Genomic DNA, 96,441 nt, shown 5'->3' with positions numbered 1-96,441 from the left:
GCAAACGCACGAGTACTTCGTCGCCATCAAACACTTTTCGCATTTGGCGGTTATGCAAATAGATGTCATCGCCGCCCTCGGCGGGGATAGCAAAGCCGTAGCCATCGCGATGGCCTTGAACTCGGGCTCGCACCAGGTCCATTAAATCAACGCGGGCATAGGCGCCACGGCGATTGCTGATTAATTGACCGTCGCGGGCCATAGCGATTAAACGGCGACGTAGCGCCTCAACATCTTCTTCGGAAGTCAGCTCCAGCAAGTCAGCCACCTCGGGGTGGGTGCAAGGGCCGGGCTGGCGATCCAGCAGTTCGAGGATTAACTCGCGGCTGGGAATGGGGTTGTCGTATTTTTTCGCCTCACGATCGGCGTATGGATCCGCAGGCGGAACTCGGTTTTTACTCAAAAGAAAGACTCCAATAGGGTCTGAGAAATAAATTTTCCCCATTATAGGGTATTTGAGCCAGACTGAATAATCTTTAACCCAAACGGGCTCTAATGACCGCTGCCAATAAGTGACACAGCCGACATAAGCCCCACTATACGGGATTCGACATTTGTCGCCGCCGGCAAGTCGCGCTAAGCTCTTGCAGGAGAGATTCACAGGATGCGTACACTTATTTGACCGGCGACAGCGACATATGGATCAGCATATATTAGCCATAGACCAAGGCACGACCAGCTCCAGGGCAATTGTGTTCGCGCCCAATGGCGATATCGTCAGCGATGCACAGCGCGAGTTTGATCAACACTTTCCCGCCGACGGCTGGGTAGAACACGACCCGCAACAAATTTGGCGGGTGACCTCAGCGGTGTGCCGCGAAGCACTGGCAAAGCTACCCCCCGGCACAGGGGTGGCCGGTATAGGCATTACCAATCAGCGCGAAACCACTGTGGTTTGGAACCGCGCCAGTGGCGAGCCGATTTACCCTGCGATTGTCTGGCAAGACAGGCGCACAGCAAAGCAATGCCAGACAATGCGAGCGGCGGATCAGGAGGCCGATATTACCGAGCGCACCGGTCTACTGCTAGACCCCTACTTTTCCGCCACTAAAATCGCCTGGATTCTCGACCACGTCGAGGGCGCTCGCCAACAAGCCGAAGCGGGCGAGCTGGCCTTTGGCACCATGGATACTTGGCTGATTTGGCAATTAACCGGCGGTAAAGTTCACGCTACCGATGCCACCAACGCCTCACGCACCTTACTGTTTAATATCCACACCCAGCGGTGGGATCAAACACTGCTCGACGCTTTTGCCATACCGGCGGGTATTTTACCCGAGGTATACGATTGCGCCGCCGACTTTGGCTTAGCCATCGAAGGCCTGGGCGGGCAACATTTACCTATTGCCGGTGTGGCAGGTGATCAGCATGCCGCCATGGTTGGCCAAGGCTGTTTTAAACCGGGCATGATCAAAAGCACATACGGCACTGGCTGTTTTGCCCTGATGCACACCGGCAGTGACGCCAGAACCTCCCGCAATCGCCTACTGACCACAGTCGCCTATCGCTTAAACGGCAAACCACAATACGCGCTGGAGGGTTCTATTTTTATGGCCGGCGCCACCGTGCAATGGCTGCGAGATAAGCTCGGCATAATCAACCATGCCAGTGACACCGAAGTACTAGCCGCGAGTTTATCATCCAATAAAGGCGTGTACTTAGTACCGGCTTTTACCGGCCTTGGCGCACCGCATTGGCAACCGCAAGCCCGAGCGGTTATTTGCGGCCTAACGCGCGACAGCGGTCGGGCCGAAATTGCCCGTGCCGCCCTGGAGGCGGTGTGCTACCAAACCCACGATTTACTGCAGGCAATGACCGCCGATGCCGGCCACCGCCCCGACACTATTCGGGTCGACGGCGGCATGATTGCCAACAATTGGCTAATGCAAACTCTTACGAATATTACCGACACTCCGGCCGAGCGACCCCACGTAATTGAGACCACAGCACTGGGCGCCGCGCGTTTGGCGGGCCTGCAACTCGGAATTTACCCCAGCCTGGAAGATATCGCATCCGACTGGCAACTAGAGCGACGCTGCGAGCCGGCCATTAACCCGGCCGAGCGCTGCGCCATGCTTGAGGGTTGGCAGCGGGCTATTAATCGCGCCCGCCAGGACGATAAACCGGCAGATTCAGCCTGCCAACAAAACTAACAAATTTACATTCACATAACTTAGGGACATTTGTATGAAAGCTTATCCGTTGTTATTCGCTTGTGCTTTGACTGTAGCCGCCTTACCCATCCACGCCGAGACGCCCACCATTAAACCGGGGCTGTGGCAAAACAGCATTGATTTTTCGACCGAGAGCGGTGAGCTCGAAAAACAAATGGAACAAGTGCGCCAACAGCTGGCACAACTACCTGAAGCCCAAAAGCAAATGATGGCAAACATGCTGAAATCGCAAGGGCTCGATTTTGACCTGGACTCGCAAACATTTAAAACTTGCCTGAGCCCTGAGCGCGCGGCTGAAGGCCAGTTTACCGTTTCGGAAAAGAACGATTGTCAGACCGACGAGGTAAGCAAAGTCGACGGTAAAACCGTGTTGAATTTTAGTTGTGATGGCGAAAAAAACAACGGATCAGGTTCAGTAACCTTTCACAGCGATGAGCACTACGCTGGGCAATCGCAATCCACCACCGAAATTAACGGCAAACTGGAACAAATCACCGTAGAGCACAGCGGCAAATGGTTGGGCACTGACTGCGGCAATATACAGGCCCACTAAGCGGGGCTATCGTGTAACTAGCCGCCCAATGCGATAAACAATATTCGCATTGGGCGGTATTATTAAGCCCTGAGGTCAACTGCCCGCATCAGCGCACGTATGCGACAATCGAAATAAAGTGGCAAAAGGAGCCCGCTAATACAAACATATGCCAAATACCGTGAGCATATTTTAATTTTTTAAGGCCATCGAGCACATAGAAAACCACCCCTACGGTATAAGTGATACCGCCGGCAATTAACCAAGTCAGGCCCGCCGCCGGAAACCCTTCGGCCAAATCCTTGTACACCACCACACACACCCACCCCATCACCAGGTAGATCAGTATTTGCAGCCATTTAATGCGCCTTTTCGGCAGTATATCCAGCAGTAAACCCGCCAGCGCCAAGCCCCAAATCACTGCCAGCATAATCCAACCGGTGGTGGCGCCGATCGTCACCATCATAAAAGGTGTGTAGGTACCGGCAATCAGTAAATAAATGCACACATGGTCGAGCTTGCGAAACACCGCTTTCACCCGCGGGGAGCGGAAGCTGTGGTAGAGCGTGGACATGGTGTAGAGCAAAATCAACGTCACACCAAACACAGCGAAGCTGGCAATCAGTGCCGCATCCCACTGTTGAATACTGATTGTAAGCAGTGCGCCAAACCCCACCAAAGCCAAAACAGCCCCGATAAGGTGAGTAATGCTATTGATTCTTTCGCCATCGTACATGTCTTGACACCCATCGTTGTGAACATCGCCAATAAAACTTCGATAGTTTATCAGGCTCTATACAACAATAAAGTGACTGTAAAAGGTAAGTTATGGCCCGACGCGCGGCCCGCCCTACCCAGCCGGCGGTGCCACTAAGACCACACTGCGGTTTGCCGGCGACACACGCCCGCCATCTATGGCGGCGGCTATGTGCTCAATCACCGGGCTGGCAACACCATGTGCGTCGTCCAGAAAATAAGCGTGGCCTTTGCGGTCAAAGCGATTATTAAAATCATCACAATCAACCTCATACACACGGGTAGGCAATTTGGTTAAATCTTCCGGGCCGGTCATCCCGAGTCGGCGCGACAGCACCTTGTGGCGAACATTGGCAATTTTAGAGGCGGGCATAGCGTAGTCGTCACTGGCAAAATACACCACGGTGTTGCGGGCCGAATCGACAATATAGCGACCACTCTTCCCCTGCTCTAAAATTTCATTTTCTAAATCAGCCGCCACTAAAAAAACGTTGCGAAAAAGCTGGGGCATATTTCCGGCCGAGTGTTTCTCGGCCCATTCTCGCAATGCGTTATTCAGCACCCGCGAACCCATTGAATGAGCCAGTATATTCATTCGCCGCAAACAGGGCTCTTGCTGTTGAGCCGGGTCGCGGCGCCAGTCATCAAATTTACCCAGCATACGGGAAAAAGCCAAACCGCTGGCATCGGCTGCGTCTTGGTCATCCCAGTAATCATCGGCAAACGCGGCGACTGAGTCGTCATCACAGGGCCATATTAAAGGCACAACCAACACCAACTCCGGAGAATGGGCGTCCATCAACCGCTGCAACCTTTCGGCGTTGGTAAAAACATCCGGCTCCATATTATTATTAAAGCCGTGCACATACAGCAGCAGCTGAACCTTTTCGGGCAGCTGTTTTAACCGACCAAAGAATGCCTTGCTTTTAATCTCGGTATATTGATCCTGACCTGTGCGTTCACAAAAATACAGATACTGCGAAACAGCGGTATTTTGATAATCAAAACTGATGTTGCGATTGGTGCGCGAGCGGGCGGATTGCTCGGGGGTGCGATTAGTCACGAATAGCATGCCTTGCCTCCTGATCCTTGTGTGGGCAACGAAATTAAACCGTCTACTAGTGGTGAGACGCAACGCCGAGTCGCATCATTACAGGCACTCTAAAAATTACAGAGTTAATCGCACGGACCACTAGTGTCAGAGCTTCTCCTTATAACCCCTGAGATAACTCGCAGACATGTATAGCATGTTTTTTGTACAGAACCCAATAATTGGACGACAATCCAATCAAGCGCCATTTTGGACGCCAAAAAGCGGCGCCAACCGAGGTACTCGAACAGCGAGTTTGGCTGGTAAGGTGATAGACAGAACAGAAAGGCACCTAACGATGCCTTGCGTAGATATTACTCAGTGGTCGTGATAAAGGTTTTTATCAGCGGGGCGTTTGGTACATTTCTTTCCACTCGGCGTAGGGCATTTTATAAATCACATCGCGCGCCTGTTCTTTGTCAAGTTCAACACCGCGCTCACTCGCCGCTTGTTGATACCACTTACCCAAACAGTTGCGGCAAAAGCCCGCCAACTCCATTAAGTCGATATTCTGCACATCTTTGCGCTCATCCAAGTGTGCTAATAAACGGCGAAAAGCCGCCGCTTCGATTTCGGTTTGTAGGTTTTTATCCACTGTGAGCCCTCAAAAATACCCAATATCCAACGAACAACCGCATTGACTGCCTTTACTGTACGGCCCGCTTTGGCAGCTACTGCCCGCCCCTATTGCCACCGGAACCCTGCGGCCCTTTAGGCTTAGAGTTGGCACCCGAGCGGCGGCGCGAATTGCTAATTTTACCCGAACTATTTCCACCGGGCTTTTTGGCCAGCGGCCCCTTGCCGGACTTGGCCGCCGGTTTTTGCGACTGGCCGCGACCGTCGCCTTTTGTCTGTTGCCGGTTGGGGCGGTTTTGGCGCGGCTTTTTGGGGCTGCGCGACGGGCGCGGCCGGGCATCGAGACTGGAATCCGGCAGCGTATGTATAGGCTCAAAACCAACGTGCTCTTCGCGCGGGATAATTGTTTTTGTCAGCCGCTCAATTTCGCGCAGCATATCAATTTCATCGGCGCATACCAGTGACACGGCCGCCCCTTCGGCGCCGGCGCGCCCAGTGCGACCAATGCGATGCACATAGTCCTCAGCTACTTGGGGCAAATCAAAATTGACAACCTGAGGCAGCTGATCAATATCCAAACCGCGCGCGGCAATATCGGTAGCAACCAGAACCCGCACTTTACTTTGTTTAAACTCGGCCAGCGCCTTTGTGCGAGCGTTTTGGCTTTTATTGCCGTGAATGGCCGCTGCACGCAAGCCGGCGGCGTCCAATTGTTTTACCAATTTGTTCGCGCCGTGCTTGGTTTTGCTAAACACCAACACCTGCTGCCAATCGTTGCTCTCAATTAAATGAATTAACAACGGCGCTTTTTGCTTTTTATCCACCGGGCACAACCATTGCTTTACGCGCTTGGCGGTGCTGTTGGGTGGGCTAACCGACACCTCGATAGGATCATTCACCAAAGATTTTGCCAGCTCGCGAATGTCTTTGCTGAAGGTGGCTGAAAACATCAGGGTTTGACGATTATCAGGCAGCAATTTCAAAATTTTGCGTATATCGTGAATAAAACCCATATCGAGCATACGATCGGCTTCATCCAACACGAGAATTTCCAAATCTTTAAAATGGAGTGCGCCCTGCTGATGCAAGTCCAACAACCGCCCCGGCGTAGCAACCAGAATATCCACCCCGCCGCGCAACCGCATCATTTGCGGGTTAATTTTTACCCCGCCAAAAACCACTGTCGACTTAATCGGCATGTGCTGACTATAAATCGCCACATTCTCACCGACCTGGGCCGCCAGCTCGCGGGTGGGGGTAAGCACCAATGCACGCACTGGGTTGCCTTTAGCCTGGGCTTTAGGTCGGGCACTACTACCACCGAGCAATTCCAGCATCGGCAAGGTGAAACCCGCCGTTTTGCCTGTGCCCGTTTGGGCGGCCGCCATCACATCCCGACCTTTTAACACAGCGGGAATGGCTTGCGCCTGAATCGGCGTTGGGGTTTCATAACCCTGGGCGGCAACGGCCTTTTGAATGTTGGGGCCGAGGCCCAGTTCAGTAAATTTCATGGCATATTGCTCGGGATGAATTGCTCGGAAAGCGGCACTTGGAAAAGGCCGCGAAGCATACAGCACCGAGCTAAAAATAGCCACAGGCGCGGCCTAACGGCACATTACCCCAACAGAACACTACTACCTCTCCTTAAACTCCCAATGGGCAGCGCCGCTTCGCCCCAATTCGAGCGGCTTAGCCGTCTATTGGCAATAAACCGGCCGGCGATTACACTGTGGTAAAAAGGGATAACAATGACGGCTTATATCGAAAAGTATCTATCACCAGAGGTAGATTGCGCGTACGAAGGCTGGTCTGTACAGCGCCTGCAAAACCTTTTAAACCGCAAGGAGTTAGCGCGGGTGCCGGTTATTGCATCCGACCACCAATTGGTAGGCAGTGTTGGCAGCGCCGACATCTACCAATTAATGAATCAAGAAGAAACCTACCGTGCGCAACTGGTTAACAACAACTTCCGCCGCACAACGGGGCACGATGTCGAGAACCTGGATGAACTCACCCAGTGGGCGCGCCGAGCTCTCGTCTACTGCACCGTGCACCAAATCATGCAGCCGGCCGGCAATCAAATAGACATCAGCGCCAATGAAAGCGCCGTCAAGCAAGCCCTGCAACTCACCTCCCAGCAGACGCTGTGGGTCACACGCCAGGGAATTCTAATCGGCCAAATCACCGCCGCAAAGTTACTGGCTTAAAAGCAGTAAGCTCAAACCAATAACAAGGGCAGAAGATCTCTAACAACACCCAAAATGCTCACAAAAACATCAACTTGGCGGTAATGAGAAGAAATTGTCACTTTTCAGCGAGCAGGCGTTGACAAGCCAAAAAACTGGTCGTATAGTGCGCGTCCTCAGCGTTTGGCACCCGCCAACACTGACTTGCCCAGGTGGTGAAATTGGTAGACACGCTAGCTTCAGGTGCTAGTGCTCGCAAGGGCGTGGAGGTTCAAGTCCTCTCCTGGGCACCAAATACAAAATTAAGCTCTTGTTTTTTGTCGGCTTACCCATAAAGTGTCCAGTTTGGACACTTTATGCTTCAAATTTGAAGCAGACAAGATATGCATCAATAGCTTCCAAACAGGCTAGCGACCCTGCAGCATATGTGAGATACCACACAGTTGGCCATAGCTAAAGATCATTGGGTTGCTCTACAAGAGGGTCGGCCGTCATTCTGGAAAAATTCGCCAAAATGACGTTAACATATTGATATTAATGGTTTTTTACGTTTATTCTGGTTCCAGTATCTTGATCCCAAAATCCAACGGCGGAACCTCTCTTTCCATGTCCAGATTGTAGTCACCAAAGCGATTGATATTGGAATTTCGGTATGGTGAGAGCCCATTCAGTAGCTCTTTGTTGATTACCACACCCTCTCTCGACAAGCCCTTCAGAACATGTGTCATTTTTTCCACGTTGTAGAGGATCACCATGTTCGCGACAAGCTGGTTGTATTTAACGATTTTCCTTTGCTCATGGCGGACGTTTTCAGCAATGATGCCTTCCCCTCCAAAGAAAAGCCATTTGATAAAACCGTTAAATTCCTCACTTTTATTGGTGGCTGACTGAATGGTTTTTCGAAGCTCAATTTCATCGATATAGCGCAATAAAAAGAGAGTTCTTATCGCCTTTCCCAGCTCCTTAAAAGCCAAATACAACTTGTTTCTACGACTGTAAGTTCCGAGTCGTCGCAAGATAGTCGAAGCTGTAATCTTGCCCTTTTTAATTGAGATGACCACACGTAACATATCTCGAAGGTGCCGCTCGATTAATTTGAAATCGATACTCCCGGCAAACAAGGACTCAATATTTTTGTAACGATAGCGATTGTCCGGCCTGAAAAGCAGCAAATCCTGAATGTTGCGAATTCTAGGCATAAGGTTTATACCCAGCAAGTGCGATAGACCAAACACTGGATAACTTTGGGCTTGCGTATCGCCGTGTAAAGTGTCGGGTTGAATGTCGGATTTGTTGTTCATCAGGCCATCGAGAATATACACCGCTTCGTAGACACCGCACGGAATAAAATGGCTGAACAAAGCAATGTAGGTATCGGAAACATGGTAGTAGCCAATACCACCATAACCGCCATAGCGAATATGGTACTCCGTTAACAGGTTCTGTTCATACAAGTCCCACATCGTCCCATCAGCTGACGCGTGCTTCCCGCTGCCCCAGTATTTAGGCAGATCAAATTTATTGTAAGCGTTAACGACCTGGGTGATCGCTTTGTCCAAACGATCTTCGGAAGCATGTCTAAGATTGAGCCAAGCAACTTGTTTACGGCTCATATTCTTCACAGACTTGGCCGTTTGAACAGGTCCAAGATTGCAGCCATAACAAAATAACGTGGTGATGAAGCGCTTTTCTGGTTCATCAATACGCAATTCATTCCCTGACAGCGGCCCAAATAGTTTATGCAGACCAAGCCACTTTTCCGTGTCGGTCAGGATGTCAGTGATGCTCACTTCGGGAAGATTTTCCGTAATCAGAGCATCGAGCTTTTGCAGTTCGGCCTGTGGTTGTTCACTCCTTATTGGGCTGATCGACAGTTTGCCCTCTTTAATCGATGCGTGAAGGTTGGATGGAAATCGCTCGTCTACCCGCTTTGATCGTTCTGTCAGCTCCTTCTTTAAGTTTGAAACAAACAAATTCGCATCATTCAGCGGCATTTCTACTTGTTCACTATAATCGCATAATTCTTCATCCAAAGTTTCATCATCGACCAGCTGCTCTCTATAGTCATCAAATTCGGCACTGAATGGAATAAACAAATCACCTGAAGAGAGTTCATGTTTTATATGTAACAACAACCAGAGTTCTAGGTATTTTCTATGGAAAAGTCGTTCAGCTTCTCCGGCGTCATTCTTCGTGTTTGACAAGATCAACTTACGCCATTTTTCTGTGAGCCTAGTGGTATCGAATGGCTCCGGCAAATGCTGGTTCAGCGCCTCTTCGTTGATAAATTCGGATCGAGTACTGCGCAAGCTCTTTAGCAAATTGAGTAGTGACGTGCCGCTGGTATCACTGGACGTCGATTGCAAATCCAATATATCCAGGCAATTGAAAAGCAAAGCGCGTTTCTGCCGGTAATTGCTCAACATGAAGGGGTAATAATTGTTTCCGGCGTAGGCGATGTGCTGATTGCATCGATCTATCAGCGAACTGGCGTCTTCGCCCAAGACACTACCAATTGCTTGCAGCTTAGTTGATTTTTCAGAATCTTGATCGTACGCGATAAGAACGTCTCGAAATTTTGCGATCAAGGTATCAATTTGCTTTTGGTGCTCCAAAATGTATTTATTCAGTGCAGCTTGTGCGCTGGCCTCCATACTTCGCAGCATTTTGATATAAAGATTGGCTACATCATCCAAGGCTTTGCTGTGTTGTTGGCGAATTAATATTACAGCAAGTGCATAACGCTTGTTGACTTTGAGTCGCGCCATTTCGGGGGCGGTTAACGAACGAGCCTCCAGGGCAAACTGACTGTATTTCGCGACAGGAACATCGACTTCGGGGAGGGTTTCACCTAAAGTTTGAAGCCAATGAACATGTTGAAGATAGCTTCGAACTTCTTTGTTACCCGGCTTTATGGGTTCACGTTTGAGGATATTCCAGGCACTGTAAGCGCCATCGGAAGGATTCAATAATTCATCAATTTTTTGTTTGGCTTCCGGCGATAGGTTTCGGCCAATCTCACGAAAACATTCCTCATTGACTTTATTCCTCGCTGCACGAGCGATTCGTTTGAGTACTGTAAATCCCGGCAGCTCGTAATGGTGACGCGCCAACTCCTCAAGCATTACGTTGATGATGTCCGCGAGCATTTCCTTGGTCTCTGACGCGTGTTCAGCAATTTGAGCGAGCCACGGCTGGTCGCTTAAACCGAATGGCTTTATGCCGAGATATTCCCTCAATTGCTGTTGCAGACGTGATCGAGACCCAGATCGATCATAGTCTTTAAGCTGTTTAAGAGTAATTGGCCGTTTGATACCTATGGCGTCAAGCACATGTTTCATGATCGAGGGTGACGCTGAGGCCAGGGGCACAAAGTAACCGAGTCGCTGAAGTAATTTCAGATTCAGAATGAGGCCGAAACGTAAGATCGGCTTTTTTTCCGAAGCGATCAGTTTTAATTCTTCTGGTGTTGGGGTGTAATACTCCTTGAGTTCTTTATCGGTGATGGTGCTGCGCAGTCGTGGATAGGCGGTTTCATGCAGACTGCTCATATCTTAAATTGCCTTTAAAAACGGGGGTTTGTTAATCCCAGTGTTTATTGGTGCGAGGATCGTAAATGCTTACCTCTAGCATGCATTGATTCGCTGACGCGATCTGGTGCATTTGATGAAGCAGTTCATCCAGAATTTCATCCAGTAAATCACCATCAATATACTCCACCGTAATTTCGTACTTCCTTCCTTCTGAATCGATCTTTTTCATCGCCCACGGTGACAAGCAATGCCGTTCGATCAAATTTTTTGCTTTTTCAGTACGCTTGGACAGCTTGCTATAAGGTTCGAGAATAAGAAGAACTTCCAAAAGCGATTGTAGGGGTTGTTGTTCGTCTCGTTCGATCGGCACAGATACCTTTCCAGTTCCACTACGATACTGAGAAAATGGATCGGGTGCGTCAATGTAACGTATTGCCGATTGCACATCTTTCCAACCCACGTATTCCATCAGGGATTTCGTGTCCCAGCCCTGCGCATTAGCCCAGGTGGCAAAACCTCTTCGCAGCGAGTGACTGCTAAACAGGTTGGCCTCGTCAATCTCGGCTCGCGAACAGCACTGCTTAATGATGCCGATGATGCTGGCGGGATGCAGTGCGCCTTCGGATAATTGCCCCCACCGATTAATCGAACGAAAGACTGGTCCACACAGAGACGGGCTAATTCGTCACTGCGAAAAGCTCTCCAGAAACCGATCAGCAATAAGGCTTTATCTCTGATCGATTGCAACGCTTCTTTTGGCGAGCCAGTTGTAATAAAACCGTCAAAAGAATTCACCAGCTGCGTTAGCTGGTCGAGCTGAATCGGTTTAGCTTGCTTTTGAACAACCGGGTGCAATTCGGCGATGCCCTTTAACACTTTTTTCACATGCGGTGCTTTGGTGGGATCGGGAAAGCCCTGATCAAGATGCCAAGCCGCTAAACCGGCTAGCCGCTGACGTAGCGTATTTACAGACAAGGTTTTTGCATAATCCGCCAAATAGCGAGCCACACTATCGGCCGTAGCGGGGAGAAAACCACCCCATTGGCACTCGAAATGCTCGACAGCCGCACGGTAACTTAAACGGGTGTTCTCACGTGTTGCCGCTCGCACATATTGGTCAACGTCTGTCACGTTTATTTCCTTTAAATACGTGTAGACGAGCGCTGAGGTCTTGGCGACAACTCACCCAATATGCCGCACTGATCGACAGACCTCGCATTGCCACATTTAAGTCGTAGCTTTCTGAGGTCGCCATGAAGATTTTGTAAATCCTCGATGCGCGACTCCACAACCAGTAAGTGCATATCAATCATCTCATTTACCGCTTCGCATGGGGTGCTTGGTGAATGTTGTAACGATATTAGGCGTTTAATCTCACTTAATGTCAGGTCCAGTGCACGGCAGTTCTTGATGAAGGCCAGTTTTTCTAATGCAACTGCGTTATACACCCGGAAGTTCCCTTCGGTACGTTCAGGTGCCGAGATTAAGCCTTCTTTCTCGTAGTAGCGAATTGTCTGGATCGAACAGCCGCTGAGTTTTGCGAGCTCGCCAATTTTCATAGACTTTCACCTTGACTCTATAGTTACTATAGAGTGTAACCTTGCGCAATCTATGTAACAAGAGCCAACTATGTCAGATTCCATGACTCGCTGTGGCTGCAACGACAATCACACAGCGCCATCCCAGCCCAAACCAGAAATGGAAAACCTTACGCAGGCTGCGAGCCATGTGAGTGTGTTTCACGTCCCTAAAATGGATTGTCCATCTGAAGAAAACCTGATTCGCACCGCGTTTTCGAGATTAGGTGAAGCCGTCAACTTAGAATTCGACATCCCTAATCGCAGCGTGCGTGTTTATCACTCGAATATGGCGACACCAGTGGAAAAGGCCATGGCGTCTGTTGGGCTTGGAGCAACCTTGATCTCACTTGAATCGGTGGGCCGAGAGGCGGTTCAAAAGGTTATGAAAGCGGCAAAGTCTGATGAAGCACGAGAATCGCGAGTTTTGCGATGGTTGCTGACAATTAATGCAATCATGTTTATACTTGAATTTGGAGTGGGAATTGTAGCGCAGTCTACAGGTCTAATTGCTGATTCACTGGACATGTTTGCCGATGCAGCGGTCTACTGCGTGTCGTTGTTTGCGGTGGGTAAGGCAGCCAAACTTAAAATTAAAGCGGCCCATATCTCCGGTTGGTTGCAACTGGCCCTTGGTTTGGGTGTCCTACTCGAAGTGCTTAGACGTGTGATCTATGGGAGCGAGCCGGTTTCGACACTTATGATGAGTGTGGGCGCAGTGGCCCTGGCAGCGAATATTACTTGCCTCATGTTGATCTTCAAATCGCGTAACCAGGGTGCCCACATGAAGGCAAGCTGGATATTTTCGGCGAATGATGTGCTCGCCAATGTCGGCGTCATCACAGCCGGTATCCTAGTGGCGGTAACCGAGTCTCAAATACCTGATTTGGTCATAGGGATTATCATTGGGCTGGTCGTATTAAACGGCGCACGGCGTATTCTTTTGCTATGATAGCCAATTATTAAACTTGACTTAGAGACTGGATAAACCAGAAACAATGTTAAAACGTGCCCTGACATACTTTTTGCTGACGCTGATTGTTCTTCAATCAGGCTTGGCTATGGGCGACGCGCATCAACTTCACCAGTCCGGTTCTGAGCATGTGACTTTCGATGAAGATCACCAGCATCTAGACGGCCTTGAGTCTGAAAAACACTTGGCTAACGACGGTGGCTCGGACGCGCCTTCCTCTCAAAAGTGGGATTGCCACCACTGCTGTCATTGTCACGGACACTTTTCACCCGCCATTCTGATTTCTACCGACCATATCTTATTGTCCAAGCATTCATCACCGATACCCACGTATTCTGAAAACGCTTTTCCCGATACCTACGAAGCCTTCCTGCGCCCTCCTAAAGCATAAGCCCTAAGTACCGTTTTTCACCCGCACTTGCGGAATTACGACTTACATTAGGACTTATCCATGCGATATACCACTTTTAACAGGTGTCTTAAGCCCTGTGTGTGGCTTGCGTTTTTACTTTGCAATTTGACCATCACTGCAAACGCAGCTGACATAGATGCGACGCTAACCTTGAACAAGGCGCTAACTCGAACGTTGGCGCACAATCCACATCTTTATCAATACCGCTTCACCCAAGAAGCGTTAAATGCTCAACGGCAAACCAGTGCCTTACGCCCAGCGATGGGATTGGAGCTGGAGGTCGAAAACTTTGCTGGATCGGGCAACAACGAGGGATTTGATTCAGCGGAAACCACTCTGGCTTTGTCTTCAGTGATCGAACTGGGCGGGAAACGTCAGGCTCGTCTTTCCTACGCTGACGCTCGCATCAGTCAAGCACAATGGGAACAGCAAGCTGCCACACTTGATGTGTTGGGCGAACTGACTGCGATCTACGTGGAAGGTTTAGCAACCCAGGCCAATATTCGGCTGGCCGAGGAATCACTGGGGCTATCCGAGTCATTGCTGCTTACCGTTAAAATGCGCTCCAAACAGGGAGCCACACCGGAGGCGGAAGTCATGCGCGCCCAAGCTGCCGTCGCGCGGGCCGAAATCCGTCTAGCTGCGCTGGTGGAACAGCTCGAACGCCAAAAAGTCCAGTTGTCGCGGTTTTGGGGTGATACCTCTTCCGCGTTCACCAAGCTGGAGGGCAGCTTGTTTGAGTTTGGTCCTAACCAGAGCTTCGAGCAGCTGTATGCACGGGTGAAGACATCACCGGCTATCCAAGTATTTGCAAGTGAGGCGCGAATCAAGGACGCGCAAGTGACGCTGGCACGGGCTGGCGGACGCAGTGATCTCACCTGGAGAGCGGGCATCAAACGCTTTGAAGAGACAGGCGATTCAGCGTTTACCGCAGGCCTCTCCATTCCTTTGTTTTCCAATAAACGCAGTAGTGGCGAAGTGAAAGCCGCTCTAGCAAACCGCAATGCGGTGGATTATGCCCGCCAAGATCTGCTTTTACGCTTACATGCTCAACTTTTTGAGGCCTATTCGCTGAGAAAGCAAAGTATCGAAGCGGCCAATAAAACCCAAAATGAGGTGATTCCGGCACTGGAAAACGCACTCAAACTGACCCGTGAAGCCTACGAAAATGGGCGTTACCGATATCTGGATTTGATTGCAGCTCAAGAGGAGTTGCTTGCAACCAAACAGGCGCGTATCGATGCGGCATCGACAGCACTCATCAGTCAAGCACTGATAGAAAAGCTGTCCAGCGAAGCCCTTAATCAATAACTCAACCATTTTATTCAGGTTTGACCACCGTCAGGCCTCAGGAATTTATGACTATGAAAAATTTAATTATCTCAGTAATCACAGTGTTAACCCTTGCTTTAAGTACTTACCTCTATGCGGCTGACGATCACAAACTCGATCATCAGCATGAAGAAAGTGAAAACCATAAAAAACACCACGCAGAGGGTGATCACAAGCAACATGGCGACCATGTTGATCACAAAAAGACGTCCAAAAACGATCACAATGAGGATCATGAACACGGCGATCATGCTGAAGACAACGAAAATAAAAAAAATAAGGGAGATAAATAATGAAAGGATTAACGACGTTGTTTTTTCAGTTAGCCTCTAAAAACAAAGCCATTGTCTTCGGCGTGCTGTTTGCACCGACTGTCCTGTTAGGCACATTAAGCGCTTGGGCGGAAAATGGCCACGACCATGAACATGAAGCCACCGAACAGCATGCACCGCATCATAACGAGGGTGACCACGAAGAGCACGAGGATCATGTTGATCACGATGACGACGGTCACGATCATGATGAGCGTGGTCATGGTAGCGAAGAGGATGAGCTTGGGCACGAAGAGGAGAACAGCAGCCGTATTGATGGAGAGATGGCTAGACAAGTGGGCATCGTCACTGCAAGAGCAGGCTCTCAAGAACTTCACCAAACGATCACCGTTTACGGTACGGTGGTGTCAGCGCCAGAACAACTAAGTCATGTGCGTGCCCGCTTCGAAGGGGTAGTCAAGTCGGTTCAGTTCACAATCGGCGACCGCGTAAAAACCGGTGATGTGTTGGCAGAAATTGAGTCCAATGAAAGCCTCAAGACCTACCAGATACGCTCGCCTATTTCTGGTCGTATTATGCAGCGCCATGCCAATACTGGAGAAGTGACCCAGGATCAAATTCTGTTTTCCATTGCCAATTTTGACACCGTATGGGCCGAGCTGCGCGTATATCCCGCACAGCAGTCCTCAGTTACTGAAGGTCAATCTGTTCATGTATTGACGACCAATGGCAACATTGAATCCAAGGTGAACCATGTCGTGCCATCAATGGAATTTCCTTATCAGTTGGCGCGAGTCAAGCTGGATAACAGCAAACAGTCTTTATCCCCCGGGCTCATGATAGAAGCCCAGATAGAGGTCGGTCGCTTTACCGTGTCTCTGGCCGTTGCGAAGGATGCAGTGCAAACTTTGGGAGGCCGCCAGGGCGTTTTTGTTAAGCAAGGTAATGAATATACCTTTACGCCGCTTGTACTGGGTCGGCAGGATGATCACTTCTATGAAGCTATCAATGGGCTTAAATCGGGTGATGAATACGTCAGCGAAAATAGCTATTTAATTAAAGCTGATATCGAAAAATCCGAAGCTGAACACGAACACTAAAAGGGGCGCATCATGATTGATTCACTTTTGCGTCTCGCTATTGAGCGGCGCTTACTGATTTTATGTTTTATTTTTGTCATTGTCGGCGTGGGTGTATGGAGCTATCAAAAACTCCCGATTGACGCGGTACCCGATATCACCAATGTACAGGTACAAATTAATACCGCAGCACCGGGCTATTCACCGTTGGAGTCAGAGCAGCGTATTACCTATCCCGTGGAAACCGCTTTGGCCGGCTTGCCGAACCTTTCGTATACGCGATCGCTTTCCCGTTATGGCTTGTCCCAGGTCACCGTGGTGTTTGAGGAAGGCACGGACATTTACTTTGCTCGCAACTTAATTAACGCCAGACTCGGAGCGATTAAAAGCGTCTTACCGCCTGGGCTTGAACCGGAAATGGGACCTATTTCTACCGGCTTGGGTGAGATCTTTATGTACACCGTACAAGCTAGCCCCGATGCCCGCATGGCCAATGGTGAACCCTATACCGCCACAGCATTGCGAGAAATCCAGGACTGGATTATCAAACCTCAGCTCGCTCAAGTGAAAGGTGTCATCGAGGTCAACAGCATTGGTGGCTACAACAAGCAATACCACGTAATGCCCGACCCCACGAAACTACTGCTTTATAAAGTCAGCGTTGAAGACGTCGTACAAGCATTACAGGCCAACAATGATAACCGCGGAGCGGGCTATATCGAAACAAACGGTCAGCAACTGTTGGTACGCTCACCCGGCCAGCTCGAAACGGTCGACGATATTGGCAATGTGATCATATCCGAACAGGGTACCGTGCCGATCAAGGTCAAAGATGTCGCCGAGATTGGGATTGGAAAAGAGCTGCGCACTGGTGCCGCAACGCGAGATGGCAACGAAACGGTATTGGGTACCGCCATGATGCTGATCGGGGCCAATTCACGAACCGTTGCTCAAGATGTGGCGAGCAAGCTCGATGATATTCAAGCCTCGTTACCGGAAGGCGTGGTGGCTGAAGCCGTCTATGATCGTACCGCTTTGGTCGACAAAGCCATTGCCACTGTGTCTAAAAACCTGATGGAAGGTGCGCTGCTGGTTATCGTGGTGCTATTCCTTTTATTAGGTAATTTCCGAGCGGCTTTGATTACCGCAGCGGTCATTCCGCTGGCTATGTTGATGACCATCACCGGCATGGTAAAAACGGGCGTATCAGCCAATCTGATGAGCCTGGGTGCGCTCGATTTTGGCTTGATCGTCGACGGCGCGGTCATTATCGTTGAGAACTGCGTTCGTCGTCTGGCCGAGAATCAACATAAAAACGGTCGGCAGGATTTACGTGAACGATTGAATACCGTTTTTGATGCAACATCGGAAGTGATTCGCCCCAGCTTATTTGGCGTGGCCATTATTACCATTGTCTACATCCCGATTTTCAGTCTGACCGGTGTTGAAGGCAAGATGTTCCATCCGATGGCGGCAACCGTGGTGATGGCGCTATTGTCGGCCATGGTGCTTTCGTTAACGGTGGTGCCTGCGGCTGTTGCCGTGTTCATGAATGGCAAAATCAGTGAAAAAGAAAGCATTGTTATCAGCAAAGCAAAATGGGCCTATCAACCCCTGCTCAAACTTGCGCTGAAGTTTCGCTGGGCCGTCGTCGGCTTTGCCTCTGTGCTCGTGGTGTTTTGTTTATGGTTGGCATCCACTCTTGGCTCTGAGTTCATCCCCCAGCTGAACGAAGGTGACATTGCGCTGCACGCCATGCGTATACCAGGTACCGGTTTGGAGCAAGCCGTGGAAATGCAAGAAATTCTGGAGCGGAGAATCAAAGCCTTTCCTGAGGTGGATAAAGTTTTTGCGCGAATCGGCACAGCGGAAGTGGCCACAGACCCCATGCCGCCCAACGTTGCCGATAATTTTGTGACACTTTTACCACGTAGCGAATGGCCCGATCCCACGAAAACCAAAGGCGAACTTGTTGAGGAAATGGAGCGTGCATTGGAGGAGCTGCCGGGGAACAACTATGAGTTCACGCAGCCCATTCAAATGCGTTTCAATGAATTGATCTCGGGTGTGCGCGCGGATTTGGGCATCAAGGTTTTCGGTGATGACCTGGATCAACTTGTCATCACAGCAAACGACATTCTTAAGGTCGTCAATTCGATTGACGGCGCAGCGGATGCTCGAGTTGAACAAGTCACGGGCTTGCCGACACTTTCCGTTATCCCGAATCGCACTGCTCTGGGTCGCTACGGATTGAATGTGGCGGACCTTCAGGATTGGGTGTCCGCGGCCATCGGCGGTGAATCCGCCGGAATTATTTATGAAGGAGACCGGCGTTTCGAATTGGTTGTGCGTTTGCCGGAAACAACCCGTCGCGATATCGACCGTTTGAAATTTTTACCAGTGCCACTCACTAATGGCGGTTATGTTCCCTTGGAAGAAGTCGCAACTTTGGATATCTCACCGGCACCAGCACAAATCAGCCGTGAGAATGGTAAGCGCCGCGTCGTGGTCACCGCTAATGTACGAGGTCGTGATCTGGGTAGCTTTGTAAAAGAGGTGCAAGCCAGCATTCGTGAAAAAGCCGATATTCCGCCGGGTTATTGGCTGGACTATGGTGGCACGTTTGAGCAACTGGAGTCTGCCAGTAAGCGTTTGTCCATCGTGGTGCCGCTAACGCTATTGGTAATCTTGGGGCTATTGGTAATGGCCTTCGCATCTGTGAAGGATGCATTGATTGTTTTCAGTGGCGTGCCGCTCGCATTAACGGGTGGTGTCGTGTCGCTCTATTTACGGGATATGCCGCTGTCGATATCCGCAGGGATTGGATTTATCGCGCTCTCCGGGGTAGCTGTACTTAACGGCTTGGTGATGCTGGCCTTTATTCGCCAACTCTGGCATGAAACTGGGGATTTAACCAACTCAATTATCGACGGGGCGATGATTCGATTGCGCCCAGTATTGATGACTGCCTTGGTAGCAAGTCTTGGCTTTGTGCCGATGGCTTTGAACACCGGTACCGGCGCGGAAGTTCAACGACCACTCGCAACGGTTGTTATCGGAGGCATTATTTCTTCAACGATTCTAACGCTGTTAGTCTTGCCCGTACTGTATCAGTGGGTACATCGCAGGAAGAAAAAAATTAAAAAATAATCGTCTGGCCCCGGTGAAAACCGGGGTCAATTCCGTTTTCACGTTAATACCACAGATACACCGCTGGAGGGGCAATGCATTCTCATTCACACGACGACAGTAGCAGCGCAAGAATCGGCTGGGCATTTTTTCTCAATGTCGGATTTACAATCATTGAGTTTATTGGTGGCATACTGACCAACAGTACCGCGATTATGGCAGATGCGGTTCACGACCTTGGAGACAGTCTTTCTATTGGGCTGGCCTGGGTGCTGGCAAAGCTAGGAAAAAAACCGGCTTCCAGTTCATTTTCTTACGGCTATAAACGCTTATCGTTATTAGGCTCACTCATCAACGGTATCGTCCTTGTCGCCGGTTCATGCTGGGTGTTATTTCAATCCATTCCTCGACTCTTCAATCCGGAAATGCCCGTGACAGAAGGCATGCTCGCACTGTCTATTTTTGGTATCGCCGTGAATGGATTCGCCGCATTTAAACTCAGCAAAGGAAAAACGCTCAACGAGAAAGTCCTTAACTGGCATTTGTTAGAGGACGTATTGGGATGGGTAGCGGTATTTATAGTATCTATTGTTTTAATGTTTGTTGAGTGGCCAATACTCGACCCGATTTTAGCGATCGGTTTCACCTTGTTTATTCTGGTGAATGTCATCAAGAATGTGGGCGCTACATTAAAGCTGTTTTTACAGGGTGTACCTGATCAAACCATTGCCGAAAAAATTGAAGGGAAGCTAAAGAACATCCCTGAATTTAAACATTTTCACCATTTGCATTTGTGGTCACTGGATGGAGAAAGCCATGTATTAACGGTTCATATTGAACTCGAAGCAGACGTATCACTGGAGGATCAACGAAATTTAAAACGTCGCCTGTCGGATGCGCTGGCTGAGTTTGAGTTAAGCCACACAACGGTCGAGTTTGAACTTTGCGATGAGCCTTGCCGGGATGAATTGAACGCAGAGCACGTTCATGAGTAGTACTCAATCGATCGGTGCTTACGGATTCAACTAATCTCCGGGGGATGTTGACTCTATACTAACTATAGATTTTATAATCGAGAGTGATTCTCATTCTTTATCTATGCTTCGAGGTTGTACCGTGCCTTTTTCCCAGCTTTGTACGTTTAAAATTCATTTGGCCGTCTTGCTATTACTCTCTTTGTATACGGTCAATAGCATCGCCGACACATCAATTCCAGACTATCGGCAAATGGCTCAGCTCGCCGAATACGTGGGCGTGGATTATCCGGAAGCGGTGGACAACGGTGAGGTCATTAATAACGGGGAGTATCAGGAAATGCTGGAGTTCTCCAGCATCCTGGTAGAGCAGGCAAAGTCCTCAGGGGTAAACACGTTGATATCCAAGGCGCAGATGCTGGAAACCGCGATTCTCGAAAAGCAATCGCCTGTTGTGATACAACAATTGTGCAGCCAGTTTCGCTCTGACCTGCTGGAACACATGCCGCAGACTGCACTGACTCAGCAACTTTTGCCAATGACTGAAACCCAATCCCTGTTTCAATCGCATTGTTCCACGTGTCACGGCACCCAAGGAAAAGGCAATGGTCCTGCAAGCGCTGGGCTGGAGCCGCCACCAACGGATTTCACCGACAGAGCACGTGCCTTAAATCGTTCCATTCTCGGACTATACGATGCTATTTCGAATGGCATCGACGAGACCGCCATGGTGGCTTACGAGCAATTGAGTGAACAACAACGCTGGTCGCTGGCATTCTATGCCGGGAGTTTGGCTTTTGAAGGTAAATCAGGAGTAATCGCAAGTACACCTGGTTTGACTCTCGAGAGATTAATAAACCATAGCCCAAGCCAATTGGCTAACGGGGATAGCAATACGCTAGAAAAAGTTGCGCAACTGCGTGCTTCACCCCAGGCGCTTTTTTCGTCCTCACGGTCGCCGCTGGGCATCGCCAGAAACCAGTTATTGGCAGCTCGCACAGCCTATGAAAACAGTCAATTTGAGGAGGCAAATCGACTGGCGGTAAGCGCCTACCTGGACGGGTTTGAGTTGGTGGAAAACAGCCTGGATACACGAGACCAGGATCTTAGAAAGCAAATTGAAGCCAACATGATGGCGCTGAGAAAACAGTTCCGAAACACCGCAGATCGCGAGCAACTTGAAACGAGTTTGAACACCACTCTCGCTCAACTCGATAGCGCTGAACAACTGTTGTCTGCAGACGCCTTATCCGACGCGACCTTGTTTAGCGCAAGTTTAATTATTTTGTTACGAGAAGGTTTGGAGGCGTTGCTGGTCACACTCGCACTTGCGATGGTGTTAATACGTTCTGATCGAGGAGATGCCCTCAAATACGTGCACGCCGGTTGGGTAAGCGCGCTTGTAGCCGGTGGAATAACCTGGTGGGCCGCTCGCTCATTTATCAGTATTAGCGGAGCAAGTCGAGAAGTCATGGAAGGTGTGGCCGCTCTCGCCGCCGCCCTGGTGTTATTTTATGTTGGCGTTTGGATGCATAGCAAAACTCATGCAGCCCAATGGCAATCCTACATTCAAAAACACGTTACCGAGCGTTTAAAAGCGGGGACACTCTGGGGCATTGCAGGGTTAGCATTTGTCGCCGTTTACCGAGAAGTTTTTGAAACGGTGTTGTTTTATGAAGCCCTGTTAACACAATCATTACCGGCGCAAACACCCACCATACTCAGCGGATTCGTGGTTGGCACGCTTTGTTTGTCTGTGATTGCGTGGGCGATGGTGCGCTACTCGATCAAACTTCCGATTGGTCGCTTCTTTTCCGTGACTACCTATTTACTCGTAGGGTTATCATTTGTATTGATAGGCAAAGGAGTAATTGCCTTACAAGAGGCCGCAATCATCGGAATTTCACCACTACCTATTTCTTTTGAGGTTGATTGGATTGGGTTGAAATCCACTTGGCAAAGTTTGTTCGGTCAATTCACGGTTGTCGTACTATTTGCTGTCTTTACGATACATTCCAGATTTTCGAGCGTGCAGAGGACTTGATTGTATTTATTTACGACACGAGTTCAGAGCCGCGCTGTACCCTATTCGATGATGCTGCCCAACTGACAAAATCCCGGAGTAAATAACGTATGCTTTTGATGAAAACTGCTGGCCTTTTCGTGCTCACCGCGATTGCGGAAATCGTAGGATGTTTTTTGCCTTATCTCTGGCTGCGCAAGGAAGGCTCTGTGTGGCTTCTGTTGCCCGCCGCATTAAGCCTTGGACTGTTTGTTTGGTTGCTGACATTGCATCCCGCTGCCAGTGGTCGCGTATATGCGGCCTATGGTGGGGTTTACGTTGCTACAGCGTTAGTCTGGCTTCGTGCCGTTGATGGAGTGAAGCTTTCCTCTATGGACTGGCTGGGCGCGTGTGTCGCATTGATCGGTATGGGTATTATCGTGATGGGTTGGAATGCGCCGAATTCGTACTGATTTTTGGAGGAATCCGCTTTGAAATCGACTTAACATTAAATAACTCGTGATTATTTAATGTTATTTTGTAGCTGTTCTTACTTCATGTGGCGGTATAATATAGTACGTATATACATGGTATGTAATACAGTACGTAATATATCAAGTGTGCGGGGGATCATAGTTTGGCCATCAGTTGGGACCATAGTTTGGCCGCTTTCAGCGTTTTTCGGGCTGGGATCGCTATAACGACAACCCTTCTAAAAGAAAGGCCTGAACAGACAACTTTCCAAGATCGCGATCGCCTTCAATACTCAGCCAAGAAGTGGAGATAATCGTAGGTAGTTTACAGACTATCGAGGTATAGTGAGTTTGTGATTTTTATACTCCGGCTTAGAGCGATAGCCGAGTCGATAAAGACAGGTCATCAGTAGATCAATGGAAAAATTGTCAATTTTTCCATTGATCAAATCGCTAACTCGCGGCTGTGTAAGCCCGAGCTTTTCCGCCGCCTCGGCTTGTTTCCAGCCTTTATCAATAACAACATCTCTAATGGCAATCATTAGATTAGCACGAGTTTGCAGTTCGTTAGATTCGTCCTTGTTGTCAGCTACGGCATCAAAAATATTTTCAAACTTAACGGAAGGCATTTTTGGAACTCCATATATATCAATTCTGATATATAACCATCCTGACACAAATATAGGGGCATCTAAAACACATAATTGATTCAGCAACCAGGGACAGGCTAGAACTCGCAATACCTCGATACTTGCCAGAGCAAAAGTATTCAGCTCAAACATCAGGCTCGAATCCTGATTGAATCCAGTGCATCCACCTTCCCAGAGCTGCTGGCAGATAAATAGTCGATCCTGATCTTTGCCTGACTCCAATGGAAGTATCGGGCACAATATACCGCCGTAGGCCTTTTGGCCATCAATGTTAAAAATGCCTACCTGATTACCAAGTAATGCCCGGGTCCCGAACCAACTGTACAAGAACCTCTCCCAAGCGACCATGAAGTCTTATTATTGTACGGCTCAAACGTTCATATGTTCAATGATCCTACTCATATGAAACACAATGGTGATCGAATTCAGGCCATTTGTAGTTGGAGGCATAGAAATCTGCAAATGGTGTGGTTTTCCAGACGGAGCCTAGCAAGACTACCTAGTAATTAACTCAGCGTGTATATTGACTATTTGAGTTGCTCAAAATCAAGGGATAATATTGGCTGACTTAGGTTTAGGGGTAAAGCTTGGAAGATAGAAAGTCAACAAGGCGCCTACTGGTCCTAGACGTGGATAACACGCTGCTTCATATGCCCACTTACGATCCTATGATCAATATGCTGTCTGGTGGCAAAGTATCCAAACAGGAGTTTTACGATGAGCTTCCAAATGGTGGAATTCCGGTAGAGGACGATTCACTACTTAAAGTTTATCCAAGGCCACATCTTCTCGAATTCTTAGACGGCGCACGAGCACTGGGATATGACCTGGCACTGTGCACTACCGCAACGGAGCGTTACATTGATGTGGTGCTGCCCTTATGTGGAGTTAGCCTAGATAGGTTTGTTGCCGTTATTTGCCGAGAGAAACTGACGCCTCGTGGTGGAGGCAAGTATAAGAGCATTGATCCTTTTATAGCGTTAGGCTACTCGGCTAATCACATTGTTGTCATTGACGATTCTCGGGATGTGTATCTGCAGACGCATCATGTGATTCAAATCTACCCGTACCATGTCTCCGATAAGCGCTGCGCCAAAGATTCAGAGTTGCTTGTCATGCTGCGGCGCCTGTCGCATTTAGGCGACCAGTCGCTGATTGATGTACGTGAACACTACTATCTACACTCAAGCCGTGAAGCCCACATTCGAGATCTAGCGCTCACAGCCTTTGACAGTAAAAAGTATCGGGACCTCCCATATTGTCCAGAAATATTTGGAAAGGTGTGTGTCGATATCGAACGATACCCAGAGGTTACCCTTCCTATTGCGATTTCACTGGACCGATTTTTGATGTTTAAAGATCATGGACTTGTTGGGGGTGCCGAAAAACAGGGTAACGAGCTTCGCATTGTCAATTATTGTCCTGAGGTGTGGACGAATGTATCTGCAGGCATTAGCAGTATGAAGTTGACCCCGTGTCATTTGGATCAAATTTTATGGTCGGCTGACCGCATAAAACTACAAGAGATGTGTCATTTTTTAGGCTACAAAGTCTCTCAGGATGACGTCCTGACACTCGCCGCGGTTAGCCTTCAGCCGATCAACTATAACGGGCTTCACGTGTTGGCGCTTCGTGAAGGTTTGCTTGACGATGACTTAGACTTGTTTGCCCCTTAGAGATGCTCGAACAGATCGGGGGTTAGTTTGTCTTTGCAAGGTTGAGCATCAAAAAGCTCATCTGCAATGAGAAGCCAACAGGAGTACTTCCTCAAGCTTGGATCTCGAATCCTATACAGCTGGATTTTGATCTGGTTGAATTCCGTTTAGCACGTGTAAATTCGTTCAATAGCTTGAACAAAATTCCTCTGTAGACCCCTAAAGCCGTCCCGTTCAACATAACATTGAACAACATATACCACATAAGTTTGAACAAATTTCGCAGTTTTTGTATAGACCATCGAAACACTGTCTTTTGACATTGGCAGTCAATTCGGGCCGAATATTTAACGCCCGCTTCAGCTACGCCGAAACTGGAGCGGCTTTGTGTTAATGTTTGAGCGCAGCGAGTAACACAAAAACGCGGAGGTTTTGGCGTCAGACTGCAAGCGCTTGTTAGCTACTTTGTTCGACAGCTGACTGGCTATCTGAATTGTCACCACTAATTTCTGGCGGATTAATTAGCCAGATGAGAACAAAGATTGCTATCGCTCCCCCTGCATAAATACCAAAATACGCAGCTGGGCTTTTGGAACCAGTTTCTAAATTTAAAAACCCGGGAATAATTGAAGCTATAGATGCGAGAGCAATTGCAAATAGCCCGCGCAAGATAAAAGCCTGATATGCCGTTGGGTTCGGGAGCATTAAAGCAATAACTACGCTCGCGATAAGTGCAACACACCCAACACATAAGCTAGTTATTAACTGCCATTTTGGAATTTTTACTTTGTCTGATCTCGCAGGCATATCGAAACCTTGTGTTGGTAAGTTCTTTTTCTCAAACTGGGACTTTAAGGCTCCAGATTGAGCTTTTGGGAGGTACTCTAAAACCATGCGCTGCATATTTGAAAACGCGCTACTTGCAGGGTTTGCATGGCTCCCTAAAATTGAATTCCAGCTAAGAATAAACTTTGCGTGCAGAAAATATGACTCTAAAATCACCTTGCAATCTTCAGCCAATCCGGTGACCCACTTCCCTTTAGCATGAGCCCCAAGCAAGTCTGAATCACCTACGAACCGCTCAACATAGTTAAAATAGTCATTGCCCAATCTTTGACATTCAAGAAGCTGAGATAAAGATGGTTCAGTATTATTTTGCTGGTATACCAGTACTATGGGAGTAATGTACTCCGTATACGAGGCTTTAAGTTTCGCTATTTCTTTACCAGCCTCGACAACTGCCTGCTCATTCGTCATTACTTAGAAGAGCCTTTTTTTATGGCTAGAGCAAGCAAGGTATTTAAGTCAGAGTTGTCTGCACTCTTTAGCATTAACATACGGACGGAGCCGCAGTGCTTAACAACTATATTCTGGCAATCCGTACGACTTAAAGTCTTACCGCTTCGAATCGCTTCATTGATATCTTTCTCGATAGCGGCCAGTTGCTGTGCAGTTGGATGCCAATTTTCTAGACCACAAGTATCTCTCAAAAAATCTTCTAGATTTTTATTCATAGTTTACTTACCTCTTCTAGTTTGATGATGTTAATGGTGGTAGCTAACGCCTTTCTCACCAGTAAATTAGGAGCGTAGCGCGTAATTTACTGGTGAGAAAGGCGTTAGCTCACGAACCCAAGGGTTTCGCAGAGCGCGTAACTTTTATCATCTGTTGACTTTAGCAATGACAGAAACTTCCTGTCGAGTGTAACCAAGCGTGCATTAGGAATGTGCAGAGAGAACAGCATGAAAAAATCAAAGACATCGTTTTTTTGGAATTTTGCCTTTTGCTTATACATGGTAGTTATTTTTGAAACTAAGTATTCCATAGCTTCGCTTGTCATATTTTCATTCCCTGTCAGCTCATTTCTTACTTGGCCGAGGTAGCTATCAACTACCTCATGGTATTTCTTCTTGGAAAAATAGCTCAATGGGTTTTCGGTGATATTGGCTATTTTTTTCCTTTTCGCGTCTGAGCTAATGCTATTTTTCAATCTCTCGGCACCCTCCTCGCTATTGGAGTCACACGGCAGCAATCCAGTTTTAACCATGTGGAAATTGAATATAATTACATCGATTAGCGACGATAGCCTTACTGCGAACGCATCGAGCGCTGCTGCTTGCTCATTATTTTCGCTATACCCTTTCCTTAGTTCCTGTTGAAAGTACTTCTCAAAGAATTCAAAATTTCTTTCGAGCATTGCTCGAGTGAGGAGTGTTTGTTTTAGCGATAAATCTTGATCTTCAAATTTGTATCCTTCTTCCTTGAGAAATTCAGCTACCCCTACAATTACCGTGATAAGAACGAACCGAAGGAATTCCGCCTCCCTCGAGATCTTTAAAGAAACAACCTGGTCAATTACATCTTGAACGTCACTGAGACTTCCAGCGTTGAAGATAGCTTTTATTATTTCGTTAGATAGCGGCGCGTGCCCAACACTTAGCAGCGTATATTCTTCGTTAACAATAGGACGCAAACAAGCTTTTAGTGAATGTAGGTCTCCGCGAAATTTTGAAATCGTCTCAATTAACGTTGCCGTAGTAGTAGCCAATTGATAACTTAGAATACTACTAGCGTCTACTTTAGGGTTCGGGGATATCTGAACCAATGAATATAGAATATTAGTATCTATAACTACGTAAGACATTCGGCGACCTTTCCTATGAGCTAACGCAGAGTGCAGCGGTAGTTTGTGGAGTGGCGTTTTTTGCTAGCGTAGCGATCAGCAAAAAAAGAGCCACGGAACAAACTATCCGACTGACACGTATTGTTATGCGTGACCTTACTGACCATTTGCAATTGCCTGTTTTATTATGGGAGCAACTGACTCTGGTGTAATGCCACGCTCTTTACAGTAATTAGTTTGCAACCAAACAGAAAGCTTCTTTTGCCCCTTGCTTGCGTTGCAGCCGCGACAACATAGGCAGATATTTTCCCTGTTGATTATAGAGGCATCGTTAATAACGTGCTCCCAGCTTGCAGAACCTTTGACTGATTCCTTATAGGACAGAAACAAGTTACCACAATATACGCAGGCTTTGTCTCGCTCGTGAACTTCCTTTTCTAGCTCTGCTGGAATATTCCAATTATTTGCCATAGTTTACTTTGATGCATTTACGCATAAACGCTTAGATAAGCATCGCAGTCGGAACCAAAAAAAATGAATCATGCGACTCATTTAGGACGTATCTAACGACCTGCCTCCGACTGGGATGTCTTCATCGTCTTGTTGTATAAACCCCGCACCCAAGGTCGGGTTCGCGTTCTTATTTATGGAAATTGCTTTTGACGCCTGATTTTTCCAAAAACTGTGCGTCCGCCTAGCGGGGGCTCCGCATATAGAACAAGAAAGTACCACATCTGTACTGAGGGGGCTATATCGTTTTTTGGGCGCGCAGTTTAGGCATCTATAGGCCTGTAAGCGGCGGCGCTTCGTCGCTGGCGCATACAAACCATAATACCGGAACGTGTGCAGCCCTACCTGCGGTACGTGCTCGAGTAAGCGACGGGCGAATTCATCGAGGGGCAGGCGCAAGTCTTTTTTGCGCTTGTCCCGGTGATCAAGGTAACGAAAGCGTATTTCATGATCATTGCGAAAAAGTATTTGCTTTGGGTTCATGGGGCCACCTTTTAGATAGCGGCTCAGGTAGAGCATGACGCCTTTACCATGTTCATAACGCTTTTCAATACGTACAGACCATTCCTTCTTCCATAGGGCAGACCAATGCTGGCGTATCTTCTGCCAGGATTGGTCGGGAGGACAAATCAATTCATCCGACTCTATCGCTTGCATAATCCGTTTTTGCACCATAGCTCGGTATCGGCTCTTCACGACTTTAATAGGCAGTAGAAACTGCTCTACTTCTTTCCATTGATCGGAGCCCTTTAAGCCCCCGGCGGACACTAAACAATGCACATGTGGATGGAGATTCATTTGTCGCCCCCACGTATGCAGTGCCGTCATAATGCCAGGGGTCACGCCATGGTATTTTGAATCTTCCATGAGCATTAACGTATCGCGGCTGGCCGAGAACAACAGGTCAGTAAAAAATCGCTCGTTGTATCGCCACAGCGATAAGTACTCGTGCGGTAGCGTAAAAATAACGTGGAAATGTGCACAGGGGAACAACCGGTGCTTTTGATTTTCAATCCACTCCACACGCTTTTTCTGAGCGCACAAGAAACAACTTCGATGTCGGCAGGAGTGATTGAGTTCGATCGGCTTGTGCAGAGACGCGCATTGAAAGAAGCTGCTTCCCATGGCCTTTGTTCGGCACTGTGAAATTGCGTCGATAGCTTTCAGATTTTTAAGCGGTTGCGGTCTCGACAACAATTCATCGTACTGTGATTGAAAAATTTCCTGTAAAGCTCGTTCGGACATTCCGTGTCCTCTTTTTTGGGGTTAAGGGTTACCACCCCCGCGCAGCGGGTTTGTACAACAGTGTATTAGACGGAATTCCGATTATACAACACAACATCCCGCCAGTTTTTCGTCCATTTATCGTCAGAAATCATATCAAATTCAAGGAGTTAGCACATATTTTTCTACAGGCTATCACTGTAAAAACGAAGCCATCGTGTTTAACGAGACCGCAACGAGGTCTTCTATGCACTCAACGAATTAAAAAATATACATACATTTCAGAGGGTTAGAATTGGGAGCCTGGGAAAACAAAGACCACTAAACTTGTTACTCATAGTACCCTACACTTGAATTTGTTCAATTTCCCATTAAAACTGTATATACATAAGGGGTATCCACTTAGCTCCACCAACTACTATATGTTGTGTTTGCTAATTTTAATCCCTTGGTACGTTATTGGAGCAGTAATGACTGACTGCTCCAATAATCTATAAAACAATAGGCCGCGAGATTTGGAGGCGCGTCGGTTAAATCGAAATGAAAACTCATCAAGATAATAATCCAGATGCTCACTGTTTACCGAGCCCTGAAATGTACCCAGTAACCAGCGCTTCAACAATGATGCCACTCTATGCACTCCGGGCATAGTGATATGCGCGGGGTCCTTGGCTCCAAGATGAACGATTTTCTCGCGAATATACCCTAAATCCGGCAAGGCATGATAAATAGGAGAGCCGTCGGTTTGGATGATGGTGCCTTTCTCAACTTCCTCTTGGATAAAAGACAGGGCATTTTCTTTTGACGCTCTCGAAATTCGTCGTAATCGAATCCTACCAAACCCTTTGGGCGCAAGTACCTCAACAGCAATAATAACTGTAACTTTTTTTGCGGTGTACTGTACGGAGCTTCTTTTGCCGGTCTCCGGCCCCCCAAGAAAGGTTTCATCGACTTCCACAACGCCGCCTAACTTATCACGAAGGGGGTTGACCATGGCTCTTCTTAATTTATGCAACATAGACCAGGCGGTTTGGTAGCTACCCAAGCCTAGCGCGCTCTTCAACCCGAGCGCACTAACTCCATTTTTTTGATTAGTGATATACCATGCCGCGGCAAACCAATCTCTCAGAGGAATACGTGTTTTCTCAAAAATCGTACCCACGGTAACCGTACATTGATAGCGACATGAGCGACACATCAGGCGCTTACGGCTCAACTGATAAGGGTCGCCCTTTGCCTCACACTTGGGGCAAGTAAACTCTTCTGGCCATCGCATTTTCAACAAATAGTTAACGCAGCTTATTTCATCGTGAAACCAGCCGCAAAATTGGCTCCAAGATTGGGGGTAATCTTGACCGGCTGTAAGCGATTTAGATGGAATAGTCATATGCTACATGTTGACAGAGGTGGAGCTAAGTGGATACCCCTTATATACATACAGTATAATGGGAGTTGCCTGTGAAACCCTCACCCTTCATTGAGCGGGTCCGAACTGAGCTTCGTACTCGCCACTACAGCTTACGCACAGAAAAGACCTATCTTTACTGGATTCGTCACTTCATCTTGTTTAATGATAAACGACACCCCGAGGTGTTGGGGAACGCAGAAATAGAAAGGTTTCTGAGCTACCTCGCGGTTAATCGCAAAGTTAGTGCTGCGACTCAGAATCAAGCGCTCTGTGCGATTGTCTTTTTATACAGATACATAATTGAGCGAGAAATTGAAGACTTGCAGTACGGTTTCGCCAAACGCCCAAAAATGTCCCAACGGTACTGGCTCCCGTGGAAATATCCGCCATATTAGAACAACTCAGAGGAGAGTATTGGTTTATTACAGCATTACTCTATGGTTGTGGTTTCCGTATTCATGAAACGCTGTCCTTACGTGTAAAAGACGTTGATCTTCATAACCGATCTATCTACATCTTCAGAGGGAAAGGAGCGAAGGACCGATATACGTTGCTACCAGAGGCACTTATCTCCCCTATTCAACAACAGATCGCACAGGCACAACTAACGCACCAAACCGATCTAGCTGAAGGATATGGATCTACCTCGATTGCTCCGGCCCTGCACCGAAAATACGGTAAGTCGTTAACTGATTTTGCCTGGCAATACTTGTTTCCCTCTACGACTCGCTGCCAACATCCCTATGATGGTTATATTTGCCGGCATCATCTACACGGAACAGCCTTTGCCAAAAACTTACGCAAAGCCGTTAAAGCCAGTGGAGTCCATAAACGAGTCACCGCGCATACTTTTCGGCATTCATTCGCGACAAACTTACTGCTTAACGGTAGCGATATCCGCACAGTACAAGAATTGCTCGGACATTCTGACTTGAGGACCACGGAAATATACACTCACGTCATTGGCCAGCGTCGTGCTGGCGCTCGTAGCCCTGTCGATAGCCTATTCTAAACATTCACGTGCTTGTTCAAACTTATTTTGCATTGTTCAAACTCATGCGCGGATTTACAGCACGGAACAAATAAAATGAGTGGAAATATTAAGTTTCAGTTAGAAGTAGGAGCTTGCTGTTTTCATTCAACGAAGTCTTGGGCCAACCATACAATTCTCCTCTCAGGTTAACTAGCACTAACTATGCTAAGGCATGAGCAAAAAATGGTCAACTTTTAAATGCTTTAGCCTTCCTCCTCCTTGTTTTTTCAGCAAAATATGAACAGGAAAAATATCTGCTCGTCGGCAATAAAGTCGTGTTAGAAACTTGAATTGTTAATTACGTATCTAATTGAAATTAAGAAAGTTTTTGTACATTGAAAGGCTTTTAAGGTAAGCAATATCAATTTTAGGATCATTATATGATCATAAAAAAATCCTTTAAAATCAGTGGGTTGTTGATTTTTTGTGCGTTTTTTGTCATCATGTGAAGGTTAAAGAAAAAACAGCAGTGGGTGACCTGTGATGACCCCGTTTGGGCAACAGTTGAAGCGGTATCTAGTTGAACGGCGGTTTAGTCAGCGATATTTAGCAGAAAGAATTGGAATAGATGCCGGCTACATTTCCCGTGTTATGCATGGTGGTAAAGCACCTCCTAGCAGGTCGGTTATTGATGCTATCGCTGTCGAGTTGAGGTTGTCAGAGCAAGAATCTCAAGCGCTGTATACCGCAGCAGGTATTTCACACCGTAAAGTCATTATACCTATGCATGCACAATCGAAAGAGTACGAGCTGATGCATTGGTTGGCGGGTCGTTTAGGCCGAATTAATGATGAGCAATTGACCCGAATCAGGTCAATAATCGGAAAGTAACCGTGAGGAAATTAATCATGTAGATACAAAAAAGCCGAAACAATTCCTTGCTCCGGCCTTTAGGGAAGGGAATACCTTCGTGGTTGTAGGTTCAGTATCCCTTTCCTAAAGAGTCCTGTCAAGCTACCCATACTCGAATTTTCGTTCGAAGCCTAAACTCGTCCAATCGACGAGCGCCAAGCCTCGAGCAGAGGGATACCTATGTTCACTATTTCACAGTTTAAACTCTACCTCCGTACTCGAGTCATACCGCGTTTAGGCATCGCATATATAAGTCGGGTGATCAATTCCAACGCGCCAAGTCGCCTCCCGAATGGCCGCTATCTAAGCGTCCACGACACAATAGCTTCACGAAAGATGAAATGGACTCAGAACTCAGAATCTAGAGCGGCAGAACTACCGTTTCTACTATGGTGCGAGTTTAGCTCGACCGTCATCGCCTACTATGACCAACCTGAGGCGATCAAGATCAGCTATAGAAATAAACATGGAAAAAAGGTCACACATCTTGAGACCCCAGACTTTCTCGTTGTACGAAAGGATGGAGTGCATCTGGTGGAATGTAAAAAGGTCTCGTTTCTAGAGAAAGCCGTTGTAGATAATCCCAACAGGTTTATAAAAACTGCCCAAGGTTATGCGTCTCCACCAGCCGTCGCTGCGGCGAACGAGCTCGGTCTAAAACACGTGATCTCTACAGATCGTGATTTCACACCTGTGTTCACAAGAAACTGCATATTTCTACTCAACTTTATAGACGATCTTAAAATTCATGATGAAATCATTTCAGAGAAAGTAGTCCAAGCCATCAGAAGGTCAGGAAATCGGCTCAGGCTAAATGACATCAATGATGCCTTTCCACAACCCGCTGTGATTCAGGCGCTGTTTCACTCTCAGATTTTTGTAGACCTCAATGCCCAACTATTATGTCAACCGGAATTCGTCTGGGTATATTACGACAGGACATATATGGATGCTGTAAACCGCCTTACTAAAGAGGAGCAACTAGTAGCTGCAGTCAGCATAAGACAACTAAAAGATTCACCTTCAGTTTGGTGGCAGGGAGCGGAATGGGAGGTCTTGAACGTTAATGACTATCCGAACGTTTCGTTAACCATAAGGGGAGAATCACGGTTAGTTACATTAACGGACGATGATCTAACCCAAGCATTTAGCCTGCAAGAGATTTACGTTAAAGATTCACGATACCTGGAAAGTCTTAGAGCAGAGAATATCTTATGCTCATACAAAGCTCATCAAATTGATGAAGCGCTAACACGCCAAGCCATACTGAAAAGACCACCTGAACAACAAGCGCCCGTTAGTGCCCGAACTCTAAATCGATGGAAAAAAAGCGCCAAGCTATCGTCTGACCCACTTATAGGATTAATTTCAAAAAAAGATCAGCGCGGAAATAGAGAGTCTCGCTTAATTCCAGAGGTCCTGGACCTAATAAATCAGCATATAGAGAAAACACTTCTTCAACCCTCACCTCCGTCCACTTACAAAGTATATGGGGATTTCAAGGCGGACTGTGACAAGCTCGGACTTACAGCTTGCTCTCTTAATGCTTTCTATAAACGTGTAAATAAAATTGATGTCAAATACCGCATTCTTAAACAACAGGGGTTCAGAGCATCATACGCCCTCGGACCAGAGCCACGAGAGATCGATCTCAACTGGGACCTCCCTTACCACGGCGACTTCATATTCGAGGTGGTGCACGTGGACCATACGCCAGTCGAAATGACACTAGTATCGAAAATCACCGGAGAGCCGCTAGAAGGAACTCTCAACCTAAGTACGTTGTACGACGGCCACAGCCGGAAGATTCTAGCCGTCTATATATCGTTCGAGAAGCCATCATATCGAGCAACCATGATGCTTTTGAGAGAGTGTTATCGACGGTATAGCAGGCTACCCCTATTTTTAGTTGCAGATCACGGCCCAGACTTCAAAAGTAATTATTTCGACGCCACGATTAGTGACCTTGGTATGCATAAACGCCGTAGACCTAAATGTGCGAGTAGACACGGATCAATCATAGAGCGGGTTTTTGGTACCACCGAGTCAGAGCTGATCCATTGCCTGAAAGGCAATAAACAGCTTCAAAAGCTTGGGAGAGGACAAAGCACATCACACCACTCCTCGAAACGGGCATCTTGGACACCAGATACTTTCAATACAGCACTAAAAGACTACGCGTACCTTCGGCATCCACATATTGCGCGACGAGGTATAAGTGAAACAGCACAATCTCGGTGGGACCGATCATTATCCACATTTGACGAGTGCCCCGGCACCAAAATCAAGTCAGAAGTCGCATTTATACTAGCTACACTTCCCAACGCCCACAGCAAAGATGGCTGCCGAACGCTTACCAATAATCAACTCCACTTTAACAATGTCGACTACCTTCTCTCTGTAAAGGTGCCTGGGTACTCGGGCAAGAAATGTAGGATTCCGGTGAAATTTGACCCTTACGATATTTCATATATATGGGGGAAAATCGAAAATCGGTGGGTAAAGCTCACTACAAACGATGTCATAGTCAGAGAGTGCCACGACAAAGGAGTTCAGTTAGCCCATATGGAAGTCTATTCACGAAAACTTCGTCATGGTCGGCGCTATAGGCAAGGTCCCAAGACTTCAGTAACGCTCCATCACCATGAGGCCGAGGCCGAGCATAACCAATTTAATATTGGTCAATCACTCACCACCACGACTGATCGGCACGAAGATGCCTACTTCTCTCCAGAGACCATTGATTTCGACTCACTCGAATTGCTTCCTTCAACCCGCCTATCTAAAGGTGAACATGATGAATGAAGAGTTGCTTGCCTTGATGGAGAATGGTGTAGCTATCGAGCACCATCACTTCCGCGACGTGCTGTCTAAGGTACTCCGGAAAATACAACACGGGCGTCATGACGAGATAACCAGTGTGCTAGGTCCTACCGGTGTTGGAAAGACCACACTAATCAATTTTTTAACGGATAAGCTACAAGACAAGCAATCAAATGGATGGAGAGATCACCTGCACCCCCCCATAGTAGTTGAAGCCCCAGCACAGACCGAAAATTCGTTTCCATGGAGGGAGTTTCTCGCCGACCTTCTCGTTGAACTTGGCGAAGACGAGGTCGACTCGAAAGTAGACTTAGACCACATACATCAAGGCATGAAAATTGGACGAGATACGCGGTCTGGCCCCAAGATAGGGATCGCTAAGTTGCAGGACTTGTTAAGAAAGCGAGTGAAAGCCCTGCGCCCTATTGCCATCTTAGTGGACGAATCCCAAAACATCGTCGAGGGCTTACCTGACAAAACTAGAAAAGCTAATGTCAATCGCCTGAAGACATGGGCCAACACAATGGATACCCGCTTGCTATTTTTTGGCACTCATGAGGCACGACACCTTGAAGATATCAATGAACAATTAACCCGCCGTATTAGCCCCATCTACTTCCCGCGATATCGGTGCGATGACGATGACGAACGCAGGGAGTTTGCGACGTTCTATGCATCACTAGTGAGGCACCTAGGTATCCCTATAGACCCAAAAATCAATGATGATTTTGGCTTTCTTATTAATCACTCCCTGGGTTGCCCTGGGATACTGGCTTCATGGCTGCAAGAATCTATCGCTTATTGCATCGATATGAACCAGAAAAAAATCACTCCAACGATACTCCGAAAAACACGCTTTTCCCTCAGTCGCTTAAGAACAATCGAGCAAGCAATCAAAGATTTCGAAGTCTACCATGATTCGAATTTCGGAGACTTCAATCCCTTCTTAGTAGTGGGTATGGGCGGTCAAGAGTCGATGGATTACACACCTAGTAGCGCGAAGAAAGTTACTAAGCAGCGTAATAATCTGAAGCCCGGCACCCAAAAACCCAAACGGCATCAAGTCCATGATACTCAAAATTAAAGAATTGGTAACACTTAAATGCCAGGACATTAAGCCTTTAAAGGCTCAATATCCTTACTTTCTACCACTTATGCCACTTGGGTACCGCGCGGGTGATATCGAAAGTATGAGTTCCTACCTATGCCGCCAGTCTGAGCAGCAGATGGAGCTCACTCACCCATTCAGCCGGCGTCTATTAAGCAGGTATGTACTTCCAGAGAACCTCCCTCGTTGTCTGAAGTTTCCAGCTACTGGACTGAAGGCATGTAACGGATTCGGTGTCATGTCCAGGCGGTTTATTGATGCAATCAATACAGCAGCAGTGGGTATCTTTGACGCAAAATATTTGACTTACACCCCATTTCAACCACTCAACGATCCTTCTGCTCGCGGTTTGCAACGCCAGCATCTAGCATGGTGTAGCGACTGCTGGAGAGAAGATGTGGCACAGGAGTCGACGCCTTACGTGCGACTGTACTGGCTTTGCCAGCAGACGAAAATTTGCGTACACCACAGCAGCCGCTTATCCGAGTTTTGCCCCGCTTGCGGCGAAATTCAACATCAATTTTCAGCGTTTCCTAGGCAATGGGTGTGCGATAGATGTGGTCATAACCTACACGAATACGATTTCGAGCACATAGCTGAAAATTACACCAACGAAGAAGCTTGGGCCTCAAATAGTATTTACAGATTAATCGAGCGAATAAACCAAACACAGACAGAACCACGACCTGACTCTGTAAAACGCACTATTGACCGACTATTGTTGACGCTAAAAATATCATCTGTCGAGTTTGCCGACCATCTTAACGTAGCCCCCAAAATGATCAACAATATCGTATCAGGCAAACGAAGGCCGTACTTCCCCGCATTTATGGATCTTTGCTATCGGCTTGATATTCCACCAGACCACTTTGTTTTCGACGAAGATATCCTCACAGAGAAGGAACTCTGGAAAAAAAACGACAAACCCGTTTTTGGTGCCTCCTCCAACCTCACTGATCAACAAAAAAGGAGAATCTCCCTCGCTCTTAAGAGCGCACTCCAGTCACAACCGAACCCTCCTATACGGGTCTCTCATTTCGCGCGAAAGCATGAGATTTCGTACTCTGCACTTTTTTTCAATTTCAGCAATGAATATAGTGAGTTAAGGAGACGGTGGCTGAAATGGCAACGAGAAAATAGAAGGCTTCACAGTACGGAAAGACTGAAATATATTACCGAAGCTGTTTTCTCTATGGCTCGAAATGGAATATACCCAAGCGACAGAAAGTTAAGAGATCTAGGGTACGTTATTCCAAGCGATTTAAGGCGACGAGACGTCATTCTCCTACTAAGGGCTCTACAAGCGATATACTCGAACCTTAAGAGCTGACTAATAAAACGTGTTTTCTTCGCATATTCGGTGGAGCATCAAGACCACCCCACTAAAGTTTGGAAAGAATATCAGAAGGAATCGCTTCGTAAATCTTTATGACTAACTCGGGAATTTGATAATTGATTGAGACAACTGGTCAGATCATAAAAACGAACAAGCCACTAAGGCAGAGTAGGTTTAATGAAGCCCTAAAAGCTGACCTTATTTCACATTCTCGATAATGAAAGCTAGCATACACCTTCTTTCTAAGCCATTTCGTTAAAGTTTTTCGAAAGCGTGTGAGTTCAAAAAATCTACAATTCTATATAATATCTCTTTTTTAGATCAGATTTACTCCTGCCCAAAATCTCGCGATATTTTTGTTACAATGTCTTCCAACAACTGATCCGCATTTTCTACTCCACTTTCATTATTATGCCCATTAGAGCTCTCAAGAATTAGTACTGTCAGTGTTTTCTCATGCTCTGTCGAATAAATGCTAAACTCTGCTGCCTCGGCATCCGGAAACCAAATGCCTGTACTGTGTATCACTCCACTCCTAGCTTGCGAAGTATAGCCAGCTTTAAACGCCAGAGACCCTGCGGGTATTTCAATGCACTCCTTCCGAGTAGCATAGTATCTTCCAGACCGGAGAGCTCGACTGTTTGATTTGGACCAGTGCATAAAACCATCTTCAGAAAGAATGGCAATTACTTCATTTTTGGAAAATTCCAGCCACTTTAAAACTACCGCAGTTAGGGAGGCGTCATAGCGGCATGCACAATGCTGCATCAAATCGAAGGAAAATGGCTCGCCATCGACCTGGGTGCGAAAGTCGTGGTTAGGCATTAGCAAGTTTGCGGCAAATATATTTGCCTCCGTCTCGATATTTGGAAAGTCCTTGTTTTCATCCAGCATGTCGCTTTCGCCACACTCGAAACGGCTCATAGAGATTTGGTTTCGGTGAACAAAGTAATGGCCAAGCTCATGGGCTAAAGTAAAGTTGGTTCGCCCTTTGTGCGCTATGTCTTGGTTGTAAAAGATTGCCCATTCATCTTTATGAGGATGCCGGGCCAACATCCCATCAATCTTTCCCATGCTGCCCGCTTGAACAGTCGTAATTGGGTCGGCGTTGAACGAGGGAGTGAGTTCAAGCGCGACTTTTTTTACATCAACGGGATATCGTGCAGAGGCGTTCAGGCCAAGATCGAGAAGTCTTGTGATTCGATTTGCTTCCTTAATAGGGCGCCTGCTTTCTTCGTTCATCTTTTGCTCCATGCATCGATCATGTCCATAATCTTGTCTCTATCACCTTTTTCAAGCTTGCCTATCTTGCGATAGAAGACCTCCTTTTCTTGATTTTCTGAAATTTCAACTTGCTCATTATCTATCAAAAAATCAGTTGTGACATTCAAAGCTTTGGCAATAAGCGCAAGCTTTTCAGCCGAAGGCCGTTTAACGCCTTTGTTCTCTATTTCCCAGATATAGCTTTTACCTGAACCAATTTGTTCAGCCAGTTGTTCAAGAGTGAGTCCTTCATTTTTTCTTAACGTCTTGATTTTATTGCCCAAAATATTGGTCATGATGATTCATCTACCAGCTTGAAATCAAAAGTTCATTATAGACATACATTTCGTGCTTGAAAAGTGATACGTGTGGCGCTATGCTAGTTCTGTAAATTGAACTTTTTGTACTAGTTTGAGGTGATTTAGTATGTCAGGTAAAAATCAACACGTAGTTCCCCACAATGACCGATGGGCTATTAAAGGCGCTGGTAACCAGCGGGCAACCTCCGTGCACGATACACAACAACAGGCCATCGATGCAGGTAGGGAGATCGCGCGAAAGCATCAATCCGAGCTGGTCATCCATCGGCCAGATGGTCGCATCCGCGACAAGGACAGCCACGGCAATGATCCATTCCCACCGAAAGGCTGATAGGATATGAGTAGCATCCCAACCTACCATGTACTTGCGCTATCAGGCGGCGGCTACCGTGGTTTGTATACGGCGACGGTTCTGACCGAACTTGAGGCAGCGCTAGGGCGTCCCATAGCGTCGCATTTTGATCTGATCTGCGGTACATCGGCAGGAGGGATGCTGGCTCTAGGGTTGGCTGCTGAAATTCCCGCCATTGAACTCAAGGCACTATTTGAACAGCAGGGCAGCCGCATATTCGGTAGCCGTAGCCTACTGCGACGGCTTCTGGGGTTTTGGTTGACCGCCAAGCACAGCTCAATGGGATTGCAAGAAGTTCTTAGTGAGCGCTTCCAAAAAACTGCTATCGGCGAACTGAAGCACCGTGTTCTCGTGCCAGCTGTCAACTACTCGACGGGGAGGGGGCAGTTTTTCAAGACGCCTCACCACCCCTCTTTTGAGTTAGATCACCGCATGAAAATCGTCGATGTAGCATTGGCAACCGCCGCCGCACCCGTATACTTTCCCTTGGCACGCAACGACCGCGGCGTCTTTGCTGACGGAGGGCTTGTAGGTAACGCCCCCGGCTTGTTTGGATTGCACGAAGTGAACACTTTTCTGGCGCCGGATCAGAATGCGGAGATTCGAGTCCTCGCCATCGGAACGATGACTATTGGTGCTACTGTTCGTGGTGGGGCCAGTCTTGATCGCGGCTTCGGTAAGTGGCGCGGCGGGCTTTTCGATCTAGTGATCTCTGCTCAAGAATCGTCCGTGGACTACATGCTGCGGCAGTCATTGGGACACAATTACTTCCAAATTGACGACCAGGCAACTCCCGACCAGAGTAAGGACGTAAAGTCACTGGATCGGGTGTCGATTGGTGCCACGAACACGCTCAAGGATCGAGGTGTCCACGCGGCGCAGCGTGCCCTTGGCGATCCACTGTTTCAACCTTTTAGAGCGCATCGGGCCGGCGCCCCCACCTTCTATCACGGCCCAAACAAGAACGCATCGGAGGCCGCATGCTGAATTTGAGTGCACTTTTCTTCACCACCGTTGATGACGAATCCTGCATGCATGACGAGCTGGATCTGACGCCCGAGCAGCGCGCCTGGATTGCCAGCGTACGCACGGAAGTCAGGGATTGCCTGCGCACTGGTATCCCTCGTGTGCTGAGGGCAAACGGGTATACGGACTCGGTGCCGCAACCGCGATTCTTCACACAAGGATCGTGGGCTTACAAAACTCTGAATTCGCCGGCACAACGCCCGCAACAAGCAGATATCGACGATGGTTGCTATTTGCCACTGAGTTTCGTGACTCAGACGGAACGCCCTAGCGTAGCCGCGACAGTGTTCTTTGCTGCGGCGGAAGAAGCCTTGAAAATGCTGATCAAGGAAAGGCAGTGGAAGCTCGTAACTGAGAAACCGACGTGCATTCGCCTCGAAATTGCCACGTATGCCCATATTGATATCCCTCTATATGCTATTCCCGATGAGGAGTTTGATACACTCGCCAAAGCTTCGATGCAGCGATATGGATACGATTCACTGACGGAAGCGGTGAACATGGCTGAGCGAGATGCTTGGACGGCCTTGCCTGTAGGCAAAGTTCTACTGGCTCACCGTGAATGCGACTGGAAATCATCGGACCCTAGGCCAGTGAAGGACTGGTTCCTGGGGGAGGTGGAAGCCAACGGAGAGCAATTCCGCCGCATTGTTCGGTACTTAAAGGCGTTCCGCGATTGGAGGTGGGCCAGCGGTGGGCCTGCGTCGATCCTCTTGATGGCCGCCTCGGCACCGCTCTTTGAGAAGCGCGATCGGCGTGATGACCTTGCGCTACTGGATGTCGTCGCGGGATTGCCGTTCCGGTTGCGTGCAGGGGTAGATAATCCAACAGATGAGGCCGAGTCACTCACGAAGCGGCTCGGTAGCGCGGGTGTTGAAGAAGCGGCAAAGGCGTTTGAAGAGTTCGAGAAGACGCTTCGTGCTGCCACTGATGCGGGCAGCCCCTCACAGGCTTGCATTTGGATGCAAGGCGAATTTGGCACGCGCTTTCCGTATGAGCCGAGTCGAGTGAAGGTGGTATCCGTAGCCGCCACCATTACAGCCGCTCCTGCGGAGGCTGGCCCGAGCGAACTTGTCGGGCGAACGAAGGCTGGATGAGAAACGTCGCTGCGGTTGAAGACGTGATGCAAGCCTTCCAGCAGAGAGGCTTCGAGTTTGTTAGCAAGACGAATGATGGCTGGTTCAGGCTGCATGGGCTGTTGACCCCACCCCAAGCGGACAAGGGCTGTCCATGCGAAGTTCAGCTAGACCCTACGTTTTTCGACTTGCCGCGCATCCGGCTGCTCGAAATCCCTTCCGAGCTACCTTCAACGGTCCCTCATCTTGATGCGAATGGTGGACTTTGTTATCTCGCCAAAGGAACGGTTGTTCTGGACATCTACGATCCTGTTGGACAGTCGCTGGCATGCTTGCAGCACGCCGCCGTCGTGCTAGGTCAAATTTTGAAGGGAGAAATGGTTGAAGATCTTGCGGAAGAGTTTTTCGCCTACTGGGATGGTTGGCTTTGCTTTGTAGACATACAGGACGAAGACTTGGGGCGACAGAACTGCATCATCGCGCAGGCCAATGGGAATTCTTTGTGTTTCATCACCGACAACGAAGATCGAACAACGAAGAAGCTGACATCGCTCGACTACCAAGTCACGGATCAGACAGTGCTCACTTACCGGATTAAAACCAGCGCTCAACCTCGCCCACTGACCAGCCATTGGCCCCCTGAAACGGTTGGGCATATCTTGGAGTGGCAGAGTGCACTTGACCCTCAGTGTCGACGCAAGATCCATGAGCGCATCAAGGAAGGTTTAAAGAAGAAGGCCAACGGTGTTCTGATCATTATCGAATCTCCGTTGATGACATACGGCTTTGCCGTTCTCTATGATCGCCAGTGTTCAGCCCGAAAGTTCAAGTCCGTCGGTCGGAGGGATTTGAGCTTAACGCTAAAGGCAACGCCTGTATCGGTGTTTAGAATCGATGATCGGTATCTGGCGCAACGAAATATACCGAAGTCAAAGACCCTTGCTGGTAAGAACCTGGCTATTGTTGGGTGCGGTACGATCGGAGGATATCTGTCGGATATGCTGGTCAAAGCCGGGGCGGGGACGGGTGGCGGGAAACTCACGCTAGTGGACTTCGATCACCTTCTCCCCCAGAACATCGGACGTCATCGTCTGGGATTCCCGGATCTGCTGTCTAACAAGGCCGAAGCCATGGCGGATGAGCTCAAACGGTTGGCTCCTGGTGCCAACATTCGTGCGCTCCCTGTGGATGTCAGGCAAGCCCAGCTGGGGGACTTGGATTTGCTTATAGACGCGACCGGGGAAGAGTCACTGGGGCATTGGCTGTGCAACCACTATCCGCTTCCGACGCCCATGCTCTCAGTCTGGATCGAGGGACCAGGAACGGCTGTCCGTGCCCTCTTGAAGACAAATGAATCTGGCGCCTGCTTCCGATGCCTTTGGCATCGCAATAGAAGAGGTGAACTCCACTCCACAATTGACCCTGTTCCCACCGTCATGGCGGGGCATGGTTGCGAGGGTTTATACGTACCATTTCCAGCTTCAGTGTCTGTATATGCTGCAAGTCTGGGGACTGAAATGGTTCTTGATTGGATCAATGAGAACTATTCCCCTTTGTTGCGAACCAGGCTTATCGACCGAGACCAGCAGCTTGCAACACCCGATTGCGACCCGCTTCGAGACCAGGATTGTCCTGTATGCAATTCGTGAGTTCCTGGGCCACAAACGACAGAAGGTCGCTATTGCATTTCTCGGATTCCTGTCTAGAGATATTTGAGCAGCATGCTCAATGGCGAGAGGACGACTGCGAAGCTGGAGGGCTCCTATTGGGATCGGTTCATGGAGCTCATATGCACATAGAGCAAGCAACAGCACCTACAACCTGGGACAGGCGATTTCGTTACCTGTTCGAGCGTATGCCGTTTGGCCACGAATCTATTGCTTTGGCTCGAGGGACATTAAGTGAAGGCACTGTTCGTTATTTGGGCGAGTGGCATACACATCCTGAAGACCATCCTCGCCCTTCTCGTCTCGATAGATCCGAATGGAATCGCTTGGCTGCAAAGCGTCGTGATGGGCGCCTTATGCTGGCTGTCATCGTCGGGCGAAAGTCCCTTCACGTCGAAATGGTACCGAGTTCGGGGCGAGGCTCCACGCTTATCCCTGTAGAATAATAATCTGTAAAATCAATGAGCACCCCGGATTGCTTGTCGAGCCGCAATAACCCGACTTTGATATTTGACGTCTCCGGCCACTGCGAACCCTACCTACTAAGCGAGCGCGATGACACTGGGGGGGCTGTTTTCCTTCACGCTATTACGACGTTTGCTTAGCACAATTTTCTGGCTGCTATTGTTACACCTTCGAAGGGTTTAGCAACAACTTTAGCTGCGCAATGAAATTCATCAACTTATGCTATTCACATCATCGAAACTAATTTAAGGAATACCTGTGCGCCCAATTAGCTAGGCGTCACCCTCTTGATTTTGCGCCATATACAATATACATACTTATGTGGTTAGCGAGATTTACGTTAGAAACTTTTTTTGATAAAGCTTCTGTGCCGCGCCAAAAGTATCTATACCACGGCACTCCCGTTGAATCAAAATAAGATCTGCAAATCCTTGTGTGGGAGAGTTGGTGAGATAATGTCCATGCAGCCGCGTCCCAGCTTCAATTAACTTTAGTTCTGCCGCGCCGGTTGTGAGTTTTCGTTCATTAGGCTTTCGAATGTAGAATTCATACATGTATCGCAAGTGGGTAGTAGAATGTTGATCATCAACAGACAATGATTCGACCAAGGTTTGACTATCCTGGTGCTCTGTATATGAGAGGAGAGAGTACCCTACGTATGTTTGTTTTATTACGAATGCTATGGGAATTGCTGTGGCGGCACTCCCATCGCTAGCACCGTAGTTGGTATCAAGGTGCCCGAACCAGACCCCATGGATAACGGGACGGCCAGCACAGCGTGCAAGCCACTCCGTTGTCCACGGTCGCCGAAACGCCCAGACAGAAACCACAATGGCCCAACTAACACTAGAGCCCAAACCTAACATTAGAGCTTGAACACCATCGGCCCCGAAGCCGAAGTGCCGCACTAGTCCAACAAGTCCCCCGATAACAATAGTCGTGAGAGATACGAAGAGCAGAGCATTCTTGAACTCACCGGTAGATAGGGCGATGTTTGCCATCTCTAAACCTCATCAGCGATATCTATGCCGCCGCAAAATAAGTGGACTTGGCCTCCCTGTGACACAAGGCCGACATATGTAATACCTGAAAGAAGTGATGCCAACATAGCGGACATCAATCGAGCACCGGAGCCGTGTATGCGCTGAGCAGCGTCGTCTGGAATAGGCGGGGCGATGAACTGCGATACATGTGTTACTCGCCATGACCACATATCGATGAAGTGAAAACCATCATGGTAAGGACTACGTTTAGATGAAACCGAAATCAGTGCTGACGCAATATCACAGCCACCGCATTTAGCTACTTTCAGGTTTTCCCTCCCAGTACCCATTTGCAGGTGGGGGAGCTTAGCTAAATCGCTGTAAAAAACGACGCCCGTACCAGAAAAATCGCTACATCGGTTGCTGGCGATCGACCTGAGTAAGTCTTTTGCTTGATCAACACCCTGAGATAGGTCCACATCGTTACTCAAGAAAACCTCCATCGACCACTTTCAGCTCGTTGGAGACCTGCTCCAGCAGCATGTCAGCCTGCGTCTCACCGCCCCCACAGTAAACCAATGCAAGCAATATTATCGGATGTATTTCATCAGTTCTCATAACTTGTCTAACTTGCGGAAGCTAAGGTATTTGGGGCGCGCTCTAGAGCACTTAACTAGATCGATTGGGTACATCAGAGAAAGCTTCATGCTTCAAACCACACGACTTTCCATATTTTGGCATATGCTCTTGCTAATTGTGTTCTTAGTTACTATTAGCTTGCTTTCAAAAATTCGAAAGAAAGCCTATTAAACCCTAATAACTTTTTATTTTCAATAACTTACCAGCGGACAGCAATTGGGTTCTTCCAGAAAGAAAGGTGACAACATATGGGTAAACATCATAGAGAATAGGCAAATAACTACTTCGAAACATGAATATTAACGATAAAACTGGACAATTTATTGTTGAAAGCGCATGACATTAATTGGGTGAATCGACATTTTCAAGGGCTTTTTTTATGCCTGAATTTCTACCCCACCCTGTACCCCACCATTGAAATAGCTGTTTAAAGTTCCAATTTCTGGTTAAAGATCAATCACTTACAGAACTTAGATAGCTGACAATAACACACTTCAGATGCTTGCCAAGCGGCCATAATACCCGCCTGCTGCACTTGCCTCCCATAAGCCTAACATCCACTCAAATACTACCTTCAAAGCCCTGAAGGCCAATACAGCCAGCACTATGATGATCAAGCCTTTTAGTAGCCAACTGAAGAAATACACCAACATCAGCAAACTGATTAGAGCTAATAGGCATAGGGCCAACCTTTTCAGGTTTAACTTTGACAGCATGATCAAAAAGTATTCGATAGGTGAGATGATTTTCATAACGGTTCCTCGCAGTAAATGACAGGCACGATTAGCCCTGAGCTAGGTCGTGCCCACAGGGTTAAAAATACAAATTGGATTTAAGAAATGCTTTTAGAAGGCAACCGCCGATTGGAAGTGCAACGGCTTTTTGTTGCGCTTTCTAGCGGTGGTTTATTGTGCTGAAGGAATGATTAAACGGTTAGCCTGAATCAAGCACGACACAGCATCAGCAGGCTCTATTAAAAAAGAGCTAAACCCTGCATCAACTGCTAGCCCATTTGCCGCCTCTAACGACTCAGCAAATATATACACACGCTGCATGGGTACAGATTTTAGACACAACAATTCAAAAGCCATCAATGAAGTAGCCATAGTTATTTCCTTTGGATGTTATTTGATCAACTGATCTGATTACCCATTACAATGGAACCAGCTCAGAATTACGGGGAGTTAATGTTTAGATGGGAGTAGAGCGTGACGGAGCGGCTAAACCAGACCTCGCTCAGCCATGCTGACGCAATCAATGCCTGCAACGATCATGTGGTCTAACACTCGAACACCGACGAGGTCTAATGCCTGGACAAGTTTGTCGGTGATGCTACGATCTGCCTGAGAAGGCTCTGGAATACCGGAAGGATGGCAATGAGCAAAGATAACCGCAGCAGCGTTGTACTTCAGAGCTTGCTTGACCACTTCACGGGGATAGACTGACGCACTATCAATAGTGCCCCTAAACATTTCTTCGTAAGCCAGCACTCGATGCTGACTATCCAGAAATACGACACTGAATACTTCATGCTCAAGCCTTGCCAGCTTGAGCTGAAAGAATATCCTGGTATCACCTGGAGAGCTTAGCTGATCACCTCGGTGAAACCGCTGCTCAATAACACTCAGCAGCAGCTCATACATTTCATCGGTAGAGACAGGCTGTGACAGCGTGTACTTCTCGGGCTCAACTTCAACAACGTAAGGATGGCTAATAGTGGTAGGGTTTGCTTCGTTTGAATAGTTCATCGTATAGACTCCGTAGATTAGATAAAGGGCCTATATGCTCAGATACCAACGGGGGGGTCAGTTCAGACCCCTACCCCCGAAAATATCTACTACACATATAAGCACCCGGTCCATACGTAAAGATTGGATGCTAAACAAATATTTATATCACCCATCACTTGTTAGCTTTAAACTATCAATTGATGTCCTTACTATTGACTTTTCTTATGATTTATGATAAGCTATACAGTAAGTTTTACACATCACTAGAGAAGTTAAGTACATACTAAGATTTACATATATCCTAGTGACATAAAGTTTAAGTGTCTCCTGACAAACTTAAACTGAAAGACGCCTGCAACCAAAAGCAAACAATTATTTAATTGAAATATTTAACTCATTATCGGCTAATAGATGATGAGTAATTAAACTCTGATATATTCTTCCTACCCTCACCCTATTAGCCTCTTTATTATATTCGATGAAAATTTTACAGACTTACGAAGATAGACCTGAAGCTGATAAAGCACTTAATCAGATATCCGGGAATAAGAAAATAGTCAGTGATAGAGAAGACAATCAAGTAATTTAAAAATTATTTGGCGAAGCTACTTGGTCTAACTTTTATGCTCTAGGGGTGTTCAATTTACCTGAGCTAAAGTCAATTCTTGAAGACAGACAAGTTAATTCGACTTATGACTCAGATAGACACAAAGAGATCATCTCAATGCTAGAATACCCAGCCAAGTGTTTCGATCTTCAAATACCGAAACACTGGCATTAACCTTTTAACGACACAAGTGTATCTCCCACTCCTTGATGTAGAACATCCATAAACGGTGACTCTATAACTGATGTGATGTTTTTAGATAGATCAAAAGGAAACCACACAGGATTTGAAATAATTTCATCAACCGACATTCTTGGAGACTCAGACGAAAACAGCATAGTCGCATACAACCATTTCACCACATCATCCGACTGAATTGAAAATCTATGCCCTAGCTTTACTGATGAGTTTTCACCACACTCTAAAATATTCCAATTTATCAAACTCTGCAAATACCGAGCTGATGCTCTCCGGATACTATCCCTGTCACCCACGGACTCAATGACTCTTTGATAGAACTCTGCATTCGTAACTTCATCTTGAAGCTTAAACAGGCGACCTAAGATCTTACCAAGAGATAGAAAATATGGATAACTCATGACACTTAACCCATAGTGAAGCGCTACCTTTTCATCTCCACTAACTCCCTTAAACATTTTCACTGCGGCTTCCTTGAAGGCCTTCTCGTCACTCAACGATTTACACCAGCATGCGGTCAGTATGTTCTTCGTTTTTCGCCGGCTAGTTTCACCTCCCACATACGCCATTAAGTATACGTCAAGGTCATCGTTAATTTCACTGATTGATTTCCCTTCCCCCACCAAGCACGCAGCTTGGTCCATCCACTGCACTTCAACATAACGATCAAATCCAACCAATGGTTTATTCTTACTCATTAGACTCTCTGTTAACAGTTATGTAGGGCACAATAACTTCTTCGATAGCAACGCCACCATGCCCCACGATTCTTTCACCTTTAGCAACAAAAGCTTCTCTACCTTTCATAACCTTAGGCCAATAATCATTGGGCAACCCGGACTGAGGCCAATCAAGGACATCATCAGACTCAATAGAAACACTTTGTCGTAGCGTTTCAGTTTCATAGACACGGGTACGCTCTCCTCGGGATTCGGCAATAGCGCCCTCATTTATTTTACCAGATCCTACCGCTTCGACATTGCCATGATCAGAGGTGATATGCACTGAAAAGCCATTGCTTAGCAAGGCTGTAAGAAGCTTGTCCAGGTAACCTGACTCTGCCCACAAGTTCACCTGATTGTGCATTCCGGCCGCTCCAAGCAGCATACCGTGCATCATGTCATCAACTGTATTGATAACCAAACCAACTGCTCTGAAACGGCGATCACTGAGACGATCTATCAGTGCATCAACATCATCGGTTCCCAGGCCTTTATCATAATAGACCTGACTCTTGTCCAAACCGTAATTCAACCAGAATTGCTCCCAAGCTTTAGGTTCTGAACTAGTCGTAGCAATAGTTTTGGCAAACTGATAAGGCGCTTTAGCCGAGAATAAAGCTTGACGTGATACAGACGTCACCGTGGGCACCCAGGCAAATACTGAGGATTCAACATACGGTTGATCCGCTAGCTTTTGCTTTACTGTAACCCATTGATCCAAAGCCAAGCCATCCACCAAAATCAATGCAACCTTGGCTGACTGATTAGACTCAACCTGTCTCGCCATAACCCTCGGTATATGGTGCAACATTACGGGAGGAACAGGTGGATGATTATGTAAGCCTGCATATTTTTTCAGCAACCACTGAGAAAAGACATCATCAACCTTTTTTTGAACGTCACTGTAGGCTTCAGCATTAGCCAATTTTTTCCGTTTACTGTGGTTATTGAAATGAAAAAGAGCTGAAAACTCAGCCCAACGGAAAGCGAACTGCTGCCAATTCTGATGTCGATCTTCGACACTTGGCAGAGTTTCTTCACATAGCTTTAACAACCCGTTGAAGCGTTTCTGCTGCTCTTTATCGGGGTCCTGCAATACACCAACCAAACACCAGTGCCCTATTAGCCTGTCTGGTGTACTAACCTCAATGGGCGTAAGGTAGCCTTCCAAGAACAGGTTATCTATGTATACCCGCACATCATCATGTCCAAAAGGGAGAATTATCTTATCTTCTGACTCTGCATTCACCAGGTATACAGCCTTCGGCTCTTGAATACCCTGATCCAGAGCTTCAATGACCTCCAGTATATAGCCGGGCCAATGTTGCTGTAAAAATAAGAAAAACGCTTTTTTATCAGCAACGATAGCCTCCAATGACCACATTGCAAACTGCCGACGTTTTTTGAGTAAGGCCACCAGGCGAGCCTTAAGCACATCAGGCAGCTCTATGTCGCGATAGTGCAAACGCAGCAAGGCTCTCAACAAATCAGAAGATGTCTGAACTACCTCTGGAGCAATTTTAAATACATGACGTAACACAAAGTCACTACTGGCACTTTCATTAAGCTCACCCGGCGTATACCCCTCTATCGCATTATCCAGCGCATTAAGCTCTTCAGGCTGCAATGCTTTTAAAACGGTATAGGTCAACTTAGGGAAACAATCCTTCAATGACAGAGACAAACGTGTAGCTTTCTGCGATATATCGAAGGAAATAGCATCAATGTCAAACTGATCACTATCAATACTTACAACACAAGCAGTCTGTTGCGGCTTTACTTTGTGCTCCAAAAAATAACGTAAGGCTATGGGGTCTTCATAGAAATGAAGATCCAACCCTTTAGACATTAATGCCTGCTGTAAAGACTCTTCTGTCAGTAGAGCATCTGGATCATCAGCAATAAATACCGTAGAAATACGACGATCAAGCTGTGCCAGAAATTTTTCCTGCCAAGATGGCATCTCTTCCGGATCATTTACGATATTATTCATAGAGATATTTCCATTGCCACGCTAAGCTCCAGGCTTCACTCGTAGTAGCAGCACAGCATTAAGCTCAGGCTTTAATTTTTGGCGCTCCTGATAATTCAATTCCCACTGCTGCCGCTCTTGCTTGAGCTTATTCAGACGATAGTCTTTCACTTCCAGCAAGCCGATACGCTCAATTGCCTTCTCTCGGGCCTTAAAACCGTACAAGACTTTGTCTTTTTCTAGCTCAAGGCTATCAAGATACCGAGCTTTTAACTGCTCGTAGGTCGACTGACCTAGCTCTTCCGCTTGCTCTCTAACAAAGGAAAATACAGAAGCTTGATTTGGCTGTAAGAACTCCTCCTGAGTAAGCACAGGATCATTACTTAGCAATGCCTCCCATACTCTTTTCGCTGTTGCGGGAAAAGACTTCCCTTCCATAGTTTGATAAACAGGAAAATAGGCCGTTTCCTTGACACTCTTGGACTGGCTAAGACTTGAGGTATCTAGCACTATTTGCCACAGAGACCATATGCCATCAACAGAGTCTGGAATCGTCGGAATACTCACTACCGGGATTTTCTGCTCCGGTATCCAGGCTGGAAGAGTCTGCAACAATGATCCAATCTTCGGCCGATCAAGCGTGACGTGCTCGGCGGTTTGGTTAGCTTCGGCTAATTTATTGTCAAACAGACAGCTATCCCACTGTTCACCATCTGGCCAGGTTAGCTGCCAACTATTATCCGTATTTTGATCTACAACACCACCGTGACTTTTTAGATAGCTGAGCGTCATGCGCTCTATCCAATAGGGTAATGGGTGTAGACTGATTCTTTCCGCTTCAGATACATCAACAGGCGTATCATCCACGAATAACTCTTTACTGCTTTGGCTAGTAGCGGCTTGCGAGCGAAGTTGCTCCAAGGCCTTCTCTATCTCAATATCAATTGCGTCAGGGTTATTTATTGCACCTGTATAAAGCTCATCAAATAGCTGGCCAGCCTGCGCGGAATCCAAGACATCACTAGTTTTATCCACACCAAACTCTTCAAGTATGGTATTCAGTTTTTCTTCCAGCACTTCCCTTACCCTGTGCTCAACCGTATCTTCAAATACCAGATTAAGCGCTCTTACGACTTTTTTCTGACCAATACGATCCACTCGACCTATTCGCTGCTCTAATCGCATTGGGCTCCAGGGGATGTCGTAATTAATAATCACATGACAGAACTGCAAATTCAGACCTTCACCACCAGCATCCGTAGAAATGAGCACTCGGGACTCGTCAGCAAATGACTTTTGCACATGTTTACGCTCTTCCATACTTAAAGAGCCATTCAGCGTCACAACGGACATACCACGAGATTTAAGGAATTCAGCTAGCATCATTTGTGTGGGCACAAATTCAGTAAAGATTAAGACCTTTAGATTGGGGTCATCCTCTTCTCGCTGAAGCTGGGTAACCCACTCAAGCAACGCATCAGCCTTAGCATCAATGCTTTGCTGCATACACTTATCAGCCAAGCCCAGTAACCACTGTACCTCCTGCTTTTCGTCTTTCAGTGCTTTAATCTTGGCATTCAACAACTCATCGGTCTGTTGCTCACCGTCCAAATCTTCCCACTCATCGGGCGCAAGCAATGACGCTTGCTCCGCTAATGACGGTTTATTCAGTACATCTAAACGACGCTGTAAAGTGGCGCGAATAGCCGCAGGACTTGAGACCACCAAGCGCTGCATCAGAATCATCAAGAAGCCAATGGCATTCTGCTTAGCTGCCAATGCCTTGTTATAGCCTTCTCTCACATAGTCGGTAACAGCATCGTAGAGTTCACGTTGAACACTATGATTGGCCTGCCAGGCTACAGTGACTAACTGAGTTTTGCGCGGTCTAAATAGAGCTTTGCCTTCAGCATCAATAGCATGGCGCTTCTCAGTACGGATAACATAAGGCTTTACTCGCTCCTGTGTAACAGAGGTTTCATCAGGGAAATGCTCTCTATCCAGCAACGTCATTAAACGGTGAAAGCCATCAGATTTTCCTTGGTGCGGTGTAGCAGACAACAGTAAGAAATACGGTGCTGAGTCGGCCAAGCCTTGGCCTAACTTAAAACGAGCTACAGTATCGGTACTGCCCTGCAAACGATGAGATTCATCAACGACAATCAGATCCCAACCCGCACTGATCAGATCATCAAAGCGTTGCTTGTTGTATTGATTAATCTTATCCAGATTCCAACCACGACGTTTTTCGATAGGTTTAATGGAATCCATCGGGCAGATCACCTGATCATGACGCTGCCAAATATTTTCTTCAGGATCAGCAGTGCCGATTGCCTCACCGGGAATCATCAAATCGAACGACTCATTGAAATGGACTTGCATTTCACTGACCCACTGCGTTGCCAGCCCTTTAGGGGCTACCACGAGAATTCTGCGCACTAAACCACGCAACTTCAACTCTCGCATAATCAAACCGGCCTCAATGGTTTTTCCCAAGCCAACCTCATCAGCTAGCAGATAACGTACCTGAGACTGGCTAACAGCCTTGTTCAACGCTTTTAATTGATGAGGCAGCGGAATGACATTGCTGCCCATCGGGGCCAGCAGCGCTTCCTCTTGCTGGCTTGCAGCCACACGGGCAGCGGTAGCCAAATAGGCGATAGAAGCAGCACACATGGATTGAGCAGCGACAAGAGGTGATACCTGTTCAGGCCCTACCTTGATTACACTGTTATCCTGCGATAACCATACTCGATAATTTGCAATACCCCATAAGCAGTGGGCATCTACAATTTTACCTGTCTGCCGGTATTGCTCCAACCACACCCAGTCGCCTACTTGAAAATTGTTATCCATAACGTCTTGATTCATTAAAACAGACTCTCATCACTATGACGGGTCTGCGCCTGGTCATACCACATAAGCAGCTTCTGATCTTCCTGCAGCAAGTTTTGCGGAATTTTCTCTGCCACTTGGATAATGGTTGGGTAATCCCGCTCCTGCCAAGCTTTCTTAAAGCCACAGCGTACCGCCTCCATACGCACTGTTTTCAGTCTTCGCCCTGTATGCGCTCTATACTCTTCAAACTGTTTCAGCAAATCCCGCTCTCGCAGCTTCTGCAAGTCCTCTTCACGATCAAGATTTGGCACATACCAACGGTCTTTTGCTTTTTTAATCAGTAGCGGATCGTCTTTAGACAGATTCCGCATTTCCTTAAAGTTAGTAGACAAGTAACTATGGATTTGTGGAGGTAATGGGCTTTCGCCATCGTATTTAATGAAATTTTGTTCGAGAAGCTTGGAGAGCTCCAACTGTTCTTCGGATTTTTTCCAACCAGATAATTCATTTATAAACTTAGGGTGCACATCTTGATAGGGCTGGGGCTTTTCATTTAGTAACTGCCTAAGCCATTCGATAGCAGATGCCTCATCATCGACAAAGATAGACAGTTGTTTCAACTGCCTCCCTCTCAAACGTGCCTTGTCGTATTCTGCAACCTGGTCAGGCAAAAAGATCATACCATCACGCTCAACAAACCGTTCAAGCAAACCTACCTGAAACTCTTTGCTTGAAACAGGCACATCCCTTAGATTTCTAACAAAGTAGGAAACAACTTGATCAAATATTATACGAGGGTCACGCTCTGGTATTTTTACAATTTCACCAGCTTGCTGCTTCACCACTAGCAAGTAACCGAGATGTGTTCTTACGAAATCCCACACACCGTCTGAATCAGATTCATTTACAAATCTTTCCTCAAATCCACCATTTGGCTTGTAAGCGGAAATCACCAAATCCTGCTTTACCGAAGTAGGATTTGTAACCGCATTAAATCCATTATGTGTTTTATTAAGAGCTGAAATATTTGAGATTATAAATCCAGCCCTGGATATCGACTCTTGGATCACATTCCACACTATTGCACTAGTGTTTGAAAACTCCACCGTCATCCACCTTCCCGGCTTCAACATATCATAAACGTTCTCAAAGGCAGCACTCATTATGTGACGGTATTCTTCCGAACCCTTTCCTTGCGACCTGCTTTCAATCGCCTCCTCTAGAATACTGGTCCGGACTTTATTCCAAGCTTCCCAGACTATGTTCAACTCCGAGTACATTAAATTTGACCCAAATGGAGGATCAATAAAGACATAATCTAAACTATTTGAAGGGATACTATATTTCGATTTGGCGGTTGAAGAAGTTTCAATAATTGATGACTTCCCCTCAGCTGCATGCGCCACTGATTTCATTCTTAATCTAAACCTTTCAATCAGGTTTGTCTCAACAGAAAGCGAGCTCACATACAATGTTCCTTGAAGAGTTTGCCCAATAACTCCTCCTCGCTTTTTAAAGTAGTTAGACGTAAGTAGTCGATTTTGTTTAGTTCCCCATACTTGGGATGACGTTAACCACATCTTTAGATGCTGGCTGGCATCGGGGGTAGCTTTTACTTTCTCATAGAATGCCGAGAGCACTGCCAGGTTTTTCTTAGTATACATGTGATGAACATGAGTCAAACCCAACCGTATGGGCTCGCCTGTTTTATCACCTTTAACAAACTCCACAGAAGGAACCCAGCCACTTATTTCCTGACGAGAGGATTTTTCAAAAATTTCCAGATCTCTTTTATCTGGCACTTTTTCAAATCTCTTCGTCACACCAGGAACAGAATAATTTATTAAGACTGGCTTCTGTTTTGAATACCGCACTTCTTTTTCTAGGATTGGGTCGTACTCATTTACCCACGTCTTTTCCAAGCTTCGTTTTTTGAGCTCTGCTGCACAAGAGGGGCATGCAAAACTATCTCTTACCGAACCTTTTTCTTCGTCAACTGCCACATCCCAGAAAATTATTTCAGTGGCACACTCGGGGCAGGAAAAAACATCTGACCATACTGTAAAATTGATAGACCCTAAAGTTTTTTCATCTGAGTGCAACGTGGAATACATCCAGCCATACTCATTTTCGATTTCACCTAGAATTCGATTAGCCTGGCTTTCAAAAACAGCCTTATTTACAGGCGCATTAAAATTAGAAGCTATCAAAGTTGCCGCAGGCGAGAGGTCATTTAGTATTGTCTTTCTTTCCCCGAGTTTAGAGAAAGGTTCCCATATACTTCTACCATCGATCCCCTTCGTTTCTGATAGTATTTTTCCGTCTGGCAACACACGGTATCCTAATGATTCCACTACAGTTTTATTTCCGCACTGCTGAGCAGCCACACCTGTCATCCCAGTACCGCAGAACCCATCGAAAACAATATCTCCAGGACTCGTATAATGCAGGACATACCGCATTATCGCTTTATGTGGAACCTTAGTATGGTAACTATGAGCATTATAAATTGGGTCGTTCTTGCCTTCGCTCACATCAGCAGCATATGGTTCGCGCTTGTACTCTTCTAACGCATCATAAGGTCTACCATAATGACGAACAAAATCTTCAACAAATGGATTCGGGCAAGCTGTGTAATATGGTGGGTCAGACAGCTCTAAAATGTCTTCATCATCACCAATGGGAAACCCTTCGATCGCCCGAAACTCCGGATCTTTTAACTTCTCGGCTAGGATAGCCAAGTAGTAATCTCGACGGGCTTGGTCGCTCTCAAATGTTTTACCCAAACACTCAACAGGACCATCTTCCTTAACTTGATAATTAGGATCTTCCAGCCCTAAACCTTGTTGCATATCGTTTGCCATGGTTATCTCGTCTTTATCGTAAACTGCCGCTAGCTCGCTGTGATCGAGCATAGGCGCTATTGTTTTTAGTCAGCCTGCTCATCTAACAAGCTGACGGCATCCACCAAATCTGCTCAGCGAACATACTCTGTATTTGCTATTTAAGCCGAGTTATGCCATTTCTTAAACAATGGGTTGGTCACTTCTCAGTCCAGCTTGGTCACTTTTGACCAGGCTAGGCCTGAGGTTGGTCACTTTCCAGAAGCTTTTCCTGCAAGGCGAGCCCCAAATCCGTTAGATAGTAAGCCTGGTTAGGGTGATTTGGGCTATCTGAGTACAACTCACTGACAATACCCAGATTAATCACGGGCTGTAACTGCTTGTTTTTAAAGTGAGTTCTATGGCTGACATTTACCACATGCATCAGGGCTGCTAGCCCCATTTGCCCGTCAAATGCCTGAATTAGCACCCGATTCTTTTTGGTGAGCGATGACAGTATCCGTTCAACTTGGTCACTATCCACATCCAGCTTGGTCACTTTCTCCGTGCTAACCTCTGTATTTAGAGGCCCAGCTTGGTCACTTTTTTTTGATTCCACGTCCAGCTTGGTCTCTTTTGGCCGCTCCGCAGCTTGAGCAGCACTATCTTGTTGGAGATCAGCTAACGCTTCAGTAAAATGATCCATTGCCTGATACCCTTCAGGCAGTGCCTGCAATAGGCTTTGCCTTGCCAGATAATCAGTGGCTGGATAGATATCCGCAGTACTAACGTTGAGTTCTTCAGCCAGAGCTTCAACGGTCATTGTCTGACCGAGCACAGCAGCAAATACACGGGCCTGCAAATCTGTAAGATTGACACCAACCTTGTCACGGATAGTATCTTGAAGCGGCGATACTTTCGGCTGCTTGCCCAAGGTAATTTGAAAGGTCTTCTCTCTTCGACTGTTTTCTATCACAGGCTCTGGGCGATCAAGGTGCAGCCAGCTACGGTAAATCTCTTTAATGCCAGAGCCCGCTCGCTCACTAAGCCCTATCCGGTGGAAGGTTTGCATTACCATTGGATTGCGGCTTTTACTTTGCCCAGAGGCAATCTGGCCCTGCTCTACCAGTGAATCTCCCGGGTTCCAGTATTGACTGATATCCTTGTAGAACTCGACCCTAGGCACACGGGTATGATCAGCAAAATCCTGATGCACTAACAGGTTGACCGTGGCCTCACGAAAACCGATATAATCCGGAGTTTCATTGTTCCTGTGAAGATTACTCTCATCAATATCAAAAGGTTGTTCTGCCCAATACATGTAACGGTCGGCGAGTACTCGCCATGCTTCAAAAAGGTTGAGGGATTCATGCTCTGAGGGCCTTCTATCCTGCCAGCGGGTAGTACCAGATCTGTCGTCAAAGTTCGATGAAAACCAGAAAGCGTCAACGACGTTTCTGGCTAGAATGTGATTAATGGACTTTTCACTACCAAACATCAAGATTGCTGCTTTGGTAGGCTTAAGCTCTTCACCATCTTCCCGTATTAGCCCCAGATCATCCAGGAACTCCAGATCGTTCAGTTCATAATATTTTTGGTTGTGGCGACTCTCAAAAACCTTTCGATACCACTTAATGGTATTGGCATTAAAACACTGCTCAACATTCAGCTCTAATAGCTGATCTGTGATACTGGTGCAGTTGGCGTCCAATAGCATCTGCGCCAATTCTTCATCATTAGCCACTTCATCTCTAGCACCATTACGAACATAGGCTACCCAGCCACCCTTCTCTCGAAGCTTAACGGGCTTATTTTGGCGCTTACTGTCCTGTATCTGTACCACCAGAACATATTTACCATCAATACTAATTAAGCTCGGTGTGTCATACACCAGCGGGCTACTGAACTTTTGAATATTTTTAAGTAAACCAAGACATTGGTCCTGGACCTCATCTATTTTGTCTTTATCAATTCCTGAGATAGCTGGCAGTTTTTTCTCATCGACCCCTAGTATCAAATAGCCGCCGCCACAATTGGCAAAGGCACATAGGGTACTGGCTGCATCTTTAGGAAACGCGCGGGCCGATGTTTTTAACTCGACATCGGCCCACTCCGGTTTATTTACTAGCTGCCTTAATTCCGCTACATCCATGACACCACCTTACTTAAGCACAATTCGTACTTTGCTCTTATCCTGGCCACGGCACTGCGCAGCTAAAAACGTATCTAGCCGTGATTTAAGCTGATCTACAGTTGCCGCATAGCCTTGAGCAAACAAGGCTTGCTGAATTTGATCACCGCTTAATTCGATAGGAACCAAGCCTTGCAGTACCTGACGAAGAGCCTTTACAAAACTCTCGTGCACTGGATACGGAAGGGATTTACTACCAATGAAATCATCGACTAACTGACGCTCTTCAGCGGCCAACAAGTGAAGACTGTCATGCGTTACTGGATCTTCAAGGTTATCCAGTAGTGTCTGCGTCCACTCTTGAACTAGCTGATCCAGTTTGTTTTCCAGGTTCTCCAACTTCTGCGAGGCAGATACAGACAAGTCCTCGTGGTTGGGCTGGAAGCCTGAATGACTGGGAACAGGATCTAGCTGAAGGTCTTTTTCCGACAAGGCACTGGCTGCTTTCAGCGACGCCAGGGCATTGCGAAACTCGGAAAGCTGATTGCTCGGCAAAATATCAACGGTACTCAAAGCTTGCAATTGGTCGATGCGATTATCATTGAGCAATTGAGCTTTGCGTTTATCCTCGTTAAGTGTCAGACGGGCCTTGGCGAATAGGGCCGAATACAAGCGAATGTATTCATTTTTAAGTTCAGCCAGCTGATTGATGGCTCTCGACTGAAAACCCGATTTCATCCGCTTCTCAGCATCACCTAATGCCTGCAGTAAATCAGCCCTAACAGCCTTAAGGCGTTCCTGCCAACCAGAGACGTCTTTGTGCTTCAACGGCAATACCGCCTCAGCCTTGGATAAATAGTTAGCCCTCGTACTCAGCTCTTCAACCAATTGCTGCAAACGCTCAATAGCATCAAGCTGTTCCAATCCGGCTTTATGAGTACGGACCTCCTCAACGCCATAACGGAAGTTTTTTAGCTTGCCGGCTGTACTGTAAGCCTGCAGACTTTCCAAAAAGTTTTTGGTTTCAGTTAGCTGCTGCCTGTATTGCTCAGCTTCGGCCTCTGTGAGCACACTTCCGCTCCAGAACGGTAGCTGTTCTCTGAGGCTATGTATCGTCGTCACCAGCTTTTTAATTTTACTTGCAATCCGATCTTGCAGAGATGCAATACTGCCATCCTTCCCTTGCGATATTTCAATAGCGAGGCCTGGCGCTAAATCTAACAATTCAAACAATGCTTGCAGCCCTGGCAAATTCCAGTCTTTAGGCTGCTCAATATGTTTAAAGGCGGCAATATCAGCTACAGGCGTAGCCGCAAGCTCAGACAATTTGGAAGCATCAAATTTGTTACCGGGTATCGCTAATACAATATCACCGTTATACACCAAGCTTACTAATAGCACTGCGGTCCATTCGTTCTCCAAGCGGTAGTTGTCCGGCGCCAGATACTCTGTACCGTTAACCTCCTCCAACAGTTCGGTATGGTTAACCACCTGACCTTGCGCTTTGGCCTTTAACTTATTCACAATATACTGTGCGTAAGGTGAAAGGCCCGGAGCTATTCGATCACCATCCAATAGCTTCAACGCATCCATTATCGCTACTGCTTGCTTGGTAGAATTACCGCCACTGATGACACGCAAACAATCTTTGGCGTACTGTTCACGATTTCTATTTGTAACCAATATTGAGAACTTTGGGTATTCGGGAGCTAATTCTTGAAAGTGGCCAGACAGACAGATACCGGAGATGGTGTTAACCATATCGCGAAAGTTAATGCGCTCATTAGTTCCGAGTCCAGCTCTATCCCGTAAAGATTGACCTTTAATCCAGCCCATCATGGGCTTTTTCTTGCCCTGATAAACCACATCAAAGGCCTTATTCATATTCTCCTGCAGCCACTTATTGATATCACGCTGAAAGCTAGTAGCCTTGGCCTCATAGGTTGCTTTAGCATGGCCGGACGCCGTTCCTGACAAGTCGATAGCGGCGGCATAATTTTCTAAGGCAGACTTAAAATCATTATCGTAGTTGGAAAGAATAAATTGCAGTTCATCCGAGCGCTTCTCATCTTTTATCTTAGGCGCATCAAAAGGCTGTATGAAATACAGGTAGAAATCTCTTGGGGGGTAAGCAGTGCTGCGCTCGTTAGGCGTTCCGAAAAATAGCCAACCCATACGGCCAGAATTTCGGTCTGACCAGATAACTTCATTGGTCCATAAGTCTCTGTAGTTTTCAGCTTTTTGTAAGTCTGTACACTCTAGTATATGGTTAAGGGCTTGATGATAAGCCCGATTCAATAGTTCGGGGCTTAGAGTTTCTGCACGTTGCTCAATAATCGCATCAAAATCATCTGTTTTTTTCAGGTCGATATAAAACTGATGGTTATCGGTATTCACAGATATAAACTGCCCACTAACAGTTTTGTGAATTTCACGCAGCACAGTCTCTACTTGTGACAACAGGTCATCTGAAGGCTCACCGCCCAAATCTTCAATACCAGGCTGATATAAACAGAGCGAATCACGCAACTCTTTAGCCGTAGCGCCAACAGGAGCATGGATGTCGTTTACGGTCAAACGATGTAATGATAAAGCATCAATTATACGTAGCGCCATGCTCTGGTAAGCCGGACGGGTAAAGCTACGATTCACTCGCTCATGCAGTACATTACTAACATCAATCACTTCTCGGATATCTGGAATGGTTCGATACCCAGCATCAACACTCAACTCTTTCCAGTAGCTATCATAAGCAACTAACCCAGGATAATCATTGGGCACACTCTGCGTCATTAGCCTTTTCATGCTGCGAGAAAGACTCTTCAAGATCTGACGTTTTTCTACAGCGCTAACTTGCTCAAAGGTATCAATATAATCTGGGTGCACTGGAAATAAATTAACAAACTCATCTAGACGCTCGTTCATGCTTCCATAAAACTTGGCAAATGGGGTCAGATAGTCGCGAATGTTGGCCTGTTGATCTGCCGTTTTTTTCAATAGCCTTTCGGCCACAACATACTTGATATCGTTTCGAGCAATAAACACTTGTTCGAAACGGTCCTTCACTCGGCGAAGTCGATCTGAAACGAACTTGAAGCGATGACTATCAAATATTGCCTCCTGAATCCCTGCAATATATCTAAAGCGTAACTCTTTGCAGGACTCACCGATTTCGCGCATAAACCCTAAGTCTTGTACCACTTGCTGATCTTTACGAGAATCTAAGTAATCCAGTAATTCATCGACTACAAATAGTAGACCTTGGTCCGGGTAGACAGCATGAAACGCTACCATCATATCCTCAAAGCATGCTTTATGATTGGTGACTTCATCTGCTGGAGGAAATTTGTATTCGACTCCTATTTTGGATAGCTCTTCAGTCAACATCGTCGTGACTATGTCCCGTAACGACATTTCTGATGCAGCACTGACTTCTGTGCGGATAACTTTAAACTTTCCAGCTATAGATTTAGCTGCTTCTGCTACCTTCGGGTGACTAATATCAGCTAATAGCTCCTCATGCTCAGCGATACTTGAAACCACAGACATCAGATGCGATTTACCGGTACCGTAGTTGCCTACAACCAGAACCCCTTTGTTGTCCATCGGCTGATCGAACTGTAACTGGGGAATTACTATGTCTGATAAACGCTCTGCCATCTCATCCGAGATAACGTACGTTTTTACCATATTCGAGGCTGTTTGCTGGTCATTTGCAGCTCGGAGCTGAAGCACAGTCTCCAGTGGCTCAAACTGTATTAAATCACCGTATTTCATTTATATCCCTCAAATGCAGCTGAGCATCAGCTGAAAGAAAAATCACATCATCCAACTCGGAAGGCTTATACATTCGATACTCTGGGTGGCTAACGTTTGCGTAACTTAAACCGTTCGAGTTTATTTCTCCCGGCCAAGACACAATTATAGTTTTCGTTCTAGCACATTTCATTAGTAGCTTAAGTGGGTCTACCGCGAGAGAGCGGTCAAACAAGACCTCTAAACCAATAAGTAAAACTACTCCTCTTACCTGTTGTTGGACAAGACTTTCTACATAACTAGTACAAATCAGAGTCCATTCCGATTTTGGTGTCGACATCAAATGCTCTGACACCAGCTTGTTTAGGTTCCACTTTGGCGTGTCATCAAAGCTACTGCTTGCAGCCTGTTCAGAGGATATGCATATCAAGCGAGTACGATTTAACGCTGCGCGCCCTAACGCCTCCTCCAAGCTAGAAAGATACAGCATTAGTCCTACCTCTGAATTTGCAACATAGCCCAACAATCCTTCGCTCACGACCGGCTTCGGACCGATTTAATGGAGCGGCCTCACTGTATTTATATAGCAAGTAAAAACCTACGACTAATATGAGCTATCCAACAGACTTGCCACCCACTAAAACCAATGGCCATCTAGATAGGTAGAAGTGTTCACTTGCCACGCCATAACCAAGAGCAATGAAACTACCACCCCAACTGGATAATGCGCCACACTCAATAGTCATCACCCGCTCATTATTGTTCATGTAGCATATAGTTATAACTATCCTAGCCTAAGTTAACCTAATACTATATGCCTCGTGGAATATTACAGATCACCCACGCAGGAAACAAGGAAGTATGCGCCAAAGTATGGCCTATAAGCCCAATGTGAGTTTTAGATAACTTCACGGGAGAATACCTAGCGTTTTTGTGTGTTTTCACAATAATTTTGATCAACATTTGTCCAGGTGTAGAAGCGGATATATATAACTGATCATTAAATTACCCAGAACAGAACGGAAAAACGGGAAAACGGCAATAAGCACGATTTCCCGCTTTCCCACGAAAGACTAAGCAGACAAAAAATCAAGGCGAAGCACAATGAGCTTTAGGTTTCCCTTGCCGGGTACAGTACGACGTACTGTGTACCGGTCATCACTCAGTTTTAAGAGCGCTCCTTGCTCATGCAGCCTTGAATACACCCGATTGCGACGGATAGTAGGGTCTAGGACTCCATCTAAGGTGGCCTCTTCAAACGCCAAGCACTCTACCCCATTCTCTTGCATCTTGTAGCCTAGGTGTCGTGTGCTTCCAGCATCGGCTTGCGGGTTAATAAATGCGTGTTGGTTACGAGACAGGTACTCCCTTACCCCGTCTATCGCATACTCCAGCTCATCTTTATCCTCTAGGCCGCCACACCAGGCTTCAAATGCGGTATCAACAGCATTAATGATGCCGTCCTGAGAGAAAGGTAGCACACCAAAGTTAACAGCTAGCTTTCCGGCAAAGCGGATCACAGCAAAATGCTCTGCTGCACGCTTCTCATGCGAACGATCCACTTTAGACCGAAAGCTTTGAGCCAACGTCTCCAGCTCGTCTTTTAGGCTAGAGAACCACCCGTGCTCTTTAGTCGCAGTATCAATAAAGTCTTTAGTAAACGACTTGAATGCAGTGCCGTAATACTCAAGACACTGCTCTTTAATCATATCTGCAAGAGCCGCCCCAGTTTGGCCAACTCCTGGCACGATCATAGTCTCTTGGCTCACCGGTATATCTAACACACGTGCTATATGACCATTTTTAAGGCTCCCATCTTTCGCGCGGATAAACGACAGGAACGACTGTTCTCCGGTCACGACCGGAATTGTATGCCAGCTATGGTATGCACCACTCCCCGCTCCAGGACCCATTCGCCCTTTACCTCGACCATCAATCAGCATGTAAAGCATCTGCCCTACATCCTTGCCTTCGGACATACCTATCTCATCGAGCAGTAGAGGCTGTGAATCATACGCCTGAGCGACCACCTCTAGATGGTTGTTCGTATGACGGCAATTATTAATACAGGTCAATTGATTTCTGGAGGGATCTCCTCCCGGTCCAATAGTGGACGCACACACCTGTAAGCCTGTCGTCTTGCCTGAACTAGACTCAGAGTGTAAGGCAACGGCAAAGCTCGACCGCCCCAATGCCTTTGTAATGATAGGCACGAAGGCTACGCACAACATAAAAATTAACATTGGGCTTCTGCTGCATGGTGCGGCCACATTGGCCTTCCATTGGTCTAAGGTACCCTTATCAGCGCTATTTGCTCGGTACCCGTTTGTACCTTGGGGTAGGTACATAATTTCAGCATCCTCATCTCCTATAACCTCCCCATTCAGAATGAAATAATGGTAACCTTCCCGGCTGGTCACCAAGCCCTGGCGATGGAACACCTGCATTCGCTTGGTGGGGTTAACCGACATCAGGTACTCTTTGAGCTCTTTACCTCCTGTACGAAAAATGCGAAACCCTTTACTAAGCAAGAGCTTTACAAGCTCTCCCTGTTTTTGCATCAGCTGAGCAGGGATATCCATGATGACAGGATCACCGGAGTGATCTAGAAAAACTAAACGAACAGCCCATTCGCCTGTCTCTGCGTTGTAGCCGCGCGATCCTGCGAATATGAGACTGCTCACCACTTCAGGGCCGCTGGCTGCCTCAAAATACAAAGAATCGCTAATATAGCGGAATCCCGGTGGTGGTTTTGGGATGGAGCCACCTAACGCATCACCAAGCTTACGCTTCACATGAGCGTCTATTTGCATTCTGCTATCGTCTTCTATCGTCTGCTCATCATCAAACGACGGGATATAGTCGGGCATAAACTTAAGGTACTGCTGGACTTGAGAAAAAAACTTTTCCGGTTCCACTCCCTTCTCATCAGCCTTCTCTGCGAGCATCATCAAAAACGACTCTTTATAGCTATCATCGAGTTGCTGGCTTTCGCCAGCTCCCGATTCAACCTCATGAGTCACGTTTGAAAGCATCAATTTATCGGTCGCAGGAAACGAACCATCTCCCTCGCTCTGATGGTTGACTGAATTACTCATCAGCATCAACCTCCTGTAAACCGCGAACCACTTCCAACTTAGAACGAAGCAAGCCAATCACCTCGTCCAAACCTAAACCCTCTAGGTTAAGGCGAGACTCCACCTCCTCGACGGTAGTCATGCCTGTCGCAACCGTTGCAAGGTTTGACAACACTACACTGGCTTCAAAATCCAGCGAACGTTGCTGTTCAGCTGCCCGCAGCCTGGAGCATTCCGCCATCTCTTGGGCTAAGGCATCATCCCGTTCAGCCAAGATAGCAACAAGCTCAGAAAAGTCGTTTTCAAGCCAGCTCTCTAACACTTCAAGCGGTATCCCGCTGCGCTCAGATATTTCAGCAAGCGCCTTTTGGTTTGCCAAATATGGCAACAGGACAACGAGCTTACGTGGTGGGGACATCCGTAGATAACCAGAAAGAGATGCGGATGATAGGACAGGGTATTCCATTAGCCCTGCCCTCCTTGGTTAATGACGCTATCACGCCATTGCTGGATGGCCTCTACAGGCCAACCAATGGTGTTGCCTGCCAAGCGGACAGGCTGGGGAAATTGGCCTGATCTTACCCAGCGCCAAATTGTGGAGCGGCTTTTTCCGCCTGTAATCTCCTGAACGTCAGGAAGTAAAAGAAAAATAAGTTTGTTCATAAAGAACCCTCATAATAATGGCAAGAGACAGCCTCTTACCTTTAGATCGATTATGGGGGCTCAAAACCGTATACAACTATCAGTTAAATCCGTTTTACCCAGCCAAATGACTGCTTATCCAGAGTTCAATATTTTTACCCATTCGAGAGGACAATTTATACATCGTCCACTGGGTTTTTAAAGATCGCTGTTTTTCTTTTTTATTCGAACAGAGAACTCACTCGTGTCGGCTATACGCTCGCTCTTTAATTCATCGACTGAGGAATTTTTTAAAGCCTTAACTCGTCCTTCGTGAGTATGAGTTCGCTTGTACCAGTGCTTCTTGATGTACGGATTGTCAATCAGGTACCGCTTGGCACCCTGGATATAGTTCGTATAGGTATTATCTGACACATCCGAATTTGCCATCTTGGCTACGCTTAATATTAGCTCCGTTGGGGTGGTCATGTTAAATATTTTAAAGTAGGTCACAAACCTGTATATCATTAATCGAAGAGCATAGTCAGTTCCGCGAGTTTTCTTCTGAGGCCTGACATTTACCAATCCAGTATCACCACTTGAAAGTTCTTGCGCTGTATTGCGCTCAATAAGTGTACCCAGCAAACTTTCTAGCTCTCCTATTTGCTCCACACTCTTCATTTCTGGACCATCATTAAGTGCCTTTTTGATAACTTTTGCAGCCTCTAAAACCTCATTATTACACTCTTTCGAGTACACCATTTCATCCGGTGAAAGCAAGCTTTCTTCTAGGTAACACTGAAGAGCATAAGCCACTAACCCAACAACACGAAACTGATAGAGTGAGTACTCTGGAGTACTTTCTGTACAACCAAAACGATTCAAGTAGCTTTTTACTGAGTCAGTAAAGGCAACCTCTCCTTTTCCCTTTATGCGGGCCTTGAAATCAAGAACAGCAGCTAGTACGGGGTTAGCATTGATTAGAAGACGGTTTTCATCCCAATCAGGTGGAAGCCTCAGTTCACCATCCGCCACACCCAAGGGATTAGTTGTCGAAGAGGAAGCAATATATTCTCCCAAGCTTTCTGAAGGCGCTATGAAATAAAACATATTGACAGGAGCCATTCTTTTATTTTCATAGGCCTTATGATTAACAATGGAGGAAAGCTCGCCAAGCTCTTTCACGCCAAACCCTAGAACACTCTTGACCATTTCTCTACGCCTTAATCGCCTTACTAATTTGTCGCTATAACTTATAAAGTAACAAGAACTCAATAATCCGAACTCTACCACCCTGCGTTAACTATCAAGATAACAATACTCACACCATTGATTCATTAGCCCACGGCGGCGCTCAATCAATGTATCTCTACGATACGCCCTGGAAGTCTCTGATCCGACCTTGTGCGCTAGGGCATACTCAATAACATCGTGGTCAGCGTCCGTCTTAGTAGCAGCCCAGTCCGCAAATGTAGAGCGGAAGCCATGAGCAGTAAGACCGGTATCTTCTGAAATAGCCTTGGCTACCTTGAGTACACCTGTAGCACTCACATAGCCAGACTTACCGCTGCTATGAAACATATATTGGGAGCATCGCGGTATTGCCTCTAATAGCTCTAGCGCTCGATCCGATAACGGCACAACATGAACGCCTCGGGTTTTCACATCATCACCTTTAGCGGTCCAAGTTTTGGCTTTAAAGTCTATTTGCTCCCATCGAGCACTTCGAGCTTGGTCTGACCGTGTGGCAGTTAGTATCAAGAACTCTAATGCCCTTGCAGCTACCGTATTAGCCTCACGAAGGTTAGCCATGAAATGAGGCATCTCATCCACCGCTAAAGCCTCACGATGTTTTACTACCTGAATATTAGCCCCTTTCGGGAGCACTTGATCTAAGTGTCCCTTGAAGCGAGCCGGATTTTCATCCGGCCTTAGCTTCTGAGCTATCGCAAAGGACAATATATTTTCAATATAGCCACGAGTTTTTCTTGCTGTTTCATGCTTACCCTCCCAGATAGGTCTAATCACCTGGAGAACATGTGCTGTCTCAATATCATTGACTGCAAGATCACCCAGCTTTGGTAGGGCATAATTAGCAATACGGCCCCAAACCTTCTGAGTATTAGCGTCAGACATCTTGCCGGTTGCCTCTTTGCTGCGTTTTTCCAGCCATTGCTCAGCGACCTCTTTGAACGTGATAACCGTAGCCTGAGCCGCTCTGGCTTTCTTTTTGTTTGCATGCATTTCCTCTACGGGATTAACGCCATTTAGAAGAATCTCACGCTCAAAGTAGACTCTGCGCTCTCTGGCTTTGGCTCGCGCTTGAGCTAATGGAAGTTCAGCGTAAGGCCCTAAGCCAACTTCATGCCGTTTATTGCCAATACGTATTTTCAACAGCCACGACTTTGCACAAGACCCGTCTGCTCTAAGAGTACACTGCAAGTACAACCCCAAGCCCCTTGGGCCTACGTTGTATACGGCTTTTTTATTCTTAGTTGTGGCATCTGAGTTATAGCTGAGGCCACCCACCGTTTTGGCGGATAAATTATCACTGTTAGTCATTGGTACCCCACTCTCTACCCCACCTGGAAATATGCGCTTAATTAAATCACAATGAAACGAATTGAACCAGAATAAAACTATAGGCATTTGTTTTATATAGGGTTTTTAAAACTTAATGAAACGCAGGGAAACAGGGATTTTGGTCTTCTCCTGGGCACCAAATAGTAAAGGCCTCGATCACTGATCGGGGCTTTTTTGTATGTGCCCCAAAAGCAGTCGGGACTCCCAGCGAGGCAGCACAGCTGGCCCGTGGCAATCCCCCCCGAATCCGCCTTTATCCGCAACAGCTCTATTGACGGCCCCTCAAACCAAAAACCAATCGGTTGAATACACAACCCAAGTCATACATAAATTCGAGAGTTTAAGTTCCGCCTCATTCTGTGATTTACAACACAACCTTACCCAACTTTATTGACAAACACTTAGCGCTTAACTAGCCTATATTTGGCCTTACCACTTAGCCATCATACAAATAATAAATTATATGCCACTCTATCGCCATAAACCGGTGAGATAACACGAAGGGCATGCACACCATCAACCTCACTGGAGGCTTTAAATGAAGACTCAACATCATAAGAATATGACTTCTTTAAAAGGGCTTGTCGCCGCTACAGCACTATTCGGTTCTACCAGCTTTGCGGCAACACTGCCGGTTTACAACGCTACCGAGCTGCAAAACGCGCTTAAAAACGCCAGCCCAGGCGATGAAATTGTGGTACATCCGGGTTCATATATTGGCAACAAAAGTACGAGTGGCGAAGGTCGGGCTCACTTTTACAGTGATCAAAGCGGTTCACTCAACTCACCAATCATTTTACGCAGTGTCTCAAAAAGCAATAAACAAACCCTAGCCGGCGATGATGTCGATACCAGTTACGTTTTTCTGCTTGAGGGCGACTATTGGGAGATTAAAAACCTTAAATTTACTGGTGCCCAAAAAGGAATAATGCTTGAAGGGGCCAGCCACAACACAATTGATAATGTGGAGGTCTATAACGTCGGTCAAGAAGCCGTGCACTTTCGCATCAGTAGCTCTTACAACAAACTGACCAATTGTTATATACACGACACAGGTAAACGCGAAGGTAAAGAGGGCACCGGCGAAGGAGTGTATATTGGCACCAACAACGGTCACCAGGAATCGCCGGCCGATAGCAGTGATTTCAACACCATCGGTGGATGCACTATCGGCCCCTGGGTTACCGCTGAAGCATTTGATGTTAAAGCCGGCACTACAGGGACAGTCATTGAGTATAACCATGTGGATGCACGAGGCATTGTAGGTACCTCCGCTTCACCAGAGGCCGACAGCTTTGTTGACTTAAAAGGCACGGACGCTCTGGTACGCAACAATGTTATGGATTACAAGGGCGACAATAATATTACTCACGCCATTTACAGTTATCGAGAGCACACCAGTTCGAACATATACGATAATGAATTTAACCTACCCTTTGCGGCGGGGACCTTCCGGGCGCAGGAACCCACCATGCATATCTCAAACAATCAGCGCTTAGATGGCGGCTCAACTTTGGTATGGAAGGATTACCAAACCAGAAATATTGCTTACTCTCTTGACCAGTCAATCGAGCAACCCAACAACGGGCCCTACCCTTGTTTCGACGAATTAAATGGTGCCTGTGGCGGCAGCCCTACAAGTTCAAGCAGTAGCTCTTCTAGCTCTCAGGCATCGTCTTCGTCTTCCAATTCGAGCAACTCTAGCAGCAGCTCCGAAAGCTCCAGCAGTTCCAGCAGTTCCAGTAGTCATTCGAGTAGCGCGACCAGTTGCGAACAAGTTGCGATAGGAGCAAGAACTGAAGTTGAGCTGAGTGCGGCCAGCTGTGTTACCTTCCCAGAGAGCCTGCAAAATAAAACACTGCAAGTGTGGGATAGCAATGCAAATGATCAATGCGACTTTCGCGGCAACATTCAGGATCAATCGGGATCAGGAAATTTGAATGTCACGGGTAACTACGCATCGTCCGATGATTTTTCAGGTAATACTCTTTATATAACACCCAATAATGGTTGCCAATTTCTAAAAATTAGAGTGTATTAATCATCCGGATACAGTTATCCGCTCAGGGTAATATGAAGGTACATAAAGGCTTACCACTAAGCCTTTATGTACCACACCCGTTCAAAATTCAGCAGCCCGCCCTAGCTAGGTTTAATTCCCGGCAAAGAGCTTTTGCACCTGAGCGACAGCTTTCTGCGCGACTTTTTCGCCCATCAAGCGCCCTCTCAAATCATCCACCGGCGGATGGATGCCACCCCAAATTCGCGATAGGCTACATTGGTCCGAAGCGTCTCGATAGGTCGCCCACTGCAAAATAACATCGGTGCTAGGCCCTTGCTCAAACACCAAAAATTCATCTTTAGGTGCCAAGAATTCGCCCATACCGCCGGGGAAGTACTCACTGCCGGTGATCGCTGTTAACACCTCAGCCGCGGCACGTGAAAAGGTAGAGTGGCCCGATACATATCCGGCAAAGGGCGGGGTGACAAAAGTCGGGCGTTGATAGGGCCACCAGTTTTCAGCCAAAATCCAGCCGACACCTGCCGCATCGGTTTGTGGCGATTCAATAGTTTCTGGCCCGCGCCAAGAGTAGAGTTTTATTTTCCCGATATTGTCAGGCTTGCCGTCAGCAAGTGGGTCGCCCGCTTGCACCAATCCGATAAAACCCTCATACAAAGGCAGGCCATCGGGGTGGTAGGATGCCGCATCCGGATCAGTGGATTGTCCCAAATCCGCCATGGCCCGTATGGCCGATACGGGTCGAACGAAATCGTACCAACCTTTGTTGCTCCAGGCCGCTACCGCCGAATCATGCATAGCGCCCCCCAAGCTAAAATAAGCCTTAATATCCCACTCGAGCGGTCCCACCTGTTCTGAGCCCCACATTTGGCGCTCGAACTCGGGGTGGTCCACCACATGATTCAGAATGACAAACCAGTGCCCCGGTGGCGTTTCAGATTCGGGGCCATCGGCCCAGAATTCCGCCAACACCCGCGTATAGTCGCCCAGCGACACATTCTGAGGCACGTAAGGCTTTCCTGTGAAAGGGTTTATAGCGCGCCCCCTACTCGGGTCGCCGCCCTCAAACAGCGCGTAAAACTGATCATATTCGCTAAAATCACGGGGGAAGTCGGCGATATCCAAGTTGCCCAAAGCCGCAGGAGAAATATCGATAATGGGCGTTTGTTGCGGATCCAGGTGAGAGCCCCAAATAGCAACCAAAGCAAAAGTGCGCTGATAAATATCCCGGTAGTGACTATTGGGATAGGGCGGCTCGCCCGGATCGAGATATACGGTAAACTGATTACCATCGCGCTGGTAGGGCACCTGGTCCGCCTCGGTAAGCGCAAAAGGCAACACATCGCCCCACTCCGCCCCAATAAAATCGGGCACAGCAGATACCTGATTGCCCGCTTGATCAATGGAGGTTTCCAGCTCAATGGCCTGCCATCGGCCCAGGTCTTTTATCTCTGGGTTGCCGGGCTCAGCGGGAGCGATGGGAGGATTAACCGGTTGGTAGTAGCGGCTTTGGTAACTGTTTGCTTCATTGGAGCCGTCTTGCAGGCCGTAGCGAATATAACAGTCGGCAATATAATTACCCAGCTCGGCCGCATTGCCCTCGGCACTGGAGGCGACCAGCGCCGGGTTCAGCCCCATAGCGTCCATCAACTCATTTGATTGCAGCAAGGTATAAGCCACACTGGGTGAATTGGAGAACCGGTGGGTAATCAGTCGATAGGCTGCATAACTTATCGTCGCTTCGCGCGCTTCTACACTGTATTGTTGAAACGCATCGCGGGCGAAAGGACAGGAAAAACCATTTAAGGTTTGCCCCAGAAAATAGGCACTTTCTTGAGTTGAGTAGGCGGCCCAGGCATCATACATGGCCGCAGATAAATGAAATAGGTTGCGCGAATGGGAGGTCGGGCGTGCATAATCGTTGCGTATAGCCTCCAGCAGAACCTCATTCCACCTCCGTGCCACTGAAGGCGACTGAACATCGGCCAAGGGTTCACTTTTATCGGGGCCCATGGCCGGCGGAGACACCGAGTCCGGCTCCCCCTGCCCGCCGCCACACGACGATACAAAGACACAGAGGGTGGCGACCAATAATAGTGGGACTGTTGTTATTCTCATGGTTTAACCTCAAAAATTTCGGTCCGGGTGACTAATCGTAAGGTGCGCTTTGGAAAAAGGGCCTTGGTGCAGGCTAATGCGGCCATCCTGCCAGCGCACCTCAATAGACTCGATCGTATCGCCCGGAGCAAACCCCACGTATTGAATCGACGGATTATTGGAGACGAAATTACTGTTTGCCGTAACTTCTCGCATTTGTGTCGCTTGCGAGGATACGATTTTGATCTTGCTGCCGATGGCGGCAGTATTTGGGTGGGAACCCAGCAGTTGAATACGCAACTGAGTCGAAGCGTTTGAATGATCGTCTGCGTGTGTATTTTGATAAAACTTGAACGGTGTTAAGCCCTCATCAAAAATACCGTTGGCGGTAATAATATCCACATCGCCGTCATTGTCCGAATCAAAACACACCACACCCCGGCCTTGGGTACGATCGGTAATGCCGGCAACTAAGGCCTGTTCACGGTAGTAAAGGGTATTGTCACCGGCGTTAACCTCGGCCATATACAACCGCGATCGATCGTCGGCATAACTGGCCCCAAACAGCCCCGCTTGCCAACCGTTAACATGAAAAATATCCAGCAAGCCATTATTATCAAAATCGGCAAAGCAGGCCCCCCAACCCCAGCCACCGTCTACCACCCCTTTTTCCTGGCTGACATCGGTAAACATTTGCTCTGCACCTTGGGAGGAGAGATGATTGTTTAGATACAAGCGATTGCCTTGCCCCGACGCCGTGGCTATACCACTGACAAACCAATCCAGATCACCATCGTTATCCAGATCGCCCGTCGTACCGCCCATGCCATTATCGATGTCGATTTCATCAGAGGCATACTTTTGATAGATACCATCGCAGCGATTGAGAAACACTTGCGAGGTTGTAAAATCACCGATTACCAATAAATCCGGGCAGCGGTCATTGTTAATATCACTAAACGCTCCGGAAAAACTGTAATCCACCCCGGCGCCCAATACCGCCGTATTATTGGGCTGCAATATCATATATTCCGCCAGCCCAGCCTCCACAGTGGTATTTTCAAAACGCTTGCCCCCTAGGTTGCGCCATAAATGCTCTTTGGGGGCCGACTCCGGGGTTCCCCAGTGTCCTAAAAATAGGTCAAGCCAGCCATCACCATCGTAATCACCAAAAGAGGCCGAAATGGTGTTGGGAGAAACCATATCCGCCAATCCGTACTCTTGGGTTTTATCTATAAAATGCCATTTGCCTTGGTTATCCTGCTGTTGGAGCCATAAATAACTTGGGTCCCCATCGATACCGCCAATAAATAAATCCAGCCGATCATCACCATTCACATCCGCAAAGGCCGGGCCACAACCCTTATGATCCTCAACATCAATACCCCAGTTATCAGTCGCTTCACGATAACGATTATCGCCATTATTTAAATACAGGCTGGGTTGATCTATATCCCCTTTAATAAAGAACAAATCCACCAGACCGTCGTTATTCACATCATCCGAAGCGACGCCGCCGCAATATTTCATAATATCGCTAACACCTTTAGAGGTTTTATAACCGGCGAGAAACTCTATGCCAGTTTCATCCGTACGATCGACAAATAACTTAGACGGGACAGAGGTTGAGCCTGCAGACGAATGATCAGAGCCCGCCAGAGAGGAGCCACTCGTCGACCCGCCACCACAAGCCGCCAAAAAAACTGGAATACAACACAGAAAAAATCGCTGTACGAACATTTCATCAGCCTCAAACATTATTATTTTTAAATAAAACTACCCGAATCACACCTTCTGCCCGATAACCTTAGCGCTTTCACTGCGAAAAAACGTTCGCACTTCGGTTTTATTGGCCAGAACGGGTTCGAATAAACGCTTGTGGCGCGAACTTTATCGGTTTTTTGCAGGTTCGACCTTAAAAGTAACCTGCTCGTACGACACACAGACAAGGTGATTTTATAGTAGTGATTGGCCACCATTTTGTGGCCATTCACTCAGCGTAATGCTGCTCACGAATAACGAAGTGACCAAATAATGGAGTCACCTATGAAAAAGCTATTGACTTACTGCCTGCCAGTAATGTGCCTCGGCGCCCCACTCGCGAGTGCCGACGCAGTGGAAGAACGTATCGACACCCTGCTTGAGACTATGACCATTGAGCAAAAAGTAGGACAACTCGCTCTGCGTGATTTTGGCACTTACAGTGCAGAACAAATACCGGCCCTTAAAGAACAGATTCGCCAGGGCGAGGTTGGCGGTTTTTTGAACGTTAATTTCTCCTCCGTTAACGACAACGCTTTTGCCGAGCTGCAAAAAATCGCCGTGGAAGAAAGCCCTCAGGGTATACCACTGATCTTTGGCCAGGATGTCATTCACGGTTACGAAACCATTTTTCCCATACCGTTAGGCCAGGCGGCCAGCTGGAACCCAGAGCTGGTTAAAAAAGGCGCACGCATCGCCGCCGAAGAGGCAACAACTGACGGCATTCGCTGGACATTTGCCCCAATGATTGACATATCCCACGACCCGCGCTGGGGCCGAATTGCAGAAACTCTGGGAGAAGACCCTTATTTGGCCTCCATATTGGGGGTCGCTATGACCGAAGGCTTTCAAACAGATGACCCTAGCCGCCCCGATGCCATGGCGGCCTCGGCAAAACACTTTATTGGTTATGGCGCAGCAGAAGCCGGGCGCGACTACAATGCCGCTTATATACCTGAAGCGAGATTGCGCGACACCTTCCTACCGCCATTCAAAGCAGCGGTAGACGCGGGGCTAATGACCATCATGAGCTCTTACAACACCCTGAACGACATTCCAGCTACCGCCAATCAGTACGCACTGAAAACTATCTTGCGAGACGAATGGGGGTTTGACGGATTTGTGGTCAGCGACTGGAATGCGGTCATGGAAATGTTACCTCACGGCTTTGCCCGAGACGCCAAACATGCCGCCGAGCTGAGTGCCAACGCGGGCATTGACTTTGAAATGTACACCGATACTTATCAGCAGCATCTGCCCCAGCTTATTAAAGAGGGGAAATTTACCGAGGCGAAGTTAGACCAAGCGGTCCGTCATATGCTTCGGGTCAAGATGCGCCTGGGCCTGTGGGAGAACCCTTACCCGAGAGGCAACCGCGAGGCGGTTATCCTTAGCGATGACCATCGACAAGCTGCACGTGAAGCTGCGCGGGAAAGCTTTGTTTTATTGAAAAATGACAATTCGATATTGCCACTTGCCCCAAAAACCAAGATTGCATTAATCGGCCCGTTGGCCAATGTACCCCATGAACAATTGGGTACTTGGATTTACAATGGCAACAAGGAGGACTCAGAGCCCTTAGTACCGGCTCTTGAACAATATCTTGGCGGAACCGATTCGTTTACCTTTGTTCAGGGACTGGAATACAGCCGCGACACATCGACAAAAGGGTTTGGTAAAGCCGTAGAGGCAGCACAACAAGCCGACGTCATCGTGTATGTGGGTGGCGAAGAATCTATTTTATCGGGTGAGGGGCACAGCCGCGGTGATATTGCATTGCCTGGGGCGCAACAAGAGCTGGTAAAAGCCTTAAGCGAAACGGGAAAACCCCTGGTGACCGTTATTATGGCAGGCCGTCCTATCGAGCTGGGCAAAGTACGCAGCCAATCCGATGCCATCATGATGGCATGGCACCCTGGCACTATGGCAGGCCCCGCTTTAGTTGATGTACTTTACGGAGAGTATTCCCCTGTGGGCCGCTTACCCATTACCTGGCCCAAGGGCGAAGGACAAATTCCCATTTATTACAATCGAATGGCAACTGGGCGCCCGGCCACTGATGACAATTACACTCTCATTGGTGAAATTGAACAAGGCGTATTCCAACACGATCCCGGTAACTCATCGAACCACCTAGACTATGGTCATGAGCCCGAGTTCCCCTTTGGTTTTGGCTTGACCTACAGCGAATTTGAGTATTCCAATCTCGCTATTGCTAAATCGCGCATCGCTTTGGGAGAGACGCTTAAAGCCAGTGCCACCATCAAAAATACTGGCAAAGTAAAAACCACAGAGGTAGTTCAGCTGTATATTAGGGATTTGGTTGCATCACGTACTCGCCCCATTCGAGAGTTAAAAGGCTTTGAACGTGTAACACTTGCGCCGGGTGAATCTCGGGTCGTTGAATTTGAAATATCCACTGATGCACTCGCATTCCACAACCAAAAAATGGAAAAAGTCACTGAGGTTGGAGAGTTCGAATTGTGGATTGCCAAGGATGCAACATCAGGCTTAAAAGGTCGCTTTACTGTTTACGAGTAAACTGACGACGCCACCAACCTAACTTTTTTAGCAAATCCCCGGCACGCCGGTTCCACCCGAATGTCGGGGATACACCTATATCAAGTATGGTTGAGACCGGCTGTTATCCTCACCCCCTACCACTGTGTCATTAAAGCTTATTCTCCCCTCTTCACCATGACTTCCGGCAGTCTTGGTTCACAGCTCGCAATAAATGCGCAACGATCTACTATATTTACCGGCAGTCATTAACATCAGGGTATCCGTTAACTGCCAGGTAATATTGCTTAAGATACTTATACTGAGGGGGAAATCATGGGCGAGGAGAAAGAGAGTAATTACTTGAAACCGCGCAGCAAAAAAAAGGGGCTTATTGCCCAAAAGACAAAAGCCCAAAGCCTGACGTTTTGAGGGATAGTGAAACTCGAAAAGCTATCCCTCCAGGAGAGTTCTTTCAGATCAATTTACAAGATCAAAGCGCCACTGCTGACGCGATGTTTGCACAAGGTTGGCAGTGCGAATGTTAGCGCCATTGACGGTGCTGTTGCCCTCGACTTCCACCGCTTCCCCCGATATCGTCAAAATGGTGTAGTAACCATTCGGTTGACGCTCAATCGTCCAGCGTTGATTGCTGTTACTCTGGCAGGACCACTGATGCACATTATCGCTGACAACATCGGCATCGAGACATGAACCACTATTAAGGCTGACCAGTTCATAGCTGCCATCGCCCAAAGCTTCAACCAACCACTGCTGATTGAGACCGCCGGAATAATCCCACTGATGCACATTGGCACCATTTTGAGTAGATACCCCAGAGACATCCAGAACCTTACCGCTGGCGTCGTTGGTAATAACATAGGTTCCAGCTTGTAAATCAGCGTTATCGGGCGCACTTTGCTCGGTAAAGTCAATCCAATTGACATTAAAACCGCCGCTTACAAAGTTAAAACGAACACTGTGATCGCCGGCACTCAAAGTTATTGGCACTGCTATTGATTGCCAGTTCTGCCAACCACCCGTGGTGGGAATGTCGATGCCACCGGCATTGCTACCATCAATTTCTATGTTCATGCGACCACCACCATTTTGACTCGCCACCCGAGCGGTTACGGTAAAGTCGGTGCTCTCACTCACAGTCAGTTGATATTGCGTCCAGTCACCGTTATCAATCCAGCCGATGTTGTCGCCTCCACCGCTGTCGGCTGTCGCCTCTGTCTGCACACCTTGCATAGCGCAATAGTTTTCTGCCTCTATTTTGGCAGGCAAGCTCAGGGGACTACCAGCACACGGATCGACAGGATTCGGCTCGGACTCACCTGCTTCAAACGCTATCCAATTTAGATTGAAGCCACCGGTTAAAAAATCCAGGCGCAGGCGATGATCACCCGCGCTCAGTGTAACTTCCCGAGTCATTGTCTGATAGCTTTGCCAATCACCGGTGACCGGCGTGCTTACACTTGCGATTGAGGCACCGTCTACTTTGACATCTATTTGACCGGAGGTGGCCTGCCCTGCCGTGCGTAACTTTAATGTATAAGTACCAGAGCTCGGTACGTTAATGTTGTATTCGCCCCAATCACCGGGGCTGATAAAACCCACATTTTGTCCGCCTTCGACATCACCTGTAGTTTCAGTTTGCAGGCTTGAGCTTTGGCAAAATGATTCTGCTTCTATCCTTCCAGGCAACTCAGTGACCGGTGCTGCGCCGCAGTCCGGCTGGACCACTTGAGCAGAGGGTGCTACAGCATCGTAAAAGCTCTGATGCCAGGTATGACTGGAGTGACCATTGCGAATATTGTTCTGTGCAAAGTTAATCATTTCATCGAACAGATGAGTCGGAGGTGTCCCACCATTATTAATGAAAGCTTTAATCTCGTTATAAGCATTATTGGGCGGTATTGTCCACAAGGTTTTATCGTGTGACATTTTCTTAAAAGACCAGGGGAAATAACCCGACAACTCTTGTTTGGCCCAATCGGTTATAGCGGCCAGATTGCCAGGGTCGGTTTCGCCATACTCGCCAATAATAAGAGGGATATTCAAATTATTGGTAAGATCTTCACGCCCACGCGTTGTGGATACCGGACCATAGTGATGAATTTGATAGACCAAATCATTATCCCACTGGGCACTAACGCCTGTTTCGGCCTGCACCTGCGGATCGCTCCAGTCGATTTTGGTCAAGTCCGATCCCCACCACGAACCTTCGGCGACAATGACATGATTTGAATCCACCTCGCGAATCGCATCGCGCATTGCGATTAGTGAACCCAACAGTTCAAATTCACGGCCGGGCTGAGGAACAGGTTCATTTATTAAGTCGTAACCCCAAATTACCGGTTCATTTTTATAGCGATCGGCAATATGTCGCCAAACCGAGCTGGCAATATTCACATTATTACCATCCCAGAAGGTTACAGTATCGCGGGGCTGGCTGGCGTTAGAGTTAATGTTATCGGCGTGATCTCCCGGATTCTGGTAACCCGGCGCGGCATGCATATCCAACAGAACGTAAATTCCCTGATCACGACAGGCTTCAATTATTTGGTCAAAATATTGAAACCCTTTATTACTTAAGCTGCCGTTTTCCCAAAACATATTGTAGTGAAAAGGCACCCGAACCGAATTAAAGCCCAGCGCTTTTAGATCGGCTATAGCCTTATCATCCACATAATTTAATCGCCATTGATGCTCAAACTCTTCAGCTTTAGAGGTACTGCCGAACGCTTGAGAAAGGGAATCTAAAAATTGCGAGTGGGTTCGATAGTTAAAATCTCCCATCATCAAGTAGCCTTCCCACAACAGCCAGTTACCAAGATTGATGCCGCTTAAGAAAAGTTCGTCACCATTTTCATCGACAATCTTGGTGCCTTGTGTCGATACATATTGGGCCTGGCTAACCGTACTGAACATAACTCCACTTAGGAGTAGGGCCCCAATGGCCAATTTTTTCGCACTTATATATAGATTGAATAAGCATTTTCGATTATTAGTTTTATGCTTCATCTCTAGCCTCATTTTATTCATTATTTGTTTGGCGAAGCGTCATAAGTTACTGATACTACGAAACAGATAAAGGTCGATCATGCAGCTTAATGAGTCTGCACAAACCTAGCTTCCTTCAGCCACATACTCAAAACCCATCGCACAAAGAGTGCACGCCGCCCCTTGGATCGGGACGGCGTGACATTCTGGGTTAGGGATTTTTGATCTCAAACCAGTTTAAGTTCCACTGGTTATCGACCGAGCGTAACCGCAGCGTTGATCGCCCTTCAGGAAGCTCCACATCGAAGCTAAGCGTCTGATAAGACTGCCAACCACCGGTATTTGGCACCGTAACAGTGGTTAATACTTGATCGGCGACAATTACTTCAAACTGTACGCTACCCACCTGACTGGCCAGACGAAAATCCATTACGTAAGAGCCAGCGGAAGGTACATTGATGTCATAATCGACCCAGTAGCCACTCTCAAAGCTTCCGATATTAAAGCCGCCGCCTTCATCACCAGCGGATTCAGTTTGCACACCAGGATGTGCCGTGGAGTAACTCTCGGCTTCAATTTTTGTCGGTACTGTATAGAAGGTTTCACCACTTGCCATGATTTCACTGGCGTAGCCTTCATCGGTGTCATTAAAGGCTGCGACATAATAGTAATAAGTGGTATCGGCGCTCACGGTATCGTCGCTGTAACGGTTTGCCTCGACGGTTGCGATCTCCTCAAAACCGGAGCGAGGCGCCAAAGAACGGTATATTTTGTAGCCTACCACTTCGCCTTCGGCACTGTCCCAACTTAGCGCCACATTGGAATTACTGACATCGAGCGCCAAGTTACTGGCTTTACCCGGAATATTGGTAAATATTGTTGCGGACTCTTCCGAGGTCAGCGACTCTTTAACCCAGTGGTTAACGACATAGTCCATTTCATCTATGGCAAAGAAGCTGAAGTACTCTTCAATCTCTTCAATAGAAGAGGAATTAACATTGACACTGGGAATGGCTCGGCCGGTGACATCTACCCACTCTTGTGGCATATCAGGCACCAAATAGATTTCGGCCCAGGTATCGCTACTGCCTAAATCCGTAAATTTGCCCGACAAGGTATAGGACTCGCCACCTTCCACTTCAACCGCTTGATAAATCAGCGCATGGCTACCTGCCGGTGATGTAACACGCAGGGCTTCACCGCTATCACTGCCAGCAAATTCACCGGCTGAATAGCCGAACTCATAATTTCGGGGATCTCCCCACAGTGATACCTCGGTCCAGCTGGACTCGGCCCCAGAGCCAAACTCACCATTTACGATAATGTTGGTTCCATCTGAGTCTTTATTGAGTTGGATACTGTCGTAAACGACATCGACACCATTAAAACCACCGGTTTTAATGACTAGGTACATGGTTTTTGTACCTTCCCCCTCGTAAGGCGTTGTGCTACTGGCCGGTACATCACAAGCATTGGCAAAGGTAGACTCCCAGCCTGCACAGCCCCAGGTTTGGGCCTTGGTAATAAGCTGATCGCCATTGTTCGTGACATAGCCCCAGGTACCATTGCCCAAGCCACCGGACGCGGTTGCGACTTTATACGACCAAGCGGTGCCCGCCCAGTTAAGGTCATTGTAAGTATCGAAGGTGGCGCGGGTGATTTCACCGCCCATTTCACCTAACCCATTCCAGGGCTGCATTTCTCCAACGAGCATAGGCGTATAAACTTTGCGAGCTCTGTTGGCCCAATCGCACACGCCTGAGTCACCGTTTTCACCGCAGGTCAACCAATCGCGGTGTACGTTGTAACCAATTTCACCCCAGCCAAATAAGCCCGGATAAAAATGCGGTTCAAAAGCGACGTTTTCCATGCCGTAATCCATAGGATCACCATAAGCGGATATACCGTCGGCGTTGTGCCCCGCAAGTATGACGACATGCTCTTCATCATGAGCTCGTATTGCATCGTATAGCTCAACTGACAAATCTCGTAAAGTTGCCGAATCTGTTCCCCAGGGCTCGTTTAGCAACCCATAACCAGCTACGGTAGCTTCACCTTGATAATGCTTAGCAATCTCGCCCCAAAGCCATTTGGTTCGCTCTTGATACGAGTCATTGCTCCACAGTTCGTTTTGCCCTTCACAACCGGTATGTTGCTCGACGCCTTGGCCTCCGACAGCACCGTGCAAGTCCAGCACTACATAGATTTCGCGTTTTTTAGCTTCGGCCACGGCCCAATCTAAATACTCCCAGGCATCGTCTTTTAACGTCATGGGCGCATCATCATTCTCGATCAGGCTGTAGGGAAAAGGAACGCGCACCACGTTAAACCCAGCTTCGGCAATCACATCCCAATCGGCTTCGGTGAACCAGCTGTCGCGGTGTAGTTTTATTAATCGATCTTTTTCAGCCTCGCCAAAACGCTCTGTCAAGGTCTCTTCCAACGAGCACTGGTCGGGGATGTTCTCACCCAAGGGGTTATCCCCATTGTCAAACATCCACAGTTCCATGCTCAGCCAGTTGCCGATATTAATACCGCGCAGGGATACTTTTTGTTCATTCTGATTCACCCACATGGTGCCATCGGCTTTGAGGGCGGTATAACTTTCTGCACCAGCGGCGGGAGACTCCACCGCGGGCGGAACAGGGGTCACTGTTTCTGGGCTGCTTCCGCCACAAGCACTCAAGCCAAGTGCGGCACTAAGCGCAAGCGTGCTAACTGCCAGGTGGCTGGTGTTAAACTGTCTTTTTGTACGAGCGCCAAACATTGAAGTTTTCATTATCTGTTACCTTTTATAATTCACATCTTTGTCCATTGATCTGGTGCCAACCGAGGGGCTTGGCACCAGTGGCGATATCATTATTTAGAAGCTTGCGTTGACTCTTACACCGTAAGTACGCGGCGGCGCATAGCGCCCGGGAAAACCGGCAGCGGTGTTGTTATCAACAGAGGCGCTGGACTTGGTCATCTCGTCAGTGGCGTTGTTAACAAACACATCCACCGACCAACTATCGCCCGGATCAAGAGTGAGCCCAAGATTCACTTTGGTATAAGCATCTTGCCCGGCGGGGTTGCCCCAGTAGAAGCCGGTTTGCTCTTCATCATTAATAATATTATTGATAGGCGCACCATTTTCATTTTGGTCGCGGAAGAACGCGTCATCCACATAGCGCACATTGATTCGAGGGGTAATCAAACCAATGCTGGTCTCAAAGTCCCAACGGAGAGTCGTATTAAAATTAAACTCCGGCGACTGCGGCAACTTGTTACCCGCCAAATCGTAAAAACCTGTAGGCTCACCATCAGCGCCAATAATCGGCGTTAGATTGGTACCGTAGCCTGCGCCATCGACAATATAGTCGGTGTACTCGGCATTCAGGTAACCACCACTGATATCCAGCTGACCGCCGCTGCCAATCATCCAGGTAAGTTCGGCTTCAATCCCGGAGATTTCGGCACCGGCCACGTTTGAGTTCACGATTTGGTTTAGATCTTCATCAAAGCCTGAACGAATCAGATCATCGTATTCCATAAAGAAGGCTGCAGTATTCAACCGGAAAGAACCCGTTTGATACTTGTAGCCGACCTCGTAGCTGGTGCTGTTTTCAGGGTTAGTCGCCTGCCCGCCGTCTTGAATCACACCTGCGCGATAACCGGTGCTAACACTGGCGTAAACCATTGAATCTTCCCAATCGTAGCTAGCCCGAGCCAGATACGTCAGCTGATCATCTTCACTTTCTACGTCGTTGCGCAGAGTGGCCGCACATTGGCCTCGAGTGCGCTCGCGACCGGTGTAATCGTCTAAACCGTCTGCGCCCTCTTCTCCTGTGGTGTTATTGAGAAAGTCTTCAAAGACGGATAGATTCTCTCCGCCCAGAGTTGGGCGAATAAATTCATTTTCACAATCTTGAATGTTTCGACCGCCGCGATCGTATTTAAGATCGTCGGTATAGCGAACCCCACCGGTAAGTGAAAATTGTTCCGTCAGGTGCCAGGTTGCCTGAGCATAAGCGGCTCCCGACTCGGTGCCCCGTGCGGGCTGAATAAACGTATTGCCCCCCTGCAACCAGCTACCTTGACCGTCAAAATCAAAGCGAATTGCCGTTTCCTCTTCAAAGTAATAGGCGCCTATCACCCAATCAATGACCTCGCCCTCAATATTCTGCAATTTGATTTCGTGGCTTTCGGCGGTGGAATCTTGATATTCCGTACGCCCCTCTTGAAAACGCGAGGTGATACCACCATCCTGATCCACCACCTGCTCGCGGTGTAAATCACTAATGCCTGCGATATATTGAAGGTTGAGATTGTCGCTGATATCAAAATTCACCGTAGAGCGCCAAACGTCACTCTGCAGCTCTAGCGCAACAGGAGAGTCGATAAATGAATCAAAATTGTCTTGCTCTACCAATACGGGGTTAAGCAATATGCCATTGTTACCATTGTCGGTAAATGTCTCGTAAGACACAGTCCAGGACAGACTATCGGTAGCGTCCCATAAACCGGTAATACGCGCAGAGCGCACATCCGTATTATTCAGTTTTAAACCCACATTGGCTGTACGGCCCGTAGAAAGGCCCGAGAAATTATGCTCACTGCCGCGGGGGTCTTCGCTAATCGCATTAACCCAACCATCGTCTTGGTCGGAGTAACCGGCAACCCGGAATGATAAGTTATCCAATACCGGTAAGGTTACAGCGCCTGAAACTTGCTGGCGATTAAAGCTGCCGTAGGTGGTCTGGAAATTACCTTCAAACTCTTGGCCTGGCTTTACAGTTTGCAGCAACAAAGCGCCACCGGTGTTGTTGCGACCAAACAAAGTACCTTGTGGGCCGCGTAACACCTGTACGTTTTCCAGATCGTACATCAACGCCAGCGCGCCCTGAGCACGCGCGGCATATACGCCATCAACGTAGACACCAACGCCCTGGTCGCCGGTTTCAGTGGGGTTATTGGTACCAACACCGCGAATGTAAATCTTGATGTCCGATTGCTCCTCCTGCCCGGTAACCATCAGGTTGGGGACAAAGCCGCTCATATCCGTTACATCCAAAATGTCATTTTCGGTCAAAGCGGCTTGAGTTAATGCGGTAACTGCAATGGGCGTACTTTGCAGATCGGCAGGGCGGCGCTCAGCCGTTACCACGACCTCTTCCAGTAAGTTCATTTGATCAAGCTGCCCAGAATCATCCTGTGCATTAACTTGCGTTATCTGACCCGCCGCGGCAATGATGCCAACAGCCACCGCCAATGGATTCTTAAGGTGCATAGCTTTTATTCCTCTCGATTATAGTGATTATTCTTGTTTGCCCCGCTGCAGACAGGTTAGTGACTGTGGCTTATACCTACCGCTGAGGGTGTACTTATTTTTCGATCAGCCACTCACTATTATGTGTAAGCAATTTGCATAAAATGGCTGATTGGTATTAGATTATGCTCAGTTCGGCAAGACGTCGTTCGCGTAGGATCAATAATAAGTTCGAATAAGTCATTAAGCGTAACGCAGGGTATTAATAACGGTTCGTACTGGGTTCGAATTAACGCGAACCCCTTGCCAGCACTGCTTTTGGTGGGTTAAAGTCGAATTTTTAATAACACATAAAAACAGCGTATCCTGACCTAAATTTAGTACTTTAAACGTTAAATTCAGCCCCCAAACGGTACCAACATCATAAAGATTGGCGCACCGTGGGCATAATAATCAGAAACCAATACCCCATGGATACAGTGCTTTTTAACTTTCACGATCTGGTATTAATCTTAACGGCATTCGAGTGCTTGCTGTTTGCTCTTCTGCTGAGCGTCACCAATCAAAAAAGAGTGCTTAGCACCGCCTTTTTTGTCGGCTTTTTAATCTGTCATATTTTTATTCCGCTGCACGAACTCACCTTTTGGGGCAAGCAGTTTAGAATATGGCTGCTGGATATATCCCCCAATCTGTTTTTTTTGGGCAGCTACGCCTATTTTATAGACGGGCCACTACTCTATCTTTTTGTTAGATCACTGCTGTACAAAGACTTTAAGCTGCGTCGCATCCATCTCTTTCACGCACTGCCTGTGGTACTGTATTTTGTTCATATGCTGGTATCGTTTTACCTGCAAAGTTACGAACGCCGCGAAATGCTGGTCGAAACTCAACATATTGCCTATTCGGCCCCTTATTTATACTTTGACGCCGCAGGGCGCTTTATGCGGGTTATTTACGCCTTGCTGTGCCTTCGGCTCGCCTTTGCCTATGCTGAACAGCTCAAGAATGTATTCGCCAACCTAAACAAGCGCGATCTCGCCTGGCTAAAAGTCATGCTAGTAAGCTTTTTGGGCTTATTTTTATGGGATTCAGCCCTGCTTAGCCTCAAATTATATGGATTCGCAATCGATGATTTCGATTTGGATTTACTCAATATAGTCGGCCTATCGGGTTACTATCTAACGTTCTTTATGCTCAACCTTTTAATTGGATTAAAGTTCACGTTATTCACTTCGGTGGCGGCCATCAACGAATCGTCTCACCCTCCGGTGGCGCATGAAAGCCTACCTACAGAAGACAAGACCTATGTGGAATCTATCAAAGAAACCATGGTGAAGACTAAAATTTATACTCAACCGGACATTACCATTGATCAACTGGCAGCAACCTTAAAGCTGCCGACAAAACGCCTGTCTCAGATCCTAAAGCAAGATTTTCACGCTAACTTTTACGAATTTATTAACAGCTACCGTATAGAAGATGCGAAACAACAATTAAGCGATCTTGCCTATGCGGACAAGACCATTACTGAAATATATTACGAGGTAGGATTTAATAGCAAATCGGTATTCAACACGTTTTTTAAACGCAAAGAAGGGTGTACGCCGAGCCAGTATCGCAGTAAAAATACCAACCAGAATGCGACTGCAGAGGATAAAAGCAGCCTTATTCCCTAAACCGGAAAACCGTTACTCGCATCCACTCCAGGCCTTTACTTACCCGGCCCCTTGAGTGCTTGTATCTCACCCGGCAAGCCGGCGGTAATACTCAGAGGGTAATACAAAACAAGCGTTTTGGCTTTTTAAGTGGTCGATTACTCTGTCAAATTCAGCAAAGCTGTCTCGACTCCACTTATCCGGGTGCCCTTGTAAAACTAAATACGGAAAAGCGCTACTGCGATAAGCCTTTAGAAAACTGCTGAACGAGACCTTGCCAATCGGGTTTTCCAGATGATTGCTTTTCCCCCTTTTCAAACATAGCCCTGAGAAACGATCATCTTGACAGTAAAGCCATACCTTTAACGAAGGGGTCTGCTCCAGAATCTCAACAAAAACGTCATCGGACTTATTGTAAGGGGTTCCAACGGCTGAAAACTCTATACCAAGCGTTTCTCTAGCGTATTTAAGTCCGTTTTCTAAATGGGCTTTTTGGTATTGATAAGGCGTTCCGGCAAACTCTCCCGGGTTGTTTTTATTCGGCTCCAAATTTCTTCGCTTATGGTCCCAGCCGTGGTGCCACACTTCAAACTGGTCGCTCTTATGAAGCGACATGATCGTTTCGTTAAAAGGCCTAGCTTCTTTAGTTACCTCTTCAACAATGAGCCCCATACTGGATTTAATATTTAGACTCTTAACCTTATCTATATAAGTGAGCCAATTCTTAGAAAGATTATCGTTTTCTTTAACTCGCAGATCATCCATTTTGAGAATGACAAACTTGCCGTCACAATTTGATCCGTCCGGGCCGTTCAATTGCTCTGACGGCTCTGCAGCGACTAAGCCCACCTGCATAAACAAAAGGCACAAAGCCGCAAACCAGCTTCGCTTAGGTTTTATTATCATTATTGCCTCACTTATAAATTTAGTTAGCACTCCCGAGAAAAAGAACTCGAAGCTTAGGCTCATTACCCCACTTCTGGCCGGTGAGAGCCTTTAAAATAGTAGCCTTAAAAGCACCTGAGACTTAACTGCCCGGGGCTCAAACAATCACGTTCAACCCGAAACCGGCCTTACCACTTGACATTATTGCCACAAGTGATCAATATTACAAGCAGAAGACAATTTATATAATGAAACACATAATAACGAAGGTACATAAGATGAAGCTCGCCCAATTTTCATACATCCTGTGCCTACTCGGTTTAGTGGGCGGCTGCGGAGGAGGAGGCTCTGACCAGTCTCCCCCTGCATCCAGCATTGATACCGGCAGTAGCTCGAGTAAAAGCTCGAGCTCTAGCAGTCAAACATCCAGCAGTGCCTCTTCCATAGGCATGGATAATTCAGCCGTTCGGTATGGCTTTTTCATCGACAATGCGGTCGCCAATCTGCACTATCAAACCGATACAGGCAGTGGTTTTACCAGCTCAGACGGCCAATTTGCGTACTTGCCGGGCGAGATGATTGTCTTTTCAATTGGGGATATGAAGCTACCGGCGGTACCAGCCCAGCCCACTATCACCCCGCTAACTCTAGCCGGCAGCAACGATCTAGAGCAAACCACGGTGATTAATATCGTGCGACTTTTACTTTCGCTCGATCAGGACCGCGACCCCAATAATGGTATCCATATTCCTGATCTGGCTCACGGGGCTGGCACCACTATCGATTTTTCTCTCGCCCCGGAGGCCTTTGCTCAATCATCCGCTGTCGTAAACCTGCTGAGCGCTTCCGGTTCCGACAGCATGGAGCTGGTATCGACCAATCAGGCACAAAGCCACCTACAAAGTGTACTGGATACACAGGTTAACAATCGCGTGCTGGTCTCGGCCGACGGGCCCGGTGAGACCTATGAACTGTTCAACGATCAGCTGGGCGGCACAGCGGTGGAAAGCCCGGTATGCGATCCAAACACCGACGACTTTGGACGCCGTATTACGGAGGTTGTAGACGAGACACTGGAGGGATATGTGTTTGCCTTTCACCTACTTCGCGATACGGACGGAGACCGCTGTATCAGTAGCATTAACGATCGGCAGCGTATTGAAATTAAAACCTATTCCGCCTCACCTGCCGACCGGGTGGCCACAGAAGGTGAGATACACACTTACCGCTGGAAGTTTAAGCTCGATGAGGGTTTTCAGGCATCGCCCTCATTTACGCATATTTTTCAAATTAAAGCCGTTGACGGCGATGACAGCATGCCGATTGTTACCTTCACTCCCCGATCCGGAAGCCCTGATAAGTTGCAAGTTCTGCATGCCCCCACGTCCGCAGCCGGTGCCAGTGAAGTGGCTAGCGTCGAACTAGAAGATTTTACGGGCGAATGGATTGAAGCTTTTGTCCGAACCAAAAGCTCTAATATCGGTAGCCTAGAAGTAAGCCTGCGCCGTTTGCGTGACAAGGCCACACTGCTCGACTGGAGTTCGAATGATATTGATATGTGGCGTGAGGGTGCCGACTTGAATCGCCCTAAATGGGGCCTCTATCGCAGCCTGAACCACATCGATGTATTGCGTGACGAAACTATCCTTTTCAACGACTTTTGTATTGCCGAAGCGGCCAACACTTGCCCCTCAGACATTAATGACGAAGCAGAGGCGGACAGTTAAATCCAAGCGATAATACTTTCCCCCCAGGGGTTGGGCTGAGCGCGTAAAGCTTCGCCCATCACCTATCACCTATCACCTGCTGAGCTAGCAGCACAGTTTTATGTAACCCCCTGTTTAGCAACTTTTGCAACATAACCGTTTAACAGCCTTACTTTTTTGCTTCACGCCCCAAGAGACTTTGAACGGTAGGCGGTTCCAATACTGGGCAAGGTCAGACAGGTAAAGCGTACAACGGGTAAGCAGTGCCCTAAAACGGAGATAAACAAAACCTACATGACAATTCCTATCGGCTAACGCATCGATATTTTTTTATCTCCCACTCTTTTGAAGCTTCTCTCGAGCCCACAACTTACAGACTGGATAGCAATGCCATTTAATTAACTGCCATAGGTTGACATCCGCTTGCCGTGACTCTTAAAGCCGAATCTAGTATTGCGTACATCTAAACGATCAGGAACCATTAGATATTGCATAACCGTCAGCACCGGATCGGTTAGTGACCCTCCCCTTATATTCTCAGTAATCATTGGTCATCCATACAATTGTATCTATCGTATTTTCACTAGCAAACTTTGATAAGACAGATATTAAAAAAGCCAGATGACTAACGTCATCTGGCTTTATAGAAAAGTCATTATTTTCGATATGTCGTCTTAGACAACCAAAAGTTGTTAGCTAATGACTTAATTACATTTTGTATCTTACACCGAAGAAGTACTTAGTACCGCTATACTCAATACGAGTAAAGGAGTCCTGAGCAACCCGATACTCAACATAAGGCTCATTGGTTAAGTTAAGTGCTTGCATCTTAATCTGCAGGTTCTTAGTAAGGTTGTAAGCTAATGAAAAATCAACCGAACTGGTGTCATCTACAAATCTATTCGTCTGACCAAAATCACTACCAAAAGGCTTCAAGTAGTCTGATCGATACTTATAGGACAAGCGCGTGGTAAAACCATAGTTTTCCCAGTAAATTTCGGCGTTGTAGCTTTCTTTAGAGAAACCAGGCAAGTTAGCAGGCTCAACAAAAACATCGTCGGTGATTGAGGAACCATTTTCTTGATACTCAAAATCTGTATCAGCAATGTTAATACCGCCCATAATACCCAACCCATCCAGAGGCTCGGGCAAATGAGTAAAGCCGTGCTGTAAACTAAGCTCTACACCTGAAATACTGGAGGACTCTGAAGTATTTTGAATCAGGCCATTGACATCCATCTCAATCAATTCACCGTTAATATTGAACGATTCTTGAATACTTGATGGATCTGCTACCTGTAATCCTGCCTCGAATTCTTTGTAGTAGAAAGCAGCCGACAGCATAGTATCATCACGCGGGAACCAAGAGAGAGACAAGTCGTAATTCACCGACTCAGTCGCTTCCATATTGGGATTACCCTGAGCAGTCGCGGTGCCAGCGGCAATTGCATCCTCAATACTTGAGAACTCTTCTTCACCGTCGCCCAAATCTAGGTTTCTACCGGCCCCCATCCACCACATGTCGGGACGAGAAATAGCCGAATAAACCGCTGTACGCAGCTGTACAGTCTCACTCAAACCAAAGTTCACATTAACACTTGGTAGAACATTGACATAGCTATTGGAATAAACTTCGCTAGCCAGGTTATCGGCTACCGGATCGAAATAAAAGCTATCGTCTTCCGGATCATTAGGGGTTCCTGCATCATTTTCGATAACGCTGTAATCCTGGCGATAACCTGTAGAATCGATACTCGTTTCTACAACTCGAACACCAACATTACCGCTAACGTCAATGCTTCCAATCTGTGAGGCAAAGTTAAGCTTCGCAAAGATGGCACTAATATCTTCTGTCAAGTTAATATCGGCTGCGCTCGGATCTTGTGGCGATAGAGCCCAATCGTCGCCTCCCCACATGCTATTGAAGGCACACATGGTGTCGAAGGTCGCCCATTCAGTGATACTGGAATTAGCATCTTCACCGTAACTTTCTTGTGGGTAAACAGTCGCGCAATTTTCCTCGATAGTATTTACGTCAGCAAAGTCCGTACCGGTATATTCGATACGATCTTCCGCATAATTGCTATGCTCGTGGGAAGATATGCGAGCACCAGTTTCAAGTGATGTGAAGAAATTGCCCTTCAACTCATAGACAGCATCGATTGCAAGTGCACTAATGGTGTCATTAACCTCAAGCTCGCCATAACGAGCGCGCTGGTTGGCATCGTACAAGCTGAAATCGTTTAACAAGCTATCATCGATTTGCGAGCCAGCTGGATCATCGAGATCTTCATAGATAGATATCGCAGGAAAACTATCGCTACCTTGACTGACATAATCATACCAAAGTCTGTCTGAGCGAAAACGAGTCTGCCAAGTTTCTTGATAGCGAGTGGTATCGGAGTAGGAAATATCCGCCGTCAAGACCAACCGATCGGTTGCGCTCCAGGCAAAGTTTAAACCTCCGCCCATATAATCTTCGTCGCGCTCGCGATATTCACCATAAGTACCCAACCGAGTATGGCCAGTATAGGAAACCAACGCGTGATCGTCATTTGTCTCCCACTGAGCAATGTTGTTGCGACCATCGTCAAAGTACAGATCGTGACGATCTTCATAATAGAAGCGATTAGACCACTGCGCATCGGCAATAATGCTCCAGTCTTCATTGGGCTCCCACTGAACAGTTGTCATGACGGCGTCGCGAGATTCTTCCGACTCCATCTGACGAATATAAAAGAGATTGGGAATGTAGTAATAATCACCATCGGCAGCTTCGCCGCCATTCGCGGCGGTGTTGTCGTCACTCCAGCTACAAGCATTCCAACCGCCGGACAAACCGTCGTTGATGTAATCAGAGTTACAATTGCGCAGAGTAGAGCTCGCATTAAAGCTCTCTTCCGGAGTAGATGAATCATGGCCAGCATAACCAATAGCAATACCAATATCGCCAATACCGGTTTCAAATACATCGGTATAGGAGATGGACCCGCGATAACCGATACCGTCATCATCATTTAATTTGGCATCATAGTCGTTGTAGTTGCCTTTAATTTCAGCTTGGAAGCGGCGTTTTCCATACTCCAGCGGGCGTATACTCTGCAGGTTAATTAAACCGGCAACGCCCCCTTCCACCAAATCGGCCGACTGAGATTTATATACCACTGCGCCGTTCACCAACTCAGAGGGAAACTGTGAGAAAGCAATGGATCGGTTACCACTACCAGAGGATACCTCTCGACCATTATAGGTCGAGTAACCCAAAAAGGGACCCAAACCACGCACCGAGATTTCACTGGAGTTACCCTTAAAGCGGTCGCCAGTCACGCCTACAATTCGCTCGAGAGTTTCGGCGACAGATAGGTCGGGCAGCGCCCCCATATCGGAGGCAGAGATTACGTCAACGATTGTTTCGGCATCGCGCTTAATCTCAATAGAATTTCGCATAATATCGCGAAATGATCCGGTAACAATCACCTCCTCCAACAGCTCTGCACCACCTTCCTCTTGGGCAAAAGCAATAGATGATGGCAACAAACTGGCCGCTATCGCAGCCGCAAGAATGTTACGGGTGTAACGAACAGGTTGAATTTTTGTATGTGGCTGACTCGGGGAGCTCATATTTTCTCCTACATCTTATTCATTATATTGAGTGGGGCGAAGCAATTTTAACCGCAGGCACTCTGCAAATATTTAAGATTGCTTTAGCGCATGTAGAGTATGAATCAACCCAGCCTGATGGTAAAGTGGTATTACCAGTTAAAATTACTTACAATACTGACATACCTCATAATAACGGTTAAGGCAGAATGAAATGGGCACCCACCAAGCAATTGTTTTTTATTTAAAATCATTAACTTACAATAAATCTCCCCTTTTATGGTTGCCCTTCCTAATGGGGCTATCTCTATCAGGTCATGCAGTCACAATAGAAAATTTAAATAGCCAATTACCCGATTTTTCCTATGCTGGCTACAGAAACGGCAGCCAAACCCTAGAGTTCGCCACGCACCAAACCCTTGAGGTTACAGAGTTCGGAGCGCGTGCCAACGACGGCAAGGATGACACCGCCGCTTTTCACCGGGCCCTAGAGGCGGCACAAAGAATTAACAAGCCCGTGCTACTGCAAATGCCTGCAGGGCGTTTTATTATCAGTGACATCCTCTATCTGGAACGGGACAATCTGATTCTGCGCGGGGCAGGGAAAGGCGCCACCCTCCTCTATTTTCCCCGCCCTATGCGTACTCTGGCCGACCCACCTGAGCTAAATGAATTACGTGAATATCTTGTAGAGCAGAACAAACGCCAGCGAGAAAATGATAATAATATTAATCTTCCTTACTCGCAGTATTCATGGTCCGGAGGATTTATCTGGACGCGAATTAAAGGCGAACGGGTTAAGCCTTATCTAAAAAAATACGATCGCCCCACAACACCTATAGCCTTACCCCAGCAGGGGAAAAAAGGTGAAAACAGCCTAATCGTTGACAATGCAAAGCAATTGCAGCCGGGTCAGGTCATTACTATTAACTGGTACAACAAAGGCGGCAAGAGCTCAGCTCTACTGGAAACCATTTATCCAGGTGTTAATGTATCTGGCAGTCATCACTGGAACTTTCCTTTGCGGCCTCTTGTGTCACAAAGTTCTCGCATCCGCACGGTGGAAGGTAGGAAGGTTGTGTTAAATGACGTGTTACTACACGACATTCAGGGACATACGACTGATATAACACAAAAAGCCTTTTTACATGATATCGGCATTGAAGAGTTTTCTATTGAGTTTCCCCGCTCCGCTTATATTGCTCATCATGTAGAGCAAGGCTTCAACGCAATATACCTCACTCGCCTATTCGACGGCTGGATCAAGAACATAGACATTATTAACGCCGACAGCGGAGTGCTTACAGAAGAGGTTGCCAATGTCACGATTCAGGGCATCACCACCCGCGGCAACCACAAAGCTCACTACACAGTTGCAATGGGGGATACCCACAATGTTCTTGTCGAGCAGCTAACCGTTAACAATCACGCCCTTCACCCGTTAAGCTTCAACACCTTCGCCACGAAAAGTGTCTATTCCGTCGCTGAAATCCTTCACGCCCCGGTGCTCGATCAACACTCAGGTGCCAACCACCAAAATTTATTCGACAATATTCGGGCTCACGTTACTCTCGACCAAGACCAGATAATACAGCGCCGTTATCCACTGTTTAAAGGCGGTGGCGCTGGCTACTGGAAACCCACGCATGGTGCGGACAGCAGCTTCTGGAACATCGATGTGATTTTCCACAACGGTCTGGACTCAGCAACACCCATTACACTTTACGGCGTGAACGATGGCCCCAATGCTCACTTGATCGGCGTACACGGTAATACCGATATCAAAGTTGAATATGGCCCCAACGCCAATATTCAAAAACAAAATGCAACCGATAATCTAGCTCCCTCTCTCTACCAATACCAGCTAGAAAGTCGTCTAGCAGGAGAAAGCCCTTGAACACGGCATTTTCAAAATATTTCAGGCCACGCTCTGGTTTTTGGTTACTTATTATATCGTTGCTGGCAGCCTGTAAAAGTCATCACAGTGAAACAGCAGACGCAACCGAGACAACGAGTTTAACCGATCAGTGGCAACAAGAGACGCTATCCGTTATTCAGAGCCCCGTTCGCCGTATGGCCGTGGATAAAATCGTTGCTAATGCAGACCAACTCATTAACAGCATGGAAACGTTTAGCGTCACCTTTAATCAGGCAACACCGCCGAGCGGTAATCCCCGTGACTACACCAGTACCGGCCCCTACTGGTGGCCGAACCCAAACACGGAAGACGGTTTACCCTGGGTGAAAAAGGATGGCATGGTCAATCGCGAAGTGCGCGGCCGGCAAACTGATTCTCGTGAGTTAAGTCTTTTTACCCAAGCGCTGGGTACTCTGGCACAAGCTTACGCATACACTGGAGATCAAGTCTATTCTGATAGGGCAGCCCTGCTGCTGGAGGTGTTTTTATTTGACTCGGCCACCGGCATGAACCCCAACTTTCGCTATGCTCAGGCTATACCAGGCATAACAGATGGCAGGGGTATCGGTATTATTGAGTCTAGAAAATTTATCAGCGTGATTAACGCCCACCAACTGTTACAAGGTTCAAGTCAATACCGAACCCAGGTAGGTGATCAACTGCATCGCTGGATTGAACAATACCTGCAGTGGTTGATTACCAGCCCCAATGGTATCGATGAATCTCTGACGCATAATAATCACGCCAGCTTTTATGATTATCAAGTGGCGTTTTTTGCTAATTTTATCGGCGATAAAATTCATTTGCATATAGTATTAGATGAGCTTTATAAGCGTCGTATCGAGACGCAAATAAATCCTGGCGGCGAACAGCCCCACGAACTTGAGCGTACCCGCCCCTACC

Annotated in this window: 72 protein-coding genes and 1 tRNA gene (1 of these 73 only partly in view); 30 read left to right on the top strand and 43 right to left on the bottom strand. The window is 47.3% G+C overall.

Going from position 1 to position 96,441, the window contains the following annotated elements:
* Nucleotides 1-403: winged-helix domain-containing protein (locus Q4526_RS10945; RefSeq protein WP_303609628.1), on the bottom strand; the 403-nt coding region annotated here is incomplete at its 3' end.
* A 235-nt stretch (nucleotides 404-638) separates the two neighbouring features.
* Between Q4526_RS10945 and glpK the strand changes: the two genes are divergently transcribed.
* Together glpK and Q4526_RS10935 are read left to right on the top strand one after the other, a co-directional pair.
* On the top strand, nucleotides 639-2,153 hold the full coding sequence (gene glpK, locus Q4526_RS10940; RefSeq protein WP_215977106.1) for a glycerol kinase GlpK: 1,515 nt from the start codon (nucleotides 639-641) through the stop codon (nucleotides 2,151-2,153).
* A 34-nt stretch (nucleotides 2,154-2,187) separates the two neighbouring features.
* Entirely contained in the window at nucleotides 2,188-2,727 is a 540-nt protein-coding gene (locus Q4526_RS10935; protein ID WP_215977105.1) for a DUF3617 domain-containing protein, read from the top strand.
* Nucleotides 2,728-2,815: 88 nt separating this feature from the next.
* Here Q4526_RS10935 and Q4526_RS10930 read toward each other — a convergent pair whose 3' ends face one another.
* From Q4526_RS10930 to Q4526_RS10915, 4 genes are all read right to left on the bottom strand, one after another.
* A complete protein-coding gene (locus Q4526_RS10930) occupies nucleotides 2,816-3,442 on the bottom strand; it encodes a hemolysin III family protein (protein ID WP_215977104.1) in 627 nt (208 codons plus the stop codon).
* Between the two features lie 114 nt (nucleotides 3,443-3,556).
* Nucleotides 3,557-4,534 carry an alpha/beta hydrolase gene (locus Q4526_RS10925; RefSeq protein ID WP_215977103.1) on the bottom strand — a complete coding sequence of 326 codons (978 nt, stop codon included), beginning with the start codon at nucleotides 4,532-4,534 and terminating at the stop codon, nucleotides 3,557-3,559.
* A 361-nt stretch (nucleotides 4,535-4,895) separates the two neighbouring features.
* Nucleotides 4,896-5,147: a DUF1244 domain-containing protein gene (locus tag Q4526_RS10920; RefSeq protein ID WP_215977102.1), complete on the bottom strand. Its 252-nt coding sequence runs from the start codon at nucleotides 5,145-5,147 to the stop codon at nucleotides 4,896-4,898.
* Nucleotides 5,148-5,223: 76 nt separating this feature from the next.
* Nucleotides 5,224-6,639, bottom strand: coding sequence for a DEAD/DEAH box helicase (locus Q4526_RS10915; RefSeq protein WP_215977101.1), 1,416 nt, complete (start codon nucleotides 6,637-6,639; stop codon nucleotides 5,224-5,226).
* A 237-nt stretch (nucleotides 6,640-6,876) separates the two neighbouring features.
* Between Q4526_RS10915 and Q4526_RS10910 the strand changes: the two genes are divergently transcribed.
* Nucleotides 6,877-7,335, top strand: a complete 459-nt coding sequence (locus Q4526_RS10910) for a CBS domain-containing protein (protein WP_215977100.1) — start codon at nucleotides 6,877-6,879, stop codon at nucleotides 7,333-7,335.
* Between the two features lie 185 nt (nucleotides 7,336-7,520).
* Nucleotides 7,521-7,607: transfer RNA gene (locus tag Q4526_RS10905), tRNA-Leu, on the top strand.
* A 258-nt stretch (nucleotides 7,608-7,865) separates the two neighbouring features.
* On the opposite strand, the gene Q4526_RS10900 is transcribed toward Q4526_RS10905, so the two are convergent.
* The 4 genes from Q4526_RS10900 to cadR are packed head-to-tail and all read right to left on the bottom strand — an operon-like array spanning nucleotide 7,866 to nucleotide 12,406.
* On the bottom strand, nucleotides 7,866-10,865 hold the full coding sequence (locus tag Q4526_RS10900) for a Tn3 family transposase (RefSeq protein ID WP_215977099.1): 3,000 nt from the start codon (nucleotides 10,863-10,865) through the stop codon (nucleotides 7,866-7,868).
* 31 nt (nucleotides 10,866-10,896) lie between these two features.
* The gene (locus Q4526_RS10895; protein WP_303609631.1) at nucleotides 10,897-11,391 is read right to left on the bottom strand and encodes a tyrosine-type recombinase/integrase; all 495 of its coding nucleotides are present in this window, start codon (nucleotides 11,389-11,391) and stop codon (nucleotides 10,897-10,899) included.
* Nucleotides 11,316-11,978 (bottom strand): hypothetical protein, encoded by a 663-nt coding sequence (locus Q4526_RS10890; RefSeq protein ID WP_303609627.1) that lies wholly within the window; start codon nucleotides 11,976-11,978, stop codon nucleotides 11,316-11,318. The genes Q4526_RS10895 and Q4526_RS10890 overlap by 76 nt, the downstream gene beginning before the upstream one ends.
* An 11-nt stretch (nucleotides 11,979-11,989) precedes the next feature.
* Nucleotides 11,990-12,406 carry a Cd(II)/Pb(II)-responsive transcriptional regulator gene (gene cadR / locus Q4526_RS10885; RefSeq protein WP_018416679.1) on the bottom strand — a complete coding sequence of 139 codons (417 nt, stop codon included), beginning with the start codon at nucleotides 12,404-12,406 and terminating at the stop codon, nucleotides 11,990-11,992.
* An 82-nt stretch (nucleotides 12,407-12,488) separates the two neighbouring features.
* Here cadR and Q4526_RS10880 point away from each other — a divergent pair, with 82 nt between their 5' ends.
* From Q4526_RS10880 to Q4526_RS10840, 9 genes are all read left to right on the top strand, one after another.
* On the top strand, nucleotides 12,489-13,376 hold the full coding sequence (locus Q4526_RS10880; RefSeq protein ID WP_215977122.1) for a cation transporter: 888 nt from the start codon (nucleotides 12,489-12,491) through the stop codon (nucleotides 13,374-13,376).
* Between the two features lie 109 nt (nucleotides 13,377-13,485).
* Entirely contained in the window at nucleotides 13,486-13,788 is a 303-nt protein-coding gene (locus tag Q4526_RS10875; RefSeq protein ID WP_303609626.1) for a hypothetical protein, read from the top strand.
* Between the two features lie 60 nt (nucleotides 13,789-13,848).
* Complete coding sequence (locus Q4526_RS10870; RefSeq protein WP_215977097.1) at nucleotides 13,849-15,120, top strand: TolC family protein; 1,272 nt, start codon at nucleotides 13,849-13,851, stop codon at nucleotides 15,118-15,120.
* 53 nt (nucleotides 15,121-15,173) lie between these two features.
* Complete coding sequence (locus tag Q4526_RS10865) at nucleotides 15,174-15,434, top strand: hypothetical protein (RefSeq protein WP_215977096.1); 261 nt, start codon at nucleotides 15,174-15,176, stop codon at nucleotides 15,432-15,434.
* The gene (locus tag Q4526_RS10860; protein WP_215977095.1) at nucleotides 15,434-16,513 is read left to right on the top strand and encodes an efflux RND transporter periplasmic adaptor subunit; all 1,080 of its coding nucleotides are present in this window, start codon (nucleotides 15,434-15,436) and stop codon (nucleotides 16,511-16,513) included. The genes Q4526_RS10865 and Q4526_RS10860 overlap by 1 nt, the downstream gene beginning before the upstream one ends.
* Nucleotides 16,514-16,525: 12 nt before the next feature.
* Nucleotides 16,526-19,642, top strand: coding sequence for an efflux RND transporter permease subunit (locus tag Q4526_RS10855; protein WP_215977094.1), 3,117 nt, complete (start codon nucleotides 16,526-16,528; stop codon nucleotides 19,640-19,642).
* A 74-nt stretch (nucleotides 19,643-19,716) separates the two neighbouring features.
* On the top strand, nucleotides 19,717-20,616 hold the full coding sequence (locus Q4526_RS10850) for a cation diffusion facilitator family transporter (RefSeq protein WP_018416673.1): 900 nt from the start codon (nucleotides 19,717-19,719) through the stop codon (nucleotides 20,614-20,616).
* A 121-nt stretch (nucleotides 20,617-20,737) separates the two neighbouring features.
* The gene (locus tag Q4526_RS10845; protein ID WP_303609625.1) at nucleotides 20,738-22,639 is read left to right on the top strand and encodes a cytochrome c/FTR1 family iron permease; all 1,902 of its coding nucleotides are present in this window, start codon (nucleotides 20,738-20,740) and stop codon (nucleotides 22,637-22,639) included.
* A gap of 89 nt (nucleotides 22,640-22,728) precedes the next feature.
* A complete protein-coding gene (locus Q4526_RS10840) occupies nucleotides 22,729-23,070 on the top strand; it encodes a YnfA family protein (RefSeq protein WP_018416671.1) in 342 nt (113 codons plus the stop codon).
* A 332-nt stretch (nucleotides 23,071-23,402) separates the two neighbouring features.
* On the opposite strand, the gene Q4526_RS10835 is transcribed toward Q4526_RS10840, so the two are convergent.
* Nucleotides 23,403-24,047 (bottom strand): helix-turn-helix domain-containing protein, encoded by a 645-nt coding sequence (locus tag Q4526_RS10835; protein ID WP_215977092.1) that lies wholly within the window; start codon nucleotides 24,045-24,047, stop codon nucleotides 23,403-23,405.
* A gap of 260 nt (nucleotides 24,048-24,307) precedes the next feature.
* Between Q4526_RS10835 and Q4526_RS10830 the strand changes: the two genes are divergently transcribed.
* Nucleotides 24,308-25,396 (top strand): HAD family hydrolase, encoded by a 1,089-nt coding sequence (locus Q4526_RS10830; protein ID WP_303609624.1) that lies wholly within the window; start codon nucleotides 24,308-24,310, stop codon nucleotides 25,394-25,396.
* Between the two features lie 435 nt (nucleotides 25,397-25,831).
* On the opposite strand, the gene Q4526_RS10825 is transcribed toward Q4526_RS10830, so the two are convergent.
* From Q4526_RS10825 to Q4526_RS10800, 6 genes are all read right to left on the bottom strand, one after another.
* Entirely contained in the window at nucleotides 25,832-26,632 is an 801-nt protein-coding gene (locus Q4526_RS10825; protein WP_215977090.1) for a hypothetical protein, read from the bottom strand.
* The gene (locus Q4526_RS10820) at nucleotides 26,632-26,889 is read right to left on the bottom strand and encodes a hypothetical protein (protein WP_215977089.1); all 258 of its coding nucleotides are present in this window, start codon (nucleotides 26,887-26,889) and stop codon (nucleotides 26,632-26,634) included. Before Q4526_RS10820 ends, Q4526_RS10825 begins: the two co-directional genes overlap by 1 nt.
* 104 nt (nucleotides 26,890-26,993) lie before the next feature.
* Nucleotides 26,994-28,019: a hypothetical protein gene (locus Q4526_RS10815; RefSeq protein ID WP_215977088.1), complete on the bottom strand. Its 1,026-nt coding sequence runs from the start codon at nucleotides 28,017-28,019 to the stop codon at nucleotides 26,994-26,996.
* 135 nt (nucleotides 28,020-28,154) lie between these two features.
* Nucleotides 28,155-28,469, bottom strand: a complete 315-nt coding sequence (locus tag Q4526_RS10810; protein WP_215977087.1) for a hypothetical protein — start codon at nucleotides 28,467-28,469, stop codon at nucleotides 28,155-28,157.
* An 81-nt stretch (nucleotides 28,470-28,550) separates the two neighbouring features.
* Nucleotides 28,551-29,753 carry a transposase gene (locus Q4526_RS10805; RefSeq protein WP_215977086.1) on the bottom strand — a complete coding sequence of 401 codons (1,203 nt, stop codon included), beginning with the start codon at nucleotides 29,751-29,753 and terminating at the stop codon, nucleotides 28,551-28,553.
* A 397-nt stretch (nucleotides 29,754-30,150) separates the two neighbouring features.
* Nucleotides 30,151-31,119: an IS1595 family transposase gene (locus Q4526_RS10800; protein WP_215977085.1), complete on the bottom strand. Its 969-nt coding sequence runs from the start codon at nucleotides 31,117-31,119 to the stop codon at nucleotides 30,151-30,153.
* Between the two features lie 71 nt (nucleotides 31,120-31,190).
* Between Q4526_RS10800 and Q4526_RS10795 the strand changes: the two genes are divergently transcribed.
* From Q4526_RS10795 to Q4526_RS10775, 5 genes are all read left to right on the top strand, one after another.
* Nucleotides 31,191-31,535, top strand: coding sequence for a phage integrase N-terminal SAM-like domain-containing protein (locus tag Q4526_RS10795; RefSeq protein ID WP_215977084.1), 345 nt, complete (start codon nucleotides 31,191-31,193; stop codon nucleotides 31,533-31,535).
* Nucleotides 31,514-32,152, top strand: a complete 639-nt coding sequence (locus Q4526_RS10790; RefSeq protein WP_303609623.1) for an integron integrase — start codon at nucleotides 31,514-31,516, stop codon at nucleotides 32,150-32,152. The genes Q4526_RS10795 and Q4526_RS10790 overlap by 22 nt, the downstream gene beginning before the upstream one ends.
* A 504-nt stretch (nucleotides 32,153-32,656) precedes the next feature.
* On the top strand, nucleotides 32,657-33,004 hold the full coding sequence (locus Q4526_RS10785) for a helix-turn-helix domain-containing protein (protein WP_303609630.1): 348 nt from the start codon (nucleotides 32,657-32,659) through the stop codon (nucleotides 33,002-33,004).
* Nucleotides 33,005-33,361: 357 nt separating this feature from the next.
* The gene (locus Q4526_RS10780) at nucleotides 33,362-35,830 is read left to right on the top strand and encodes a TnsA endonuclease N-terminal domain-containing protein (RefSeq protein WP_215977082.1); all 2,469 of its coding nucleotides are present in this window, start codon (nucleotides 33,362-33,364) and stop codon (nucleotides 35,828-35,830) included.
* The gene (locus Q4526_RS10775) at nucleotides 35,823-36,932 is read left to right on the top strand and encodes an ATP-binding protein (protein ID WP_303609622.1); all 1,110 of its coding nucleotides are present in this window, start codon (nucleotides 35,823-35,825) and stop codon (nucleotides 36,930-36,932) included. Before Q4526_RS10780 ends, Q4526_RS10775 begins: the two co-directional genes overlap by 8 nt.
* A gap of 1,687 nt (nucleotides 36,933-38,619) precedes the next feature.
* Here Q4526_RS10775 and Q4526_RS10770 read toward each other — a convergent pair.
* Complete coding sequence (locus Q4526_RS10770; protein ID WP_215977080.1) at nucleotides 38,620-39,534, bottom strand: ImmA/IrrE family metallo-endopeptidase; 915 nt, start codon at nucleotides 39,532-39,534, stop codon at nucleotides 38,620-38,622.
* On the bottom strand, nucleotides 39,531-39,851 hold the full coding sequence (locus tag Q4526_RS10765; RefSeq protein ID WP_215977079.1) for a helix-turn-helix domain-containing protein: 321 nt from the start codon (nucleotides 39,849-39,851) through the stop codon (nucleotides 39,531-39,533). Before Q4526_RS10765 ends, Q4526_RS10770 begins: the two co-directional genes overlap by 4 nt.
* 130 nt (nucleotides 39,852-39,981) lie before the next feature.
* On the opposite strand from Q4526_RS10765, the gene Q4526_RS10760 reads away from it, so the two are divergent.
* The 5 genes from Q4526_RS10760 to Q4526_RS10740 are packed head-to-tail and all read left to right on the top strand — an operon-like array spanning nucleotide 39,982 to nucleotide 44,442.
* Nucleotides 39,982-40,206, top strand: a complete 225-nt coding sequence (locus Q4526_RS10760) for a DUF2188 domain-containing protein (RefSeq protein ID WP_215977078.1) — start codon at nucleotides 39,982-39,984, stop codon at nucleotides 40,204-40,206.
* A gap of 6 nt (nucleotides 40,207-40,212) precedes the next feature.
* Entirely contained in the window at nucleotides 40,213-41,214 is a 1,002-nt protein-coding gene (locus tag Q4526_RS10755) for a CBASS cGAMP-activated phospholipase (RefSeq protein WP_215977077.1), read from the top strand.
* A complete protein-coding gene (locus Q4526_RS10750) occupies nucleotides 41,208-42,350 on the top strand; it encodes a cyclic GMP-AMP synthase DncV-like nucleotidyltransferase (RefSeq protein WP_215977076.1) in 1,143 nt (380 codons plus the stop codon). Before Q4526_RS10755 ends, Q4526_RS10750 begins: the two co-directional genes overlap by 7 nt.
* Nucleotides 42,347-43,978, top strand: coding sequence for a ThiF family adenylyltransferase (locus Q4526_RS10745; protein ID WP_215977075.1), 1,632 nt, complete (start codon nucleotides 42,347-42,349; stop codon nucleotides 43,976-43,978). Before Q4526_RS10750 ends, Q4526_RS10745 begins: the two co-directional genes overlap by 4 nt.
* A complete protein-coding gene (locus Q4526_RS10740; protein WP_215977074.1) occupies nucleotides 43,966-44,442 on the top strand; it encodes a Mov34/MPN/PAD-1 family protein in 477 nt (158 codons plus the stop codon). Before Q4526_RS10745 ends, Q4526_RS10740 begins: the two co-directional genes overlap by 13 nt.
* A 354-nt stretch (nucleotides 44,443-44,796) precedes the next feature.
* On the opposite strand, the gene Q4526_RS10735 is transcribed toward Q4526_RS10740, so the two are convergent.
* From Q4526_RS10735 to Q4526_RS10655, 18 genes are all read right to left on the bottom strand, one after another.
* Nucleotides 44,797-45,462 carry a hypothetical protein gene (locus Q4526_RS10735; RefSeq protein WP_215977073.1) on the bottom strand — a complete coding sequence of 222 codons (666 nt, stop codon included), beginning with the start codon at nucleotides 45,460-45,462 and terminating at the stop codon, nucleotides 44,797-44,799.
* A gap of 2 nt (nucleotides 45,463-45,464) precedes the next feature.
* Complete coding sequence (locus Q4526_RS10730) at nucleotides 45,465-45,935, bottom strand: hypothetical protein (protein WP_215977072.1); 471 nt, start codon at nucleotides 45,933-45,935, stop codon at nucleotides 45,465-45,467.
* Nucleotides 45,928-46,062, bottom strand: coding sequence for a hypothetical protein (locus Q4526_RS10725; protein ID WP_303609621.1), 135 nt, complete (start codon nucleotides 46,060-46,062; stop codon nucleotides 45,928-45,930). Before Q4526_RS10725 ends, Q4526_RS10730 begins: the two co-directional genes overlap by 8 nt.
* Nucleotides 46,063-46,577: 515 nt before the next feature.
* Nucleotides 46,578-46,835, bottom strand: coding sequence for a hypothetical protein (locus tag Q4526_RS10720; protein WP_215977071.1), 258 nt, complete (start codon nucleotides 46,833-46,835; stop codon nucleotides 46,578-46,580).
* 153 nt (nucleotides 46,836-46,988) lie between these two features.
* Nucleotides 46,989-47,189, bottom strand: coding sequence for a hypothetical protein (locus tag Q4526_RS10715; RefSeq protein WP_215977070.1), 201 nt, complete (start codon nucleotides 47,187-47,189; stop codon nucleotides 46,989-46,991).
* Between the two features lie 114 nt (nucleotides 47,190-47,303).
* Complete coding sequence (gene radC / locus Q4526_RS10710; protein ID WP_215977069.1) at nucleotides 47,304-47,831, bottom strand: DNA repair protein RadC; 528 nt, start codon at nucleotides 47,829-47,831, stop codon at nucleotides 47,304-47,306.
* Between the two features lie 759 nt (nucleotides 47,832-48,590).
* Entirely contained in the window at nucleotides 48,591-49,316 is a 726-nt protein-coding gene (locus tag Q4526_RS10705; protein ID WP_215977068.1) for a hypothetical protein, read from the bottom strand.
* On the bottom strand, nucleotides 49,309-51,333 hold the full coding sequence (gene pglZ, locus Q4526_RS10700; RefSeq protein ID WP_215977067.1) for a BREX-3 system phosphatase PglZ: 2,025 nt from the start codon (nucleotides 51,331-51,333) through the stop codon (nucleotides 49,309-49,311). The genes Q4526_RS10705 and pglZ overlap by 8 nt, the downstream gene beginning before the upstream one ends.
* 21 nt (nucleotides 51,334-51,354) lie before the next feature.
* Nucleotides 51,355-54,183 (bottom strand): DEAD/DEAH box helicase, encoded by a 2,829-nt coding sequence (locus Q4526_RS10695; RefSeq protein ID WP_215977066.1) that lies wholly within the window; start codon nucleotides 54,181-54,183, stop codon nucleotides 51,355-51,357.
* The gene (locus Q4526_RS10690; protein ID WP_303609620.1) at nucleotides 54,183-57,014 is read right to left on the bottom strand and encodes a DNA methyltransferase; all 2,832 of its coding nucleotides are present in this window, start codon (nucleotides 57,012-57,014) and stop codon (nucleotides 54,183-54,185) included. The genes Q4526_RS10695 and Q4526_RS10690 overlap by 1 nt, the downstream gene beginning before the upstream one ends.
* Nucleotides 57,015-57,228: 214 nt before the next feature.
* The gene (locus Q4526_RS10685; RefSeq protein WP_215977064.1) at nucleotides 57,229-59,124 is read right to left on the bottom strand and encodes an RNA-binding domain-containing protein; all 1,896 of its coding nucleotides are present in this window, start codon (nucleotides 59,122-59,124) and stop codon (nucleotides 57,229-57,231) included.
* A gap of 9 nt (nucleotides 59,125-59,133) precedes the next feature.
* Nucleotides 59,134-62,880 carry a DUF6079 family protein gene (locus Q4526_RS10680; RefSeq protein ID WP_215977063.1) on the bottom strand — a complete coding sequence of 1,249 codons (3,747 nt, stop codon included), beginning with the start codon at nucleotides 62,878-62,880 and terminating at the stop codon, nucleotides 59,134-59,136.
* Nucleotides 62,867-63,349: a BREX-3 system P-loop-containing protein BrxF gene (gene brxF, locus Q4526_RS16495; protein WP_368411106.1), complete on the bottom strand. Its 483-nt coding sequence runs from the start codon at nucleotides 63,347-63,349 to the stop codon at nucleotides 62,867-62,869. Before brxF ends, Q4526_RS10680 begins: the two co-directional genes overlap by 14 nt.
* A gap of 583 nt (nucleotides 63,350-63,932) precedes the next feature.
* Nucleotides 63,933-65,957 carry a DUF927 domain-containing protein gene (locus Q4526_RS10675; protein ID WP_215977061.1) on the bottom strand — a complete coding sequence of 675 codons (2,025 nt, stop codon included), beginning with the start codon at nucleotides 65,955-65,957 and terminating at the stop codon, nucleotides 63,933-63,935.
* Nucleotides 65,950-66,354, bottom strand: coding sequence for a hypothetical protein (locus tag Q4526_RS10670; protein WP_215977060.1), 405 nt, complete (start codon nucleotides 66,352-66,354; stop codon nucleotides 65,950-65,952). The genes Q4526_RS10675 and Q4526_RS10670 overlap by 8 nt, the downstream gene beginning before the upstream one ends.
* Nucleotides 66,355-66,401: 47 nt before the next feature.
* Complete coding sequence (locus tag Q4526_RS10665) at nucleotides 66,402-66,599, bottom strand: AlpA family transcriptional regulator (RefSeq protein ID WP_215977059.1); 198 nt, start codon at nucleotides 66,597-66,599, stop codon at nucleotides 66,402-66,404.
* Nucleotides 66,600-66,776: 177 nt separating this feature from the next.
* Complete coding sequence (locus tag Q4526_RS10660) at nucleotides 66,777-67,742, bottom strand: hypothetical protein (protein WP_215977058.1); 966 nt, start codon at nucleotides 67,740-67,742, stop codon at nucleotides 66,777-66,779.
* 114 nt (nucleotides 67,743-67,856) lie between these two features.
* Nucleotides 67,857-69,119 carry a site-specific integrase gene (locus tag Q4526_RS10655; protein ID WP_215977057.1) on the bottom strand — a complete coding sequence of 421 codons (1,263 nt, stop codon included), beginning with the start codon at nucleotides 69,117-69,119 and terminating at the stop codon, nucleotides 67,857-67,859.
* A 559-nt stretch (nucleotides 69,120-69,678) separates the two neighbouring features.
* Between Q4526_RS10655 and Q4526_RS10650 the strand changes: the two genes are divergently transcribed.
* Nucleotides 69,679-71,181, top strand: a complete 1,503-nt coding sequence (locus Q4526_RS10650; RefSeq protein WP_215977056.1) for a right-handed parallel beta-helix repeat-containing protein — start codon at nucleotides 69,679-69,681, stop codon at nucleotides 71,179-71,181.
* A 111-nt stretch (nucleotides 71,182-71,292) separates the two neighbouring features.
* On the opposite strand, the gene Q4526_RS10645 is transcribed toward Q4526_RS10650, so the two are convergent.
* Complete coding sequence (locus Q4526_RS10645) at nucleotides 71,293-73,278, bottom strand: vanadium-dependent haloperoxidase (protein WP_215977055.1); 1,986 nt, start codon at nucleotides 73,276-73,278, stop codon at nucleotides 71,293-71,295.
* Nucleotides 73,279-73,287: 9 nt separating this feature from the next.
* The gene (locus tag Q4526_RS10640) at nucleotides 73,288-74,997 is read right to left on the bottom strand and encodes a CRTAC1 family protein (protein ID WP_303609619.1); all 1,710 of its coding nucleotides are present in this window, start codon (nucleotides 74,995-74,997) and stop codon (nucleotides 73,288-73,290) included.
* Nucleotides 74,998-75,303: 306 nt separating this feature from the next.
* Between Q4526_RS10640 and bglX the strand changes: the two genes are divergently transcribed.
* Nucleotides 75,304-77,559 (top strand): beta-glucosidase BglX, encoded by a 2,256-nt coding sequence (bglX, locus tag Q4526_RS10635; RefSeq protein ID WP_215977053.1) that lies wholly within the window; start codon nucleotides 75,304-75,306, stop codon nucleotides 77,557-77,559.
* A 438-nt stretch (nucleotides 77,560-77,997) separates the two neighbouring features.
* On the opposite strand, the gene Q4526_RS10630 is transcribed toward bglX, so the two are convergent.
* From Q4526_RS10630 to Q4526_RS10620, 3 genes are all read right to left on the bottom strand, one after another.
* Nucleotides 77,998-80,454, bottom strand: coding sequence for a carbohydrate-binding protein (locus Q4526_RS10630; RefSeq protein WP_215977052.1), 2,457 nt, complete (start codon nucleotides 80,452-80,454; stop codon nucleotides 77,998-78,000).
* Between the two features lie 283 nt (nucleotides 80,455-80,737).
* The gene (locus tag Q4526_RS10625; protein ID WP_215977051.1) at nucleotides 80,738-83,305 is read right to left on the bottom strand and encodes a carbohydrate-binding protein; all 2,568 of its coding nucleotides are present in this window, start codon (nucleotides 83,303-83,305) and stop codon (nucleotides 80,738-80,740) included.
* Nucleotides 83,306-83,389: 84 nt separating this feature from the next.
* Entirely contained in the window at nucleotides 83,390-85,795 is a 2,406-nt protein-coding gene (locus tag Q4526_RS10620) for a TonB-dependent receptor (RefSeq protein WP_215977050.1), read from the bottom strand.
* Between the two features lie 449 nt (nucleotides 85,796-86,244).
* Here Q4526_RS10620 and Q4526_RS10615 point away from each other — a divergent pair, with 449 nt between their 5' ends.
* Nucleotides 86,245-87,450: a helix-turn-helix domain-containing protein gene (locus Q4526_RS10615; protein WP_215977049.1), complete on the top strand. Its 1,206-nt coding sequence runs from the start codon at nucleotides 86,245-86,247 to the stop codon at nucleotides 87,448-87,450.
* Nucleotides 87,451-87,516: 66 nt separating this feature from the next.
* On the opposite strand, the gene Q4526_RS10610 is transcribed toward Q4526_RS10615, so the two are convergent.
* Entirely contained in the window at nucleotides 87,517-88,335 is an 819-nt protein-coding gene (locus Q4526_RS10610) for a hypothetical protein (RefSeq protein WP_303609618.1), read from the bottom strand.
* Nucleotides 88,336-88,592: 257 nt separating this feature from the next.
* Between Q4526_RS10610 and Q4526_RS10605 the strand changes: the two genes are divergently transcribed.
* Nucleotides 88,593-90,041, top strand: a complete 1,449-nt coding sequence (locus Q4526_RS10605; protein ID WP_215977047.1) for a hypothetical protein — start codon at nucleotides 88,593-88,595, stop codon at nucleotides 90,039-90,041.
* Between the two features lie 687 nt (nucleotides 90,042-90,728).
* On the opposite strand, the gene Q4526_RS10600 is transcribed toward Q4526_RS10605, so the two are convergent.
* Entirely contained in the window at nucleotides 90,729-93,641 is a 2,913-nt protein-coding gene (locus Q4526_RS10600; protein WP_215977046.1) for a TonB-dependent receptor, read from the bottom strand.
* A gap of 274 nt (nucleotides 93,642-93,915) precedes the next feature.
* On the opposite strand from Q4526_RS10600, the gene Q4526_RS10595 reads away from it, so the two are divergent.
* Together Q4526_RS10595 and Q4526_RS10590 are read left to right on the top strand one after the other, a co-directional pair.
* Complete coding sequence (locus Q4526_RS10595) at nucleotides 93,916-95,517, top strand: glycoside hydrolase family 55 protein (RefSeq protein WP_215977045.1); 1,602 nt, start codon at nucleotides 93,916-93,918, stop codon at nucleotides 95,515-95,517.
* Nucleotides 95,514-96,441, top strand: partial view of an alginate lyase family protein gene (locus tag Q4526_RS10590; RefSeq protein ID WP_215977044.1) — the 5' portion only. 389 nt of this gene lie beyond the right edge of the window; only the first 928 of its 1,317 coding nucleotides appear in the window; the start codon lies at nucleotides 95,514-95,516; its stop codon lies beyond the right edge, outside the window. The genes Q4526_RS10595 and Q4526_RS10590 overlap by 4 nt, the downstream gene beginning before the upstream one ends.

This window comes from Gilvimarinus sp. 2_MG-2023, assembly GCF_030547685.1.
GTDB lineage: Bacteria > Pseudomonadota > Gammaproteobacteria > Pseudomonadales > Cellvibrionaceae > Gilvimarinus.
Note: the sequence above shows the minus strand (reverse complement) of the source record. Positions and strands in the feature narration are given on the sequence as shown.

What these genes read in the sequence shown, in the direction of transcription:
- Q4526_RS10740 (WP_215977074.1), top strand. Translation starts at nt 43,966, where the DNA reads ATGCAATTCGTGAGTTCCTGGGCCACAAACGACAGAAGGTCGCTATTG.
- Q4526_RS10935 (WP_215977105.1), top strand. Translation starts at nt 2,188, where the DNA reads ATGAAAGCTTATCCGTTGTTATTCGCTTGTGCTTTGACTGTAGCCGCC.
- Q4526_RS10655 (WP_215977057.1), bottom strand. Translation starts at nt 69,119, where the DNA reads ATGACTAACAGTGATAATTTATCCGCCAAAACGGTGGGTGGCCTCAGC.
- Q4526_RS10605 (WP_215977047.1), top strand. Translation starts at nt 88,593, where the DNA reads ATGAAGCTCGCCCAATTTTCATACATCCTGTGCCTACTCGGTTTAGTG.
- Q4526_RS10860 (WP_215977095.1), top strand. Translation starts at nt 15,434, where the DNA reads ATGAAAGGATTAACGACGTTGTTTTTTCAGTTAGCCTCTAAAAACAAA.
- Q4526_RS10745 (WP_215977075.1), top strand. Translation starts at nt 42,347, where the DNA reads ATGAGAAACGTCGCTGCGGTTGAAGACGTGATGCAAGCCTTCCAGCAG.
- Q4526_RS10665 (WP_215977059.1), bottom strand. Translation starts at nt 66,599, where the DNA reads ATGAACAAACTTATTTTTCTTTTACTTCCTGACGTTCAGGAGATTACA.
- Q4526_RS10805 (WP_215977086.1), bottom strand. Translation starts at nt 29,753, where the DNA reads ATGTCCGAACGAGCTTTACAGGAAATTTTTCAATCACAGTACGATGAA.
- Q4526_RS10625 (WP_215977051.1), bottom strand. Translation starts at nt 83,305, where the DNA reads ATGAAAACTTCAATGTTTGGCGCTCGTACAAAAAGACAGTTTAACACC.
- Q4526_RS10875 (WP_303609626.1), top strand. Translation starts at nt 13,486, where the DNA reads ATGGGCGACGCGCATCAACTTCACCAGTCCGGTTCTGAGCATGTGACT.
- Q4526_RS10820 (WP_215977089.1), bottom strand. Translation starts at nt 26,889, where the DNA reads ATGAATAAAAATCTAGAAGATTTTTTGAGAGATACTTGTGGTCTAGAA.
- Q4526_RS10765 (WP_215977079.1), bottom strand. Translation starts at nt 39,851, where the DNA reads ATGACCAATATTTTGGGCAATAAAATCAAGACGTTAAGAAAAAATGAA.
- Q4526_RS10735 (WP_215977073.1), bottom strand. Translation starts at nt 45,462, where the DNA reads ATGGCAAACATCGCCCTATCTACCGGTGAGTTCAAGAATGCTCTGCTC.
- Q4526_RS10720 (WP_215977071.1), bottom strand. Translation starts at nt 46,835, where the DNA reads ATGAAAATCATCTCACCTATCGAATACTTTTTGATCATGCTGTCAAAG.
- Q4526_RS10825 (WP_215977090.1), bottom strand. Translation starts at nt 26,632, where the DNA reads ATGACGAATGAGCAGGCAGTTGTCGAGGCTGGTAAAGAAATAGCGAAA.
- bglX (WP_215977053.1), top strand. Translation starts at nt 75,304, where the DNA reads ATGAAAAAGCTATTGACTTACTGCCTGCCAGTAATGTGCCTCGGCGCC.
- Q4526_RS10670 (WP_215977060.1), bottom strand. Translation starts at nt 66,354, where the DNA reads ATGTCCCCACCACGTAAGCTCGTTGTCCTGTTGCCATATTTGGCAAAC.
- Q4526_RS10650 (WP_215977056.1), top strand. Translation starts at nt 69,679, where the DNA reads ATGAAGACTCAACATCATAAGAATATGACTTCTTTAAAAGGGCTTGTC.
- Q4526_RS10600 (WP_215977046.1), bottom strand. Translation starts at nt 93,641, where the DNA reads ATGAGCTCCCCGAGTCAGCCACATACAAAAATTCAACCTGTTCGTTAC.
- Q4526_RS10610 (WP_303609618.1), bottom strand. Translation starts at nt 88,335, where the DNA reads ATGATAATAAAACCTAAGCGAAGCTGGTTTGCGGCTTTGTGCCTTTTG.
- Q4526_RS10755 (WP_215977077.1), top strand. Translation starts at nt 40,213, where the DNA reads ATGAGTAGCATCCCAACCTACCATGTACTTGCGCTATCAGGCGGCGGC.
- Q4526_RS10595 (WP_215977045.1), top strand. Translation starts at nt 93,916, where the DNA reads ATGGGGCTATCTCTATCAGGTCATGCAGTCACAATAGAAAATTTAAAT.
- Q4526_RS10630 (WP_215977052.1), bottom strand. Translation starts at nt 80,454, where the DNA reads ATGTTCAGTACGGTTAGCCAGGCCCAATATGTATCGACACAAGGCACC.
- Q4526_RS10855 (WP_215977094.1), top strand. Translation starts at nt 16,526, where the DNA reads ATGATTGATTCACTTTTGCGTCTCGCTATTGAGCGGCGCTTACTGATT.
- Q4526_RS10620 (WP_215977050.1), bottom strand. Translation starts at nt 85,795, where the DNA reads ATGCACCTTAAGAATCCATTGGCGGTGGCTGTTGGCATCATTGCCGCG.
- Q4526_RS10910 (WP_215977100.1), top strand. Translation starts at nt 6,877, where the DNA reads ATGACGGCTTATATCGAAAAGTATCTATCACCAGAGGTAGATTGCGCG.
- Q4526_RS10800 (WP_215977085.1), bottom strand. Translation starts at nt 31,119, where the DNA reads ATGACTATTCCATCTAAATCGCTTACAGCCGGTCAAGATTACCCCCAA.
- Q4526_RS10680 (WP_215977063.1), bottom strand. Translation starts at nt 62,880, where the DNA reads ATGAAATACGGTGATTTAATACAGTTTGAGCCACTGGAGACTGTGCTT.
- Q4526_RS10715 (WP_215977070.1), bottom strand. Translation starts at nt 47,189, where the DNA reads ATGGCTACTTCATTGATGGCTTTTGAATTGTTGTGTCTAAAATCTGTA.
- Q4526_RS10750 (WP_215977076.1), top strand. Translation starts at nt 41,208, where the DNA reads ATGCTGAATTTGAGTGCACTTTTCTTCACCACCGTTGATGACGAATCC.
- glpK (WP_215977106.1), top strand. Translation starts at nt 639, where the DNA reads ATGGATCAGCATATATTAGCCATAGACCAAGGCACGACCAGCTCCAGG.
- Q4526_RS10930 (WP_215977104.1), bottom strand. Translation starts at nt 3,442, where the DNA reads ATGTACGATGGCGAAAGAATCAATAGCATTACTCACCTTATCGGGGCT.
- Q4526_RS10675 (WP_215977061.1), bottom strand. Translation starts at nt 65,957, where the DNA reads ATGAGTAATTCAGTCAACCATCAGAGCGAGGGAGATGGTTCGTTTCCT.
- radC (WP_215977069.1), bottom strand. Translation starts at nt 47,831, where the DNA reads ATGAACTATTCAAACGAAGCAAACCCTACCACTATTAGCCATCCTTAC.
- Q4526_RS10690 (WP_303609620.1), bottom strand. Translation starts at nt 57,014, where the DNA reads ATGGCAAACGATATGCAACAAGGTTTAGGGCTGGAAGATCCTAATTAT.
- Q4526_RS10705 (WP_215977068.1), bottom strand. Translation starts at nt 49,316, where the DNA reads ATGAGTAAGAATAAACCATTGGTTGGATTTGATCGTTATGTTGAAGTG.
- Q4526_RS10685 (WP_215977064.1), bottom strand. Translation starts at nt 59,124, where the DNA reads ATGGATGTAGCGGAATTAAGGCAGCTAGTAAATAAACCGGAGTGGGCC.
- Q4526_RS10785 (WP_303609630.1), top strand. Translation starts at nt 32,657, where the DNA reads ATGACCCCGTTTGGGCAACAGTTGAAGCGGTATCTAGTTGAACGGCGG.
- Q4526_RS10780 (WP_215977082.1), top strand. Translation starts at nt 33,362, where the DNA reads ATGAAATGGACTCAGAACTCAGAATCTAGAGCGGCAGAACTACCGTTT.
- cadR (WP_018416679.1), bottom strand. Translation starts at nt 12,406, where the DNA reads ATGAAAATTGGCGAGCTCGCAAAACTCAGCGGCTGTTCGATCCAGACA.
- Q4526_RS10900 (WP_215977099.1), bottom strand. Translation starts at nt 10,865, where the DNA reads ATGAGCAGTCTGCATGAAACCGCCTATCCACGACTGCGCAGCACCATC.
- Q4526_RS10815 (WP_215977088.1), bottom strand. Translation starts at nt 28,019, where the DNA reads ATGTCTTACGTAGTTATAGATACTAATATTCTATATTCATTGGTTCAG.
- Q4526_RS10925 (WP_215977103.1), bottom strand. Translation starts at nt 4,534, where the DNA reads ATGCTATTCGTGACTAATCGCACCCCCGAGCAATCCGCCCGCTCGCGC.
- Q4526_RS10810 (WP_215977087.1), bottom strand. Translation starts at nt 28,469, where the DNA reads ATGGCAAATAATTGGAATATTCCAGCAGAGCTAGAAAAGGAAGTTCAC.
- Q4526_RS10760 (WP_215977078.1), top strand. Translation starts at nt 39,982, where the DNA reads ATGTCAGGTAAAAATCAACACGTAGTTCCCCACAATGACCGATGGGCT.
- Q4526_RS10880 (WP_215977122.1), top strand. Translation starts at nt 12,489, where the DNA reads ATGACTCGCTGTGGCTGCAACGACAATCACACAGCGCCATCCCAGCCC.
- Q4526_RS10640 (WP_303609619.1), bottom strand. Translation starts at nt 74,997, where the DNA reads ATGTTCGTACAGCGATTTTTTCTGTGTTGTATTCCAGTTTTTTTGGCG.
- Q4526_RS10775 (WP_303609622.1), top strand. Translation starts at nt 35,823, where the DNA reads ATGAATGAAGAGTTGCTTGCCTTGATGGAGAATGGTGTAGCTATCGAG.
- Q4526_RS10645 (WP_215977055.1), bottom strand. Translation starts at nt 73,278, where the DNA reads ATGAGAATAACAACAGTCCCACTATTATTGGTCGCCACCCTCTGTGTC.
- Q4526_RS10615 (WP_215977049.1), top strand. Translation starts at nt 86,245, where the DNA reads ATGGATACAGTGCTTTTTAACTTTCACGATCTGGTATTAATCTTAACG.
- Q4526_RS10770 (WP_215977080.1), bottom strand. Translation starts at nt 39,534, where the DNA reads ATGAACGAAGAAAGCAGGCGCCCTATTAAGGAAGCAAATCGAATCACA.
- Q4526_RS10870 (WP_215977097.1), top strand. Translation starts at nt 13,849, where the DNA reads ATGCGATATACCACTTTTAACAGGTGTCTTAAGCCCTGTGTGTGGCTT.
- Q4526_RS10840 (WP_018416671.1), top strand. Translation starts at nt 22,729, where the DNA reads ATGCTTTTGATGAAAACTGCTGGCCTTTTCGTGCTCACCGCGATTGCG.
- Q4526_RS10695 (WP_215977066.1), bottom strand. Translation starts at nt 54,183, where the DNA reads ATGAATCAAGACGTTATGGATAACAATTTTCAAGTAGGCGACTGGGTG.
- Q4526_RS10865 (WP_215977096.1), top strand. Translation starts at nt 15,174, where the DNA reads ATGAAAAATTTAATTATCTCAGTAATCACAGTGTTAACCCTTGCTTTA.
- Q4526_RS10725 (WP_303609621.1), bottom strand. Translation starts at nt 46,062, where the DNA reads ATGAGAACTGATGAAATACATCCGATAATATTGCTTGCATTGGTTTAC.
- Q4526_RS10915 (WP_215977101.1), bottom strand. Translation starts at nt 6,639, where the DNA reads ATGAAATTTACTGAACTGGGCCTCGGCCCCAACATTCAAAAGGCCGTT.
- pglZ (WP_215977067.1), bottom strand. Translation starts at nt 51,333, where the DNA reads ATGAATAATATCGTAAATGATCCGGAAGAGATGCCATCTTGGCAGGAA.
- Q4526_RS10850 (WP_018416673.1), top strand. Translation starts at nt 19,717, where the DNA reads ATGCATTCTCATTCACACGACGACAGTAGCAGCGCAAGAATCGGCTGG.
- brxF (WP_368411106.1), bottom strand. Translation starts at nt 63,349, where the DNA reads ATGCTGTATCTTTCTAGCTTGGAGGAGGCGTTAGGGCGCGCAGCGTTA.